The organism is Acinetobacter sp. YH16053 (assembly GCF_013417035.1).
GTDB lineage: Bacteria > Pseudomonadota > Gammaproteobacteria > Pseudomonadales > Moraxellaceae > Acinetobacter > Acinetobacter towneri.
This window is the reverse complement of the sequence record NZ_VPEP01000004.1, coordinates 1-115,343: the sequence shown is the minus strand read 5'-3', so window position 1 is coordinate 115,343 and position 115,343 is coordinate 1. Positions and strand designations below refer to the sequence as shown.

Here is a 115,343-nt window from a genome sequence, read left to right as displayed (position 1 = left end):
GCAACATCATCAATAATCACTTCTCTTAAAAATTTTTGTTCTTGATCATCAGTGTTGACAGTTGCCACATCATATTGGTAACTACGGCTTGCCATGACGGTACGGGGTTCAGTCACAGGGTTGCCTTGCGCATCTTCAATGCGGAACGTCACACTTAAACGTAATAAAGTTTCGACCAATTTGCCATTCAGTCTTAGGCGTTGTGGAGTGTATTCCAATACACGCAACACGTAGGCATTAGGGTCATTACTGAGTTGGACGCCTGCTGTACCCATGTGAATAGAGAGTTTTTCTTCTAATTCTTCGGCATTGCTAGGGAGTGCCAGACTCATTTTTGAATAAGCCACAGGTGCAATGCTTGGATTGGTGCCTTTAAGATGAAAACCGCAGCCGACTAAGCCAGCACTGAGTCCACAAGTTAAAACAATGACTGCTAGACGTTGGCTAAAGTGCATGTGCTGTCCTCTGTAATATTCTTGAAAGTTTAAAAGCGGAAGTTGAGAATATCTTGATTGTAGGTGCAAAGCTCGTTGACTGACAACGGGCTTTGTTTGGAAATTGTTTTAATTCCTTTTTTGTAGGAGGGTTTAGGGGGATTGTTTTATAAAATCCCTCCAAACCTCCCTTTAAAAAAGGGAGGTTTAAAAGCACTTAAACCACCAAATTCACTAGCTTATTCGGTACCACAATTTCTTTCTTGGTTGGCCCAGTCAAGAATGGTTGTACTTCTGGTAACGCTTTGGCAAGTGCAAGAATGTCTTCTTTAGATGCATCTACCGCTACATCAAGCTTGCCGCGTAATTTACCATTTACCTGCACCACAATAGTTTGAGTATTGCGGGTTAATGCAGACTCATCGACCACAGGGAATAGGGTAGAGGTTAATTCAATTCCGAACTCTACCAATAAGGTTTGGCTCAAGTGTGGTGCAAATGGCGCAAGCAAGGTCAATAAAGTCACAATTGCTTCACGTTCAACCGCAAGGTCTTGTTCGTTCTGCGCTTCAAACTTGTTGCAAGCATTCAAGAGTTCCATCAATGCTGCAATTGCAGTGTTGAACGCATGACGACGCTCAATATCATCGCCCACTTTTTGAATGGTTTCATGGGTTTTGCGACGTAAGTCTTGTGCTGCTGTAGCAAGTTTGCTGCTGTCTATTGCAGTTGCATTGCTGCCTTTTTCAAGGAAACCTGCCGCCAAACGCCAAACACGTTTTAAGAAGCGGTTCGCACCTTCAACACCTGCATCTGACCATTCTAAAGACTGATCAGGTGGTGCAGCGAACATCATAAATACACGTGCAGTATCTGCGCCGTATTGGTCAATAATGGCTTGCGGGTCGATACCGTTATTTTTCGATTTCGACATTTTTTCCTGACCGCCAACAATCACAGCTTGACCATCGCCCATGTATTTTGCAGAAAGAACACGACCTTTTTCGTCTTTTTCAAGCTCGATATCGGCAGGGTTAAACCAAGTTTTCTTGCCGCTTTCTGCTTCGCGGTAGAAGGTGTCAGCCAAGACCATGCCTTGAGTCAGTAAGTTGGTAAATGGCTCATTGCCTTGTACCACGCCTTCATCACGCATAAGTTTGTGGAAGAAACGCGCGTACAATAAGTGCAAGATGGCGTGTTCTACACCACCAATATATTGATTAACTGGCAACCAAGTTTGCGCAGCTTCAGGCTTGACCATGCCACCTGTAAAGTCTGGAGATGCGTAACGTGCGTAATACCAAGATGACTCTACAAAAGTATCTAAGGTATCGGTTTCACGACGTGCTTCGCCACCACAGCATGGGCAAGTGGTTTGATAGAATTCAGGCATTTTATTTAACGGGTTGCCTGAGCCATCTGGCACAACATCGGTAGGTAAAATGACAGGAAGCTGATCTTCTGGAACTGGAACTTGTCCACATTTTTCACAGTTGATCATTGGAATTGGGCAACCCCAGTAACGTTGGCGTGAAACACCCCAGTCACGTAAACGGAATTGTACTTTTACGTTGGCTAAACCTTGTGGCTCTAATTTCGCTAAAAGTGCATCAAAAGCCGCTTGGAAATCTAAACCATCAAATTCGCCTGAGTTGACCAGTTTACCTTCTTTAGAACCGTACCACTCTTGCCATTGGGTTGTGTCAAAGTCCGCATCGTCTGCACCTTTGGCATCAATCACCTGAATAATTGGCAATTGGAATTTATTGGCAAACTCAAAATCACGCTCATCGTGTGAAGGTACAGCCATCACTGCGCCAGAACCGTAAGACATCAACACATAGTTGGCAATCCACACAGGTAATTCTTTACCTGTTACTGGATGCTTCACAAATAAGCCAGTCGCCATGCCTTTTTTCTCGGCAGTGGCAAGGTCAGCTTCTGCCACAGAACCCATGCGGCATTCTTCAATAAAGGCTTTTAATTGTGCATTGTTTTCTGCTGCTTTTAACGCCATAGGATGTTCTGCAGCAACAGCCACATAAGTTGCACCCATTAACGTGTCAGCACGCGTTGTAAATACAGTCAGACCATCTGCATAAATTTCAGGATTTGCCGATGGGAATGTGATTTCCATCCCTTGCGAACGCCCAATCCAGTTGCGCTGCATGGTCAAGACTTGCTGTGGCCAACCATCTTTTAAAGTTTCTAAATCGTCTAATAATTCTTGGGCATAATCGGTAATGCGGAAGTAGTACATTGGAATATCACGTTTTTCTACCAATGCACCTGAACGCCAACCACGACCATTTTCGACCTGTTCATTGGCCAAAACTGTTTGATCGACAGGATCCCAGTTGACTGTCGAGAGTTTGCGATAAATTAACCCTTTTTTATACAGTTGCACGAATAACCATTGTTCCCAGTGGTAATACTCTGGGGTGCAAGTGGCAAATTCACGATCCCAATCTATTGCCAAACCTAGTTTTTTCAATTGGTCGCGCATGTAGGCGATATTTTCAAAAGTCCATTTAGCTGGGGCAACCTGATGCGCAATCGCTGCGTTTTCAGCAGGTAAACCAAAAGCATCCCAACCCATAGGTTGTAAGACTGTTTCACCTTTTAAACGGTGAAAACGGCTAATTACATCACCAATGGTGTAGTTACGCACGTGACCCATGTGCAGTTTGCCGCTTGGGTAAGGGAACATCGAGAGGATATAACGATGTGGACCTTCGACTGTGTCGGCAACTTTAAAGGCTTTGCGAGATTCCCAGTCGCTTTGGACTTGGGGTTCAATCGCACTGGCTTGATATTCAGGGTCAATGTGAGTAGTCATAAGGTTAAATCAGGAATAAACGGTTAAAAAAAGTGTGTCACACAGCATAGCGCAAAATGCAGCTAAATTGAATTTTGCGCGTTGGATTGTGCAGGAAAATTTAAGCGAGTCGTACTTTATGGCTTAAAACTTAAAAAACTTGTGGGTTGGCACGTTCTTGTTGTGCCTGATTTAAAGCTGCATTGGCTTCACGTTGTTGCTGATCCATAGCTGGATTTCCTGCAGGATGATTTGTGGTAGGTGTCGCATGTTGGTTTGTTGTATTTGCAGCAGTAGGTGCAGGGTTGTCAGCAGGATTTGCAGGAGTGGCAACGGTTGGTGCTGAATTTCTCCAGCCATAGGTGTCGACTTTGCCTTTTTTCTTGGCAGTTTTTGGTGGTGGTGTCGTGGTGTAATGGGTTGATCCATTTGCATCGACCCACTTGTAATATTGTTTTGCAGAAACTGAGCTAGTGGCAAAAATTAGAATCAAGCTTGCAGAAAGACAACTCAAGCGGATCATTGGCGTTTTCATGTTTGGAAGTCCTGAGCAAAAAAGAGTAATGGCAGAAAACCAATTACAAAAATCATGTTGGCTAAATTTTAGCAATAATTCCCCGTGAAGCTAGGATTTATTGACAATTTTTCGATGATTTTTATCTGCAATAGTGCCTATTCAAAATTGGAGCATTGGCTTGCCAATTTGCGAGTTAAAATAAGCTGAAATGCGTTGCTGAATCATAACCAAGCGATTTATATATTTTTTAATTCATTCTTTATTTTTATGTATGTGATATGAAAAAATTATAAAAAATTCAGCAAATATCTGAAGTTATTTGTTTTATATGGAAATATTGGGCTTTGGATTAAATTGTGATGGATGACACAAAGCGTAAAAAATGCCCAGTTTATAAATAAAGCAGAAAAAGCCGATTTTTAAACTTGACTTTAGTCGGGTAAACTACAAAAATGCACACTTTAGTTTTATGTGCCTTAGATCGATCACCCTTCGAATAAGTGTCATGTCATGCAATGGGCAACTTCTCTAGCCGAGAAGCTGAACAAAGCTTATAAAATGTGTTTACCCCAACACATTTTAGATCTCATATTGCTTATACGGTAATCAGATCAGAAATTTTTCCTATTGCCATGAAAACTATGAAATATGTGTGCTATAACAGTGCAGGAATTAATGAACAAAACACTGCAGGTGTCTCCCATTTTGCAGTGACAAGACTAGGGTGAATCACGTTGGAACTTTTATCTGGTGGTGAAATGCTCGTTCGCGCATTGGCGGACGAAGGCGTTGAGCATGTTTTTGGATACCCAGGCGGCGCAGTACTTCATATTTACGATGCGTTCTTTCAACAAGACAAAATTAATCATTACCTTGTGCGCCATGAGCAAGCTGCTGGTCATATGGCAGATGCCTACTCGCGCGTAACAGGTAAAACTGGTGTGGTGCTGGTGACTTCAGGTCCTGGTGCAACCAACACGGTAACTCCAATTGCAACGGCTTATATGGACTCAATCCCAATGGTGATTTTGTCTGGTCAGGTTGCAACACACTTAATTGGTGAAGATGCCTTCCAAGAAACCGATATGGTGGGTATTTCACGTCCGATTGTAAAACACAGTTTCCAAGTGCGTCATGCAAGTGAAATTCCTTCAGTGATTAAGAAGGCATTCTATATTGCATCTTCAGGTCGTCCTGGTCCTGTGGTGGTTGATATTCCTAAGGATGCAACCAACCCAGCAGAAAAATTTGCTTACGAATACCCAGAAAAAGTGAAGATGCGTTCGTATCAGCCACCGCATCGTGGTCACTCAGGTCAAATTCGTAAAGCAATTGATGAATTGTTGAATGCAAAACGCCCTGTTATTTATTCAGGCGGTGGCGTGGTTCAAGGCAATGCATCTGAGCAATTGACTGAACTTGCACACATTTTAGGTTTCCCTGTAACCAATACATTGATGGGCTTGGGTGCGTTCCCGGGCAATGATCCACAATTTATTGGTATGTTGGGTATGCATGGTACGTATGAAGCCAATATGACCATGCACAATGCCGATGTGATTTTGTGTATTGGTGCGCGTTTTGATGACCGTGTAACCAATAACCCTGCAAAATTCTGTCCAAATGCCAAAGTCATTCATATTGACATTGACCCGGCGACCATTTCAAAAACCATCATGGCGCACATTCCAATTGTAGGTGCAGTTGAACCTGTACTTCAGGAAATGTTGGTTCAATTGAAGCAATTAAATGTGTCTAAGCCAAACCCTGAAGCGATTGCTGCATGGTGGAATCAGATCAATGAATGGCGTAAAGTTCATGGTTTGAAATATGACAAACCAACCGATGGCACGATGAAGCCGCAACAAGTAGTTGAAGCTTTAGACAAAGTGACCAATGGTGATGCGATCATTACTTCTGACGTAGGTCAGCACCAAATGTTTGGCGCGAACTACTATAAGTACAAGCGTCCACGTCAATGGTTGAACTCTGGTGGTCTAGGTACTATGGGTGTAGGTTTACCGTATGCTATGGCGGCTAAACTGGCTTATCCAGATCAACAGGTTGTATGTATCACGGGTGAAGCATCGATTCAGATGTGTATCCAAGAGCTTTCTACCTGTAAGCAATATGGTTTAAACGTTAAGATCTTATGCTTGAATAACCAAGCTTTAGGTATGGTTAAACAATGGCAAGATATGAATTATGAAGGTCGTCACTCAAGTTCTTATGTTGACTCATTGCCTGACTTCCCTAAATTGATGGAAGCTTATGGTCACGTTGGTATTCAAATTAACCATGCCGATGAGCTTGAGTCTAAGCTTGCAGAAGCGATGGCGATTAATGACAAATGCGTATTCATTAACGTAATGGTTGACCGTACAGAGCACGTTTATCCGATGCAAATTGCGGGTCAATCCATGAAAGATATGTGGTTAGGTAAAGGGGAGCGCACAGAATGAGACACATTATTTCCGTTCTCGTTGAAAACGAATCAGGTGCGCTTTCTCGTTTAGTGGGTTTATTCTCTCAACGTGGTTATAACATTGAGACTTTAAACGTTGCGCCAACCGAAGACCCAACACTTTCACGTTTAACGCTTACAACTTATGGTGATGATCATAAAATTGAGCAAATCACCAAACAACTGAATAAATTGGTTGAAGTGGTTAAAGTGGTCGACCTGTCAGAAGGTCCGCATATTGAACGCGAATTGATGCTGATTAAAGTCAAAGCATCGGGTGCTGCACGTGCTGAAATCAAACGTACTGCAGATATCTTCCGTGGACAAATTGTGGATGTCACACCAACGACTTATACGGTGCAGCTTGCGGGTACAACTGAAAAACTAGATGGTTTTATTGACGCGATTGCTGAAAACACCATTTTAGAAGTTGTGCGTTCAGGTGTGTCAGGTATCGCACGCGGCGAAAAAGTTTTAACCATTTAACTAAATTTTATAGTTAATTTTACTCATCGAATTCATTCCATCTCAAAGGATGGAGAGCTTACTCAAGTACTGAATAGACAAGTACTTGAGTAAGATAGGAATCCAAAGCATTTTAGCGGAGACAGCAATGCAAATTTTTTACGATAAAGACTGCGACTTATCTATCATTCAATCTAAGAAAGTAGCGATCATTGGTTACGGTTCACAAGGTCACGCACACGCGCTTAACCTTAAAGATTCTGGCGTAGACGTAACTGTAGGTTTACGTGCTGGTTCTGCTTCTTGGAAAAAAGCTGAAAATTCGGGTCTTAAAGTTTCTGAAGTTCCTGCTGCTGTTGCTCAAGCTGACTTAGTTATGATTTTGACTCCAGATGAGTTCCAATCACAACTTTATCGTGACGTGATTGAGCCAAACATCAAGCAAGGCGCAACTTTAGCATTTGCTCACGGCTTCTCTGTACTTTATAACCAAGTTGTTCCACGTGCAGACTTAGATGTAATTATGGTTGCACCTAAAGCACCTGGTCACACTGTACGTTCTGAATTCCAACGTGGTTCAGGTGTTCCTGATCTTATCGCGATTCATCAAGATGCTTCTGGTAATGCACGTAACGTTGCACTTTCTTACGCTTCAGGTGTAGGTGGTGGTCGTACAGGTATCATCGAAACTTCTTTCCGTGAAGAAACTGAAACTGACTTATTTGGTGAGCAAGCAGTTCTTTGTGGTGGTGCTGTTGAATTGGTTAAAATGGGCTTCGAAACTCTTGTTGAAGCGGGTTATGCACCAGAAATGGCTTACTTCGAATGCTTACACGAGCTTAAATTGATCGTTGACTTGATGTTCGAAGGCGGTATCGCTGACATGAACTATTCAGTATCTAATAATGCTGAATATGGCGAGTATGTAACTGGTACTGAAGTGATTAACGAACAATCACGTGAAGCAATGCGCAATGCACTTAAACGTATTCAATCTGGTGAATATGCGAAAATGTTCATCCAAGAAGGTGCGTTGAACTACCCATCAATGACAGCTCGTCGTCGCCAAAATGCGGCGCATGGTATCGAGGTTACGGGTAACAAATTACGTGCAATGATGCCTTGGATCCAAGCGAACAAGATCGTAGACAAAGAGAAAAACTAATTTCTCGAATCAGTCGATTTGAATTTGAAAGCCCACTCAATTTGAGTGGGTTTTTTATATTCATAGTTACGTGCCTTAAAACGACTAAAGCAGTGCTTTAGAATTCGCTCAGACCTGGGATTCAAGAGAACAAGATTGTAGACAAAGATAAAAACTAAGTTTTAGTTTAATCTTTAAAAAAACCTTATATTAAATAAGGTTTTTTGCGTATGAAGTAAATATTGCTACGTGCCTTGCGCTTCATTTAAAGCAATGCTTTGAATTCCTTGCGCTTCGCTGAGAACAATGTTTTCGCTCCTTGTGCTTCATTCACAGTAGGGTTTTGGGTCCTTGTGCATTATTCTAATCATCCATCCCAAATACGTCGCGCGTATAAACCTTGTTATGCACATCATGCAGCAGTGAACATTTACGGTTACAGACAATTAAATCGGCACGTTGTTTAAACTCGGCTAAATCGTGAATGACTTTGGAATTTAAAAACTTTTTTTGATCTAATTCAGGCTCATAAATAATCACTTTTATGCCATATGCTTTGAGATATTGCATCACGCCTTGTATAGCAGAGGCACGGAAATTATCTGAACCACTTTTCATGGTCAGGCGATAAATTCCAACCACTTTGGGCTGTTGTTTACGAATGGATTCGGCAATAAATTCTTGGCGGGTTTGATTGGCATCTACCACCGCTTTAATTAAGTTGCTCGGAACTTGAGCATAGTTTGCCAGTAGTTGTTTGGTGTCTTTGGGTAAGCAATATCCACCATAACCGAAGGATGGATTATTGTAAAATTGACCAATACGTGAGTCTAAACAGACACCATCAATAATTTGCCGCGTGTCTAGGTGGTAGATTTGGGCATAGGTGTCCAATTCATTGAAATAAGCCACGCGCATTGCTAAGAAAGTATTGGCAAATAATTTAATTGCTTCGGCTTCGGTAGCGTCGGTAAACAGCACCGGACAGTCTTTTTTGATTGCACCTTCTAGCAGCATATTCGCAAAAAGTTTGGCACGTTCTGATTTTTCACCCACAATAATCCTCGAAGGATAAAGGTTGTCATGTAGCGCTTTACCTTCGCGCAAAAATTCAGGTGAAAAAATAATATTTTCGGTGTGATATTTTTGTTTGATGTGTTGTGTAAAACCTACAGGTACAGTGGATTTAATCACCATGGTTGCTAAGGGGTTAATAGACAATACATCTTGAATGACTGCTTCAACGCTTTGTGTATTGAAGTAATTGGTTTCTGGGTCATAATCGGTAGGGGTGGCAATAATTACAAAATCGGCATGTTGATAGGCATCGACTTTGCAATGAGTGGCTTGAAAATTTAATTCTGATTTTGTTAAAAACTCAGAAATTTCTTGGTCGCGAATGGGCGAGATGCGTTGATTGAGTAATTTAATTTTTTTTGCTTGAAGATCATAAGCCACGACCTGATGATGTTGGGCAAAAATCATGGCATTCGATAAACCGACGTAACCTGTACCTGCAATTGCGATTTTCATATTCAATCAAATTTCTTATTATTTATACGTGTTTAATGTGATGAAAATTTATTCAAGCTCGATGACGGTTTGGTGAAGGTTATATGTCGAGTCATTGGGGATATATCGCTTTGCTTACTTTAACTGCTTTGATCGAGTAAAATAATGCGATTCTTGCTTTAGATCTGGTGGGTGAATATGCATATTGTATATGTGAGTGATGGCAAGGCTGGTCATCGCTCTCAGGCATTAGGTCTTTTTAAGGCAATGCAAAAGCAAACACATATTGAGCTCACTTTTGAAGAAATTTCGATTGATCAGTTAGCACTGTTGAGTTTGTTGACTGCATATAAAAAACAAAAACTTGCAGCAGTATCGCAGCCACCAGATTATATTGTTGGGGTAGGCAGTCATACACAATTCCGTGTTTTTTTGATGGGCAAGGTTTTTCCGCAAGCGAAAACCGTGATTTTAATGAAGCCAAATTTTCCATTGTCTTGGTTTGATCATGTGATTATTCCTGAACATGATGGTGTTGCTAAACAGGGCAATGTGATTGTTACAAAAGGTGCGCTGAATCCAATTGAAAATGAGCAGCGACACATGCCAAACCGTATTTTGATCGCATTAGGTGGTTCATCTAAACGGCATGTTTGGAATGCAGATAAGGTGTTGTCTGCGATTGGGCAGATCGTGCAGCAGAATTTGCAGTGTGACATTATTTTGACGAGTTCTAGGCGTACACCTGCTGATTTTTTAGCGACATTGGCTCAGCAAAGTTTTGCTTCACGACTACAAATTTTTCCAGTTGAAGAAACGCCGCAGGGTTGGATTTTTGAAGAGATGCAAAAAGCGGAAGCGGTATGGGTGACTGAAGATAGCGTATCTATGATATACGAGGCACTCACTGCAGGTTGTAAAGTAGGGCTTATTCAGATAGATCGAGTGAAAGAGGATCGGATTACGCGTTCGGTACAGCATTTGCTTGATCAAAAACTTGTATCGAATGCTAGACAAATTGCTGAATTATATTCTACGACTGCTTTTAAAGAAGCAGAGCGTGTGGCGAATAGGATGCTAGTTAAATGAGGTGTAGTTGTTTAAATTGTTATGATGGACTAGCTTATATCCTATTATTCTTTTTTAACAACGATTAAAATATACCAATCTATAAATGGGACATTTATTTGTTTCTTGAGTGATTTATGAAAATATTACATATTGCGAATTTTGGGTTCAACAAACAAGGTGCTCATTTTTATTGTACAGACCGTAAGATTTCTGCGGGTTTGATTGAAAATGGTCATTTTGTATATGACTTTAGTTTTCGTGATATGGCTAGAATGGGAACTATTTTTAAAACAAAAAAATTAGGGGCAAATTGGGCAAATAAAGAAGTTCTTAAAATAGTTTCTAATTTAGAACCAGATCTAGTTTTGATTGGACATAGCGATTTAATGAGTCCAACGGTGTTAAAAGAGATCAAGCAACAATTCCCAAAGACAAAAATTGCATTTTGGTATGTTGATCCTTTGTATTTGGAGCAAAAACTTGGTTTTGTTCGTGAATTTTCTCCATATTTAGATGCTATTTTTTGTACGACTGGTGGAGAATATCTTCAAAAATTGAAACAGCCAAATTTAAAAGTAGCTTATTTTCCTAACGTCGGGCATTCAAATGTTGAAATACTAAAACAATTTGAATCTACAAATATTGATAAAGAATTTATATTCTGTGGTGTTGTTTATAAAGAACCAGAACGTGAAAAATTTTTGAAAGACTTGGCAAATACTCTCCAAGCACATTCATTGAAATACCAATATTATGGTTGTTTTGAGCAAGCTGGCGTGTATGGAAAAGGTTATTATAAAGTGCTTTCAGAAGCGCGTATGGGGTTAAATTATTCACGTAAAAACGATGTAACTTTATACAGTTCAGATCGTATTGTACAGTTAACGGGTAATGGTCTATTAACTTTTAGCCCTCGTATCCCTGATTTTGAAAAACTGTATAGTGAACAAGAAATTGTCTATTTTAACGACCAAAATGATTTAGCTGAAAAAATTAAGTACTATGCAGATCATCCTGATGAGGCAAGAAAAATTGCAGAATTGGGTTGGAGCAAAACGCGTCATAGTTTTAATGCTAAACGTATTACTCAATTTATGCTTGAAGTTACTTTTGATCAGCCTTTATCTGAAGCATATGAGTGGGCACATGAGGTGTATATCTAATGTGGTTTGTTTATGTGGTACTTGGTTTAATTGCTTTTGCTGCAATACTTTACTTATTGGGTAATTATACCTTTTGGTTACCATTACGCAGTGCAAAATTGCCACGTATTGTGATGTTGCATCAAGTAACCCCCCATGCAGAAGCTTCAGGTATGAATATGCCACCGGCTAAATTTGAACAGTTGTTGCAGTATTTGGTAAAAAAACGGGCTATTTTTTGTTTCGTTTCCGAACTTGACCAGTATGAGGGGCAGAGTAATGTTTTTGCCTTATCATTTGATGATGGCTTTCAGGATAACTACCAGTATGCATTTCCTTTACTCAAAAAATATAATGCGAAGGCAACAATTTATTTAGCAACACAAATTGAAGGTATTGAGAAGTTAAATACAGCACAAATTCAAGAAATGTCAGCTTCTGGCTTAATTGAGTTTGGTGCACATACTCAGCATCATGTAAATTTGCTGAAATTGTCTGATGAGGAAGCATTTGCAGAAATGCAGGCATCAAAAAAAGATGTGGAAGTTTTAGTAGGGAAATGTCCAAGCTTTGCTTATCCATTTGGGCGTTTTAATGACAAACATCAACAAATGGCAAAAAAAATTGGTTTTAAAAATGCTGTATCTACACGTAAAAAAGTAGAACCTTATACAGAAACTAATCAATTTAATATTCCACGTGTCAGTACACATGGTGCAATGAATGCTTTGCAAATGCGTATTGCTTTAGCCAAAGGACGTTATAAATTATGATTCCTTGTAGTGTTTATATCGTAACCTTAAATAGTGCTGAATGGCTTGAGAGTACACTGGAAAGTGTAAAAGACTTTTCAGAGGTCATTATTTTAGACTCAGGCAGTACAGATGATACTTATGCTATTGCAGAATCATTTCCCAATACGCGAATTTCTCATCAAGATTGGCAGGGGTATGCGGGTCAAAAAAGCTTAGCTTTAGCGCAATGTAAAAATGATTGGGTTTTAAATTTAGATGGTGATGAAGTTTTATCTTCTGAATTAAAAGCTGAAATTGAGCAAACGATACAAAGTAATCAACTCGATGCTTTAATTATACCAATTAACGATGTGTTTTTAGGTGTTCCTAATAGTAAACATACAAAAAAGCATGCCAAGGTACGTTTTTTTCGTAAGTCTAAAGGGCGATATGACTTAGAAAATAAAGTGCATGAAAATGTGATTGTAGATGGTCAGAGTGTTCGTGCAGAAGGTGATATTTACCATTATGGTGAATCAAGTATTTTTGTTAAAGTTGAAAAGAATAATCAATATTCTGAATTAAAAGCACAAGAAAAATACCAAAAAGGTAAAGTGCCGAGTTTATTAAAGTTGGTTTTAGTTATGCCTCTTACTTTTATAAAGTCTTATTTTATTAGACGTAGCTGCTTAAATGGGTGGAGAGGCTTTGTAAACAGCATGGTAAATGCTTTTTATGCATTTTTAAAGGAAGCTAAATTATTTGAGCAACATCAAAAAATGAAAAATAAACAGGATAATCTATGAAGATTGTTCAAGTTCTGGCAACAAGTGGTGGTGTTGGTGGTTTAGAACAACACACTTTTAACTTGGTTAATGAATTATCTCAGCAACATGAAGTACATATTATTGCACACCCTTGCTATGCGGATAAATTTAATGCGCATGTATGTTTTCATGCTGTAGATTTTTCTCGTAGTCGTTGGAATATATTTTTACTTTGTCAGCTAAAATCTATTATTAATAAAATTCAGCCAGATATTGTACATGCACAAGCAGGAAAAGCTGCTGAATTGATCTCTAAAATAAGAACATGGCTAAAACCTGTTAAATTTGTAACAACAGTCCATGGTACGAAAAAGAACAAATCAATTTATACTTTTGCAGATGCCGTTATTGCAGTAAGTCAGGCTTTAACGCAGGGAATTCCTAGTGAAAAAGCGTATGTGGTTTACAATGGTGTATATACACAACCAAATTTATCTGACGAACAAAAACAACAACTAAATTCGGAAATCTATACTCAATATTCTTTATTAAATTCTTCTAAAAAAATAGTAATGTGTATTGGGCGTTTAGAACCTGTAAAAAATATAAGTTTATTGCTTCATGCAATGTCTAATATAGATGCACATCTTTTTATTATTGGTGATGGGTCATTGCGCTCAGATTTAGAACAACAAACAGCAGCACAAAAAATGCAAGACCGTGTTGCTTTTTTAGGTTTTAGAACAGATGCTCGTGATTTAATCCAAATCGCTGATGTTGTTGTATTGTCCTCGGATCGTGAAGGATTTCCATTAGTGATGGTTGAAGCTTTGCAAGCAAATAAACCGATGGCATCTACACGTGTAAATGGTGTTATTGAATGGTTGCCAGAGCCATATCTTGCAAATATTGGACAGGTGAAAGAGTTGCAACAAGCAATAGAAAATGCCTTAACTGTACAAGCACAAACAGATTTTTTACCTTTGTTCATGAGAGCAAAGCAAGAGTTAACTGTTACAGCCATGGCACAGCAAACGCTCAATATTTATGAGCATTTACTAAAATAGTAGTTTGGGGCTTATTTACTTTTTAACTGATAAGCGTATTGCATCTAAAACTACAAAATTATGTTCAACATTTATTGTATGGCAACCATCATCATTATTGTTCCATGTGGGTAAAACAACTTCTAAAAGTTGCTCTTTATATGAGGTTGGGTTAAGTTCAAGAATTTCTTTGAATTCAATATTTCCACCATAACGCTTTAATGAGTCTTGACTAGGTCTTATAAGTTTTTCTTTATAAATAAAAGGCTTACCAGCCATTCTGAATTGTTGGTGACCTTTGCAGACTGGATTTTGTGGGTGTTCTTGCCAGTTAGGATTTAAAATATCTTCAGTAAAGAAAATATCTAAACGGTCACCAAATTTTTTACAGTTTCTACGTGTGGACGTTAATAAATACCACATCCCTTCATGATAAAGAGGAGTGGTATCTACAGCATCAATATTTTCAAATAAGTTTGAATGTTTTTCCCATTTGAGAGGGAAATCAGTACATTTCCATAGTTCAATAGTTTTATTAGCACTGGTTTCAGGAATCATGTACCAGTTATTTTCTACCTTAAATACACAAGGATAAGATAGGTGATAGTCCAATTTTAAAATAGTTTGTGGCTTTGAGTAGCTTCCATCTTTAAAAACCTCTAAGACTGATAAAAAGCCCACGGGATGAACATCATCTACTTCTTCAAAAAATATAAAGTGTTGATTATTCTCTTGTACATAAAAACAGTCAGCAAAGGTGAATTTGTGTGGTGAATGAATTTCAAAAAGATCTTTAAGCTGTTTTTGATTGTTAAAGGATTCATCTAACCAACCAAAACGCATATACCAATGTGAATTAAATTTTTTGGCTTGTTGGTTTTGTTGAAATTTATACCATTTCTTTAAAATTTTGCGCATCATAAAAATTGGATATATAAGACTATCTATCTAATTCTACATTAGATATTATATTCATTCAGTAAAATATTGATGCTTAGCATAAGCTTATGCATCAGTAGCATCGTATTTTTTAGTCCGTATAACTTTAATTTCATCTTTATATTTCTTGGTTCAGATTTTACAATTGAAATTTAAGGGATTTCTGAAAGTACAATTGTTATAGGAAAATTTAGGAAGACAGATGAAGATTCTTCATACTCTGCATTGGGTTCAATTTGCTGGCACAGAAAAAGTATGTGTTGATTTGTGCAATGAGATGGTGAAAGAACATCAAGTTTATCTTTTGAGTCAGGAGGAAATTCGTCCTTATTTGAATGATAAAGTACAGCTAGTTGAATTTGATTTTGAGAAGAATCGTTATAACCCACTATTTTTATATCAAACAGCTAAATTATTAGAAAAAATATCTCCAGATATTATTCATTGCCATAACACAAAAGAAATTGAGATTATGAAATATGCGCAAATTTTTTTGACAAAAAAAATTCCAATTATTGCTACAAAACATACATTACAATATAAAAAAAAATACAATCTTGCGGATTTATGTGTCGCTATTTTAGAGGATACCAAACAACTTTTGAAGCAAGAGTCGATCATTATCAAAAATGGTATGACATACCAACCACCTACTAAAATTTCTCGTCCTGACAAGTTTTATATTGTACTAGTGGGTCGTTTAGATAAAATGAAAGGTTTTGATATTGCAGTTGAATCTCTTGCATTACTTAATTTTGAGTTCGAATGTCATATTTTTGGTCAAGGTGAAGAACAAGAAAATTTGCAACAGCAGATAAATAGGCTTAAATTGCAAGACAAAGTTTTATTAAAAGGCTTTAGTAATCATATTAATGATGTGTTGTATAGTTGTGACTTACAAATTATTCCATCCCGTTTTGAACCTTATGGGCTTGTCGCTATTGATGCTATTTATTATGCTCCACTAGTGATTTCCTCTCACACAGGGATTAGCGAACAAATTTTGCCAGAGGTATTAAAATTTGAGAATAATCCACAATTCTTATCAGATAAAATAACTGAAGTTTATAATAATTATGATAATTTTATTTATATATTTGATCAAATAAAAGCGACTAAGGACTGTTTTAGTATTGAAAAAATGGCCTCTAGTTATTTAGATGCATACCAAAAACTAATTAATAGCTATTACCCTAATTGAAAAGGTAACCTAATAATGGAGTCATTGATTTAAGTAGTAGACCTCTTGCGAAAGTATAGTTTTATGTAATTTTTGAATTGGCTAAAACCTCATAAAATATAGCTTTTGGCTGCTTAAAATTTGACTAACACAAGAAGTCTAGTATTCGGGTTATATAAATTTTAATACGAAAATCTAAAGTAACAGCTTTAAACTCTGTTAAATTAGACTAGAATCTAATTTTGATCTATTAAAGTCTATATTTATTATTGTTTATCCGAATTCCCCGCCAACACCATATAAATCAGCCCAACAAAAATCACAAACGCACCACCAATAGAACTTAAGCTAAAGTACAAAATGCGGTCATTGGTGTCTAAGGCAAACAGGTTATTGGCCAGAATATAACGCATGAATAACCATTGAGCGACAGCAAATACAATTAGCATAATGCCACGATTACGAACTGCAGGACGCATAGCCATAGTAACGCTCAACTTAAAATTCAAAACGAAGCGCTATTATGCCACTAGCTTGACCATATCTCAATTCATAAAAAAACCCTGCAAATTTACAGGGTTCTTCTCACATTCTCAAAACTTATTCTTGAGATTCTGCTTTTGGTTTTTCACGTAAACGGATACCCAAATCACGCAATTGAGTGGCTTCAACTGGTGCAGGTGCTTGAGTCAATGGACATTCAGCTGTCTTAGTTTTCGGGAAGGCAATCACATCACGAATAGAAGATGCACCTGTCATCAACATCACCAAACGGTCTAAACCAAATGCCAAACCACCGTGCGGAGGCGCACCGTATTTCAATGCATTCAGTAAGAAGCTGAATTTCTCTTCGGCTTCTTCTTCTTCAATACCTAAAGCTTCAAAAATCGCTTTTTGCATTTCTAAAGTATAAATACGCAGTGAGCCGCCACCAATTTCAGTACCGTTCAACACCATGTCATACGCAACAGATAAAGCTTCACCTGGGTTGCTCTTCACATCTTCAACGCTTGATTTAGGTAAAGTGAATGGGTGATGCACAGAGGTCCATTTACCATCATCAGTTTCTTCAAACATTGGGAAATCAACCACCCAAAGCGGTGCCCATTCGCAAGTTGCAAGGTTCAAATCGTGACCGATTTTGACACGAAGTGCGCCCATCGCATCGTTTACCACTTTGGCTTTGTCTGCACCAAAGAATACGATGTCGCCATTTTCTGCGCCTACACGTTTTAATAGATCAAGCACGATTGGCTCAATAAATTTCACGATAGGAGATTGTAAACCTTCGATGCCTTTTTCAAGCTCATTGACTTTAATATACGCCAAACCTTTCGCACCATAGATGCCAACAAATTTAGTGTATTCATCAATTGCACTACGTGGCAATGAACCCGCACCAGGAACACGAAGCGCAACAATACGACCTTTCGGATCTTTCGCTGGGCCAGCAAACACTTTGAACTCAACGTCTTGCATTAAGTCTGCAACGTCTACCAGTTTCAGTGGAATACGTAAGTCTGGTTTGTCAGACGCATAATCACGCATTGCTTCTGAATACGGCATACGTTGGAATTTGTCGAATTTCAAGCTTAGAAGTTCATCGAACATCTTCACGGTCATGCCTTCCATCAAATCCATAATGTCATCGTCACTCATGAACGATGTTTCAATGTCGATTTGAGTAAATTCAGGCTGACGGTCTGCGCGTAAATCTTCATCACGGAAACATTTAGCGATTTGGTAATAACGGTCAATACCGCCCACCATCAACAATTGTTTAAATAATTGTGGAGATTGTGGTAGAGCGTAGAAGCTACCGTTAGATACACGGCTTGGTACTAAATAGTCACGCGCACCTTCAGGGGTGGCACGTGTCAAAATTGGTGTTTCAACATCTAAGAAACCATGATCATCTAAATAGTTACGAATCAGGTTGGTGACTTTTGAACGGAAACGTAAGCGATCTAACATTTCTGGACGACGGATGTCCAAGAAACGGTATTTCAAACGAATTTCTTCTGAAATGTTGGTATTTTCATCGTTCAATGGGAACGGAGGCGTTTCAGATGCTGCAAGAACTTCAATTTCCTTGCCTAAAACTTCAATTTGTCCACTGACCATATTGGCATTTTCTGTGCCTGCATAGCGACGACGTACACGACCTGTGATTTTTAATACAAATTCTGAACGTGCTTTGTCTGCAGTTGCAAATGCTTCTGGAGTGTCTGGGTCAATTACGACTTGCACAAGACCATCACGGTCACGCATGTCTAGGAAAATTACACCACCGTGGTCACGACGACGGTGTACCCAACCACACAGGGTCACGGTTTGATCAATTTGAGCTTCGGTTAAAGAACCGCAATAATGAGTTCGCATCATAGCGTTAAAAATCCAACTATATGGGTTAAGGAAGCGAATACGTAAACAGCGCACCGCCTTTAGCAAAGGTAGGATTATGCCTCTTTGGGCATGTGGCTACAAGAACCTGCCTCAAAAACAGTGGGTTTTTAGCGGGAATCTGCTTGAAACTGAAGAATGTAGGCAGATGAAAGAGAAAGTAGAGCGATAGAGCGTTTATTCCATCCGTCCTTGAAAATCTAAAATCAGAAATAGCAGACAGCCCAAACTCAACATGAGTAAGGCACCTTGACTAAACTCATTGATGGCACGTCCTGTAAAGTAATACAGTTCTTCCTGCCAAAGTGCATCGGGAATATGCCGTGCATAATCCCAAAGCGAGAAACAGCCCAGAGCTACAGACAGTGTAATAAGACCAACTGCATAGCCCAGAACTTTGATGCTTGCAGGTTTGATTTGCCGATGCTTCTTATAATAATGCAGGCTCATCCAAAATAAAAAAGGCAGGGCTAAAATAGAACTACCAATTTGCAAAATTCGATGCATCGGGTAAGTCTGAGCGCCCCATTGCACCGACTGTGCTAAAAAATCCTGAAAGGCAAAGCTGCGAAAGTCGTGATGGGTTAAACCATCCCAAATTAAATGCGTGGCATTCCCCAGTAATAAGCTGAAGATAGTCACTAAAATAAAGCCCAATACTGATGTTGCATGATTCAAATTTAGCGGGTGGTGTATTCCCACAAAACGATATAACGCAGGGCGATATACCAGATACCAAAGTGCACAGAACATAAGGCCCAAGAATAAGTTTGGATAAAACAAGGCTGACCATAAATGTGGCGTTGGGTCTTGGCGTAGGGTAAACAGGCGATGTAAATCTGGCAGCATACAGCCAATTGCAAGTGCAGCAATGGGTAGCCGTTGTCCTGAGAGTTTAGCTAGCGGAGGCGCAAGTACAGCATGAGATAAGGTAAAGGGCATACCAATAAAAAGAAGAATAAACGTCAGCAGAATTGAAGGCGTAGCTTAACTGAAAGAAAATACGGAATGAGAATGTTTTTTATTGCAATGCTATTGAAATGTTATATTATAACAACAATTGTTTTTTGCTACTTTGAGCATGGGTCATGGCGTTCCATAAGAATTTAATAACAGTTTCAATTTTTGCAGTACTTAATCCAGCAGCATTTGCAAATACGGATGTTACCAATACACAACTGGAAACGATTCAGCTACAAGCACATCCTTTGGTACAAACTGCGGCAGATTTCGCTGTAGCAGATCATGTGATTGATCAGAAAACGTTGGCAGAGCGCAGCACCACTATAGGTGATGCAATGGCAGATGAGCTAGGGGTCTATTCTAACCAATATGGTTCAGGCTCTAGCCGACCTGTCATTCGTGGGCAAGATGGCCCACGTGTTAAAGTGCTGCAACATGCTTCAGAAACGGCAGATGTTTCTACACTTTCACCTGACCATGCGGTAACGGTAGATCCAATTTTGGCCAAGCAAGTTGAAATTATTCGTGGGCCATCAACCTTACTTTATGGTGCGGGTACCGTAGGTGGTTTGGTCAATGTCACTGACCAAAAAATTCCAACGCAAATGCCAAATAATGGTTTAGAAGGACAAGTCGGTCTGCGTTATAACACAGGTAGTGATGAAAAACTGGCCAGCGCAGGTGTGACCGCAGCAATTGGTGACCAGTTTGCGCTGCGTGTAGAAGGTTCTAAGCGTAAGGCTAATGATTACATTACCCCAAACTATTGGGTAGAACATCATAATGATGAAGCAGGGCATGACGACCATGATCACGGACATAATGATCCAGGTCATGATCATGATGATGAAGGCACACATTTAGATAAAGCACGTCGTGTAGAGAATACCTTTGCTGAAGGGCAAACGGTGAATATTGGTGGCTCATGGATTCATGATCGTGGTTTTGTGGGCGTTTCATATAGTAATCGTCAGGATAAATATGGGTTGCCAGGGCATAGCCATGAATATCATGGTTGTGTATTGCACGATGATCACTTTCATGGTTGCCCAACACCTAATTCAAATACTGTTGAAGAACATGCACATGGTGGCCCATGGGTGGATTTAGAATCACACAGTTATGATTTGCGTACCGAACTTGATCAGCCCTTTGCAGGCTTTGATAAACTTCGTGCGCATGCCAGTTTTACAGATTATGAGCATGATGAATTAGAAGAAAATAAAGTCATCAGTAACTTTAAAAGCAAAGGATATGATGCACGTTTAGAATTGGTGCACAAACCCCTTGCAGGTTGGGAAGGTGTGTTTGGTACACAGTTTAGCCAGCATGAAATTGATTTGACTGGTCAGAAGGAAAAACATGGTGATCATTATCATGAAGCAGTACCTATGCCAGATACGAAAACACAAAAATACAGCTTATTTGGTTTAGAGCATAAACAATTTGGTGATGTACATGTGGAACTTGGTGCGCGTGTCGATCATCAAAAAGTGAAAGCAGATTCGGACAAAAAAGATTATTCAGGTACTGGTGTATCTGCTTCTGCTGCAGCCAATTGGCAGTTTGCACCCAACTATAAATTGTCACTCACAGGCTCACATCAGCAACGTTTACCTGTAGCGCAAGAGCTCTATGCTGATGGCTTACATTTTGCAACCAATACTTACGAGGTGGGGAATCCTGATCTAGATAAAGAGACATCTAATAATTTAGAGTTAGGTTTGCACTATGAAGCCGACAAACTCGATTATTCGCTGCATGTTTACCATAATTGGTTCGATGATTATATTTATGGCGCAACAGTAGCGCAGAAAGGTAATTTGCGTGGTGTGGAATATACTCAAGACAAAGCCAAATTCTACGGTACAGAAGCCAAGTTAGGCTATCAGCTGAGTCCAGATTATAAACTCAGTGTGTTTGGTGATTATGTTCGTGGCGAAATAGATAACCAAAATGCACCACGTGTACCTGCAGGCCGTTTGGGAACTAAAGTAGATGCTAACTTTGCCGATGGTTGGTCGGGTATGGCGGAATACTATCGTGTATTTAAGCAAGACAAAATTGCAGCGTATGAACAAGAAACAGAAGGCTATAACATGGTCAATGTTGGCGTAGCTTATGCAGGAAACTATGCCAATAAACAAGATTACCGTGTGTATTTTAAAGCCAACAACTTGTTAGATGATGAAGTCTACTCACATGCATCTTTCTTGTCGCATATTCCACAAGTGGGTCGTAACTTTACTGTGGGCGTTGAATTTGGTTTCTAAAATTCAATTTGGGCTTTATAGGATGTCTGTGTGAAAACACAGAAATCCTCTTGAAAATCCAAACAATAAAACCTAGTCTGAGCGCATCGGACTAGGTTTTTTGTTATGCGTATTTTTCAGCGAATTCACCAAAAATTGAATTGGTCGCCTCGGGCTTATTTGGGACTGGTTTTAGGTTTACTGGCTTTGGGTTATTTGTCCTCGGCTATTTACCACAGTCTTAAACCGTTACCAGATGGTCTGAATTACACCGGAAAATTACGCCATGCACCTGTCAAATTTATTGCCGATCAGACCTATATTGATGCGCAAGGTGTTCAGCAGCAACAGCACCAAATTTTTAAGGAGATTTTAGGCTTAATTGATGCTGCGCAAACCACCATTGTGGTGGATATGTTTTTGTTTAATGCAGAGGTGGGGACGTCTAAACAACAGCATCAGCCACTGACACAGCAATTGACCGAAGCTTTAATTCATAAACGTCAGATGCAGCCAAATATTGAAATTAAGGTCATTACAGACCCAATTAACTCAGTATATGGCGGTATTGCACCTGAGCATTATCGTCAATTACGTCAAGCAGGCATTGATGTTATTGAAACCGATTTAACGCCTTTACGGGCATCGAATCCATTGTGGTCAGGCTTTTGGTATCTCTGCTGTCAGGGTATTCCAAATAATGCAGAAAAAGGTTGGCTACCAAGTCTTTTCGGGCAAGATAAAATTACCCTGCGCAGTTATTTCAGCCTGTTTAATTTTAAAGCCAACCATCGTAAAACCATTGTGGTCGATACCACCGAAGGTTGGAAAGCGTTGGTGACCTCATTGAATCCGCATGATGGTAGTTCGCGTCATTCCAATATTGCCTTAGTGGTCACTGGCAATACGGCGGTGGATATTTTGCAGACAGAACAAGCTGTGGCACGTATGTCGCAAGGCAATGTGTCTGGGGTGATTGTGGGTGAGTTTGAGGCAGATTCGTCTTATCCTCAAGTGCAAGTCATCACTGAACAAGCCATTTTAGAGGGCAGTTTGACACTGATTCGGCAGACCAAAGCGCAAGAACATCTGGATTTGGCGATGTTCTATTTATCGGAGCGACAAATCATCAAGGCACTGATTGCTGCACAGCAACGTGGCGTACAAGTGCGAGTATTACTGGACCCGAATAAAGATGCTTTTGGACGTGAAAAAAATGGCATTCCAAACCGACAGGTGGCGGCAGAATTACATGCTGCAGGGGTGAAGGTACGTTGGTGTAATACCCAAGGTGAGCAATGCCACAATAAAATGCTGATGAAATCTAATGCCAAACAGGCAGAATTGACTTTAGGCTCTGCAAATTTCACCGCACGTAATTTAAAAAACTATAATTTAGAAAGCAACTTGCGTGTGGTCGGACAGGTGCAAGACCCTGTATTTCAGGATGCTCAACACTATTTTAATACCGCATGGTCAAACCTTGAGGGTAAAAATATGAGTGTGGATTATGCGGTTTATGCCGATGAATCGAAGTGGAAATATGCGTTGTATCGCTTTATGGAGTGGAGCGGTTTATCGACATTTTAGTTTCCCTCATCCCGACCTTCTCCCTGAGGGAGAAGGGGGTGTCAGAACCTAATATTACTTCTCGGGATTTGGCGGCACCATTTCATCCAAATCTTTATCACTCATTTGATCTAACTCGGCAATATCGGTTTTGATTTTCCATTGTGCTTCATCATCCACAGGATTCGGTAAACGCGCTTCTAACCAATCACAAACCACATCTGGGCTAAATTCTGGATGGTTGCATTGAATTACCCACGATAAAAAATCTTTGGCTTCACCATTCATATACGGTGGCGGTGAAACAGGTAAGAATTGAGTCGGCAAGCGCTCATCTCTGGAAATATAATTCAGCACATGTCCCAATTCCTGCACAGTTTGCCATGCTAACGGATGTTCTACATCAATTTGAAATTTGAACCACCATGCATGCTGACCGTCTGAACCATAAGCGTCTACACGGGCTTGCTGTACACTCGGAACTTTGCAGAAAAACTGATGAAGGCGGTCAAAATTTAATTCAGGCACGAGGTTTCATCCAATTTCAAAAAAAATGTATCTTAGCATAGGGGCTATAGATATTTCATAAATGGCGAGCCGTGTCGGTGAAATCTGCGGAGACGAAAGTTTAAAATTGCTGATTTTTTATTCATTGTTTATCCTTAATTTGAGCTTAGAATAAAAATATGAAAATAGGAGTGCTAGATATGAAAGTGGCGATTTTAACTGCATTGAGTGGCATGCTATTTTTAGGTGTGTCGATGCAGAGTTTGGCCGAAACCAATCGTTGGGCAGGATATACAGGCGTCAATACACAGCGTGATCAGCATCGTCCTTATTCGCCACAACATCGTCCTGCTTATCCGCAGCATCGACCTTATCATTCACAGCAACCCTATTCCTATCCACCACATTATCCATACCATCAACGACCTGTGCCGCAGTGGGGGCAGCCAACCATTCGTAGTGGCATCAATATTCAATACAATGCGCCAAGTACTGTGCAATATAACCACCAAAGTTACAGTTGGGTAAATGGTGAGCCAAGTAGCGCACATATTGAAAGTTCGACCTATCGTGTGGTGACCGACTGGCAGCACTTGGGTTTACCCGCTCCGCCACGAGGTATGTACTGGATTTTTGAACATGGGCGTTATGTGTTGGTGGCAAATCGTTGAGAAAAAAGTGAAATCATAGAGATCAATGCTTCTAGATATTGAATATCTAGAAGCATTTTTTTGACCTATTTTAGATTTTTACGCCAATTCATCATCTTCTGGGCGAGGGGTTTTGCCTTGTGCTAAAGGCTTTTCACTGTGTTTGTCTCGAATAACGGAAGGGTAATGCCAAGATGCAAAACGCACCACTAAAATTGCAGCGGCTAAAATTAAAATTGAACCAGTAATAATCACTAAGTCGAGATCAGCTTTATGGTCGTGTTGAATATCTGAAATTAGCAAACGGGTTAGTGCGGTAATGGCAATATAAATTAAAAAACTCACAGGCATGTGATTGGTTTTAAAATAAATACCCACCATTGCACCTAGTTCTAAATAGATAAAAAGCAATAAGATGTCATCAATAGTGGCATATTGTTTGATGGTGAAAATATCAATTACCGTATGTCCAGCAGACCAAATGACCATACAGCCAATGATAAAGAGCGCAAGATAATGAAAACTTTCTACAGCCCAATTGCCATATTTGTCTAATAGGCTTTCAACTGCTTGAATATTTTTATCTATTTTTGAACGACGTACTGCCATTTTCACCTCCTGTTTGAGTATGGATATTCAGACTTCAACAAAGGTGATGCAAATTTCATGCACAAATTAGAATAGGGATATAAAATTTAGTACAAAAAAACGCCTGATGATTCAGGCGTTTTTGCGATAATGTATTAATTAAGACTGGTTGGTGAAGTAATCTTCACTGAAGTTCATTACCACTTCTGCACCCGCTTTCACTTTGGTAATGCGTAAAGCTAGTTCTGGCAAAATACGTTGTACAAAGTACAGTGCTAATGACAATTTGTTTTGATAGAACTCACCCTCTTTTTGTTTGGCTGCATTGGCAATGCGCGCAAACATATATGAGAAGCTGAGCAAACCTACCGCATGTAAATAATCAACCGCTGCTGCGTTCGGGAAATCTACATTTTCTTTGGCTGCATTTAAAACGTATTGAGTCACGGATTCAACTTCAGTCGCTGCATCTAAAGTTGCATCTTTAATGAAGTTGAGGTCTGCATCTAAACCATTGGTAAAGTCACGGATTTCTGCAATGTATTCTGCAATAAATTCGCCATTACATTTAATGGTTTTACGACCAATCAAGTCTTGCGATTGTACGCCGTTGGTGCCTTCATAAATTTGGGCGATACGTAAATCACGAACACATTGCTCCATACCCCATTCACGGATATAACCATGACCACCGAAGCACATTTGCGCATCAAGTGTCGCATTGAAAGCAGTATCGGTTAAGTAGGCTTTGGCAATTGGGGTTAACAGTGCAACACGGTCATTGGCTTTTTTCACAGCTTCTGCATCGGTAGAGAATTTAGTGATATCCAATTGTTGACCCACATATACCGCAAATGCACGTGAAGCTTCGTTATTGGCACGTGCATTGAGCAGCATACGACGCACATCGCCATGCACCAAAATGCTATCCGCTGCTTTGTTTGGTGATTTTACGCCCGATGCACTACGGCCTTGAATACGGTCAGTCGCATATTGTGCAGCATTTTGATAAGCAAATTCAGAAGCACCAAGACCTTGGATACCCATTGATAAACGTTCATAGTTCATCATCACGAACATGGCTGCAAGACCTTCATTTTCTTTACCGACCAAGAAACCCTTCGCACCGTCAAAGTTCATCACACAAGTCGCAGAGGCTTTAATGCCCATTTTGTGTTCGATTGAGCCTGGGGCTACAGGGTTGCGTTCACCCAATGAACCATCTTCATTCACCAAGAATTTTGGCACGATGAATAAAGAAATACCGCGTGAACCTGCAGGAGCATCAGGTGTTTTCGCTAAAACTAAGTGAATGATGTTTTCTGCGAGGTCGTGATCACCACCTGTAATGAAGATCTTAGTACCTGTAATGTTATAAGTACCATCTTCGTTGCGTTCAGCTTTAGTTTTAATAATCCCTAAATCTGTACCTGCATGCGGTTCAGTTAAGCACATGGTACCTGACCATTCGCCAGAGTAGATTTTAGGTAAATAGGTTTCTTTCTGTTCTTGTGATGCATAACTGCTTAACGCCATGCCTGCACCGACAGACAGTAGTGGATACAATAAGAATGATGGGTTGGTGGCAAAGAGCATTTCATCTGACAATACTGTCAGCATTTTTGGCATGCCTTGACCGCCCCATTCTTCATCTGCGCCTAAACCAATCCAGCCGCCTTCGGCATATTGTTTAAATGCTTCTTTAAAACCAGCAGGGGTAGTCACTTCACCATTGTTATAGATCGCGCCTTCTTCATCACCGCTACGGTTAATCGGCAGCGTCACATTTTGGGCAAATTTTGCCATTTCTTCCAAAATTGCTTCAGCCGTTGCAGCATCAAGGTGAGCGAGGTTTTCATTGTTTTGCCAGAATTGTTCTGCATTGAATACATCATTTAAGATGAATTTCATATCGGCAAGTGGGGCATTATAAATTGGCATGTGAGTTCACCTGTTTATTGTTTGAATCTTGATTCGTTGAGTTCAGTGTAATCTACAATTGTGAATGTTGTAGACCACTAAAGCGAAAGAATGCTTTATTTATAAAGAAAAAGGACTGTCAATGCTATGACCGTCCTTTCTCAATTTCTGTACTCAAGAGTACAACATTTTGAATATCCCGCTAAATATGTTCAATATTTAGCGAGTTTCAATTTTCGCTTAGAAAGCAAAGTGTTCAGCATCTAATGCAAATAGTGGCTCTACACCTGTTGCAATCACGTCTACGTGTGAGCGAACACGTGGCAAGATTTTCTTGAAGTAGAAACGTGCAGTCGTCACTTTAGCATTATAGAAGTCTACATCGGTTGTGCCTGCTGCAAGTGCTTCTTGAGCGACCAATGCCATACGTGCCCATAGGTAAGCTAGTGTTACATAACCAGAGAAGTACATGTAGTCTACTGCTGCAGCACCTACTTCCTCAGGGTTTTGCATTGCACGCATACCAATTTGCATGGTCAAATCGCCCCATTCTTTATTGAGCGCTGCGAGCGGTTCAACAAATTCTTGCATTGCTGCGTTGTCTTTGTTGGCTTCTGCAAATTTATGGATGATTTTGGTGAAGTCTTTCAACATTGCACCTTGTGTACCCAAAACTTTACGACCTAACAAATCGATTGCTTGAATTTCAGTTGTACCTTCGTACAAGCATGAAATACGTGTATCACGCACAATTTGTTCCATGCCATGCTCAGAAATGAAGCCATGACCGCCGAAGACTTGCACACCATGTTTTGCAGATTCAGAACCTGTTTCAGTTAAGAATGCTTTTGCAATAGGCGTCAATAAAGACAAGATGTTGTCAGAGTATTTACGCTCTTCTTCGGTTGCACCTTGCTCCACGATATCTGCGTGTAGAGACAACAGATACACTAGTGCGCGACCACCTTCAGCAAACGCTTTTTGAGTCAATAGCATATTGCGTACAGCAGGATGCACAATAATTGGATCTGCTTCTTTTTCAGGAGCTTTCGGACCAGAAAGTGAGCGCATTGCTAAACGGTCTTTGGCATAAGTCAACGCACCTTGGAAAGAACCTTCAGATGCTGCAAGACCTTGTACCGCTGTACCGATACGTGCAGTGTTCATGAACGTGAACATGCAGTTAAGACCACGGTTTTCAGGGCCAATCAAGAAACCTTTCGCATTATCAAAGTTGATGACGCAAGTTGCATTGCCATGAATACCCATTTTGTGTTCGATTGAACCACAACGTACACCATTACGCTCCCCTAAAGAACCATCTGCATTCAGGTTGAACTTAGGAACGATGAACAGAGAAATACCTTTAGTTCCTTTAGGTGCACCAGGTAAACGTGCCAATACGATGTGCACGATATTCTCTGCCATGTCATGTTCACCAGCAGAGATAAAGATTTTCTCGCCCGAGATTGCATAGCTTCCGTCGGCCTGAGGTTCAGCTTTAGTACGGATAATACCCAAGTCAGAACCTGCATGAGATTCGGTTAAACACATGGTACCTGTCCACTCACCTGAAACAAGCTTTGGCAGATAGGTTGCTTTTTGTTCATCTGAACCGTGGTGTTCTAAAGTACGTACAGCACCATGAGAAAGACCTGGGTACATGCCCCATGCCCAGTTTGCTGTACCTACCATTTCTGAAATCACGTTTCCTAGAGAAACAGGTAGACCTTGACCGCCGTATTGTTCTTCAGCAGAAAGAGACGGGAAGCCAAGTTCGATATATTTTTGATACGCTTCTTTAAAGCCCGTTGGTGTAGTCACCACGCCATCATTCCAAGTACAACCTTCACGGTCACCCACTTGGTTTAACGGAGATAATTCGTTTTCACAGAAATCTGCTGCAGCTTCCAAATATTGGTCAACCAATTCACGGCTTACGTTTTCTTGGAATGCAGGTAATTTTGCATAGTGATCTTCGGCATTTAATAATTCATGCAAAACAAATTGCATATCACGTAAAGGCGCTTTGTATTGTGGCATATCGGTTTCCTCAATACTGGTTTGACCAGCGTTATATTTTAAATGGATTTCAGCGCATGCCTTATTAGACATGCCGTGTTGCAATGGTTGTAATCGTGCAACATCTTCTAATTCGGTACAAGCATCTGCATAGCATTTCTTGGTGACTGTAAAGTCAAAGATTTTTACCTTGAAATGGCTAAGTTGTTTGAGTGTAAATAGTTTTGCTGAATTTGAAATCATACAAATAGTCAAAACCGTAAAGAGATATGTCCAATAAAAAGGGCGCAATTTGCGCCTTTTTTATCTATTTATGCTTTTTAGAGTGGCTTAAGCAGCCTTATCCGGTGCTGAAACAGGTGCGTTAGGTTGGAAGTGAACGATACATTTGCCATCTATTGTTTGTGTGCCGACTTTTAGCTGCACGGCTTGGCCATCCGTTTGACCTTGGCAGGCTTTGGTCGCAGCTTGTTCACGCGCTTGACGTTCAGCTAAACGTTGATCGTATTGCTGAGTTAACTCAGCACGTTTCGCATCGGTTAGTGGTTCGCCACGATGCATATGCATGCCACGGAATTCACCACGATCGGCTTTATCGCCACGCATTGGGCGATGTTCACCACGTTTCATTTTATCGCGGTTCGGTTTAAATGAAATCGCACATGTGCCTTCTAGTGTTTGCTCACCTGCTTTAATTTGGACTGCTGAACCCACCGCTTTGCCATCGCAGGCTTTTTTTATGTCTTGCATGACTTGTTTACGTTCAGTACGCATTTTTTCAAATTGTTTGCGTTGTTCAGGCGTCATGTGACGGTCTTTCTGATAATGACCATGCATATATTGCGACTGCTTCATATCTTTTGGTGCTTGGGTGGATTGACAGGCAGTCAACGCACCTACAGATAAAACGCTTGCAGTGGCTAAAGCAATTTTTGTCATCTTATTCATTCTAAATTCCCCCATACAAGAGCATGTGATTTTGGATGATTAAAGATTAAATAATAAAGATGTAGAAACAATGGAGAGTTTTTTCTAGCACTGTTGGTTACAATGCTCAAAATCGACAAAAAAAGCTGAGATTGCGCTTTTGAAAATTCGCCGTATACCCATCGCATTACGCCTGTTCTTAACAGTGCTGCTGACGACCTTGCTGATTACCACGGTCAGCTTGGGGGTATTGCATGTCAATATGCAGCGAAACTTCAGCAAATATGTGGCCGATGTCGAAATGCAAAAGCTGGACTTGCTCACTCAAAACTTGGCAGAAGTCTATGCGGTATATCACGATTGGGGCAATGCCATTCAGGCGCAAATTCTCCAAATTGAAGGTGAAGCTGCGCCCGATGATTATGACCGTTTATCGCGGTGGTGGTTGCGTCGTCAGTATGACATTGCTTTGCAGCAGCGTTATTTTCAGGAACACACCCTCGCCAATGTCAACTCAAGTGTAGTCGAGCCTGAGCCAGGCAAACGACAAGCCAATGCGGAAGAACTTCGCTGGTTAGAGCTGAATTTACCTTCACAATTTCAGCCATTTGAAGGTTTAGTATTTCCTTTGAGTGCCAATCAGAATGCTTTCCGTCCTGATCGTAAAAATGAAGGACACCAAAACGCGACAGAATCATCTGGAAAAAAACAATTTATTTCGATGCCTGACCGTTTAGGCTTGAGTTCACGCTTATCTTTATATGATGCTCAGCGGCAATTTGTAGTGGGAGAGCCTGCTGAAACTCAAATTTCCTTTCGTCCAATTATGGTCGGTGAAAAAATCGTGGGTTATCTGGGCTTAAAACCAGTGTTAGATCAGGAAGATGCTTTAAGTATTAATTTTTTTAGTAAACAAACTCGTTATTTATTATTGGCTTATGCTTTAAGTATTTTGGCGAGCTTGATTGCTGCCTTATTGTTGGCGACCTACTTTAAAAAGCCAATTCAGCGCTTATTAAATGGCACACGTGAATTAACCAAAGGCCATTATCAGCATCAGGTCAAGGTCAATCGTAATGATGAGTTGGGTGATTTATCTACCGAATTGAATCATTTGGCGGTGATTTTAGATCAACATGAAACTTCACGTCGTCAGTGGGTGGCAGATACTTCGCATGAATTAAAAACGCCATTGGCGGTGTTGCAGGCGCAAATTGAAGCCATGCAAGATGGTATCCGCAAAGCCACACCAGAGCATTTGGCTGCGATGATGCATCAGGTCAATAATCTGAAAAAACTCACACAGGATTTATCGGACTTGGCGCAAGCCGAAGCCATGCAGCTGAAATGCTATTTTTCGATTATTGATCCATGGCAAGTGATTGAGCAGGAAATCGAAAGCTTTAAGCCGAAATTTGAACAAGCGCAGTTGGACGTGATCGTGTCGGGTGAAGGCACGCAATTACAATTGGATATAGACCGTTTTAAGCAAATTATGCTCAACTTATTGAGTAACAGTATTCGCTATACCGAAGCGGGTGGGCAGGTACATATTCACACCAGTCAAAGCGCAACAGAATGGACAGTATATGTAGATGACAGTCCGTTTGGTTTAAGTGATGAACAATTGGCACGTTTGGGTGAGCGTTTCTATCGCGCCGATGATTCACGTACACGTGCCACAGGCGGGACAGGTTTAGGTCTGGCTTTATCGGTCAAAATTGCTAAAGCATTGGGCGGAGAGTTAAGTTTTGCACATTCACCATTGGGTGGTTTACGTTGCAAATTAAGCTTTCCCAAAACAATCAAATCTTGAAAGACTTTAAGGAATCGTGCATGAAACATATCTTGCTGGTTGAAGATGAAATTGAACTTGCCCAATTGGTGCGAGATTATTTAGAAGCTGCTGGTTTTGAAGTCAGTATGTTTCATGATGGACAAGAAGCCTATGACAGCTTTTTGCAGCGTAAACCGAGCTTGATGATTTTAGATTTAATGGTACCGCGTATGGATGGTTTGACCATTTGCCGCAAAGTGCGTGAACAGTCCGATGTGCCTATTATTATGGTCACGGCACGTACTGAAGAAATTGATCGGGTGCTAGGCTTGAACATGGGCGCAGATGACTATGTGTGTAAGCCTTTTAGCCCGAAAGAATTGGTCGCGCGCGTGCAAGCGGTGTTGCGCCGTTTGGAACGTAAGGCTGAGTCCGAAGATCAGTCTTTGTTCCGTATGGATAAAGCGCAGCAGCGTATTTGGTATCAGCAAAAAACCTTGAATTTGACCCCTACCGAATTCCGTTTATTGGAATTGTTTTTAGAGCATGTCGGGCAGGTGTATTCACGCGCGCAGTTGCTAGACCATATTAACCCAGACAGTTTTGAAGTGGCAGATCGGGTGATCGATAGCCACATTAAAAACTTGCGCCGTAAAATTTCTGATGCTGCCGAAACAGGTAATCGACATGAGTGGATTCAGGCGGTGTATGGTGTGGGTTATCGTTTTGAATATCCTGATGAGTAAAAAAAATTAATCTAGTCCATCTTTAATACAGAGAGATGGGCTAGATAAAATATTTGTCATTTCACATCACAGCTAAATTTTGTAGTTTGTACAATCAATTGTTCAGCAGGACAATGGTTTTTATTGCATAAACATTTTGCAAGATACTAATTTTTAAAGGTTTGTTGATGTTTTAATAAAATCATAGTGTTAGGCATTTGTGCAACAAGGCTATTAAGATGAGCAACTCACCATCACTTCTGGCACATCACTTGGTAAAGGTGCTAAATCTTCAGGTTTTTCCAATGCTGTTTGCTGAATATAGGGTTGGCTGAGCAAGTTAAATAAACGCTCAACTTCTGAAAAATCATCACGCTCTGCTTGCTCAATCGCCTTTTGTGCCATGTGATTGCGCAAAATATACTGAGGGTTGACTTGCTGCATAGCAATATCTAAGGCATCGGTATCCTGATGTTCACGAATTTGTAAATACTGCGCCAAAAAGCTTTCCCACTGACGACGATCCAAACAATCATCCAGTATTTCAGTATATTGTTTATTTTGTAGGCGGATAAAGCTCTGGGTGTAATCCAGCTGTTCACTTTGCAAAATGCGTAAGAAATTGGTTGCGCAATCAAAACTGTCTTTATGGAAGCTTGGCAGTCCCATTTTTTCACATAAACCGAGTTTATAATGCTCCAAAAAAGTGGGTTCAAAATGTTCTAAGCATGCTGCCAGTGCTTGTTTCCAGTGTTCTTTCTGATCTGGGTTTTGCTCAAGTGGAATTAAATTATTTAACCAGACCCATAAATTCCAGTGTGCTACGCTGGGTTGTTGTTGGTAGGTATAACGTCCTTGATAGTCCGAATGATTGTTGATCCAATTGGGACGAAAACGCTCCATAAAGCCATACGGGCCGAAATCGAGTGTTGAACCTGTGAGATTTAAATTATCGGTGTTCATCACCCCATGCGCAAAACCGACCAATTGCCATTTGGCAATCATGACAGCGGTACGTTGAATAACTTGCGTAGCAAAGGCGAGTACAGGCTGTTCGGCTGCCAAGCATTCTGGATAGTGCCATTCGATACACTTTTGCACAAATTCAGGCAGTAATTCAGGTTGATACTGATTGATCCATTCAAAATGTCCCAAACGAATATGACAGTCTGATGTGCGTAATAGCATTGCACCAAGTTCTAATTTTTCACGTTGTACGCCTTGAGTAGATGAGGTAAATCCAACGGCATTGCTTGATGGCACACCCAGTGCATTTAAAGCATGACCTGCCAAATATTCACGAATCACTGAACGTAATACTGCACGTCCATCTCCCATACGTGAATAAGGCGTTTCCCCCGCACCTTTTAAATGCAGGTCGATTGTACGTTGATGTGTGTCCAAAACTTGCGCAATGAGTAAACCGCGTCCATCTCCCAATTGACCTGCCCACTGACCAAATTGATGTCCTGCATAGACCATTGCCAAAGCAGGAAATTCTTTAAACGTCTTTTGACCACTGCAAATTTCCACCCATTGCTGTTGTTCTTCGGCTGTCCATTGCAGTTCTTTTGCCAAGGCTGCATTAAAGTGTCCTGCTTTTGTACCTTTTAAAGGTAAAGGCTGCTGCATGTGATAAAGACGGGCGGGCAGGGTCGGATAACGTGGATTAAATTGCATGATGATGAAGCGCTTGGCACAAAGTGAGTTTCACTATAGCAAACTTAGACTTTAAAAACTGTAGTCTAAAAATGCAGAAAGCCCTGAACAGGTCAGGGCTTTCGCAGTGCATCAGAACAGAGGTTTATTCAGATACAGGATTCTTTTTCAGGTTGCGCATCAGCAAGTTCAAGGTTTCACGATGGTGTGAAAGACGCTGTTCAACCAATTGGAATTCAACTTTTAATTTGTCATCCATTTGGTGGATTTTTTCAGCTACAGACGCTTTTTTCGCCTGAATTTCTTGCTCTTTTAACTTTGCCCAATCGTTCAAAGTTTGAGTAAAGGCATCATATTCTTGCGAAATACGGCTTTTAACTTGGCCAATGTCATCATTTACATTGTGTCCATAGACCGCCAAGTCTTGTTCTGCATATTTAAAACGCATCGCCAATTCTGCTTTTTTAATATTAAAGCTTGGAATACGGCGTAAGTTTTTCGCTAAGCCCAACTTCGAGCATGACCAAATTAACCATTTGGTTGGATCATATTGCCACCATTTTACGCCATTACGATAATCATACTGAAAAATGTGGTGATAGTTATGATAACCCTCGCCCCAAGTGGCAATTGCTAACCAGAAATTATCACGCGCGGTATTTTCGTCAGTATAAGGACGCGAACCCCACATGTGGCACAGCGAGTTAATAAAGAAGGTAACATGGTGGCTTAAAATCAGACGCATTAAACCGCCCAATAACAACACGCCCCACATATCGCCCACAGCCCAACCTATTGGCACCAAAATGCCAACGTGAACTGCAATTACGAGCGGAATATAGTATTTGTGTTGGAACATCACCAGTTTGTCATTTAACAAGTCTGGTGCATTTTTAAAGTTTGGCTCTGCGGCAGGATAGTCACGTAACATCCAGCCCATGTGCGCATACCAAAAGCCGTTATTAATTGAATATGGGTCTTTTTCGACGTCATCGACATGGCGGTGATGGGTACGGTGACCTGAACCCCAGAACAAAATACTGTTCTGAACGGCAAAAGTCCCCATAATCATCAAAAGAATTTTTAAGGGAAGGGTAGCTTCATAAGCACGGTGTGCCCATAAACGGTGATAACCTGCTGTAATACCCAAGCTACTTACGCCAAGTAATACAAACATGCTGATCCAAGCGGCTAAGCTAAAATCATGGTGATAGGCATACCAAGGAATCGCGATCACTGCAACAATAGGTAAGAAAACCAGTGCAAAGATGGCAATCCAGTTGATTGGGGCTTTGGGTAAGGGAGCATTCATCTCCAACAGCACTCCTAGAACCTTGGGAGGTATAAATGGACGCTTAATCCGTTATAACGCTATGACCGATCTATAGATTGAAATCATAGTATTAAATTTTTTAGGGATTAATTTTTTCGCATATTAGCATGAGTGTATTCACGATCACAGCATTATTGTACAGTTGTATTGTACTGGGTGGTAACAGAATATAATGGTATCTGCGAGATTTTACGGAAATATGATATACGGTAGCCAAACAAGCACGATAAATCATTTATTTATTCATCAATATGCTTAAGGTTACCGCTTACAAGTGTTGCATCATCAGTTTAGGATAATCGGTAATTAAACCCTGAATCCCTAAATCTTTAAGCTGTTTGGCGCGTTCAATCTGGTTGACTGTCCAAACGCTGATATTCAGTTGGGCCTGTTGTGTGGCTTTAATGAGCGCACCGGTTGCGAGTTCGTTCATCCAACCAATTTGGCAACAACCTAATTCTAAAGCCTGATCAATGGCTTGATATTGCAGATCATCTTCAACCAATAAACCGCGTTTAAAGCGTGATTTTTGTTGTTGCAAAGCCCAGTGAATTTTCGGATCAAAACTGGTGATGATGGCGTTGTGTTCAAAACCCTTCAAATGTTGCTCTAAACTTTGGGTAATTTTTTCGGCAGCGGCATGCGAGTTGACCGCTTTGACTTCTACTTCAATATGATCAAAATTTTGAATAATGGTCATGGTTTGATTGAGTAGGGGCGTGGTTTCGACTTTATTCCAGTCTGACCACATCACCGCATGATTGTAATGGTTTAAATCTTCCAGACTACATTCATACAGTGCTTTGTCTTGTCCTGTGGTGCGAATGAATTGATCATCATGCATAACCACTAAGGCATTGTCTTTGAGTTGACGCACATCAAACTCAACCGCTCGAATGCCAATATTTTGAATATATTCAAAACCACCGAGTGTGTTTTCAGGCGCTTCGCCACGCGCACCTCGATGACCAATTATGCGCATAATGTGCCCATGAATTGAAAGTTTGCTTTCATTTTGCAAGTACGACGTGACAAAGAGATGACATCTCTTATTTTGGTCGGATGATGTAAAATTTCAAGCAGCATCCGACGTGATTTTTTAGATGCAAAATCAGGGCTTTATTTTAGTTTCCGATTTTAGCTTGTAATGTTAGTTACCAATACTGTCATTGATGTTCTTTTGCCATAATACTTCGCTGCCTCCTTCGGCACGTTGCAAGCTGCGAGATGCCACAAATAGCCAGTCAGACAGTCGGTTCAGTAGTTGCAAAGACGGTGCCTGAATATTTTGATCACGGTTGTGTACGGTCATTAAACTGCGTTCTGCACGACGGCATACGGCACGAGCTTGATGTGCATAACTACATGCCAATGTACCTGCAGGCAAAATAAACTCTTTGAGCATTGGCAGGCTTTCATTCATGCGGTCAATGTCTTGTTCTAAGTATTCGATCGCAAGCGGTTGTACGAGGTGGTAATTGGGGATACAGACTTCACCGCCTAAATCGAATAGCCAGTGCTGAATCAGGCTGAGCGATTTGTCCCAAGTGTTTTTGTCTTGAATGTTGCTATGTGTAATTTGTGAGCGCAATACGCCAATGCAGGCATTGAGTTCATCTACATCGCCCAGTGCATGAATGCGTAAGTCGTCTTTGGCGACACGTGAGCCATCGCCCAGTCCTGTTGTGCCTGAGTCGCCTGTGCGGGTGTAGATTTTGCTTAAACGGTGGCCCATGGTCGTTCCTTGTCTGAAAATGAAAGTTGCGTTTGTGTGGTCGTAAGAAATAAAAGCTGGCGCAATAAAAAAGGATAATGTCGGTCATTACATTATCCATAAACTGCGCTGTTTTATATATTTTTTTGAAGCTGAGAATTAATAACGGAAAGTGACTCCAGCAGAGGCAAAACGACCGCCATTAATGTACCAATCTTCTGGTGAGTTGTCCCAAGAGCTTGCAGCTTTATAGACTTCTCGATATTGCACATCGCCAATGTTCTGAATATTAGTAAAGATTTTAACCGTTGGGTTAATATTCCAATAAGCATTGAAATCGACGGTTGCATAACCTGAAACTTTTACACTATTTGCGCTATTGCTAGCATTGGCATGTGAACGAGCTATTACCGAAGTACTAAGTCCATAGACAGCATTTTCTAGTCCTGCAGTGAAGGTAAGCGTCTGTTTTGGGCGATAGGCAATTTCTAAACCTGTTGCTTTATTTTCACTTTCAACATAAGCATATTCTGTCGCGAGGAATAAATCGTCTTGTTTCCATTTAAGACCTGCCTCACCGCCTGTAAAATTGGCTTCCCCAACATTTTGATTCATGCTGTCGCTATAGACGATTAAGTTATCCACATTGGTGCGATAAACAGAAAAACTAGTTGCTAGATTATCCGTAATAGCATAATCAAAACCGAGTTCATAAGAGATGCTTTCTTCAGGTTCTAAATTCTCATTACCGCCCCATTGAGAATAGAGTTCATTCAGGGTTGGAGCACGGAATGCACTGCCAATATTGGCATAAACGCTTGCATTAGGCAGGAAATGATAGCGAATAGCACCTTGACCTACTGTGTGGCTTCCAAAAAGCTCATGGTCTTCTACACGCAGACCAACTTGGGTGTCAAACAGTTCATTTTTAAATTGGTGTTGTAGATAATAACCTGTGCTATTAACGCTTTGATCTTGGTTTTTGATCGAACTTGTTTTGTAGTTGGCGTCATTATAAGTTGCACCAACTAAAATGTTTTGATTTGGTGTGAATTTCCATTTTAGGTTTAAATCACTTTGGTTGTTTTCAGTGTTGTACTGTGTGAAATATGATGGAACATCTTGCTTGTCTTGAACGTTTGCAAAATGAGCGCCTAAAATTAAATTTTGCAGAATATTGTAATCAACTTTTGCATTAATGACACGATTTACAAAATTACGAGGAGCTGTGTTGGTAATGTAATCATTACTGAAAATACTGGTTCCTTTATTTTCACTAATCGAAGCAGAGGCATCAATCTGATTTTCCTGGAAATAGCCTATTTTAGCATTGTAGCCTTTTTGATCGTAGCTGGCATTGTCGCTTTTATCTTGGCTTTCAAAAATGCGAGTTCCATCACTTTCTAAGCGTTGTCCACCTACTTGAGCGTAGAATCCTTGATCTGTGACTAAATCTGCTTTTAGAATGGTTTTATAAGTATTGTTTTCACCATAGATGCCAGTTAATTCTGCACCAGACTTCACAGGTTTTTTTGAAATAAGTTGAACTACACCACCAATTGCATCACTACCATATTGAACGGAAGCTGGGCCTTTCAAAATTTCAATTTGTTGAACATCCGAAGTATCTAAATATGCAGGATAAAGTGGACCAAGCTCATTTTGGCTATTTAAGCGAGCACCATCTTTTAATACTAGGGTATGTACGGCTTTAGTTCCACGTAGTCCAATTTCTGAAATTTGCCCCATCCCCCCGCTTTGTTTCACATAAACAGAAGGGTCTTGTTGGATTAAGTCAGATAAATTGAGAGCAGGATTCTTTTTTATCGCATTTTGATCAATCACAGAAATCCGCGCAGGCACATTGCCAATTTTTTCTTCAGAACGTGTCGCGGTAACGACTAAAGTGTCTAAAGATGCATTTACAACATTAGAACTGTCTTGTGCAGATACAGACGTAGAGAAACCCATTGCAAGCGCAATTGCGCCCACTAAAGCAGTAGGCTGAAAAAGAGTAGACATGACTTTGCTCCGTACATTCACCCCACGTGAATGATTGAGTTAAGGGCACAACAAGCAGGTCTCCGGACTTCAATGTGCCAAGCATCTTCTAATTTATGATTGCTTCGCTGTATATCCACCTTCCCATATTGTTCATACAGTGGTGTAAATCATAAGATTTAAATTGATATACGTTTCATGGTTACCGTTGCGGGGGCAGTGTTGGACTTTCACCAACTTCCCTAAAGCAAAATGCTATGACTCGTTGCATTTGCGCGAAGTATAAAGTCTGTTCGGCATTTAAACAACGGAAATGCAGAATAATCCGCCTGAACTTCACTCAACCCCTTAAAATTGCATTACAATGATTCGCCCCAATATCTGATTTTGTTAGTGTGAACAGACAATTTAAAAGTCACGCACAGCAAGATCAGCAAAATGAAAATTGAAAATCAGGATTAGAGTCCAAAACGATGCGTACCCGTGCCAAAATTTGCGGAATCACGCGAATTCAAGATATAAACAGTGTGGTGCATGCGGGTGCAGATGCGATTGGCTTGGTGTTTTATCCACCGAGTCCTCGTAATGTCAGCATTGCAGAAGCAGAAAACCTTGTGCAACACATACCCGCTTATGTGCAAGTGGTTGGCTTGTTTGTAAATGCCAGTGCAGACGACATAGCCGCAGTACTAAAACAAGTGCCTTTAGATATTCTGCAATTTCATGGTGATGAAACACCATTGCAATGTCAGCAAATAGCACAGCAAGTCGGACGCAGATGGTACAAAGCCATACAGGTCAAACCAGATTTAAATGTGTTGCATGCAATAAAAAGCTATCAACAAGTAGGTGCAAGCGCAGTATTATTAGACGCGTGGCATCCTGAATTGAAAGGTGGTACAGGACACAGTTTTGACTGGTCAAAATTCCCCAAACTCGATATTCCTTTAATTTTGGCGGGTGGTTTAAACCCTGAAAATATTGAAGATGCAATTCAGACGACTCAAGCCTATGCTGTTGATGTCAGTGGCGGAGTTGAGTCTGCAAAAGGTATTAAAGACCAACAACTCATAGAAAACTTCATGCAAGGAGTCCAACGTGGATCAGCAAAGTACAAATCACAATAACTCAGTGATTGACTATACCCAATTCCCAGATGCAAAAGGGCATTTTGGGATCCATGGCGGACGTTTTGTGTCAGAAACGCTGATGGCGGCTTTACAAGATTTAGAAAAATTGTATTTCCGCATGAAAGATGATCCGCAGTTTTTGGCAGAATTCGACCGCGATCTCGCCTACTATGTAGGTCGTCCTAGTCCTTTGTATTATGCTGAGCGATGGTCAAAAGAGTTGGGTGGTGCGCAAATTTACTTAAAACGTGAAGATTTGAACCATACTGGCTCACATAAAGTGAATAACACCATTGGTCAGGCATTATTGGCAAAACTGTCTGGTAAAAAACGCATTATTGCCGAAACAGGTGCAGGTCAGCACGGTGTAGCAACCGCGACCATTGCCGCTCGTTTAGGCTTAGAATGTGTGGTGTTCATGGGTGCAGAAGACGTGAAACGTCAGGCCATGAACGTGTACCGCATGCGTTTGCTTGGTGCGACTGTTGTACCTGTAGAAAGTGGCTCTAAAACATTAAAAGATGCCATGAACGAAGCCATGCGTGATTGGGTTACCAATGTTGATTCTACATATTATGTGATTGGTACGGTTGCTGGCCCACACCCATATCCACAATTGGTACGTGATTTCCAGTCAATTATTGGTCGTGAAGCGCGTCGTCAGATTCAAGAGCAGGCAGGTCGTTTACCTGACGCACTTGTGGCTTGTGTTGGTGGTGGTTCTAATGCGATGGGCTTGTTCTATCCATTCTTGAATGATGCCGAAGTGAAAATGTACGGTGTTGAGGCTGCGGGCTTGGGCATTGAAACAGGCAAACACTCTGCGCCATTGAATGCAGGACACGTAGGCGTATTGCACGGTAACCGTACTTATTTAATGTCGGATGCGCAAGGTCAGATTATTGAAACCCATTCTATTTCTGCAGGTCTAGATTACCCAGGTGTAGGGCCAGAGCATAGCTTCCTGAAAGATATGCACCGTGTCGATTACGTGCCAATCAATGACCAAGAAGCCTTGCAAGGTTTCCGTGATTTAACCCGTATCGAAGGGATTATTCCTGCTTTAGAAAGCTCGCATGCTATGGCTTATGTGAGCAAGCTTGCACCAACGATGGATAAAGACCAAATCATTATTGCGACTGTTTCAGGTCGTGGCGATAAAGACTTAATGACTGTTGCCCGCATTGATGGCGTGGAAATGGTGGATATGTAAATCGTAAACTGCTTGAAATAAAGTATGCTACATTTCAATTCAATCGTGCTGAAGCAATTCGGCACGATTTTTTATTTGGAGGATTGAAAAATTCTCGCTACTTTAAACAATCATGCTTAAAAATCATCAACTATAAAAGCCATCAAGCTTAGGATATTTGCGCAGGAGTCGGATATGCCCAGTTTATTTATCGTGATGTTAGGTGGGCGTCATGCGCGAGCCAATACTGAAGTGCATGATGTGGTACTTGCAGTAGGCGACTCTTTAGAAGAGACCTATCCGCAACTCAAGCAGGCTTGGTTTGCAGAACAGAAAGGTTTGCATATTGATGCATGGGCGCAAATTAACGGTGTTGAGTTTGAAGGCAAATCCTACTATTTAAAATTTACCGATGCGCAGCCGAATCAGGCAGAAAACCGACTGTATTTAATTAATTTAGGTGGATATGACCCACGTGAATTTGGTGAGTTGCATCGTTATGTACTGGTGGTGGCGCAAAACCCAATGGTGGCAAAACAGCGTGGTAAAGCCTATTTTGCCCAGCACTGGCAAAAACAACACACCGATCGGGTATTAGAAGTGGATGATTGTATTGCCATAGATCAGGTGCATGGTCGCTATGTGCAGTTGGTTGAAGGGTCATTCCCAGGCAATCGCTGGGAAAATACCTATCTGACTTTGAATGCTGATGCTTAAATGCCTTCAGAATATTGAGGCCAGAATAGATTAATTTATATTTTGTATATTTAGTAAACACTCAAACCTTAAAATAGTAAAACAATCTATGTTTTTATAGTTTTTTGAACAAAATCATAAGTTGCGGGTTTTTTGTACATGCATTTGTAGGCATAATACGACCAAAGATGAATTGTTTTTAGACAATAGGGAATGTCTTCAATGGATTTAATTCAGGCGAATGGACAACCGCATTATGGACGTTTTAGTGAACTTCCCAAAAAAATTGATTATCAGGCTTACCAATATAAAACACCGTATGGTGAGGTACTATCAGGTTGGCGTAAACGCTTAAAATATAAAAAGTTTAAATTTTGTAGCATTCAACACGAACACTATACCATTGGGCTGGCGATTGCCGATATTGCTTGGGCAGGGCACGGTTTTGTCTATATTTATAATCACATGACGGGCGAAGTGCAGGAATGGAATGCGATTAATTTTTTATCACGTAATACTGTTTTAGATGAACAACCATTATTTAATCAAAGTTTTTTTGAAAAATCACCATTTCAAATTGAAATTCAACATGCCAATGGTGTGCGATATATCCGCGTGACCAAATATGGTGAAATTAAACTCAGTGCTCGTATTTTTTGTGCAGGTACAGACCCATTAAGCATGTGCAGCCCGACAGGCATTAATGGTTGGACTTATACCCAAAAATTGACCACGTTGGGTTGTGAAGGGTATTTTGTCAATAAAACAGGACAAACCATTCAATTCCATGAGCGGACTTTTGCCTCACTAGATGATACCTGTGGTTTTTTACGTCCTGAAACAGCATGGTTTTGGTTGTCGTGTAACTTCTGGGATACCGAAAACCGTCGTGTGGGCTTAAATCTGGCTTCTGGTGTGAATGAAAGTTTTGGCAACGAAAACTGTTTGTGGATTAATGGCGTGCTGTATCCCTTAACAGATGTGTTGTTCCAACCTGAGGATGATGGCTCGTGGAGCATTCGCTCACTGGATCATCGTTTGAATTTAACTGTCAGCACAGGTTGGCGCCGTTATGAAAACCTGAATTTGCGTCTAGTCGGCAGTCAGTTCAGCCAATGGCAAGCTAAAATTAGTGGTACTATTCAACAAGACGATACCGAAATTATTTTGTTAAACGAATACGGCTTGCTTGAACAGCATTATGCCAAGTGGTAGGGCAAGTTTTTAACCAAGATTGTACGTCACCACTTGCAGATCATCATGTGACGTCATCTATCACTCACTTGAATCGCCATTGAGTTTTTACATAAACGGCAAAAAAAGGCGCATTATGCAATTTCACTATGCGTTCAGAATTGGCATGATACTGCGAAATATATCAAGGTGAGTTTCACATGGCACAAGGTCTTTTGGCGGGTAAGCGTTTTTTAATTGCTGGTATTGCAAGTAAATTATCTATCGCATTTGGTATTGCAGAAGCATTGCATCGTGAAGGTGCAGAATTAGCATTTACTTATCCGAATGAAAAACTCAAAAAACGTGTTGATGACTTCGCTGCACAATTTGGCTCAAGCATTGTATTGCCTTGCGATGTAGGCGTAGATGCAGAAATTGAGCAAGCTTTTGCTGACTTGGCAAAGCACTGGGATGGTTTGGATGGTTTGGTTCACTCGATTGGTTTTGCGCCTGCGCATACTTTAGATGGTGACTTTACCGATGTTACAGATCGTGATGGTTTTAAAGTTGCGCATGACATTAGTGCTTATAGCTTTATTGCGATGGCACGTGCTGCAAAACCATTATTACAAGCACGCCAAGGTTGCTTATTGACTTTGACTTATCAAGGTTCTGAGCGTGTGATGCCAAACTACAACGTCATGGGTATGGCGAAAGCATCTTTAGAAGCAGGTGTACGCTACTTGGCTTCAAGCTTGGGTGCTGACGGTATTCGCGTGAATGCAATTTCTGCAGGTCCGATTCGTACGCTTGCCGCATCGGGCATTAAATCATTCCGTAAAATGTTAGACCTGAATGAAAAAGTTGCACCTTTAAAACGTAACGTGACCATTGAAGATGTTGGTAATGCGGCATTATTCCTTTGCTCACCATGGGCGAATGGTATTACTGGTGAAATTCTGTATGTCGATGCAGGTTTTAACACGGTTGGTATGAGCGCAGAATTAATGCTAGATGCTGAATAAGCATTGCATCAAGCAGATAAAACCGAAGTTTAGGCTTCGGTTTTTTTATCGCTGCATTTTAAGTAAGAGGTATTTTGCAGATTGCTGTAATTTTATTTTCTTCTTTGACGCATCTGCTGCTATAAATAGATGGGTTGACAATATTTCAAAATAAAACTGGGTTTTAGGTCTTAAAAATGAATGCGGAACAATTGCAAAAAACGTTACATGCCAGTCAATATGCAGAACAAGTCTTGGCAAATCACGAAAGCCTGTTACAGCAGGATTATGCAATTGACCAATTTCTAAAACCGCTGAGCGCAGACTATATTCATCAATTGGTGATTTCGACTTTACAAGACATTCAAGATGAAACCTTGTGGATGAAAACCCTGCGAATTTTACGCGCGCGTTTAATGTTCCGCTGGATTTGGCAAGATGCCAACCAACTCACCGATGTGGTGACGTTGACGCAGGAACTTTCAGACTTTGCTGATATTTGTGTGCAAGTAGCCAAAGATTTTGCTCGGATTCCGTTGGTCGCCAAGCATGGCGAACCGATGGGGTATAACGGTAAAGTCCAAGACCTGATTGTGGTCGCCATGGGTAAACATGGCGCGCAGGAACTGAATTTATCCAGCGACATCGACCTGATTTTTGCCTTTGATGAACAAGGCGAAACCAATGGACGCAAGTGTATTGAAGTGCAGCAATTCTGCATTTTATGGGGACAAAAACTGATCTATCTATTAGATCATATCACCGCCGATGGTTTTGTTTTCCGCGTCGATATGCGTTTACGCCCGTGGGGCGATGGTTCTGCTTTGGCGATTAGCCATGTCGCACTGGAAAAATATTTAAGCCAGCATGGACGCGAATGGGAACGCTATGCTTGGATTAAGGCACGTATTATCACAGGTGGGCAAGAAGGTTATGAACTGCTGGAAATGACCCGACCTTTCGTATTCCGCAAATATGTCGATTACACCGCCTTTGAAGCCATGCGCGAAATGAAAGCCATGATTGAGCGCGAAGTGCAGCGTCGTAATATTGAAGACAATATTAAATTGGGCGCGGGCGGTATTCGTGAAGTTGAATTTATTGTGCAGGTTTTTCAGCTGATTTACGGTGGTTCAAAACTAGAATTACAAGACCGCCAGTGTTTGGTGAGTTTGCGCCATTTGGGCGAAGCTGAATTGCTAGAGCCACAAGCCGTACTGGATTTGGAAGATGCCTATTTATTCCTGCGTCGAGTAGAACATGCCATTCAAGCCTTGAATGATCAGCAAAGCCAAGCTTTACCGACTGAACCTGAGTTACGCGCACGCATTAGCGATACTTTGGGCTTTGCCGATTGGGACAGCTTTATGCAGACCCTAAATGAAAAGCGTGTCAAAGTCATTTATCAGTTTGAGCATTTAATTAAAGAAAATGAACCCGATTTTTTGCTGGAAAATTACAGTCAGCTAGAAAAACAGCTCGATGCGGTACTAGACGATCAAGCGAAAAATTTAGTGCATGAGTTCTGGTATGGACATGCCATTAAAAAACTCACCGCCAAAGCTTTACAGCGTTTAAAAACCTTTTGGCCACACTTGATTGAAGCAGTGTTGCAGTCAGAAAATCCACAAATGGCATTGATGCGTTTAATGCCACTGGTCGAATCTGTTCTGCGTCGTACCGTGTATTTGGTCATGCTGATTGAAAGCAAGGGGGCACTGCAACGCTTGGTAAAAATGGCCACAGTCAGCCCGTGGATTTGTGAAGAATTGACGCAATATCCTGTGTTGTTGGATGAATTTTTATCTATGGATTTTGAATTGCCAAAACGCAGCGATTTGGAAGATTCTTTGCGCCAACAATTGCTGCGCATTGAACTGGATGAAGTTGAAGACCTCATGCGGGTGCTACGTTTATTCAAAAAATCCAACGTATTAACAGTTGCGGCCAGCGATGTACTGGCAGAAAGCCACTTGATGAAAGTGTCCGATGCGCTGACGGATATTGCCGAAGTAACAGTAAATGCAGCTTTACAATTGGCGTATCAAATTACGGCCAAAAAGCATGGTTATCCACTCGACAGTGAAGGGCAGCGCTGTGGTTTAGAACATAATGCCTTTGCGATTATTGGCTATGGTAAGGTCGGTGGGATCGAGTTGGGCTATGGTTCAGATTTGGATTTGGTCTTTGTGCATGCCATGGATGAGCAGGCCGATACCGATGGGATGAAACCTATCAGTGGTTTTGAATTTGCCATGCGGGTTGCGCAAAAGTTTGTTTCGCTTATGACCACACAAACCCTAGATGGCCGTGTCTATGAGGTCGATACCCGTTTACGTCCTTCGGGAGATGCGGGTTTATTGGTGACCAGTTTGCGGGCCTTTGAGCACTATCAACTGAAAAGTGCATGGCTGTGGGAGCATCAGGCTTTGGTTCGTGCACGCAGTATTGCAGGCGAGCAATGTTTACGTGACAAGTTTGAAGTGTTGCGTTGTAAGATTTTAACCCAGCCGCGTGACGAAGCGTATGTGCGCAGTGAAGTGCTGAAAATGCGTCAAAAAATGAAAGATCATTTGGGTTCATCCAAAGAGCAAAAAAAAGATGGAATTTTTCATTTAAAACAGGATGCAGGTGGTATCGTTGATATCGAATTTATGGCACAGTATGCGGTATTAGCCTGGAGTGGGTCGAATCCTGATCTCGCCCATTATTCCGACAACGTAAGAATCCTTGAAGATGCCGCAAAAACAGGTTGCTTATCCAGCGACGATGCGACAGCATTGATTCAAGCTTATCTCCGTGAACGAGCCGAAAGCCACCGCTTAGCCCTTGCAAATCAATCCATGCAAGTCAATGCTGCGGACTGGTACGATACCCGTGAGGTCGTTTGCAAGTTATGGCAAAGATTAATTGATCCGATTGCAACGTCTGCATTGGATTAAAATGACTATGTATAAACATTTGGAGTGTGTGCCATGAATTTGGCTGATCGTGATGGTTTTATTTGGCAAGATGGACAATTGGTTGACTGGCGTGATGCAAAAATTCACGTCTTAACGCATACCTTACACTACAGTATGGGTGTGTTTGAGGGTGTCCGCGCTTATGAAACGCCAAACGGAACTGCGATTTTCCGTCTTCAGGACCATACTAAGCGTTTGTTAAACTCTGCCAAAATTTATCAAATGAAAGTACCATTTGATCAAGCAGCTTTAGAGCAAGCGCAAATTGATGTGGTACGTGAAAACAAACTTTCATCGTGCTACTTACGTCCATTAATCTGGATTGGTTCTGAAAAATTAGGTATCGCTGCAACCAATAACACCATTCATGCTGCTGTTGCCGCTTGGGGTTGGGGGGCATATTTAGGTGAAGAAGCGATGGCCAATGGTATTCGTGTTAAAACTTCATCATTCACGCATCACCATCCAAACGTGACTATGTGTAAAGCCAAAGCATCTGGTAACTACACCTTATCTATTCTTGCTCACCAAGAAGTCGCACAGGCGGGTTATGACGAAGCAATGCTGATGGACCCACAAGGTTATGTATGTCAAGGTTCTGGTGAAAACGTATTCTTAATTAAAGATGGCGTTTTACATACTCCTGACATTGCTGGTGGTGCTTTAGATGGTATTACACGTCAAACCGTGATTACGATTGCCAAAGACTTGGGCTATAAAGTGGTTGAACGCCGTATTACGCGTGATGAGTTCTATATTGCCGATGAAGCTTTCTTTACAGGTACAGCAGCAGAAGTTACCCCTATTCGTGAATACGATGACCGTGTGATTGGCTGTGGTTCACGTGGCCCAATTACCACTGAAATTCAAAAAACTTTCTTTGATGCTGTTCAAGGGAAGAATGACAAATATGCACACTGGTTGACTTACGTTAAATAAGTCACGCGTGTGTACCTGAGTCTATATTACTGACTCAGGTGTGATGACCCCATTTAGGCAGTGGCTTGAATGGGGTTTTATTTTGTCTGCTATTGCGTTATTGAACGGCTAAACTTCTTGCGAGGTTTATTTCTCACGTTACAGACATAGATGAATGATCAACTGTTTCTTCGTTGAGTTGGTGATGTAAAAATTTGATCTTTTGAATGAATTCAGTCGTTTAAAGCATGGGTTTTTATAGAGAAGGGCAATCCCTGTAATTGGTGAGATTTGATGTTAAAAATCGTTTAATCTGTCAAATGTGATAGGGGATAGTGAATCAAATACGTGAAAAGTGGATTAAAAAAAGAGATAAAATTTTATTTTTGACCATTCTTTCAAAAATAAACCCATTTAAAATGTAACAAAAGTTAAAATAAAAATGTTGTTAAAGTTAAATAAAAACAATGTGTTGGTTTAAATGTAAATAAATATATTTTTTTTAGTATCCCTAAAATTTGGATCACAAATTTTGGGGAGTGAACTGCTCCCTAGTTTTTTGCGATGTCATTTAAAACAATACTTTAATCTCCTAATTTGCTGAAATTCAAAGTTTATTCAATATTGCGTGAAATAGCGCGTATAGATGGTTTTTTGTGAGAAATACCTAAAATGAAGAAGCTTGCTAAGGATTGCGTTTCAATAATTCTAACGATATCTCAAGCGAGTGAATGATTAAAAAATGGTTTTTTTATAAGAGTTATGGAGAAGTGTAATGGCTAAATTAATGAAAGTTGCATTGTCTGCAATTATGTTTGGTGCGTGTTCAACTGTTATTTATGCACAGGATGCTGGTACAGAAGCAGCACTTGTTGGTGGTTCAGCTAATAACTGGGGTAACTGTACGAGTATAGGCTGTCAAAAAGATATCCCAATCAAATTAAAAGTTAATAAAAAATGTGAAGTTTTGGGCGGTTCACTGATTGAATTGAGTGAAAAAGGTGGTTCAAAAACTTCAGATTATACCATTCGAAGTAATACGCATTATGTGTTGAATATTCAAACAGCAAATGCGGGTACATCTGCGAGCACTTATGTAAAACATGAGAAAGACAGTAATGTCCGTGTTCCGACGACCATTTCAACGACTAAAGCTGGTGGTGGAATTATCGCATGGGGTGATACTCAACATAATGGCTTAGCCGATGATAAATACACTGTTTCAGTGAGTAACCAAGCAGTTGGTGCATTCCAACGTGCAGGTACTTATAACGATACCTATAGTATTAAAGTGTATTACTAATTCTAAATACAGCCTAATCTGATCTGAAGATCGGGTTAGGTTTTTTATTCAATACTGGGGGAATAACATGAAAAAAATAATGGCAGCATATATCACTTCAATGTTTTTTCTACCTGTAAGCTATGCAGGCGTTTCTGTTGAACCTGTGCAAATGTATATTACGGGTCAAGCAAAACAAAAAACCACAACAGTGACTTTAGAATCTAAAGATGCAGTACAAAAAAGAATTTTTGAAGTAAAAGCATTTAAGTGGACTCAAAATGCCAATGGTGAGAATGTACTCGAACCCGATGATAGTTTAATGCTTAACCCTAAAAACTTTATTTTGCAGCCAAATGCGAAACAAACCATACGTGTTGGTTTTAATCGTCCTTTAGAATCTGTTTTAACGGGGAGTCAGGAAGGGACATGGCGCATTATGATTGATGAAATTCCTCAAGCAGTTGAAGAATCTTCTGTTAATTTTTTGATGAGTTTTAATTTGCCGCTGTTTGTTGGGAAACAAGAAAACATCAACTTAAAATTTAATATTGAAAATAACAAGTTAATTGCAAGAAATCAGGCCAATTCACATATACAAGTGAATAATTTGGCATTGGTTGATGCCAATAAAAAAGTCGTTTTTAAAGCAGAGAGTATGAATTATTTATTGGCAAAAATGAATTATAGCTATGCGTTAAAAGACACCAAAATTACCGACCCAAAAAAGTATAGCGTTCAGTTTTTTACCGATAAAAATGACGATATGGTGGAGTTAAAACTCTCTGATTAGGGAGTGTTCGCCGATTGGAGGTGTAGGGGGGATGTGCGATGAAAGCAAAAATTCGATTTTGTATTGTGATTCAGGTTTTTTTTAGTCTCGGCGTGCATGCAAATGAATCCTCTACAGAAGAAAGCTTGGTCAATTTATGGATCAATGAACTCGATCATCATACTGATATCATGTTATTGACCGATCAACATCAGTATTACATTGCCTGCGAAGTACTCACTGAACGTCAAATTCAAATCCAAAAATTAAAAAAGCATCTTAGTCGCATAGATTTTTGTTTGGTTAGTGACGGTGAAATACAGAGTGTACTGGATGCATCTTCACAGTCGATTAAGTTAAATATTCCCACAGCATATTTTGATTCAGATTTAAATGTATTTAATCAAAATATGCTGCCTGAAAAAGCCAGTTTGGGTGGCTTTATGAATTATGACTTGGTTTATTCAGATAGTAATTCAAATCAATCTTATAGTGGCTTGGCAGAGTTGGGTATATTTAAAGATTATTGGATTTTTAAAAATTCGGTGCTCTATCAAAACACGCCTATAGATGAAAATTTTGTGCGTTTGAATAGTAGTTTTGATTTGGAGTTCCCAGAAAGTATGACCCGCTTAACTTTGGGTGATACGACCACCACTTATAACCCATTAATTAATTCATTGCGTTTTGCGGGCTTAAACTGGGGAACTAATTACACAGAACGCCCCAATTTTGTGTATTGGAATATCCCAACGTTGCAGGGCAGTGCGCGAATTCCATCTACGGTTGAATTATTTATTAATGGGGTCAGTATTTATAGTCAAAAAGTCAGTCCTGGTGATTATAGCCTACAAACAGGGGCGCAAATTCAGCAGGCGGGTAATGCACAAATTGTGGTTGAGGATATTTTAGGTAACCGCAGTGTGCAAAGTTTTCCAATTTTGGTGACGAACCGTTTACTGCGCGAAGGTTTAGATGAATACAATATTGCTTTAGGTAAGTTGCGCTATAACTACAATATAGAAAGCAATGATTATGGTGATTTTTTTGCAAATGGTTTTTATCGTAGAGGTTTGTCAAATGCAACAACTTTAGGAGCCAATATTGCATATAGCCAAGATATTCAAAATTTCGGATTAATGTGGACACAAGCGGTTCGTAATATTTTGGTTTTTGATATTGTGGTTTTAGCCGCTCATGATGATCGAAATAAAATAAATTATTCAGTAGGTTTATCTGCCAGTAAGGACTTTGGTCAGTTTTCAATGGGGCTGAGTTCTAAATATACCGAACAAGACTTTAAGTTTTTGGGTGATGATTTACAGATCAGCACGTCATATCCTAAATTTGAAAACTTGGTGTATTTTGGCATGACCAATGTGCCTTATTTACATAATGTGAATATCAACTATGCAGAACAAAAATATTATCCGCATTCTGAATTTAATCAGTCCAATCAACGTGTGTTGAATATCGGTTTTAATCGTAATATTGGCCGTCGTGTTTCGCTTGGTTTAAGTTATTTTAATACTTTTGGTGATCGTAAAGATTCTGGTGGAATATTATCTCTCAGTTATAGTTTTGATGATAAATCTGTTTATTTTAGTCAGTCGGAAGATCAGGTGAGTAATTTACAACTTGTGAAAAATGATTCGAGTCAGGTGGGTTTTGATTATGCTGTCGGGGTAAATCATCGTAATAATGAAACGCTTTATAACGTAAATAGTAAGTTAAAAACCAATATTGGCGATTTAGATATTTATCATGTACAGAGTAAAGAAAATCGTGACTCACAAATTGGTTATCGTGGTGCTATCGTTTGGTTAGGAAATCAATTTAGCTTTACTAAAATTGTTGATCATGCATTTGGTTTGGTTAAAGTTGGAGATTATCAGGATATTGATATTTTGCGTTCTTTAACTTATGCCGATAAAACCAACAAAAAAGGCTATGCCTTTGTGCATGATATTATTCCTTATGTGAAATATGACATTTCTTTTGATCATAATCAGCTACCGATTGAAGATAAAATTCTGTATTCAAACAAGCAAATCACTGCATTAAATCAACGTGGATATCGCATTGAGTTTCCTGTTTTGCATGCCAAGCAAATCAAGTTACGTCCTGTGGATGCTCATCATCAACCTTTTGTTGCAGGTTCGGAATTACATATTAATCATGATGGTGGTGAGGTTTATCCCATCACTTCGGATGGCACAGTGACTTTATATGGTTTTGTCCCTGGCAATTACGCTGTGCAAATTAAAACCAGAGAGGCACGTACTTGTTCAGCTGTATTACAAGTCAGCGCAGAGGAATCTGCGGACAGTACTACACCGACCACATTGCAGTGTCGTTAGTTGGCTTCTGCTTGGAAAGCAAATCAAGCAAAGCAAATCTAGGAGTGGAATCATGAAAACCAGTGTGTTGTTATTGGTCTGTGGTATGAGTGCTGTAGGTATGGTGCATGCAAAGCAATGTCAAATTGAACGCCTGACCTCAAGCCAGCTTAATTTGAACGCATCATATTTGAGTCAGGCAGCCACATCATTTTCTGTGGCTTGTGAAAGTCGCTATGCGATTAAGTTTAATACGCGAAACTTAGTCAATAGTACAGGCAGCAGTTATGTGGTGAATGAGAAAAATCATAAGCTCAAAACGCAGATGAATATTAATGGTGCAACGTCATTACGTTGGAATGTACCTATTGCCCAACCTGCAAGTCCCCAAGAAAAGTTTGTGGTATTGGTGCAACTCGCGGAACGACCATCGGCAATGACACCAGCAGGTGTTTATCGGGATAGCTTGTATGTTAATCTGATGTTTTAATGCGCACAGTTCTTAGTGAGATATAAAAGGGTGTACTTTATATACCCTAAACTTGAAGCTATTAGACACAAGTATGAAATTAATTTCATCAATCTATCATAAAAGTGAAAACTCTAAAGACTAAACTAGGCTTACAAAAACAATAGAGGAATTCGCGGATGTCAGCGTCTTCTCGTACAATGTTATTTAAGTCACCTAGTTTGCCTGAGTTATTTAAATTTTATTTCAAACAAGATCAAAAACAAAAAAGCAGCCAGCCTACCTCTGAACTCTCAGACCTTGTCCGCCCACGTTTAAAAATTGCCCTTGTAACAGAAACTTGGCCACCTGAAATTAATGGTGTGGCACGTTCACTGTTACAGCTTTGCAAAGGATTGCAGGAACTTGGACACAAAATTTTATTGATTCGCCCTGAACAAAAACAAGCCTGCACTCAATTCCAACCGTATCAAGAATGTCTGGTAAAAGCACAAGCCATTCCTAAATATCATAATTTACAATTTGGCTGGCCGCAGTGGTCTAAACTTTCGCAGGCTTTAGATGAGTTTCAACCCGATGTGGTGCATATCGTGACTGAAGGTCCTTTGGGGCTTGCCAGTTTACATATTGCAAAATCAAAAAATATTCCAGTATCGAGTGGTTTTCACTCTGCTTTTCAGGATTTTAGCCGTTTTTTCGATTTGGCATTTTTACTCAAACCCATTCAGCACTATCTAAAATGGTTTCATAACAATACATCGCTGACTTGTGTGCCAAGTAGCCACACCGAAAAATCATTGCGTCAGTTTGGCGTGCAAGGGCCTTTAGTGGTGGTTGGGCGTGGTGTCGATGTTGAATATTTTTCCCCGTATTTTCGTTCGACCCAACTGCGAGCAAGTTGGGGTGCCAGTGAAAACACGCGGGTGATGTTGTATGTCGGGCGTTTATCACCTGAAAAAGAAGTCAATCTTATTATTGATGCCTATCAGCGTATGCCAAAAAATACCGAACAGCCTGTGAAATTGGTGATTGTTGGAGATGGCCCAGACCGTGAGCGTTTAGAAGCCTTGAACACTCAGGGAGATATTGTTTTTACAGGTAGTTTAAGTGGGATAGCACTTGCACAAGCCTATGCCAGTGCCGATGTATTTGCTTTCGCCAGTCAGGTCGAAACCTTTGGTAATGTCGTGTTAGAAGCCATGGCCAGTGGCTTACCTGTCATTGCGTATGATTATGCTTGTGCACGTTTACATCTAAAACCGAATGAAACAGGTTGGTTGAGTCCACTCGGTCAGCCAGAAGATTTGGTCGGTCATATCCACCGACTTCCAGATCTTACAACCCTTAGACAGATGGGCGAACACGCCCGCAAAGCGACTTTAAATATTGGCTGGCAGTATCCAGTCCAACAATTTGAGCAGGCGTTATATCTGGTGGCGAAGGAGCTACACATGCCATCTTAGCTATACGCCAAAGAGGAGAGAACTGATGAAGTTTAAAAATGCAAAAATAAGAATGCTGGATCTCGACTTAAAAGGCTGTTTGTATCTTAACCATTTTTCCCACTCTCAGCGGGTGGCACAATTTTTTAAAGTTATTAGCCGTTTGGGCGATGGTGTGTTCTGGTATGTCATGCTCGCAAGTGCATGGATGATGCAGGGCATTGGTTATAGTTTACAAATTATTTATCTGTTGTTAGGCGGATCTGTCGGCACAGGTATTTATAAATATTTAAAACAAAAAACCGTCCGTCCACGTCCGTATCAGGTACACCAAGTGATCCGTTTGGGTGAACGTCCCTTAGATCATTTTAGCTTCCCATCAGGTCACACTTTGCATGCAGTCATGACCACAACGGTTTTGGGTTATATCCAGCCAGTATTGTTGATGTTGATGTTGCCCTTTACGATTTTGGTGGCCGTTTCCCGTATGATTTTAGGCTTGCACTATCCGAGTGATGTGGCAGTCGGGGCGATGATTGGCGGTTCAGTGGCGAGTGCGATTATTTTGGCTGCACCTTATGTAAATATTGTTTTATAAGCTTGGATAAAACCAAATCGAAAATTCAGTGCAGTAATGGCAGGCAGCCCATGCGAAATTTGTTAAAGTAGTCGCTGTCTTGACTAGAATAGGGAATACACATGGGTTTACGTTGGACGGACAGCATCGACATTGCCATTGAGTTATATGAGGCGCATCCCGATGTCGATCCGCAATGGATTCGTTTTACCGATTTGCACGCTTGGGTCTGTGCTTTGCCAGAGTTTGAAGATGATCCCGAAAAATCGACTGAAGGCATCTTAGAAGCCATTCAAATGGCGTGGATTGACGAAGCACGTTAATCTAGCGGTGTGAAGCAAGATTGATTTGCCGATCAAGGTCCTGCACAATGCGCTTCATATCGAAAAAAGCAATTTTTTTACACATCAAAAGCAGAAAATAGCCCATTATTCGGTATAATGCGGCAAAATTTTCGCGTCAACATTGACTTAAGGAGCCAATCATGGCTATTGAACGTACTTTATCTATCGTAAAACCAGATGCTGTTGCTAAAAACCACATCGGTGACATCTTTGCTCGTTTCGAAAAAGCTGGTCTTAAAATCGTTGCGACTAAAATGAAACACCTTTCTCAAGCTGAAGCTGAAGGCTTCTACGCTGAGCACAAAGAACGTGGTTTCTTTGGTGACCTAGTTGCGTTCATGACTTCTGGTCCAGTCGTTGTTTCAGTTCTTGAAGGTGAAAACGCAGTTCTTGCTCACCGTGAAATTTTAGGTGCAACAAACCCTAAAGAAGCTGCACCTGGTACAATCCGTGCAGATTTCGCTGTAAGCATCGATGAAAACGCTGCTCACGGTTCAGACTCAGTTGCATCTGCAGAGCGTGAAGTAAACTACTTCTTTGCTCAAACTGAAGTTTGCCCACGTACTCGTTAATACGCAGTATTCAAACCAGATAAGTGTTATTATGCTTATCTGGTTTTTTATTCTCCGATTTTTATTTTCTGAATAAACCTTTGCTCACCTCTTGAGCTTCTCCTTTCATCTTTAGACATGGTTTAGGTATACACACATGAGTACAGAAGTCCTCGCTGCATCTGCAACAGATGTTCAGCAAGCATCTGCGTCCGCTCCTGCACAGTCTGCGACTGCAGAGAAAGTGAATCTCCTTGGCCTGTCACGTCCACAAATGGAAAAATTCTTTGAAGATTTAGGCGAGAAGAAATTCCGTGCAGGGCAGGTGATGAAATGGATTCACCAGTTTTTTGTTACAGATTTTGCTGAAATGACCAATATTTCAGGCAAGTTACGTGAAAAACTGGAAAAGATTTGTGAAATTAAAGCGCCTGAAGTGGTGCATAAAAATTATTCTAAAGACGGTACTCGTAAGTGGGTATTCCGTGTCGGTGATGGTGAAGGCTCATTGGTCGAAACCGTTCTGATTCCTGCCGAAGACAAAACTGGCTCACGTAAAACCCTGTGTATTTCATCGCAAGTAGGTTGTGCACTGGACTGTTCATTTTGTTCTACGGGTAAACAAGGTTTTCAGCGTGACCTAACCCAAGCCGAAATTATTGGTCAGTTGTGGATGGCAAACTATTCCTATATGGAAGATGTGCCTGTGATTGAACGTGAGCGTTCTGTGACCAACGTGGTGATGATGGGTATGGGCGAACCGTTGTTGAATTACGATGCCGTCTTGAACGCCATGCGCATTATGCTAGATGACTTTGCTTATGGCATGTCTAAGCGTCGTGTGACTTTATCGACTTCGGGTGTTGTACCTAAAATTGACCAATTGGCACAAGATATTGATGTGGCTTTGGCAATTTCTTTGCACGCCACCAATAACGAACTGCGTGATGAACTTGTTCCAATCAATAAAAAATATCCATTGGAACAATTAATCGCAGCTTGTCAGCGTTATATTGGCAAAGATGGCAACGAAAGTGCGCGTAAACACGTGACCATTGAATATGTCATGTTAGATGGTGTAAATGACCATCCTGAACATGCGCAGCAAATGATTAAGCTACTCAAGAACCTGCCAAGCAAGATTAATTTGATTCCATTTAACCCATTTCCGCACGCGCCGTATGGACGTTCAAGCCGAAATCGAATTATTTCTTTCCAAAAAACTTTGTCTGATGCAGGTTTTGTGTGTACGATTCGTCAGACACGTGGTGATGATATTGATGCTGCGTGTGGGCAATTGGTCGGACAAGTGGCAGACCGCACCCGCCGTGCCGAACAGTGGAAAAAGAAAGTTGCAGCGCAAAATGAAATCATACGCTCGCAAGGATAATGACTTGTATAGATAACTAACTTGCATCGAACGAAGACGCAAAGGGGATGTCCATTGAATAAGCCTGTATTTAAAATCGCACAAATTACAACTGTTTGTATTTCGGCAATTTTTGCTGCAGCTTGTCAAACCACAGCGCCAACGCTCGGACAAAAAGACCCAGAAAAAGCAGTACAAGTACGCACTCAACTTGCCGCAGAATATTTAAAAAATGGCGACTTAGATTCTGCTAAGCGTGCGTTGGATCAAGCTTTGGAAAGCGATTCACGCGATTCATCTGCCAATATGATGATGGGAGTGTTGTTGCAGCAAGAAGGTAGCAAGCTGAATCTAGAAAAAGCCGATGCGTATTTTAAGCGTGCCATTGCTGCTGACCCTCAAAATGCACAAGCGCGTAACAACTATGGTACGTATTTATATCAAGTAGAACGTTATAATGAGGCGATTGAACAGCTCAGTATTGCTGGTGCAACACTGGGTTATGATCAGCGTTTTAGAGCATTAGAAAACGTAGGGCGTATTTATTTAAAGTTGGGTGATGTCGCGAATGCCGAAAAATCATTCAAACAAGCCTTGCAAGCCAACCGCGATTCTTATGTTTCAATGTTAGAGTTGTCTGAAATTTTATATTTAAGACAACAATTTGCACCCGCTCGACAATTGTATGAACAGTTTGTACGTGCGGTCGGGCAAAAAAATCAGGGTGCGCGTGCCTTATGGATTGGGATTCGTTTAGCACGTGCCAATGGCGATCAATTGGGAACTCAGGTTTTAGTGAACCAGCTGCGTGCATTATTTCCCAATAGCCAAGAATACCAACGTTATTTGCAATTACAGTACAGTACTGAGGCCGTATGGAAGTAAATCCTAATTCACCGCAACCATCACAGGGGAGCAATCAGGTACCCCATGCATTAGGAAATGTTCAACGTCCAGGTGAGTACCTTCGTCAAATTCGTGTGAATCAAAAACGCGATCTGGCTGATGTTTCAAAAGATTTGAAAATTCCATTGAAAACACTGACTGCACTTGAGCAGGATGAATATACTGCCTTGCCAGAAGCAACCTTTATTAAAGGTTATTATCGTACCTATGCCAAATATTTGCAGGTCGATGCTTCTGCGATTATTCAGCGTTTTGATGAAATTTATGCCAACGATACAGGTCTGTTGCCCAACCATGCCTTGAACAATTCACCCATCAAAATTATGGGGAAGCTGCCTGGTTCCAACCGTGATCGTAATAAGAAGTGGCTGACCCGTATCGCCATTGCGATTGCTGTCTTGTTGCTCCTGTGGGCTTTGGTGGCATTGATTCAGAACTGGATGTCTTCTAGTCAAGACACTGCTGAACCTGAAATTGCAGTGCTGCAATCTGATGTGCAAATCATTTCAGACAATGCAACAGTTGGCACAACCTCACTTGCTTCAGGTGATCAATTGAATTTGCAATTTGTACGTCCAACTTCAGTGCATATTGTTGACTCTGCAGGCAATGTATTGGCAACGGGACGTCAGGCATCAACTTTAAATTTACAAGGTGAAGCCCCATTCCAAATTCGTTTAGATGATGCCACTGCTGTGTCATTAAGTTTGAACAATGAGTCGATTTCATTATCGCCATATACTGTAAACGGAAAAGCCGAATTCCGTTTGTCTCGATAATGCAGCAAGGTAGAGCGATATCATGATTGTGAATCCAATTCAACGCCGTCCGACCCGTAAAATTCGTGTGGGTTCTGTTTATGTCGGTGGTGATGCACCCATTAGTATTCAGAGTATGACCAATACAGAAACCTGTGATGTAGCGGCGACTGTGGCGCAAATCCAGCGTTGTGTAGATGCGGGTGTAGACATCATGCGTGTTTCTGTGCCAACAATGGAAGCCGCAGCTGCATTTGGTGAAATTCGTAAGCAAGTGTCTGTACCCTTAGTTGCAGACATTCACTTTGACTATAAAATTGCTTTGGCCGTTGCAGATGCTGGCGCAGACTGCTTGCGTATTAACCCAGGGAATATTGGCTCAGAAGCTAAAATTCGTGAAGTGGTGGCTGCCGCAAAACATCACGATATTTCCATGCGTATTGGTGTAAATGCAGGATCGCTAGAAAAAGATATTCAGAAAAAATATGGTGAGCCAACAGGCGCAGCATTGCTAGAATCTGCCATGCGTCATATTGATATTTTAGATCGCTTAGATTTTCAGGAATTTAAAATTTCAGTTAAAGCATCGAATGTGTTTTTAACCATGGATGCTTACCGCCTGTTGTCACAACAAATTGATAATCCATTACATTTGGGTGTAACCGAAGCAGGGATTTACCGTACAGGTACGGTTAAGTCAGCAATTGCTTTGGGTGGTCTGCTCATGGAAGGCATTGGTGATACCATGCGTATTTCGCTTGCGGCAGAACCTGAAGATGAAGTCAAAATTGGTTTTGATATTCTTAAATCTTTAAGCTTACGCTCAAACGGCATTAACTTCATTGCTTGCCCAAGCTGTTCACGTCAGGAATTTAACGTAATTTCTGTCATGCAGGCCTTGGAAGAGCGTTTGGAAGATATCCGCACGCCTATGGATGTATCGGTTATTGGATGTAAAGTGAATGGCCCAGGTGAAGCCAAAGAGGCGGATATTGGTGTCGTGGGTGCAAGTCCACGTTCGTTGGTATATCGAAATGGTGAAAAAAGCCATTTAATTGATACCAACCAACTTGTTGATGAAATCGAAAGCATGGTTCGTCAACGTGTGACAGAGCTTGAAGAAGCTAAATCTAAAGAGATTATTCGTACAAATTTTTCTGAGTAAGACATGAGTTCAATTGTTGCAATTAAAGGTTTTAATGACATTCTTCCAACGCAAACACCAGCGTGGAGACGTCTAGAGCAACATTTAGCATCTTTAATGGATGCTTATGGTTATCAACAAATTCGTTTGCCAATGGTCGAGCAAACCAATTTGTTTAAGCGTTCAATTGGTGATGCGACCGATATTGTTGAAAAAGAAATGTACACCTTTTTGGACAAAGGCAATCCGCCAGAGTCTTTGACTTTGCGTCCTGAAGGTACTGCGGGCTGTGTACGTGCCATGTTAGAGCACAATTTACTACGTGGCGCGACCCCGCGTGTGTGGTATATCGGCCCGATGTTCCGCTATGAAAAGCCGCAAAAAGGCCGTTACCGCCAATTTCATCAGTTTGGTGTAGAAACCTTTGGGGTTGCAACGCCAGACATGGATGCCGAACTGATTTTAATGACCGCGCGGTTATGGAAGCGCATGGGCGTTGCCGATAAAGTTCGCTTAGAGTTGAATACTTTGGGTGAGTCGGATGAGCGTGCTGCGTATCGTGCTGCTTTGGTTGAGTTTTTAGAAGATCACAAGGCCGATTTAGATGAAGATTCTCAGCGTCGTTTAAGTACTAATCCACTGCGTATTTTGGACTCTAAAGATGCTAAAACACAAAGCATCTTAGAAAATGCACCGAAATTACATGATTTTATGGGTGAAGACACCCTAAATCACTTTGCCCAGTTACAGCAATATTTAACAGATGCAGGCATTGATTTTGTAATTAATCAAAAATTGGTACGTGGTCTAGATTATTACAACAAAACAGTATTTGAATGGACAACTACGCATTTAGGTTCACAAGGCACAGTCTGTGCAGGTGGACGTTATGATGGTCTGGTTGGGCAATTGAAAGGCAAAGCAGATCAGTCTGTACCTGCCGTGGGATTTGCCATGGGTATTGAGCGTTTGTTGTTGCTACTTGAGCAAGTCGAAGACAATACACCAGTACGTGATTGTGAAGTGTTCTTGTTGGCAGACCCAAATACGCAAGGCAAGGCTATGGTTTTGGCTGAGCAAATTCGTGACCAGTTGGAACAGGCAGGCAGCCAAATTCGCCTGAAAGTCGGTTCACAAGGTTCAATGAAAAGCCAAATGAAAAAAGCCGATCAATCAGGTGCAATCTACGCATTGATTTATGGTGAGCGCGAAGCGGAAGCACAGCAATTGGCAGTCAAAACTTTGGCAACTGCCGAGCAAACTGCAGTCGCTGTTGCTGAAATTGTGCCTTTCATCATTGAAAAATTTTCTTCACAATAAGCCAAATAACATAAGGAAAAGGGTAATCCAATGAGCGCATTGAGTGATGACGAACAACTTGATAGTTTAAAATCGTTTGCGAAAAAATATGGCTCGGCCATTATTAGCGGGATTTTAATTGCGTTGATTGCCTTTTTCGGATGGCAATATTGGCAGAAAAAAAACTTGGCTGAGCATCAAATGAATACAGCCAAAGTGCAACAACTGATGGATGATGCTCGTAACGCAGAAGCGAATCCTGATGCTTTTAGTCAATTGTCTGCAACTGCCGATAAAATTGTGAAAGAAGCGCCAGACTCTGCGCAGGCCATTCAAACTCAGTTTTTAATGGCAAAACTGGCTTATGATCAGCAAGACTTTGCTGCGGCGGAAAAAGCTTTAAAGAAAGTTGAAAATTCTAAAGTGAAAGATCAGGGCTTGGTGCAACTGGTCAAGTTACGTTTGGCGTATGCACAGCTGGCTCAAAAGAAATATGACGAAGCCATTCAAAGTTTGGCAGGCGTGACCGATCCGGCATTTAAAGCCACAGCTGACGAAGCACGTGGTGATGTCTATGTTGCCAAAAATGACCGTGAAAATGCCAAAAAAGCGTATCAAAGTGCATGGGATACTTTGGTAGAGCGTAAACAAGAGCGTCAAATTTTACAAATAAAACTCGAAAGTGTAGGCGTTTTGGTGGATGATCCTGAAATTGAACGCCCAGTATTAGAAACACAAGTGGATGAGAGCCAATGAATAGAAAGTATAAAATACCGTTTGCACTGACAGTTTTAACCCTCGCTTTGGTGGGATGTTCTACAAATAAAATTAAAGTTGCAGAAGTTAAGCCGAATCCACTCCCAAAACTTGAACAAGCACAGAGTTTAGTGCCTGTATTTTCGCAAAACGTATCTTCTACAATGGCAGCAGATCCACTGCGTTTACAGCTCGATGCTGCAAATGGTGTAATTTTTACGGTTGATCCTAAAGGTGAGATGGCTGCCTATCAAGGCAAACAACGTCTTTGGCAAAAGCAAGTTTCTAAGCAAGGTCTTAGTGCTGGCGTAAAAGCTGCAGAAGGAATAGTGGTTGCAGGCAACAGCAAAGGACAATTGTTCGCCCTAGATCAGCAAACAGGCGAACAAAAGTGGGTGGCACAATTAACAGGTGCAATTCTTGCACCTTCATTGATTCAGTCTGGTCGTGTGGTCACTGTCAGCAATGATGGCACGGTGTATGCGCACAACGTAGAAACGGGTCAATTGGTATGGACCTATAACTTGCCAAACGTACAGTTTAGCTTACGTGGTATGGCTGCACCTGTTGCTTTAGACCCGCGTACAGTCTTAATTGCTTCGGCAAATGCCTATGTTTATGCCTTAGATATTGTGACAGGCGTACCACGCATGCAACGTCGTGTCGCAATCAGTGAAGGTCGTTCAGACATTCAACGCTTAAATGATATTGATGGTGACCCTGTAGTTGCCGGCCAATTCTTGGTGACCACAAGCTATCAAGGTCAGGTCACTGTATTGGACTTGGCATCGCAACAGGTGATCTGGAGCGAAGACATGAGCAGCACCAAACGCCCAGAAGTAGCGGGTAATGGTGTGTTTGTCAGTAGTGATGACGGTAAAATTGCTGCCTATGAAATCACGTCTGGGCAACAACTTTGGGAAAATGACAGTTTGTTGAATCGTCGTTTGTCTAATCCAGTCTTGCTAGGTCAGTATTTGGTGGTAGGCGATTTAGACGGTGTGTTGCATTTGCTTGACCCAAGTTCAGGTCAGTTGGTTGGTCGCTCAAAAACCAGCGGTGAAGTACGCACATTGCGTGTCATTGACAATCAGCTTTACGTAGCAACGCAAAAGGGTGCTTTCAGCGTTTGGCAGAACCGTTAATTTTATTCTGACTTTTATGCTAAAATAGTCGTCCGTATTTTTACGCGGGGTAATTGAATGTTCAATACCCCGTGTTTTTATTTAGATATTTGATCTACTTTCTCCACAGTTTCTGATGTTCAGGCCATTTAAGTTGGCTGATCTTGTATAAAGGTTAATCTATGAAACCCGTAATTGCGCTCATTGGTCGTCCGAACGTCGGAAAATCAACGCTGTTTAACCAGATTACCAAGAGCCGTGATGCGCTTGTTGCCGACTTTGCTGGTCTGACACGTGACCGAAAATATGGTGATGCTACTTACCAAAACAAGTCCTTTATTGTTGTGGACACAGGTGGTATTGGCGAAACCGAAGGCGGTATTGACTCTTATATGGCAGAGCAGTCAAAAACTGCAATCCACGAAGCGGACATCATTATTTTTGTGGTGGATGCACGTGCAGGCTTGTTGGCATCGGATGAGCAAATTGCGCGTGAATTGCGTACTTTAGGCAAAAAAGTATTCTTAGTGGCCAACAAGGTCGATGGCGTACATGCCGAAGCAGCCTTGGTGGAATTCTTCAAGCTAGGTATGGGCGAACCATTACAAGTGGCTGCTAGTCACGGACGTGGCGTACAGCAAATGCTGGAAGATGTTCTGGCTGATATTCCTGAAGACGAAAACCCAGATGCACATGACCAAGACACAGGTTTGCGTTTAGCCATTATTGGACGTCCAAACGTGGGGAAATCTACGTTGGTCAACCGTTTATTGGGTGAAGAGCGTGTGGTTGCATTTGACCAACCTGGAACAACACGTGACTCGGTTTATATTCCATTTGAGCGTAATGGGCGTAAATACACCTTAATTGATACTGCAGGTGTGCGTCGTAAAGGTAAGGTCGATGAAATGATTGAGAAATTCTCAATTGTGAAAACCTTACAAGCCATGAAAGATGCTCACGTTGTGGTAGTGGTGGTTGATGCACGTGATGGTATTGTAGAGCAAGACTTACACTTGATTGGTTATGCACTCGAAGCAGGGCGTGCCATGGTGGTTGCGATTAACAAATGGGACAATATGTCTGAGTATGATCGCAAGCAATGTAAGCTAGATGTAGAACGTCGTTTTGACTTTATTCCATGGGCAAAAATTCACCTGATTTCTGCATTACATGGTACAGGTGTGGGCGATCTATACCCATCTATACACCGTGCTTATGAATCATCACATTTGAAAGTTTCACCTGCTAAACTGACACAAATTTTGAATGATGCGACTGATGCGCACCATCCACCAAAAGTACAGGGGCGTGCCATCAAAATGCGCTATGCGCATATGGGCGGACAAAACCCACCTACAATTGTCATTCACGGCAACAAGGTAGATAAAACCCCTGCGGATTACCGTCGCTATTTAGAAAATGTGTTCCGTAAAGTGTATAAACTTGAAGGTACACCGGTAAAAATTGAATTTAAAACTTCTGAAAACCCATTTGAAGGACGTAAGTCACAGGTGGATGAGCGTACTGCAGCACGTCGCCGCCGCTATGTACAGAAGTTCAAGAAAGCTGAGAAAAAGTTTAAGCGTGGTTAAGCTGTCATTTTTCAAGATGCAAAAAAAGCCCGAATTTTAAATTCGGGCTTTTTATTGTGTGCGGCATCTTGGGGTAGCATTACCTTATGCGCGCTTTGCCAACAATCGATTCGACCAACGATTTAACCATTGCGGGCTAATGCCAGACAATTGCATTAAGGTTTTGGCTTTTAAACCTACCGCACGGTGGGTGTTGGTCAGAATAGAGTCTTTGGCCGTTGCTTGTTGATAAACCACTTGCGCTACATCTTCTGCTGAGAGATGTACCCCCATATTCTGAATGGTGCCAGCATCCATATCTTTAACCATGGCTGTTTGCACAAAAAGTGGCATTACATCTAACACACGAATACCAAATTTATCCCATTCTATATCTAGTCCTTCAGTGATGCCTCGCACAGCAAATTTAGAAGCAGAGTATGAGATTAAATCTGCTTGTCCATAAATTGCAGAGGCGGAAGACAGATTAATCACCCGAGCAAAACTGGCCTGTTTCAAATAAGGCAAAGCTGCGTGACAGCCATTCAATACACCATTGACATTGACTGCCATAGTACGGTGATGAGCTTCTATAGGCGTATCTTCAAAAGCACCTGAATATAAAATTCCAGCATTGTTGACTAAAATATTGAGTTCACCCGCCCATTGGCAAAAATCTGACAAAGCAGCTTGCCAGCTGGCATAGTCTGCTACATCCAATAAGCCTGCATGCGCACGTTCACCCAGTTGATTGGCCAGTTGTTGGGCTTGGGTGAGATGAATGTCATAAATACCGACACGGTAACCTTGTTGATAAAACAATTGTGCGATTGCGGCACCAATGCCTTGTGCAGCGCCACTAATCAAGATACTGTGCATTTGAACTTGCTCCCTGATGTTATTTTTGTTGTGCATATCGTCTTTGCTGTCTGAGCATAACAAAAAAATGGTGCATTCGTGCAATAAATTGAAATAAGGAACAACCCATGCAGCAATTGCTTTCAATCATGCAGCAGTTACGTCAACAATGCCCGTGGGATCAAAAACAAACCCCAGAAAGTTTGACTAAATACGCGATTGAAGAAGCTTATGAAGTTGAAGCGGCAGTGCGTTCAGGCAAGGTGGATGATGTACGTGATGAGCTAGGTGATTTGTTGTTGCAAGTGGTGTTTCAGGCACAAATGTATAGCGAGCAAGGTGCATTTAATTTTCAGGATGTGGTGCAAGCCATTTGCGATAAATTGATCCGTCGGCATCCGCATGTGTTTCAGGCTGAGCAGTTTGAGAAGCTCAGTGCAGAAGATGTTGCTGCCTTGTGGAAAACCATTAAACAACAAGAAAAACAAGGCAAGGCAAAATCACGTTTAGACGAAATCAAACATGCCCCTGCATTACAGCAGGCGCAGCAAATTCAGCAGCATGCAGCCCAGTTAAGCTTTGATTTTCCAACTGTAGAAGAGGCTTATGCAAAACTTGAAGAAGAGTTACAGGAATTACAGCAGGTGATTCAGCGGCAACAATCCGACGAAATACGGGATGAATTTGGTGATTGTTTGTTTTCTTTAATCAATGTTGGGCGTAAACTTGGCGTGTCCAGTGAGATGGCATTATTGGGCACAATTCATAAATTTAGAACACGCTTTGCTTACATTGAAGATCAGGCCGAATTACAACAAAAAACAATAGAAGATATGACTTTAGAAGAAATGGATCAACTTTGGGAGCAGGCAAAACAACAATTAAAATGACAGGTTTTGTGGCAACATGAATATATCGCAGCAATTAAAAGTTTCTTTTCGCTTTTTTTCTTTCGGATGGCAGCACTGGCTTGCATTGCTGTTATGCAGTATCAGTGTATGGACTACAGCACAAAATGTGCAATCTAAGCCTGCGCAGGTGGGTGGGCACAGCTATGATCAAAACTATTTAAAATGGAAAGCGCAGCAAGCCGCGCAAGATCAGCGTTTAAGTGCGGCTCAAACCACATCATCAAGCGCAGAACATTATTTAGCACGTCCTACTCAGCAAAGTGCGCATACAAATCAAGTGCGTTTAAATAGCGCTTCACTAGAACAATTGCAGCAATTGTCTGGGGTGGGCATGAAAAAAGCACAAGCGATTGTGGAATATCGAAAACAAAATGGAAAATTCCAAAGTATTGAAGAACTTCAGCAAGTCAAAGGGATTGGGTCTGCCTTATTTGCCAAGAATAAACATAAGTTGGCATTGTAGCTGCAAGCAGAATTTTAGCACTGCACATTGCAAAATTAGCATGTGAATCAAATTGCCCTTTGATTGTGTTAGAGATATGATTAGCGACATCTTATCTGTTTTACGTTCAGACGTAGGAGACAGCGTCTTTTGCAAACTTTGCGCGCGTCAAAATGTGGTTTATCTACCGCTCAATTACCTTCTTCCATTTTAGATGTTCTAGATGCTTTAACCAAAGCAGGCTATGAAGCTTATATCGTCGGTGGTGGAGTTCGTGACTTAATGTTAGGGCTAAATCCGAAGGATTTTGATGCCGTAACCAATGCCACACCCTCACAAGTGAAAGAAGTTTTCGGACGACGTTGCCGAATTATTGGACGACGTTTTGAGCTGGCGCATGTCTATGCAGGGCGTGAACTAATTGAAGTGGCCACTTTCCGTGCGCCACCGAAAAAAGCTGTGACTTCTGCGGCGGGGATGATTCTGCGCGATAATAACTGGGGCACAATCGAGCAAGATTTTGCCCGTCGTGACTTTTCAATCAATGCGTTGTATTACCAGCCACGCAAAGGCATCGTGTTAGATTTTTGCAATGCCGTAGATGATATAAAGCACAGAAACTTGCGTTTATTGGGCGAACCAACTTTACGTTTTGAAGAAGACCCAGTGCGTATGCTGCGTACTTTGCGTTTTGCTGCCAAATTAAATTTCAATATTGATCCAAAAATTCTTAAAATTTTTACGCCTGAAATGACGCAGTTATTGCGTGATGTATCGCCACACCGTTTATATGATGAGTCGCAAAAACTCTTTACGATGGGGCATTTAAATAAAGTCCTGCCGATGTTGATTGAGTTTGGTATTTGGCGTCAGTTATTTGCCGACATCAAGCCAGACATCAACTCATTTATTGAACGTGCAGCAAAAAATACCGATCAACGGATTGCGATTGGTAAAACCATCAACCCTGCATTTTTCTATGCGGTGCTGTTGTGGCAACCATTTTTAGAGCGTTGTGACTTTTATCTGTCTAAAGGTGTAGTGGCCGCCGAAGCGCGAGCACAAGCTGGTTTAGATGTACTAAAACGTCAGGCGACACGTACCATTATTCCTCGTTTTGCTGAAACTTTTATTCGTGAAGTTTGGGAAATGCAAACCCGTTTATTGCAACCGAAACCACAGCAAATTGAAGCATTGTCTGGGCATGCGCGTTTCCGTGCAGGTTTTGACTTTTTATTACTGCGTGAAAAAGCAGGCGATAGCTCGACTTTAGGAATGGGTCAGTGGTGGGATGCCTACCAGCTTATGAGCACCGATGAAAAAGAACGTGCGATTGCCCAATATAACCGATTACGTGCCAAGAGCCGCCGTAAAACAGCGCAAGAACCTGTTGATGTGGCACCAGCAACACATGCTGCCGATATGCAGATTGAACCCTTGGTGAATGAGCCTGAGCCTCGTAGTCGACGTGCGCGTAAAGCCAAACAGTATGAAGAAAATCGGGCGCAATTGACTGCTACAGCAAACGGTTCAGGTATTGGTGCAGATCATCCGATTTTAAAACGTAAACGTGTGCAACGTGATTTAAGCCAAGTGATTTTTGGGCCAACACAATGAGCAACATCACCTATATTGGTTTAGGCAGTAATTTGGGCGATTCGCGTCAAATTTTGACTGAAGCGGTGCAAAAACTGGCAACTTTGGGGCAAGTGCAGACTTCTAAACTGTATCAAAGCCCACCAATGGGGCCACAAGATCAGCCTAATTATTTGAATGCTGTGGTACGTTTAGATACCGAACTTGAAGCCTTGGCATTGTTAGATGAATTACAGCGTTTTGAACAAGAGTCGGGTCGGGTGCGTTTACGTCATTGGGGTGAGCGTACGCTAGATTTAGACTTGTTGATTTATGCTGATGCCAACATTCAAAATGAACGTCTGACTGTACCGCATGTGGGGGTGTTAGAACGTGATTTTGTCGTCATCCCGTTGTTAGATTTGGATGCTAACTTAAGTGTTAAGGGACAATTATTAAAACACTCGCCATTGCTTGAACATCCGAGCTTAACTGTTGTAGATGCTAGCAATTGGGCAGGGCTATAAAGTTTTAAATTAAGCATGCGTGATGCTTTTTCCATAGAGGAATATTTTCATGATTAGTTTAAGTGACCTAAGAAAATTTAAAGCGGAAGGTCGAAAATTCTCCTGCCTGACTTGCTATGATGCAAGCATGGCGAAAGCAATGGAAATTGCTGAAATTGATACGATTTTAATTGGCGATTCTTTGGGGATGTCCATTCAGGGGCGTGACTCAACCTTGCCTGTCAGCGTGGCGGATATGGCTTATCATACTGCGGCGGTGCGTCGTGGTAATCAACATGCTTTTATTTTGACTGACTTGCCATTTATGAGTTATGCCACCTTAAATGATGCATTGCAAAGCTCGAAAGAGGTGATGCAAGCGGGTGCACAAATGGTCAAAATGGAAGGTGGTGCATGGCTCAGCGAAACCGTTGCAACACTGACCCGTAATGGTATTCCTGTCTGTGTACATTTAGGTTTAACGCCACAATCGGTGCATGTATTTGGCGGTTATAAATTACAGGCACGTACCCGCGAAGCTGCAGATAAACTGATTGCTGACTGTAAAGCTGTGGTAGAAGCAGGCGCGGCGATTCTGTTACTAGAATGTGTGCCAGCACAGCTAGGTCAAGAAATTTCTGCCTTGTTCCCTGAAATTCCAGTGATTGGGATTGGTGCAGGTGCAGACACTGACGGTCAGGTACTAGTGGTGCAAGACATGCTGGGGCTGACTTTTGGTCGTGTCGCAAAATTTGTACGTAACTTTATGAAAGAACAAGCGGGTGAAACTGCCATTTTGGATGCATTTAAAGCCTATCATGCTGCAGTTCAAGATGGTTCTTTCCCTGCACGTGAACAAACTTTCCAAGTCGAGTTGTAATATGAAAACTGAAACCACAATTCAAGGCTTAGCGGCTTCATTACAGCCTGCACGCGCTGCGCGTAAAACCATTGGTTTTGTTCCGACTATGGGCAATTTGCACGAAGGGCATTTGACCTTGGTGCGCGAAGCGAAAAAAATATGTGATGTGGTGGTGGTCAGTATTTTTGTCAATCCAATTCAATTTGGGCCTAATGAAGATTTTGATAGTTATCCACGAACTTTAGACCAAGACAGTCAATTGTTGGCAGAGGTTGGTTGCGACATTATTTTTGCACCTTCAGTTGAGCAAATGTATGGCAGCAAACCACGTTTGACCAATATTTCTGTTAGCGATATTACTGCAGATTTGTGTGGCTTACAGCGCCCGGGTCATTTTGATGGGGTCGCAGTCGTAGTAACCAAATTGTTTAATATGGTCCAGCCAAACTATGCTTTCTTTGGTGAAAAAGACTATCAACAACTGGCAGTCATTCGTCAGTTTGTACGTGACTTGAATATTCCGCTAGAAGTGATTGGTGTGCCAATTGTACGTGCAGCAGATGGTTTGGCACTTAGTTCACGCAATGGGTATTTGAGCGCTGAACAGCGTCAAATTGCACCGACAATCTATCAAAGTTTAAAGGCTGCTGCACAAGCATTACAGCAAGGTGAAACTTTGTCACAAGTGTTAGCGAATATTAAAGCAACATTGACAGCAGCAGGCTTTGTTGTGGACTATGTAGAGGCGCGTACAACAGAATTGCAGAAAATTGAAGCATTTAGTGAAGATCTGGTGTTGTTCGTTGCAGCAAAATTGGGCAATACACGTTTAATTGATAATTTGCAGGTCAAACATTCTGCATAGCTGGCAATAGAAGGGTTGCATGCCATGAAACGTATTTTGATCGTGACAGGTCAATCGGGTTCAGGAAAATCTTCGGCATTACAAGTGTTGGAAGATTTGGGTTATTACTGTATTGATAATTTACCTTTGGCATTGCTTCCCGAAATTGTGGATAAACTGGATCAGGAAAATAACTTGGAACAGTTGGCATTGGGGGTAGATGTACGCAGCACCCGTGCCGACTTGCAAGAGTTTGATTTGGTATTTGAGCAACTGCAAAAGCATGGTTCAGTCGATATTATTTATCTGACCACGCAAGATCAGGAATTGATTGCCCGTTTTAGCGCATCACGCCGTCCGCATCCACTCTCTAGCCGTTTTAAAAGCTTGAATGAATGTATTCAAGAAGAAAAAAACTTGTTGATGCCGATTCAGTTCCGCTCTACGGTTCATATTGATACCACTGACAAAAGCGTGCATGATTTAAAACATGTGTTGTTGTCTAAGCTTGGGCAAACTGACAAATTGATTGTAATTTTACAATCCTTTGGCTATAAGCACGGAATCCCCTTAGATGCCGATTATGTGTTTGATGTGCGTCATTTGCCCAATCCCCATTGGGATTTGGAGCTAAGAAAACATTCAGGCTTAGATGCACCTGTGCAGAAATTTTTGCAACAAAGTCCGCAAACCCATGAAATGTTTCAGGACATCCATCAGTTTTTAGAAAAATGGTTGCCAGCCTTTGCCGAAGGACATCGACACTACATCACCATTTCAATTGGCTGTACGGGTGGGCAACACCGTTCCGTTTATATCGTAGATAGACTAAAAAAAGCACTTGAGGCAAAATGGTCTATTCAAGTCTTACACCGAGAAATGAAGCACTGGTCATGATTGACACAACTGTTGACGTAATTAATAAACTAGGTTTACATGCACGGGCATCTGGGAAACTGATTGAAGTGACCACCAAATTCCGTTCGTCAATCCAAATTGGTAAAGGCGACAAATTGGTTGATGCCAAAAATATTATGTCCTTGCTCATGTTAGGTGCAGGCAAGGGAACTACTTTACGCTTGGTGATTGATGGTGCAGATGAAGAAAAAGCTTTATCTGATATTCAAGCACTGTTTGCAGCAAAATTTTACGAGGCAGATTAATCGTGGCACGTCGACCGCAACGTTTTACCGAAGATGACTTTGAATCTTTAGAAGGGCGTGCAAGTAAAACCGAACAGAAAAAAGCCGTACAACGTATGGCTGCACTGGGCGAACAATTGGCGCAGTTAAGCGCCAAACAAATTCAGAAACTTCCAGTAGAAGAGCGTTTAATTGATGCTTTACTGGAATTGCAAAGCATTACTTCACATGAAGCACGTCGTCGTCAGTGTCAGCGTATTGGTAAATTGTTGCGTAATGAAGATGAAAGCGTAATTTTGTCTTATTTGACACCGCAACAAGGTGCGAAAAAAACCGCACAGTTACAGCGTTGGGTGGAACGAATTATTAAAGACGGCGACCCTGTGATTAATGATTTTAGTAAAACCTATAAAGCGGCTGAACGTCATACACTGCGTCAGCATGTGTTGCGTATCCACCGTGATATGAAACAGGAAGTGTCTGCGGAAGAACTTGAAGCATCTAAGCTCAAGTTGTTTAACTATGTGCAGCAAGTGGCTTTATTGTCAGAAAGCTAGATTAGCGTACCTTATCTAAGAAGATAGATAGCGTGAGCTGATGATTGCACAAAAAAACGACTCATGACGAGTCGTTTTTATTTGGTCTTAATATAGAGATTTTCAAATTTTAGCCAAACTCACCGACTGAACGCTCTTTGGCCCACTCACGCAATACAAACTTTTGTAATTTGCCTGTAGAGGTTTTTGGAATTTCAGTAATCACCACATCTTTTGGTACTTTAAAGCGTGCTAAGTGCTGGCTGCAATAGGCAATGATTTCTTCAGGGCTGGCCTGTTTACCGTCTTTGAGTTCGATAAAGGCACATGGTACTTCCTGCCAACGAGGGTCAGGTTTTGCTACCACTGCAGCAGTTAGCACAGCAGGGTGTTGATACAGGACTTCTTCAACTTCCAGCGACGAAATATTTTCGCCCCCTGAAATGATCACGTCTTTAGAGCGGTCAGTAATTTTGGCATAGCCGTCGGGTTGGCATACGGCTAAATCACCCGTATGGAACCAACCACCTGCAAATGCTTCTGCGGTAGCTTCTGGGTTTTTCAAATAGCCTTTCATCACGATATTGCCACGGAACATAATTTCGCCCATGGTCTTACCATCTTTGGGTACAGGTTGCATTGTTTCAGGGTCAAGAACTTTCATGCCATCCTGCAATGGATATGGCACACCCTGACGAGAATGTAACTGTGCTTGTTCCTGAATAGACAAGTCGCTCCAACCTGCTTGAGAAGCACAGAGTGCAGATGGGCCATAAGTTTCAGTCAGGCCATAAACGTGAGTAACATTAATGCCAATATTGCGCATACCTTCAATAATTGCGGCTGGTGGTGCAGCACCTGCTACCATGACTTCTACACGGTGGTCAAACTGGGTCTTTTTCTCATCTGGGGTGTTAATTAACATCGATAAGACAATTGGTGCACCGCAGAAATAATCGACTTTGTGTTCTGCAATCAGTTTGAAAATCAGTTCAGGGTCGACTTTACGCAAGCAGATATTGGTACCACCATTGGCGGCCATGGTCCACGCAAAACACCAGCCGTTACAGTGGAATAAAGGTAGCGTCCATAAGTATTTGGCACGCGGTGTCATACCACAGGCAATAATATTACTTGCTGCATTAATATATGCACCACGATGATGGTAAACCACGCCTTTCGGGTTGCCTGTGGTGCCTGATGTGTAATTTAGACTAATCGCATCCCATTCATCTTGCGGTAAATGCCATTCAAAATTCGGATCACCCGCTGCGAGCCATGTTTCGTATTCAATTTGTCCGATGCTAAGGGCATTCGTAGCATGTTCGTATTCTGCGTCGCTGACATCAATGACATAAATTTCATGCGTTACCATTGCCAAGGCTTCCTGCGCCAAGGCTGCAAATTCAGGGTCAACCAAAAGTACTTTGGATTCAGCATGATCTAGCATAAATGCCAGTGTTTTGGCATCTAAGCGGGTATTTAAAGTATTTAACACTGCCCCCGCCATAGGTACGGCAAAATGTGCTTCCAACATAGCAGGAACATTCGGGAGCAGCACCGAAACAGTATCGTTTTTGCTAATGCCTAATTGTTGAAGTTGATGGGCAAATTGGCAGCAGCGCAAATAGGTTTCACGCCATGTGATTTGGCGTGAACCATGAATAATCGCATTTTGATGTGGGTAAATATAAGCCGCCCGTTCCAAGTAACGTAAAGGGGACAAGGCTACAAAATTGGCGGGTGTACGCGGTAATTCATCGTATGCGCTGACCATTGTTATTCTCCATATATGTCGTTATTTTATCCAATTTAAAAAGATAGGGATTTTATGGCAGCTTTGCAGTTATGCTTTAGTCGAAATCCTGTTGTTTTTATTTTTGTTCGCTTGTAAGTCGGTTTAAATAATGAGTGAAGTAAAATTTAACTTTTTGTTTTTCTTTAAGAATAATCAGTGTTTACGGTGTGATCTGATTTTTATACAGTGAAGGGCTGAGTCCTGTCCATCGTTTAAAGGCACGTCTAAATTCGCGTAATTCACTAAAGCCAAGTTGTTGGCTAATTTCAGTCATGCTCAAAGGCTGTTGTAGCAGTTGTTTGGCTTTATTTTCCAAAACGTGTTGGCGCAGGTTTTGGAAGTTGCAGCCTTCGGCAAGTAATTGTCTGCGTAAATGTCTTTCGCTCATTTGAAAATGTTGTGCCGCTTGGTGCATATCAAAGTGCTGAGGTAAATGCTGTTCGATTAGATAACTCAACACGTGTGCATATTGCTGTTGATTAATCGCCTGCATATCCTGATACGCTTGTTGGCAGACACGCAGGGCGGTGCTGTAATTGGCGGCACTAGAGGTTTTAATTTGGCGTCCTAAAATCTCTGGTCGGAACACCAAAGCATTCATGTATGATGAAAAGTGCAGAGGACATTGATAATGCACCTGATAAGCCTCTAAATAGTCGGGTTGGGCAAAACTAAAATGCACTTCGACCAAATCTTGATGATTGCCAAGCATGACGTCTAAGCAGCTAACAATACTGGAGAGGACTTCATCGCAAAAAAAGCGCAGTAAGTTCCCCGTGGGATAACGCTCTTTCATCACCAGTGTAGGAGAGGTCGAGGAAAAATCGTACTCCAAATCCATCACACTGCCTGAAATGGGATGGTACTGCAGTCCTGTCTGTAAGGCTTCTACAACATTTTGACTGGACACCATGGCAAAACCGAGCATGCCCATGGAAATCAGCCCCTTGTCACGTCCAATTTCTAAGCCTAAATGTGCACATTGAGTGTCTTGCAGGGCGCGTGTCACCACTTTGCAAATATCTTGAAATGAAACAAAACCATTGCCTTGGACGATTTGATCAAGATCTTGAGAAATTCCCTGAAACCATGGTTGATAGGGGATCTGTTGTTCTTTGGCGTAATGAATCAGACCTGACAATAAGGCAGGCGGCACGTGCTGCAGCAAGTAGTTTGAAGTTGCTGACATAAGTCCGATTATCCCCCCATGCCATTGTCGCTTTGACCCTTATTTGCCGTGATGCAATTTTGTTTAATGGCATTGATCAGCGTCATGACTGATTGTATAGATGAAAAGGAATACGATTGCAATGTATTTGGTGGGTTGGAATAAACAGGAAATTCATATTCAGCCAAAAGGGCTTGCCATGTTTGGTTATGGCAACTGGAAACATCGTGCCTATGAACAACGAACAGCTTTATTTGCCCGCAGTATTTGTATTCAAACCTTAGACAATGACTTATTAATTTTTTGCTGTCTGGATATGGGGTGTGTGACCTATGCCATGCGTCATTTGGCGATACAGCGTTTACAGCGTAAACTGGGGGAGCGTTTTCAGCCGCAGCGTTTGGTATTGATGGCAACGCATACTCATTCTGCACCTGGCGGTTGTGCACATGAAGCGTTGTACAATATGCCCACACCTGGTTTTGTGCCTGAACATTTAAATGCAGTGGTCGATGCGATTGTGGGCAGTGTGCTCAAAGCTTTGGCGACCCAGAAAAAACCGATATTTATATGAGCAATGGTCGTTTTGCAGAAGAAACGCCAGTGGCATGGAATCGCTCTTTAACAGCGTATAACCGTAATCCTGATGTATCTCGTAGAACGCTGGAACAGGCACATTTGGCCTTAGATCGTGATATGCAATTGCTTGGTTTTTATCGCGAAGGTAATTTACAGGCAGTTTTTTCTTTATTTGGGGTGCATGCTACCTGTTTAAGCAGTCGTTTAAGCGCTCATGATGGTGATAACAAAGGTTATGCCGCACTTTGTACCGAGCGTGCACTGCAACAACGTGGGGTCAAAAATCCTGTGGCAATTTTTGCCCAAGCCGCAGCGGGTGATGTTTCTCCACATTATCATGGCCCTGAGCAGTCACAGGTACGTGCTGCAATGCGCGATGAAAAAGAATACGAATATACACAGCAAAATGGTCGCTATCAAAGTGAATTGGCACTGAAAGCTTTGGCACATAGAGGTACGCCGTTAATGGGAGCTTTAGATGCTGTGTGCCATTATGTCGATTTAAGCAATATTGAAATTCCAGTTGAATTTGCGATGGGGCAAACAGATGCAAAAACCAGTGCAGCCTGTCATGGTGCAGCATTTTTTGCAGGAACACCTGTAGATGGTGCAGGTGTGGCACAACCGATTTTTAAAGGTATGCAATGGTTAGCGCAGCGAGTGAAAAAGAAAAAGTTGAGTAATCCTCAAGCCGCAGATTATAGCTATTATCAACAGCTATATGCCTCACAAGGCCCCAAAGATATTGTGCTGGAATGTGGTTCTAAAACCATTTTTGGCAAGCCACTGAATCATTATCCTAAATTTTTAGACAAACTGATTGCAGAAATGAACAAGCAGGCCAGTGTAGGTGCAATTGATCATAGCTTGTTGGTACCGAATGTAGTGCCATTACAATTAATTAAAATTGGCGACTTAACCTTGCTGTGCTGTCCTGGGGAAATTACTACTGTTGCAGCTAAGCGGCTCAAAGTAACCGTACAACAAGAATTGGAATCGACTCAAAAAGTTTGGTTGGCTTCATATTGCAATGATTATATGGGCTATGTGACCACCTTCGAGGAATATCAACAACAAGCCTATGAAGGTGGTCACACTTTATATGGACAGTGGACTTTGGCAGCGTTGCAAACTAAATTTCAATATTTCGCAGAGCAATTGAATTTGCCTATTCCACAACGCGATACAGCATCGTTATTACCGCCCGCTGTACCTTTGGATGAATTAGAAAAAAGAACATATCGTGACAGTTTGAAAGCTAATGCGCTAAATGAATTGTGGTTTTTTATACATTGTTCCATGTGAAACATATTCTAAATCATGTACTAGTCAGGAGGTTAATCTAAATCAATATGGATAGAGAGGTCATTTATCTCATCCATGTGTCTCTATTTTTTTAATGCGGTACTTTAAAAAGTAACGCAAAACAAACTGCAATAAAAATAAATGCCACGCAGAAAAAGGAAGGATTATGAAACAGCGTTGGAGTAACTGGTCTGGAAAGCAAACAGCCTATCCAGACTTTTTACAGCCGAAAAATGTAGATGAACTGAAAAAAATTGTGCGGAAGCACGACAAAATTAGAATGGTCGGAGCAGGGCATTCCTTTAGCCCCTTAGCCACAACCGATGATGTGATGGTGAATTTAGATCATATTCAGGGGGTGCATCAATTTAATGCACAAAAGCAGCAATGCACCTTACATGCAGGGACTCGGCTGTACAAACTGGGTGAATGTCTAGCTCCGATTCATCAGGCGCTGCAAAATCAGGGCGATATTGATCATCAGAGTTTGGCAGGTGTGGTTGCAACAGGAACACATGGCACAGGTGTGGATTTACCTTGTCTATCGGCTTTGGTGACTGATTTTGAACTGCTCACAGCAGAGGGTGAGGTGTTGCAATGTTCACCTGAACACAATGCTGAAATTTTTCAGGCAGGTCGGGTCGCGCTGGGCAGTTTTGGGGTGATGACCAAAATCACTTTACAAAACCGTTCGCGCTATAAACTCAAAGAGCAGCTACGTTTATGTGCCTTGAGTGATATTTATCAATATATAGACCGTTGGAAGCATCAACATCGCCATATTGAGTTTTGGGCATTTTTACACAGTGATCAGGTGATTTTAAAAACCTTAGATGAGAGCCGAGGATTGACGGATCCTCGTCCGCAACATTGGTTATCAGAAGACCGTTTATTAAATTTTTGTTCGGAAATAACCCGTGTTTTTCCACAGTTAAATCCGTATTTACAATCTTTGTTGGGCGTGTTTATCAAACCGAGTACTCATGTCGATTGGTCGAGTCAAATTTTCCCAACGCCACGCAATACCAAATTTAACGAAATGGAATACCAATTGCCTGCCGAGCAAGGTTTGGCGTGTTTAGAAGAATTATTGGCGGTTTTGAAACAACAGCGTGTCGCCATGTTTTTCCCAATCGAGTTTCGCTATGTCAAAGGCGATGATATTTGGCTGAGTCCTTTTTATGGACGGGATTCGGTGTCTATTTCAATCCACCAATTTTATAAACAAGATTGCCAACATATTTTTAAATGGGTCGAACCGATTTTACAAAAATATCAGGGACGTCCACATTGGGGCAAATTGCACAGTATGCAAGCGGATCAATTACGTGAGTTATATCCAAAATGGGATGATTTTATGCAACTTCGTGAGCAGCTTGATCCACAGCAAAAATGGATTAATCCATATTTAAGACAAATTTTCACGATTCCAAGTTTGAGTGCGGCGTGATGTTCAATAAACAACTCAAGCAATCGCAAAATAAGAGCATTCAATTAGGGAGCGTGACATGCAAAGTGATTATTTTCAGCAACTCACCCACAGTTTGCAGCAACAGGGTACAGGAACACCGCAACTGATTGTGGATATGGCACGTTTTCAGCATAACTTGGATTATGTTGCAGCCCATTTGCCTGCACGGTTGCAACCACGACTGGTGGTGAAATCGCTAGCGTGTTTGGAGATATTGCAACACGCAAGCCAAAGTCTGAATACGCAGCGTTTTATGTTGTTTCATCTGCCACATTTGTATGAAGTGATGCAGCACTTTCCACAAGCAGATGTACTGTTTGGCAAGCCAATGCCAATACGTGCGGTAGATGCTTTTTATCAGCAGGTGATGGCGTCTGCTGAGAATATCCAATTGCATTTACAATGGTTGGTTGATCAACCTGCACGTTTACAACAGTATTTACATTTGGCACAACAACGCCAGCTTTGTTTGAATATTAATCTTGAAATTGATATCGGTTTGCATCGTGGTGGGGCGCAAGATCATGCTGGATTTATGCAAATGCTGGAATTGATTCAGCAGCATCCACAACATTTAAAACTGTCAGGTTTGATGGGGTACGATGCGCATGTGGTGAAATTACCAAATGTATTTCATGCACAAGCCAAAGCCTATCAACACTCACAGCAGCAATATAGAAATTATAAACAACTGATTCAGCATCATTTTCCAAAGTTGTGGCAGGATGACTTGTGTTTTAACGGTGGTGGTAGCCTGACATTTATGCAGCATTGTCAGCACAGTGAATGTAATGATCTGGCTTTTGGTTCGATGTTGCTTAAACCCAGTGATTTTGATTTAAAAATCTTGTCAGATTTGCAATCGGCTTTGTGGATTGCAACACCTGTTTTAAAGGTATTGGCTGCGGTACAAGTGCCAGGCTTAGATCGTTTGCAGTCCTATTTGCCACAATCCAATCAAGCCGTTTTTGTTTATGGTGGCTATTGGATGGCAGATTATGTTTATCCTGAGAGCAGTCATCCACATGCTTTATACGGACGCAGTAGCAATCAAGAGTTGATTCAAGTACCCAAACAGCATCGCATCCAAATAGATGATTATGTATTTTTACGCCCGCAACAGAGTGAGGCGGTGTTGCCACAGTTTGAAGCGGTGTATGCCTATCAACATGGACAATTCACGCCGTGGGCAACCTTTAGGGAATAAAAACAGCTGAAATGCCGATTCTTTGGCTTTTTTAGTACACAAAGGTTTAAACCTGTACGCAAGCCGTGTAAAATTTAAGGCGCTTTTTATTTATACACCGTTTTTATCTTTTGAGGGTCTCCCTTAATCATAATCTCGCGGTGATATGCTCCATGGTACGGGGCATCACTCCTTAAGGATTTTTATCTATGCCTATTATCACTTTGCCAAATGGCGATCAAAAACAGTTTGATCAAGCCGTATCTGTGATGGAAGTTGCTCAAAGCATCGGTCCGGGTCTTGCCAAAAATACAGTTGCTGGACGTGTGAATGATCGTTTGGTCGATGCCTGCGATTTAATTACCGAAGACGCAACCCTACAAATTATTACGCCTAAAGATGAAGAAGGCGTAGAGATTATCCGTCACTCATGTGCGCACTTGGTGGGGCATGCGGTAAAACAGCTTTTTCCTGAAGCGAAAATGGTGATTGGCCCTGTCATTGAAGAAGGTTTCTACTATGACATTTGGATGCCACGTCCGTTTACTTTAGATGACATGGCAGCGATTGAAGAGCGCATGAAAAAGCTCATCGACCAAGATTATGATGTTGTAAAAAAAATGACCCCGCGTGATGAAGTGATTGCAGAATTTACAGCGCGTGGCGAAGAATATAAATTACGTTTGATTGCAGACATGCCAAACGAAACCCAAATGGGCTTGTACTATCATCAAGACTATTTGGATATGTGTCGTGGTCCACACGTTCCAAACACTAAATTCTTAAAGTCGTTCAAACTCACCAAAATTTCAGGCGCTTATTGGCGCGGTGATGCGAAAAACGAACAGTTACAACGTATTTATGGTACGGCTTGGGCGGACAAAAAACAGCTCGCGGCGTATATCAAACGTATTGAAGAAGCAGAAAAGCGTGACCACCGTAAAATTGGTAAAGCTTTGGACTTGTTCCATATGCAAGAAGAAGCACCAGGCATGGTGTTCTGGCATCCAAATGGCTGGACGATTTACCAAGTACTTGAGCAGTACATGCGTAAAGTACAACAAGACAACGGTTACCTAGAAATTCGTACCCCGCAAGTGGTCGATTTCACGCTATGGGAAAAATCAGGACATGCTGCCAACTACGCAGACAATATGTTTACCACCCATTCTGAAAACCGTAACTATGCAGTAAAACCAATGAACTGCCCATGTCACGTACAAGTCTTTAACCAAGGGCTAAAGTCGTATCGTGATTTGCCAATTCGTCTGGCAGAATTTGGTTCATGTCACCGTAACGAGCCATCGGGTTCATTGCACGGCATTATGCGTGTACGTGGCTTTACTCAGGACGATGCACACATTTTTTGTACCAAAGAACAAATCGGGCCAGAAGTTGCAGACTTCATTCAACTGACTTTAGATGTCTATAAAGACTTCGGTTTTGAAGATGTACAAATGAAGCTATCTACACGTCCTGAAAAACGTGTGGGTGATGATGCACTTTGGGATATGGCAGAAAAATCTTTGGCTGATGCCTTGGATGCTGCAGGTCTGGAATGGGAGTTACAACCGGGTGAAGGTGCGTTCTACGGCCCGAAAATTGAATTCTCACTGAAAGACTGCTTAGGTCGTGTGTGGCAATGTGGTACAATTCAGTGTGACTTTAACTTGCCTGAGCGTTTAGAGGCATCTTATGTCACTGAAGACAATGATCGTGATCAGCCTGTAATGTTGCACCGCGCAATTCTTGGCAGCTTTGAACGATTTATTGGTATACTTATTGAGCACTATGCAGGCTTTATGCCACCATGGTTAGCGCCAGTGCAAGCTTGTGTCATGAATATTACCGATTCACAAGCTGCTGCAAGTGAACAGGTCGTCGCAAAACTTAAAGAAAACGGTATTCGTGCTATTTCTGACTTGAGAAATGAGAAAATCGGCTTTAAGATTCGTGAGCGTACATTAGAGCGTATTCCATACTTACTGGTACTTGGGGACCGTGAAGTGGAAGAAGGAACGGTAAACGTCCGTACTCGCTCAGGAACAAATTTGGGTACTATGTCAATTGATGCTTTCATTGACCTAGTGAAAACAGCCGTCGCAGAACGCGGCCGGTATATTGTGGAGTAACAGCGATTAAACAGCCTGACCGTAATCAACAGGGCGGAAAATCTAACCGTCCTGCTTTGAATGATGAAATTCGTGCAAAAGAAGTCCGTCTTGTAGACGAAAATGGTGAGCAAAAAGGTATTGTAAGCTTGGCTGATGCATTACGCGCAGCAGAAAGCGTTGACCTTGACTTGGTGGAAATTGTGGCAAATGCCGAACCACCAGTGTGCAAAATCATGGACTTTAACAAGCATTTGTTTGATCTAAAGCAAAAGCAGAAAGAAGCGAAGAAAAAACAGCATCAAGTACAGGTGAAAGAAATCAAGCTCCGCCCTGCGACTGATGTTGGTGATTACAACGTAAAATTACGTGCAATTATCAAATTCCTTGAAGAAGGGAATAAGGTAAAAATCACTTTACGCTTCCGTGGTCGCGAAATGGCTCACCAACAGTTAGGTTTGGCTCAATTGCAAAAAGTTGAAGCAGATGTAATTGAATATGGTGTAGTTGAACAAGCACCAAAAATGGAAGGTCGTCAAATGGGTATGTTGCTTGGTCCTAAAAAGAAAAAGTAATCCCATCTTGAACAAAAGAAGCACTGCACCTTGGCGGTGCTTTTTTTTGCGTGATGAAAGTGAGCATCTATGTTTCATGTTTATGAGATATGCCATTCGATAAAAAAACTCTACGCAGCGACACGCAACAAACGCTTAAAAACATGCTATAACTAAAACCGCAGTAGAAGAATGCTGGTCAAAAAGCAAAAAAAGTAATGAAGGATAAAACATGATTGATCTTTATTATTGGGGCACCCCCAACGGTCATAAAATTAGTATTGCACTTGAAGAAATGGGTTTGGAATATCAAATTTTCCCCATCAATATTTCAGAAGATGATCAATTTCAGCCAGATTTTTTAAAAATTTCGCCCAATAATAAAATTCCTGCAATTGTCGATCAGAACGGTCCGCGTGGTGAGCCAATCTCTGTGTTTGAGTCGGGTGCAATTTTGCAATATCTAGGGCGCAAAACTGGCATGTTTTATCCTACCGATGAACAGGAGCGTGTTGAAGTAGAGCAGTGGCTCATGTGGCAAATGGGTGGTTTTGGTCCAATGTTAGGACAGAATCATCATTTTAGCCGTTATGCACCAGAGAAAATTCCTTATGCGATTGAACGCTATATCAATGAATCCAAGCGTTTGTATGGCGTGTTAAATAAGCAGTTGATGGGGCAAAAGTACGTGGCGGGCGAATATTCAATTGCTGATATGGCTATTTTGCCGTGGGCGTTACGTCATGACTGGCAAAATATTTCGCTGGAAGATTATCCGTATGTACAAGACTATATTACACGGCTGACTGCGCGCCCTGCAGTGCAGAAAGCACTCGCGATTCAAGTTTAAATCTACTTTTATGCTAAGATGCCAGCCACCTGATACCTCACTTTTTCAGGTGGCTTTTTTATTGGATGAGCTATGCAAGAATTTTTTTTAAACTTTACCAAGATTGTTGAGCAAAATGCCAAAGTGTATTGGAGCATTATTTTGGGCATTGTGTCTTGCTTGATCTTATTTGTGATCGAAGCATTTCATGTGCAGAATATGATTGCGGCTTTAAATAGCACAGATCAACAGGTTTTACGTGCTGCGATTGAGCCTGTTACTCAGCGTTATACATGGGCACGTGCGGCACTTATTTTGCTTAGTATTTTTTGGGCGAACTGGGAATATCGTAAAACCAAGCAGGCTTTAGGGCTTTAAATCGTCTATGCTTTGGACGCTGTTTGGTTTATTTTTATCTGCATTTGGTGCGGCAACTTTATTGCCTTTACAGTCCGAAGCTGTGTTGTTGGGGCTGTTATATGAAGGCAGCTATGCACCCATTTGGCTGATTAGCATTGCCAGTCTAGGCAATATTTTAGGTTCTTGTGTGAACTGGTATTTGGGACTCAAGATCGAACATTATAAAGGTAAAAAGTGGTTTCCTGTTTCGGCTACACAATTAGAAAAAGCACAGCACACCTACGCCAAATATGGGTTTTGGTCTTTACTGCTCAGTTGGGTGCCGATTATTGGTGATCCAATTACGCTGATTGCAGGTTTAATGAAAGAACATTTTGCCCGTTTTGTGTTGATGGTGAGTCTAGCCAAAATCGGGCGTTATCTGTTTATTTATTTTGTTTATACATGGGTTTAAGCAAGCAACCCCTATTATCTATAGACACTTATGACTGTTCTTGAGCATCACACGTGTTTAAATCAAAATAAATTTCATCTTTTAATTTTGACTTTTTATACAGCCAAAATTGACGCGGTACATCTACTTGAGCAGCTTTCACTGCAGCTAAAACTTGTTGATCAAGTGCGTATTGTCCCGAACCTTGTGTCAATTTCACACGTTTCACTTCGCCATGCTTATTTACTTTGAATTGAAACTTTAACTTACGTGAGTGATTTTTTAAATCTTCCGCACTTAAGTTTAATTGTGGTTGACTACGATACTTAAATCGAACTTTTTGCTGTTGTTGCTGTGCTAACCATTGTTTAGATTGAAAATCAAACTGGCAATCTTCGTGCTGGTTATCCTGAAATCTTAAATTAAAGCTTTGAAAACCAATGGTCGGTACGGCAATATCTTCTACATAGGTCGGTTGAATTTCAGCAGTGCGAACCGCTTGTAATAAGGCATCATCTAATTTTTTCAGCCCTGTACTTTCTTGAATAGTGGCTTGACTGATTTTGCCGGTTTCATCTGCATAAATACGCACAATTGCAGCTCGGTTTTGTTGATTTAAATCTTCATTTTTATATTTGGGTTGTGGAAACTTGCGCCATGCTAAGCGTGTGGTGAGATGAGCAGGCAAGGCAGCACTTTTTTGTACTTCGAGTGTGGCTTTTGGTGTCGATTTCTGCTGCGGTGGTTTTGCAAAAAGATGCGTCGCACTGAGTCCAAGCAATAGAGTTATATATAAAGATGTTTTCATCATATTACGGTCTTTTTTATCTCACACAAGACGAGGCGAAGTATTGATGGAATTGTGGATAATCGCAAGGGTAATCCGCAACTTATTGCAAGTTTTAGGGTGTTGATCTGCACAATTTTTGACAGAGCTTTAGCTTTATTTTGAATTGTAGTGGGTGTTCACAATTCCAGTATTTTTCCTGAGTTGAATTACGGCAAATGAGTGAGGTAATGATCATTTTTTATTTAGCCAATATGCTTTTGTTTTAAGCAAAGATGCTTTAGAATACTCGCTCCCTTACCTGCAGGTCGTTTTTGCAATGGTGCAGACGTGCCGAACAGGTGTTTAAAGAGGTTGTTATGGCTAAGTTAAAAACTCGCCGTGGTGCAGCTAAACGTTTCAAAGCGACTGCTAACGGTTTCAAGCGTAAACAAGCGTTCAAACGCCACATTTTGACCAAAAAATCTGCTAAACGTATCCGTCAATTGCGCGGCTGTGTAATGGTTCACGTGAGTGACGTTGCTGCTGTTCGTGCTATGTGCCCATACATCTAAGGAGATTATAAATGGCTCGTGTAAAACGTGGTGTACAGGCTCATCGCCGTCATAAAAAAATTCTTGCTCGTGCTAAAGGTTACTATGGTGCTCGTTCACGCGTATATCGCGTAGCGTTCCAAGCGGTAATCAAAGCAGGTCAATACGCTTACCGTGACCGTCGTCAAAAGAAACGTCAATTCCGTGCTTTATGGATTGCGCGTATCAATGCGGGCGCTCGTCAAAATGGTTTATCGTACAGCCGTATGATCGCTGGCTTGAAAAAAGCACAAGTGATTATCGACCGTCGCGTACTTGCTGACATCGCTATGCATGACGCAGTTGCATTTGCTGCTTTAGCTACAAAAGCTAAAGATGCATTAGCTGCATAAGTCTTTATGACTTAAAAGAAAGACCGCATTTGCGGTCTTTTTTTATGCCTGAAATTTGGGGTCTCTGCCAAGTTTCATAACTCAATCTGAGAAAGTTTTAGCCACAGCCTGAGCAAAAACAAGCACTGCTTTGTTTGCAGCGGAAGGCGCAGCGAAGGACAAGCATATTTTTTGCTGCTATTGCGTTATGTGCCGGTCATTTAGAATGACTAAATTTCCTGTCCCATGCCTTATATCAGCTAAAAAATATGCGTTGTCGCAAACATAGACGAATTGTCAACAGCCCCTAAGCTTATAAACCAAAATAATAGGCAGCTGCACAAATAACCACAGTCATTAAAATCAGTTTAATCACGGCAGATGTACCCACTTTATGCGTAGCTGCAGGTGTTGGTATTTGTGGTGAAGCGATGTTTTGTACTTGGCTAGGCGTTGATTCAAAAGGATCAGGTGTTTGCACTGGCGTGAGCTGTGCGGTCTGATAATGGTTCGCAACCTTGGTGATAAATTTGGCGTGTAAATCTTCAAGTTTCTGAGAAAAATGACGTAAATTGAGTTGTTCGCTTGGTTCAAGTTCTGTGCCATCGGCATGATAAGGATGCTGGATTTTATTCTGAATGTGTTGATCCAGTGCATCTAAACGATACAGCATCTGATGTGCATAGGCAGCAGGGTAGTCTGCGGGAATTAACGCCAAAGTTGGGTACATGCTTTCAGTTGCGTTTTGAGTAAGATCTACACCGAAATAAGGTTTAGCGCTTTGCTCTGGTTCAACAAACTCTGTAGCACAAGGATTTAAAAATAACTCGGAGCGAATAAAGCGATCAATTTCATCCCAGTTTGGAGAGGCAAAATCTGTATCGAGCTGTCTGGCAAGTTTGTGATTTAATTGATAACGCCACATGACTTCTTGACGTAGCTCGCTCTGTTGGGAAACAGGCGCCATATAATCTTGTTCTGCGGTATACCATTCTGCAAGCTCTTTTCCGAAAATCCAAGCAGATTTGTGCTGTGCCTCGTGACTCACAATAAAGTGTGCAAAAGACAATAACTCTACATTTGGATTGGGGTTTTTTTCATCATTTAAAATACTTGCCTGATGTAGGCTTAAACGTCGCACACCTTGTTGTTTAAGATGCTCTAACCAGATTTGAAAGTGTTGTGCCAGTAAATGTTGTGACAATAAATCACGAAACTGAATTTGATGCTGGTTAAACACTTGATGCTTGAGCCAATGATTAAAACTTAAATCTTGAGCCAAATATTCATTGCCATAAGTCACAAGGGCAAGTTGCTGTTTCCAAATCTGATCGAGCGCCATAATGTTGAGATCTCGTGGTGATTGGCTTTATCTTATACTTTTTGTATTTCAAGATGCTAATCTAATTTTCATTACATCGAAGCTTCATCAAAGCGACTAAAAACTGTTAGAATACGGGGTTTTTAAATTATTTCTAAATTGTTGCTTTTGAGAGTTACTATGTCACTGGAAGCCCTGACCAATGAAGCGCTCGCTGCAATTGCAGCAGCAGAGGACCTTGCTACACTCGACCAGGTGCGAGTGCAATTTACGGGGAAAAAAAGCCAGCTTGCGGAACAATCCAAAGCACTGGGTAAAATGGACCCTGAACAGCGTAAAGAATTTGGTGCACAAATTCATGCTGTGCGTGAAGCAATCAATGCGGCATTAACTGCGCGTCAAACTGAATTACAACAAGCGGCTTTGGCACAAAAAGTGGCGAATGAAACCGTTGATATTACTTTGCCAGGTCGTGGTCAAAGCATCGGCAGTATTCACCCAGTTACGCAGGTACAGGAACGTATTTGCCAATTCTTTACCAAAGCAGGTTTTACCGTGGCAACGGGCCCAGAAGTTGAAGATGACTATCACAACTTTGAAGCGTTGAATATTCCAGGACATCACCCTGCGCGTGCCATGCACGATACTTTCTATTTTGATGTGAATCATTTATTGCGTACCCACACGTCGGGCGTACAAATTCGCACCATGGAAAATCAACAGCCGCCTATTCGTATTGTTTGTCCAGGTCGTGTGTATCGCTGCGACTCAGACCAAACACACTCACCAATGTTCCATCAAATTGAAGGCTTATACGTCGCAGAAAATACCAGTTTTGCAGAACTCAAAGGTTTGTTGATTAACTTATTAAATGAATTCTTTGAAAAAGACTTAAAAGTACGTTTCCGCCCATCTTATTTCCCATTCACAGAGCCAAGTGCTGAAGTGGATATTATGGATGAACGTGGTCGCTGGTTGGAAGTTTTGGGCTGCGGCATGGTGCATCCAAACGTGTTACGCGCTTCAGGCATCGACCCAGAAAAATATAAAGGTTTTGCCTTCGGTTTAGGGGTAGAGCGTTTTGCGATGTTGCGTTATGGCATCAATGACTTGCGTATGTTCTACCAAAATGATGTGCGTTTCTTGCGCCAGTTTGCTTAAAAACAAATTTATACCTCTCCCTGACCTCTCCTAAAAGGAGAGGGGTGTCCATATATGACACAGGATGCTTCTTCTTTGAAAAGAGGGAGTAGAGGGGATTCAAAATTTAGATTTATAGGTTTTATATCAATGAAAATTAGCGAAAATTGGCTACGCACGTGGGTTAACCCAGCCATTGACAGCGATACTTTATCGAATCAACTCACGATGCTGGGTCTAGAAGTTGATGACATGTCACCAGCAGCAAAGCCATTTACAGGCGTTGTGGTGGGTGAAGTCTTAACGGTTGAACAGCATCCAGATGCAGATCGTTTACGTGTGACTACGGTAAATATTGGTTCAGGTGAGCCGTTGCAGATTGTGTGTGGTGCGCCAAACGTGCGTGTAGGTATGAAAGCACCTGTGGCAACCATTGGTGCGGTATTGCCAGGCGACTTTAAAATCAAAAAAGGCAAACTGCGTGGTGTGGAATCACAAGGGATGCTCTGCGGCGCATCAGAAATTGACCTTGAAGATAAACTTGATGGTTTATTGGAACTGCCTGCAGATGCACCTGTAGGTGTGAATGTACGTGAATATCTTGATCTAGATGACCATGTCATTGATATCAGTATTACTCCAAACCGTGGTGATTGTTTCAGTATTCGTGGTATTGCCCGTGAAATTGGGGTGATTAACCAATTGCCAGTGAATACACCTGACATTCAGGCAGTAGCGGCAACTATTCAGGATGAAAAAACTGTACAAAGTTTGACGGAAGGCTGCCCACGTTATTTAGGTCGTGTGATTAAAAATGTAAATACCAAAGCCGCTACACCTGAGTGGATGGAGCGCGCGTTGGCACGTTCAGGTATCCGTCAGCACAGTATTTTGGTTGATATTACCAACTATGTCTTGATTGAATTGGGTCAGCCAATGCACGCTTTTGATGGTGCTAAAATTCAAGGTGGCATTCAAGTTCGTCAAGCGACTGCAGCAGAAAAATTGGTGCTGTTAAACGAGCAAGAAGTTGAGCTGCAAGATGATGTGATGGTGATTGCCGATGACGCAAAAGTATTGGCGATGGCGGGCATCATGGGTGGTTTATCTTCTGCGGTAAGTGATGAAACCACAGAAATTTTCCTTGAATCCGCTTTCTTTGCACCATTGCATATCGCAGGTCGTGCACGTCGTTATGGTTTGCATACCGATGCCTCACAGCGTTATGAACGTGGTGTCGATTTTGAATTGCCATTATTGGCGATGAACCGTGCATCACAACTGATTGCAGAATTTGCTGGCGGCGAATTTGGTCCAATTACAGTGGCAGAACAAGCAGCACAATTGCCAACACGTGAAGCAATTGCGTTAAATCAAGCGCAAGTCGATCAGCTCTTGGGTTATCACGTTGATGCTACATTTATTGCCGATGCTTTAACTCGTTTAGGCTGCGAAGTTACTGTTCAAGCTGAAGGTCAGTGGAGCGTTGTACCACCATCACATCGTTTTGATATGGCAATTTACCAAGACTTAATTGAAGAAGTTGCTCGTATTCACGGTTATGACAACATTCAAATCAGTTTGCCTGTGATTGATGTGCAATTAGCAAAATACCAAGATCAGTTTGAAGTTGCGCAATTACGTCAAACCGCAGTGACTTTAGGTTATCAAGAAGCAATTAGTTTTAGCTTTGCCGATGCAAAATTGGAAAAACAATTAAACCCTGCAGTGAATCCGTTGGCATTGGCGAATCCAATTTCAAGCGATTTGGCAGTAATGCGCTCAACGTTGTTATCCAGCTTAATTCCATGCGTTCAGTACAACGTGAATCGTCAACAAAACCGTGTGCGTTTCTTTGAGTTGGGTTTACGTTTTGATTATCAACATGCAGCAAGCATTCATGACTTGAAGCAAATTCCAACTTTGGCATTGATTGCGGTGGGTGCTAAACATGCAGAATCTTGGCATGCTAAAGCTCAGCCTATGGATTTCTTCGATTTTAAAGGCGATATTGAAGAAATTTTAGCTGCAGGTCGTGTGCAGGTAGAGTATGTTCGTTCAGAGCGTACTTGGTTGCATCCTGGACAATCTGCTGAAATTTTGGTAGATGGTCAGTCTATTGGTTACTTTGGTCGTTTACATCCATCTTTAGAAGATGAGCTGGATTTAGGCACGGCTTGGGTAGCAGAACTCGATCAAACAGCAGTTTTGCAAACTTATGTATCTAATTTTACAGAATTATCACGTTTTCCATCGGTTAGACGTGATATTGCGCTTTTAATTAGTGATAAGATAAATGTAAGCGAAATTCAGCAACTTATTGAAAAAACGGGTGGAGCGCTGTTAGACTCAACTTGGTTATTCGATGTGTATACTGGACAAGGTGTTGAACAAGGCAAGCGTTCTTTGGCTTTTGCTCTGTTATGGCAACATCCAACACGTACACTTGAAGATGCTGAAATTAAATCTGGTATGGATAACATTCTGCAAGTGTTGGAAAACACTTACCAAGCGACATTGAGGGCTTCATGACAGCATTAACAAAAGCAGAAATGGCTGATCATTTAAGTGAGCTCACGAGTTTAAACCGCCGTGAAGCGAAACAAATGGTCGAGTTATTTTTTGATGAGATCAGCCAAGCACTGATCTCTGGCGAGCAAGTTAAACTTTCAGGGTTTGGGAACTTCGAGTTACGTGATAAACGTCAACGACCTGGTCGCAACCCGAAAACAGGCGAAGAAATTCCAATTTCAGCCCGCCGTGTAGTCACATTCCGCGCAGGGCAGAAATTCCGCCAGCGTGTGGGAAATGAGCAGATCGATTGATCTGCTTTTTTTTATGCTTTTTATAAGAGATTTTAGAAAGACGCTGTGATTTAGCAAGACATAGTGATTGATCTTGCAATTGAGAGACTTGAATCAAACTATGGATATGAATGAAAACACTGTAGAGCTGAACAAGACGCTACCTAAGAATTGAGCGTGGAGATGAGAAACCAAAAGGTTATATCGAAATAAATGCCGAATGGGGTTAAGTGTTTTGGTTAAATGCTTTTATATGCTGAATCATCTACTTGAAAAAGATGGATTGAGCGATTTGGAGATATTGTGCTGAGTAAAATAAATTTTAGACAAAATATTCAGAAATAAAAAAGAGAGCCATCGGCTCTCTTTTTGTACTGCATAATCGTATCGATTATTGAGCAGCAGCTTCAGAAGCAGCAGCAGCAGCGTCTACAGCAGCATCAGCAGCGTCAGTTGCAGCATCAGCAGCAGTGTCAGCAGCATCAGTAGCAGCGTCTACAGCAGCTTCAGCGCCAGAAGCAACTTCTACAGCAGCAGCGTCAGCAGCAGCTTCAGCTTCAGATGCAGCTACAACAGCTTCAGATGCAGCAGCGTTAGCGTCAGCAGCAGCTTCTTCAGTTTTTTTAGCACAACCAACGAAAGCTAAAGTAGTAGCAACTGCAGCAGCAATAGCGATTTTTTTGAATAACATGGCATCACTCTCTAAAATATGAGATTAAAAAAAACCGACGTTAGTCTGTTGTATGCTTTTATTATTCCTAAATTTTGTTAGGCACTAACAACGCAGGCGCAGTCTAACTGGTCTGCGAATATGCTATCACTGCGCTTTTTGAATTGCTACTAGGTTGATTGAAAAAAAGGCAAAAAAACGCGAAAAATACGTGCTTTTTTAACAGAAAATAACAATTAATTTAGCATTTTAGATTGGAGAGTTGCACGGTAACTGGCTAAAAACTAAAAGGTTTTTACTAAATATTTTTTTATAATCATTTACTTAAAAATAAGTTTACATATACCGCGTGCAATTGTGTCTTTATGTAAATTTTGTCAACCAAATAAAAAAGCCATCGTTTTAAGATGACTTTTTTAGGTGTTCTAATATTTATAGCCGTTTAATTGGCTGCTTTACGTTTCATTTGATCAAAGAAGTCGTCATTAGTTTTGGTTTCTTTCATGCGATCAAGCAAGAATTCCATTGCTGCCAATTCATCTTGAGTGTGTAACAATTTACGCAAAATCCAAACTTTACGCAAATTATCTTCACTCATTAAGCGCTCTTCACGACGTGTACCTGATTTTTTGATGTTCATGGCAGGGAAAACACGTTTTTCTGCAATACGACGGTCTAAGGTAATCTCTTGGTTGCCTGTACCTTTAAACTCTTCGTAAATCACTTCATCCATTTTACTGCCAGTTTCAATCAGTGCAGTTGAAATAATGGTTAGAGAACCACCTTCTTCAATATTACGTGCAGCACCAAAGAAGCGTTTTGGACGTTCTAAAGCGTGCGCATCAACACCACCTGTTAAAACCTTGCCTGAAGAAGGTACGACAGTGTTGTAGGCGCGTGCCAAACGGGTAATCGAATCCAGTAAAATCACCACGTCTTTTTTATGTTCAACTAAACGCTTGGCTTTTTCAATGACCATTTCTGCAACTTGAACGTGACGAGCAGGTGACTCATCAAATGTTGATGCAATCACTTCACCGCGCACGGTGCGTTCCATTTCAGTCACTTCTTCAGGGCGTTCATCAATGAGAAGTACAATCAAGAACACTTCTGGGTTGTTACGAACAATCGACTGAGCGATGTTTTGTAGCAACATGGTTTTACCCGCTTTAGGCGGAGCCACAATAATTGAACGCTGACCTTTACCAATTGGCGCAACCAAATCTACCACACGTGCAGTTAAGTCTTCAGTTGTTCCATTACCTAACTCCATCACCAACTGTTCTGTTGGGAAAAGCGGGGTTAAGTTTTCAAATAAGATTTTATTACGTGAATTTTCAGGGGTGTCATAGTTAATTTGATTGACTTTGAGCAAAGCAAAATAACGTTCGCCTTCTTTTGGTGGACGAATCGTACCTGTAATGGTGTCACCCGTGCGCAGGTTAAAGCGACGAATTTGCGAAGGGCTGACATAAATATCATCTGGGCCAGCAAGGTATGAACCTGCAGCTGAGCGTAAGAAACCAAAACCATCAGAGAGAATTTCTAGAACGCCATCACCAAAAATCTCTTCACCATTCATGGCATGGCGCTTTAAGATGGCAAAAATAATGTCTTGCTTGCGGTTACGCGCCATTCCTTCAAGGCCCATAAACTCGGCAATCTTGATGAGTTCGCCAATCGGTTTTTTCTTGAGTTCGGTTAAATTCATAGAGGTTCTGATAGAATTAAAATTCTGGGGTACAGGTTAGAGAGGGAGCAACATTTAGCCGCATTCATACAATAAAATGAAAGCAATTGTATTTGCACAATAACGATTCAGAGCACTGATTCATTGTTTGATTGAAAAATGTGAAAAACAATTTCTGTTGCCGAGCGGCATTTTTGTGTTGTGTCTTTTCAGAAAGAGGATGAAAGATCCTGCGTTTCCTGAGCATGCAATATAAGAGAGAAACGTCTACTTGTCAATTTGTAGGCAAAAAAAATACGCCAATGCGTGGCGTATTTTTTTCATCATCTCTATAAATAGACGATGGATCCATCGACTTAGATATTTTCGTCAATAAATGCAGTCAATTTAGATTTAGGTGCTGCACCGACTTGCTGTGCAACCACTTCACCATTTTTGAACATCAATAATGCTGGAATATTGCGGATGTTGTAGTTCACTGCAGTTTGTTCGCAAGAAGTTACATCAACTTTTACAATTTTAACTTTGCCTTGGTATTCGTCTGCAAGTACTTCAAGTACAGGTGCAATTGCTTTACATGGCGCACACCAGCCAGCCCAGAAGTCAACCAATACAGGAGTATCCGATTGAAGAACATCTGCTTCGAAGTTTGCATCAGTGGTGTTTACGATGTTGCCAGACATGGATTACGCTCCAAATAATTTTTAAGATAGCTTTAGTTAGTATTACATAGCCATCTTGAACAAAGTAGGGGAATCTGTGGATTTTCCATTCAAAATACAAGTTTGTCCAATTGATCGTGACGATAACGCTAAACGAAAATGCGAATTCTGTAACACAATTGTCATATATGCGGAAAATTTAAATAGTCGTCAAATTGTGCTGATAAATGGCTTTTAAATTAGGTGTATGTGAATTACTCTAGGCACAATTCTGTCTAGGTTTGTTTGAAGAATGTCTGATTTTTTAATTGATGAAGAGTTACTCGCAGCCATCGATATGGGGTCGAATAGTTTTCACTTGGCGATTGCTCGAGTGGATCATGGTGAAGTAAAAAAAGTGGCATCAATGTCAGAAAAAGTACAGTTGGCCGCAGGTTTAGATGAAAATAAGAATTTGACCGAAGCTGCTCAACAACGTGGTTTGGCATGTTTGGCGCGTTTTGTGGGACGTTTAACTGCGGTGCAGTCAAACCGTTTGCGTATTGTGGCAACCAACGCATTGCGTCAGGCCAAAAATGGACATGAGTTTATTCAAAAAGCCGCAGAAATTTTGCCTAAACCTATTGAAATTATTGCAGGGCGTGAAGAAGCCCGTTTAATTTATTTAGGCGTATCGCACACGATGGCAAATAGTGGTCGTCGTTTGGTAATTGACATTGGCGGTGGTTCGACAGAGTTGATTATTGGCGAAGAATTTGAGCCAATTCATACCGAATCTTTACAAATGGGCTGTGTGGCCTATACCAAAGCCTATTTTGCCGATGGTGAAATTAGCAAGAGCAGTTTTGAAAAAGCAGTGGTTGCAGCGCGTAAAGAACTGTATTCGATTGCCAATACTTATAAAGAAGCAGGTTGGGATACCGTTGCAGGTTCGAGCGGTACCATTAAAGCTTGTCGTCAAATTACGGTAAATATGGGCTGGAGCAATGAGCAGGAAAATCTGACTCGTGAAGGTTTAGAAAAACTCAAAGACCGTTTGCTCAAGTTTAAACACGTATCAGAAATGGAATTTGATGGTCTAAAAGAAGACCGTCGAGCAGTTTTGCCAGCAGGTTTGGCAATTTTATATGCGGTATTTGATGTATTAGATATCGATAAACTGGTGTATTCCGATGGGGCTTTGCGTGAAGGCGTAATGTATGACTTGTTGGGACGTTTCCAGCATGAAGACATTCGTGATCGCAGTGTACAGGCCTTGATGGGGCGTTATAACTCAGACCCGAAACAGGCTGGACGTGTGGTGAAAACTGCGCAACATTTATTTGACAGCGTGGCAGAATCATTAAAATTAAATAACGAAGATAGTGACTTATTGCGTCGTGCTGCGTACTTACATGAAATTGGTTTAGCCATCAGTCACAGCAGTTATCATCGTCACGGTGCATATTTATTGCAACATTCGGACATTCCCGGTTTCTCACAAATTGACCAAAACTATCTCTCGCATTTGGTCGGCAACCATCGTCGAAAGTTGCGCCAAGACGCGAAAACAGAAGCACTGAAAGCGGGTGGCAATAAAATTGTTTACTTAAGTTTGTTGCTTCGCCTTGCAGTTTTGGTCAACGCAAGTCGTAGCGATGCGATGCTTCCTGCCATTGAATTAAGCATCCGCAATGCGCAACAATGGCAGCTCAGCGTGTCGGGTGATGCCAAACAATGGCCATTGCTTGTCGCTGAATTGCACGATGAACAAGTGCAATTCAAGAATTGGGACATTGAATTGAATATTCAGTCGGAACAATTTGTCGATTAAGATTTGGTTAATTTAGGGATAACAGTCGACTTATGAAAAAAGCTGCTCAATCTAAAGCATGGAAAACCGTGCAAATTGCACGTCATCCTGAACGTCCGCAATTTCTAGACTATGTGGGTGAAATTTTCACTGAATTTGATGCCTTACATGGCGATCGTTTATTTGGTGATGATGGTGCAATGATCGGTGGATTGGCACGCTTTGATGGTCAGCCTGTCATGGTGATAGGTCAACATCGTGGTCGCAGTACCCGCGAAAAATTACAACACAACTTCGGGATGTGTAATCCAGAAGGCTACCGTAAGGCACAGCGTCTTATGGATATGGCAGAGCGTTTTAATCTGCCAGTTTTCACTTTTGTTGATACGATGGGTGCATACCCAGGTGTAGGTGCAGAGGAACGTGGTCAGGCAGAAGCGATTGCGACCAGCTTAGCGCAATTGTCGAACTTAAAAGTACCTGTAATTGCTACAGTATTGGGCGAAGGTGGTTCAGGCGGTGCGTTGGGTATTGGCGTGGCTGACCGTGTGGTAATGTTGTCACACAGTATTTACTCTGTTATTTCACCAGAAGGTTGTGCGTCTATTCTGTGGAAAACTGCAGAAAAAGCCGAACAAGCCAGTGAAGCATTGGCATTGACTGCAGAAAAACTGCAAAAGATTGGTATTGTAGAATACGTGGTTGATGAAGGTGAGGGTGCGCATTTAAACCCTGAACAAGTCATGCACAGTCTGAAAAATGTGTTAAAAGAAGCTTTGGATGAATTGCAAGCGATGGATGCAACACAACGATGCGAAGAACGTTACCAGCGTTTAATGAAGTTTGGCAGCGACAATTTAGGTCTAGCGTCTTAAGCCAATTACAGGCTTTTTCTGCACAGACAAAATTTTTAATCGGATGTAGTGGCGGCATGGATTCCATGCTGCTACTGCATCTTTTGTCGTTTTTGTGCCCTGAAAAAGTACGCGCGATTTATATTGATCACCAATTGCAAAGTCCAAGCGCAGCGTGGGGCACATTGGTGCAAGCCACCTGCCAAAATTTAAATGTGCCGTGTGTGCTGCAAAAAGTCAGTGTGTCTGAGGGTAATTTAGAAAATCAGGCACGTCAGGCGCGTTATCAGGCCTATATGCAGCACTTAGATAGCAACGAAGTTCTAGTATTGGCGCATCATCAGCAAGATCAGGCAGAAACCGTATTGCTGCGTTTGTTTTCAGGCGCAGGTGTGCAAGGACTTGCTGCCATGCAAGCTGTCGATGTGCGTGATGACATCAGTATTTGGCGTCCGTTATTGGATATTTCGCGTGAGCAGATTTGCCAATGGAGTGCTGAATTAAAGCTCGATTATGTGCAAGACCCAAGCAATCAGGATGTGCATTATGACCGAGCTTGGGCAAGAGAAATATTGTGGCCTGTCGTGCAACAGCGTTTTCCTAAAATGCAGCAAGCTGTGACGCGTACTGCAAACTTGATGCAAGATACTGAAAACATTTTGGCAGAAGTTTTGGCGCAGGATTTAGCTGCATGTGGCACAAACTCGCAGTTGAATTTAATTCAGTTACAACAATTGTCTTTGTCACGGCAACGTCAGCTATTATCGGCATGGATGAAAGGACAGGCACAATATCGCCCAAGTTTTGATATGGTCGAACGCTTGCAACGTGAGGTGATTCAAGCCAAAGCCGATGCACAAGCGGCATTACATTGTCAGGATTATTATTATCTGCGTTATCAGCAACAATTATTTCGTTTGCCGAAAGCGGAGTATTTAGCTGCAGAACATTTTGAGGCAGAAGAACAAGTGTTATGTTTGCAGGCAGATCAGACTTTTCAAGTGTGGTCTGGCTGTTATCAACTGCAACAAGCCAAAGTCGGTTTATCTGCAACTTTGCTGAATCGTCCGTTAACTTTACGGCCACGTTTGGGTGGTGAAAAAATTCATTTGTATGGTCGGGTGGGCACATGGCCACTGAAAAAAGCCATTCAGGAAGCACAAATTTTTCCGTGGACGCGTCATACAATTCAAATATTAAGCCTAGATAATGTTATGCTAGGCGTTTTTAGCCCCAAAGGCTTTTGGCTTGCACAGTCGGACTATTGTGTCGCAGATGGATGGCAACCGAATTTAGTCTCTTAACGACAAAGAACTCAACGAAGAGCGTGAATCATGAGTGCAGTATTGAATTGTAATATTAGTTTCATTGGCGGTGGCAACATGGCGCAAGCCTTGATTGGTGGTTTGATTGCCAGAGGTTTGCCGCCAACCCGTATTACAGTTTCAGACCCTGTAGAACAAGTGCGTGAATTATTAAAAGAAAAAGATGTGCATGTCACTGAGGATAATTTGGCCGCGATTGCAGATGCAGATATTGTGGTATTTGCAGTCAAACCACAGGTTTTGGCACAAGTATTGCGTCCATTGCACGGTCAGTTTGAAGATAAGCTGGTGATTTCGATTGTTGCGGGCGCAGAAATTGCCACGATTTCTGAGTTATTACGTACAGAACGTGTAGTGCGGGTAATGCCAAATACGCCTGCTTTGGTGCAAACAGGTGCACATGGTTTGTATGCAACCGAACAGGTCAATAGCACTGACCGTGAATTGGCAAGTCAGGTTTTGGCAGCGACAGGTTTAACTATTTGGGTAAACTCTGAGGCGCAAATTGATGCTGTGACTGCAGTATCTGGTTCAGGGCCAGCATATTTCTTCTATTTGATGGAAAGTATGATTCGTGCAGGCAAGAACTTAGGTTTAGATGAAAAAGTGGCGACAGCACTGACGTTACAAACTGCTTTGGGTGCAGCACAAATGGCAATTACCAGTTCGAATACACCTGCAGAATTACGCAAAAATGTAACTTCACCAAATGGCACGACCCAAGCGGCAATTGAAGTGTTTGATCATGCGCAAATTTCACAAAATATTCAGGCGGCATTGGCTGCTGCTAAAACGCGTAGTCAAGAATTAGCGCAAGAGTTGAGTGATAGTATTTAATTATTGAAAAACAATGAATTTAAATTTTAGGAAAGTTTAAGTATGGGTGCAAATTCTGCGCTAATTTTTGGCATTATCATTAACGTAGCGATTTTGCTCGTATTCTTCCGTTTCTTAATGCAATTGGCAGCGGTGAGTCCTTATAACCCTGTGGTGCTTTCAACCATTAAAGCCACCAAAATTGTAGATGTATTTGGACGTATTTTTCCAACGGTTGGCAAAGGTCGAGTTAACTCTGCAGCCTTGGCTTTGTTGGTGGTGTTGTATCTACTCAAAATTTTTGGTGTTATGTATCTCAATGGTGCGATGCCGAATAGTCCAATTCACTTACTGATTCTGACTTTTGTGACCATGATTCAGGATTTAATCCGTTTCTGTCGTTATTTGATTTTTGCCACCATTATTTTGAGTTGGGTGGTGATGTTTACTCAATCTCGTGGCCCGTATATTGAGGTGATTCAAGAGTTGGCAGAGCCGTTATTAGCACCATTTCGTCGTTTATTGCCGAACATGGGCATGATTGATTTGTCGCCAATTATTGCATTTTTGGCTTTATATATCGCTGAAATTATTATGAATCAGGTAGCGATTGTATTGCTGACTGGCTTATAAGTCGCATTATCCTAAAACATTAAAAAGGACTCGATTTGAGTCCTTTTTTTGTAGTTTAAGTTTGGGCTGACGACCTTAATGAGTCTTCAGAAATACAAATAACCTGCATCCTGACCTCCTTCTAGGCGAAGGAAGGTGCTGAAAAAAGAGAGCGCAACGACTTTAGTGCGCTTCATCCCAGTTATTGCCTTTTCCGACTTCCACCACCAATGGTACAGAAATTTCCACCACAGATTGCATGACTTCTGCCAACTTCGGCGCGAGTTCATCTGCCGCATCTGCATCGACTTCAAATACCAATTCATCGTGTACTTGCAGCAACATTTTGGCTTGCGCTTGCGGTAACATTTTGTCGACTTCAATCATCGCCATTTTAATAATATCAGCTGCAGAGCCTTGTAATGGCGCGTTAATTGCCGCACGTTCTGCCGCTTTACGTACCATCATATTACGTGCAGCAATATCTGGCGTATAGAGGCGACGACCTAAAATAGTTTCTACAAAACCTTGTTCTAGCGCGACTTGGCGGGTACGTTGCATATATTCATAAATGCCCGGATAACGCTGGAAGTATTGCTTGATGTAGTTTTGTGATTCTTCACGGGTAAACCCAAGCTGACGAATTAAGCCAAATTCCGACATGCCGTAGAGCAGACCGAAGTTTACAGCTTTGGCCTGACGACGCTGATCTGAGGTTACGTCTTCTAAGGCAATACCCAAGACTTCTGCCGCAGTACGGCGGTGCACGTCTTGTCCATGGTTAAAGGCATCGAGTAGGGCATCATCTTGTGAAAAATGTGCCATTAAACGCAATTCGATTTGCGAGTAGTCGGCTGCCAACAACACGCGACCTTCAGGTGCGACAAAGGCTTTACGAATTTGACGACCAATTTCGGTACGAATTGGAATGTTTTGTAAGTTTGGATCAGTAGAAGATAAACGCCCTGTTGCAGTCAAAGCTTGGTGATAACTGGTATGCACTCGATGCGTATCGTTGTTGGCTTGTTTCAGTAAGCCATCGGTATAGGTGCTTTTGAGTTTAGATAAACCACGGTAGTCTAAAATTAAACTACTGATCGGATGCTCAATTTTTTCCAAAACACTTTCACTGGTACTGTATTGACCTGTTGCGGTTTTCTTGCCGCCTTTGAGTCCGAGTTTATCAAACAGGATTTCGCCCACTTGTTTCGGTGAGCTGACATTAAAGTTTTCACCTGCCAATTCTACAATTTGGTTTTCCAAATCTTGCATGGTTTGGGAAAAATCGACACCCAATTGATCTAAAAATTTCAGATCAAGCTGAATGCCATTTTCTTCCATACTGGTCAGCACACGCGCCACAGGCATTTCGATGTTGTGCAAAATATTGACCAATTCAGGATGCTTTTGTAGCTTCGCAGACAGCACTTCATATAAACGATACGTAACATGCGCATCTTCTGCAGCGTAGTGCGCAGCCGTTTCAATTTCAATTTGATTGAAAGTTTTTTGCTTGACGCCTTTGCCTGCAATTTGCTCATAAGATGTGGTCAGGTGGCTTAAATATAAGCGTGCCACATCATCCATGCCGTGACGGGTTGCGACAGAGTTAAGCACATAAGATGCCAACATGGTATCGAAATACCAACCTTGTAAATGAATACCGTGATTTTCAAGCACATGCGCATCATATTTTAAATGATGCCCAATTTTATCCACCGCATTATTTTCTAAAATAGGTTTGATTTGTGCCAAAACCTGATCACGGTTGAGCTGCTGTGGTGCGCCCTCATAATCATGCGCCAAAGGTACGTAATAGGCATCTTTGGCATCGAACGCGATAGAAAAACCAACAATTTCTGCAACGCGATAATCCAGACTGGTGGTTTCTGTATCAAAGGCAAAACGCTGTGCAGTTTGCAAGCGTTGCAGCAAAGCATCCCAATGCGCCTGATCTAAAATGGTGTGGTATGTTGCTGCACCGAGTTGATCATCAACACTGCTTTGCGTGGCTTGATCTTCAGTTTCAATTTCATTGGCTGTCGGTGCGGCGACTGTTTTTGCAGCTTGTTTATAATTGCTGTTATTTGGATTATTTGGATGATCGAGCGATTGTAATTGATTACGGAATTCTAGCTCGGTATATAAATTGCGTAAGGCTTCAACATTAGGGTCTTGTAGTTTTAGATCGGCATAACCAAAGTTCAGATCAAGGTCACAAACAATGCTGGCGAGTTGATGATCTAGCGCGATGCCATCGGCATTGTCTTTAATATTTTGTCCGACTTTGCCTTTAATATGATCGACATTTTCTAAAATCGCACCAATCGAGCCATATTCGGTCAGTAGTTTTGCAGCAGTTTTGGCGCCAATGCCGGGCACGCCCATAATACCATCGGAAGCATCACCCATGAGGGTCAGATAATCAATAATTTGATGCGGCCATACGCCAAACTTGTCAAATACAGCCTGAATATCCATTGGCTTTTCTTTGAAGCTGTCTTCAAGGGTAACTTTTTCAGTCACCAACTGCGCCATGTCTTTATCGCCCGTAGAAATCAGTACTTGCTGTCCTTCGGCTTCGGCACGTTTGGCTAAAGTTCCAATAATATCATCGGCTTCTGCGCCTGGTAGCATGTAAAGTGGAATACCCAAAGCACGAATTAAAGCATGTAAGTATGGAATTTGCTGAGAAAGTTCCTCAGGCATACTTGGGCGGTCACCTTTATAAATTGGCGATAGTTCGTGACGGAAAGTCGGCTCAGGCGTATCAAAAATTACCGCCATGTGAGTAGGCTGAGTACGACGCATCAACTTTTGAATCGCAGAGATCGCGCCACGAATAGCATTGGTATGTAAACCAGTTGACGTGGTTAATGGTGGTAGTGCGTGAAAGGCACGAAATAGAAAATATGAGCCATCGACCAAGACAAATGGTGGCATGGATTGATTCCTTCTGCAAATAAGCAGTTTATTGTACGTGATTTTTGCAGTTGTCGCAGAAACTGATTTTTAAGGCAAGTGTTGCAGACGCACAGTTACCGAATTGCTGATGAATCCTGATTCAGAATCGTGCTGTCTGTTGTATGATCGGAGCCATGACAATATCAATAAAATGAAGAGCAATGCAGACAGGGCAGAATGAAATTCGAATCATTTGGTTCATGCTATTAATCATAATTTCAATTGGCGCATGGTGGCTCGGTGTGCCGATGCTGAGTTATATCTGTGCAGTTGCTACGGTGGTCAGCGTGATGTTTTTTGTGGGACGAGTGCAGAACTCACTGGAACAGGTTGTGGATGCACAGTCACAAGTACAACGCCAAAGCTCTAAAACTCCTTTATATATCGCCGCTTTTATTGCTTTTTTAGGAATATTGCTGGATTGGTATTTACTGACATCTATTGCTTTAAGTGCATGGATTTTTATGTTGTTGCGATGGTTGCAGCGTTTGGAGCAAGGACTGTATCAATTACAGCAATTACAAAGTGCCGCTAAGCTTCAGGCGCATGCTCAAAAGAGCTATCCTCAAAAGACCAATGCTCAAGAGAAAAAGGTTCAAACGCAATTCGCAGAGCATATTTTAGCCAATACATCTGAAGTTGATGCAAGTCTTTCATCAGTTAAGGCAAATGTGGATGAGGGTGTTATATCAACCGCTTCTCAACCTGAAACCATCGCTATTCAATCTGATTCCACATTATCGAGCGAGCCGAATTCTGTTCGGGAACAAGCAGCTCAAGTTTCTTATCCATATCAAGACCAAGAGTATCTACATCAAGAATATTCAGCTCCAGATTTAGCCAAATCCTCAAGGTCTGTTGCACCTTTTGCAACTCAGTCGCGCTCATCAAGTAACAGTTTATTGCAACAAGCTCAATCATGGCTGATACATGGTAATCCTGTATTAAAAGCAGCAATTGTAGTGTTACTCATAGGCGTGGTGTTACTGCTACGTTTTGCTACTGAACATTGGCAATTTAGTTTGGCAGTGAAACTTTTGTTCTTTGCTGGCGTGAGTGCAGCAGTGACAGTATTCGGTTATCTGTTACGCAACAAAAATCGCAGCTTTGCTTTGGGTGTGCAAGGTTTGGGGTTGGCTGGGCTGTGTCTGACCTTATTTTTTGCCTATTACAATTTGGTCATTCCAAATTTAGCTATCGCCAGTCTGTGTTTTATAGTGGTGATGTTGCTCACGCTCTGGCTGAGTTTAAAACAACAATCAGTCGAACTTGCCCTCATGGCAATGCTGATTGCGTATTTCGCACCGTTTACTTTACCTGTTCGTAATGCAACAGCCATTGAATTTATTGCCTATTATTTGCTGATTAATATTTCGGTTGCCATTTTAAGTAGTTTACGTCCGTGGAAATATTTAAATCAAATTGCGTTTTTAATGACGGTTGTGGTGGGTGGCAGCTATGCCTTTTATCATGGTTATATCTTTGAACGGCAGGTGCTAACGCTTTTAGTTTTGGCGCATGCGGCTATTTTTATTTGGTTGGGTTTTCGCTTTAGTCAGCTTTTGGCACAGGAAGATGTCGCCACGTTTCAGCTGAAACCTATTTTAGACCTTGCCTTGATTTTTGGCGCACCCATTGTCGGTTATGCCTGTTTATATCTGATGTATTTTGAAGAAACAGCAGAGCAGGCAGCCTTTAGTTTGTTATTTGCGGTGGTTTTTGCAGGTTTGTATTGGCTGACCAAACAGCATCGGCAGACACAATTTATTGCACAAAGTTATTTCAGTTTGATGCTGATTTTTAGTGTATTGATTCCACCTATTTTACTGCCTGAACAATGGAGTGTCATTGGTTGGGCATTACAAGGCGTGGCTGTGTTTATTTTTGCCTTTATTCAATATTCTAAAATTAGCCGTTATTTGGCACTAGGTTTGTTTGCCGTAGCGGGCTTATCTGGGCTGTATTATTTAGTAGAGTTGCCTTATTTCGAGCGCAGTATTTATTGGGTACTGAGCCTAAGTTATGCCACGGTTGTGGTGTTTTCCAACAGCCGTGCAGCTTTCAGACAACAACTGAGCACAGCAACCACGAGCGTACTGTGTTTAATGATGTTGTCTGCAACCAGTTTATGGCTATGGTTAGGTTTAGATTACTTTGATGGAGAACTTGCAACCGTACAGACGCTTTTGGCGGTGGTGGTCATTTATTTACTTATCAACGAAGTACTACTTTCTCGTCAAGCGACATGGTCATGGCTATTGCCCAAATGGTTAGGTCTAACGCCAGTTTCGCTCACTGCAGCAGGTTTATTATTCAGCCGTAGCTATGATGGAGCGGTGCATTGGGTTTCGGGTACTGAACGTCTGCTATTTGCCTTGTTTGCAGGCGTGCTCAGTGTGTTGTGGTTGCGTCCTTTATGGACTGTCCGCAGCGACAAAGAATGGCTGAGTTTAGGACTGTTACCCATTTTGGCGATGGCGAGTTTAACGCTGTTACCACAGCATCCGTATAGCAGCGTGGTGATTTTACCATTGCTCTTTGCGGCGTGGTGTTGGTGGCAACAACCGGATTCAGATTGGCGCAAATTTTGGTATGCGCGTAGCAATTTAATCTTCATGTTGATGTGGATGCTATGTTCACAACTGTTGACTGAACACGCATTTTACGGCTATGTACTGCCTATTTTGAATCCATTTGATTTGGTTAGTATAGCCATGTTGGTGGCTATTTTGTGGATGTTGAATCTGCAACGCAAAACCCATTTAGACCAAGGCTTGGCAGCGGTAATTATGGTCTTGAGTTTACTGTGGCTAAGTAGTTATGTGCTATTTCGTGCCTTACATCTGTATTTGGGAACGCCAATCAACCAAATTGCTGTTTGGCAAGATGCCACTGTGCAGCTCAGTTTGACCTTGCTTTGGGTGAGTTTGGCTTGTATCGCCATGTGGATTGCCAGTCTGAAACAATTACGTGCCTTGTGGATTTTAGGCAGCAGTATTTTGGTGATTGTGACCTTAAAATTGGTGCTTTTAGATTTATCTAATATTGGGACTTTAATGCGCGTGCTGTCATTCTTTGCTGCAGGTTTAGGTATGCTACTGATTGCATATATCGCCCCAATTCCTGAGCCAGATCTCGCAAAAAACAACACTTCGCCGTCTTCCAAAGCTTGAGCAGATCCTCAAGTTTAGTTAGAGGCAAAGTGTCGAAGACTGAAACGATTACTTTAAGTCAGGTTCTCGTTTCAGTGCTTGGGCATTGGCATATTGATCAAGTTCTTCATTATTTAAAGGGCGCGATAAAGGATGATCAACAAAACCCATTTTGGGTACAGGAATTTCGATTTGGTTGTCTAGGAAACCATTACGGATACGTTCCTGCATTTCATCACGTACCTTTAAAAAGTTTTCTTGCTGACACCACACCGCAAACAACAATTCAATTGAAGATTCACGGAAAGCTGTAACTGTCACCGCGGGTTTAGGGTCAGACAGCACGAGCGGATATTGATTGGCGACACTGAGCAACACTTCACGCACTTTAATAATATCTTCGTGAAAATTAATCGCGAGGGTAATGGGCACACGTCGGATTGGAAACTTGGACAAGTTATGCACGGGTGCACGAATCAATTGTTCATTGGGTAAACGCACATAAATATTGTCTTGGGTCAGCAATTTAACTGAAAGTAAGTCAATTGAGATCACTTCACCTTCAATGGTGTGTCCGCGAATCAGGGTGATTTGAATGGTATCGCCCACTTCAAAAGAACCTTCGCCAATCAGGAACATACCACTAATTAAATTGGATGCCGAGGTTTGTGAGGCAAAACCCAAAGCCACGGTTAAAATACCCGCTGCACCTAAAAACACGCTGAGTTTAAAGCCTGCTTCTTTCAGGCTCGCCATCACAAACAGCAGGAAAATAAAGTAAAAAATCCCGCGTCGCCAAACTAAGCGTTGATGCGCATTAAAACGTGCGCCAATAGTGCGTACAAAAGTATTGGAAACAAAACGTGCAATTAAGAAACCAATCAAAGACAATACAATTGCGACCAAAATTTCGGTCAGACGATCTGTATTGATACTGGTAAAAATTCCTTTGAGGCTGTTGGTGATTTCTTTGGAAATATTGGAATCTGCCATAACATCCTCTTAGAAAAATGAATCAAACATATTAAATAAAGCACCTGCCGTTTCACGCGGTGGTTGCAAATAGGTCACTTCACCTGCATGTGGCGGGGTGCGATTTTCAATCCGAATTCGTGGCGGGCGGTCTAAACCTTCATGCATCACTTTAATTTGTGAAGTCCATAAACGACCTGTACTTTCGCTGAAAAATAAAGGCAGCGCAGGCACAGGCACATTCATTCGGTCAAAACGCAATTGTTGATTGCTGGTGTTGTGAAATTCAATCGGCGTGACGGCACGAAATGCACGTGGTTTTAATTGATGTAATTCGGTACGGCCATCGACTGCTGTGGCATAGCAAATTTCACCTGTACGATGATTGGGGCCAAACCAAGTATCTTTCGGGCGAATAATCGGCAAATCAAAAATGGGTTCACGTTGACCATCGACAAAGGCAGACATCCACAACGGTGTGCTGATATACAATGTACCGCGTTGCCCCGCAGGAATATAAATTGGATCGACAGGTTTAATCACCACTGAACGGTCTGCCAAACGAGGCATGAGCTGTAATTTACTTTGTGTAGATTTGAACATATAGCGTTCAATTTTCACAGGTTGTGGAAAGGCAAATTCAGGATCATCAATGTTATGCCATTGCTGTTCATAATCGTATTGAACCTGCGGGCGATAATATTCCAAACGCCATTCTTGCATACCACGGGTCAAACGTACTAAGAGTGAGCCAAATTGCCACGTTTTAGGACGATTGAGCTCAAACTCATAGTCACCCCACCATTTTAATTTAGCCGAATCAGTTTCTGAAATCTCATGATTTTGTGACAATGGCCTATCCCTTTCTTGATAAATCAGCGAAAACAGACTTCACGCTGTCATACGCTTAGAGTACACTCAAATTAAATTTTTTCATCATTATTATAATCGCTGATGCAAGTACTGAAACAATTACAAATACCGTATAGCTTTGCCAAACGCCATGGGGTGTTAATTCGTTATGAGGGCGATCATGCCTTTATTGTACGTCGTGAAAATACGCCGATGCTTGCCATTCAGGAGGCGCGTCGTTTTTTGGGGCATCCTGCACAGCATCAACTTTGTAGCGATCAGGAATTTCACCAATTATTAAGCAGCAGTTTTGCAGGTGATACAGGCGAGTCGCAGCAAGTCGCTGCGGGATTGGAAGATCACCCTGACTTGCTTAGTTTGGCAGATTCAGTTCCTGAAGCAGAAGACCTGATGGATCAGGAAGATGATGCACCGATTGTACGTTTAATCAATGCTTTACTGTCTGAAGCGATTCGGGTTGGCGCATCGGATATTCATATCGAATCTTTTGAGAAAAAACTGTCAGTCCGTTTGCGGGTCGATGGTCAGTTGCGTGAAATCGTGCAACCGCGCCGTGAATTGGCGCCGCTGTTGGTGTCACGTATTAAAGTCATGGCCAAGCTCGATATTGCTGAAAAACGTATTCCTCAAGACGGTCGTATTTCGCTCAGACTAGCAGGTCGTGAGGTGGACGTACGTGTTTCAACACTGCCATCTTCACATGGCGAGCGAGTGGTGATGCGTTTGCTGGACAAGCAGGCAGGTCGTTTAAACATGACTCATCTGGGGCTTATGCAAAATGATTATGAACGTCTAAAACAATTGGTGCATCGCCCACACGGGATTATTTTGGTCACAGGGCCTACGGGTTCGGGTAAAACCACGACTTTGTATGCTGCATTGTCAGACTTGAATGATGGCTCTAAAAATATTTTGACCGCAGAAGACCCAATTGAATATCAACTTGAAGGGATTGGGCAAACACAGGTCAACACCAAAGTGGATATGACCTTCGCACGTGCTTTAAAGGCGATGCTGCGTCAAGACCCAGACGTGGTGATGGTGGGGGAGATTCGTGACTTAGAAACTGCCGAAATTGCGGTGCAGGCGTCTTTAACAGGTCACTTGGTATTATCTACACTGCATACCAATACTGCCATTGGTGCAGTCACCCGTTTAAAAGATATGGGCATCGAGCCGTTCTTGCTGTCAAGTTCCTTAATTGGGGTTATTGCACAGCGTTTGGTGCGTACCTTATGTCCACGTTGTGCAACATGGCATGAAGCGGATGCTTTTGAAACAGAAATTTTCCGCCATTTAGATGTCGGCACTGAACTGAAGTTACCGCAACCCAAAGGTTGTGAGCACTGTTCACATACCGGATTTATCGGGCGTACTGCCATTTATGAAATTGTCCCGGTCGATGATCAAATGCGCCGTCTAGTGCATGGCAATGCTGCGGAATATGAAATTGAAACCTATGCGCGTAAACAGTCGGGTTCTATTCGGGATGATGGTTTGCGCAAAGTGTTGGCCGGTAAAACCACATTGGAAGAAGTGCTTCGAGTCACCAATGAAGCGGCGGAGTAGAGAGTTTTTCTGTAATTTTTAAATATAAGATGTACTTATAAAGTGCATCTTATATTTTGGTAGGTATGAAATTAGCTTATTTTTCTAAAATCTCTTTTATTTCCATTTCTAATCTTTCATAGAATTGTTCTAAAGTCATATTCTTAAAAAATCTATTTCTATTTACATATGGCAAAGCTTCCTGCATCAATTGATTATATAAAGGATCATTAACATACTTTGCTAACACTAAACGTGAGATAGCACCTAGACCTGTGATATATTCTTTTTCATCTCCATGATTCAACCACTGATTTAAAGTTTCCAGATCTTTATGTTTTTCTTCATCATAAATTAAAAAATCATAAACTTGTTGTAACACGTGCTGCAATTGTTGTGGATCATTAAAATGAATTGCTTCCCCCTCTATTCCATGAATATTGGGTAAATACTGCAAGGTATGATCATCTATAAAATGTTGGCGTAGTATACGGATTGCTTTTTCTGATGAAATTTGAATATAACTTCCCAAAGCAATTTGGCTATATGCTAAAACATTTTTTTTACTTGAACATAGTATTAATATACCTTCATATATTTGATCATTAAAATCTCGATGATATATAGTTTCGTTAAATTGATTTTTTTTTCTCTGCTTTATAAAATTTAAAGATTCTTTATTTAAATCTAACCACTGATCTGCAAAAATACTGAGCTTCTCTTGTGTTTGTGGTATAGCTTTAAATTGTAATAACTGTTCTCTTGATACTGCTTCGACAGAGCTTAACATCTGTTCAATACTTTTCTGATCGGGGAAAATAACATCCCGACTAAAAAACACATAATGTTTTGCATCAAAAGCAACGAGATTATACTTACGTAGTGTATCAACCAATATTTTATAAAGGTATTTACTTTTTTCCTGTATATATTCGATGACAAAAACATTTGTAGAAAAATTAAAAAAGCCTTTTACATTACTAAAGAACTGGATAATTTCTTCATCAAAGTTTTCTGCAAGTTCAGGATTAGTCACAATACTTTCAACTTCAATGAGCCAATTTTTCAGATTTTCTGTAAAACCTAAATCTTGAGGATTGGTTGCAAAATATTCTGCCTGTTCTAATGTAGAAATTGTTGTTTGAAAATGATGCTGTTCAGCATCCCATACATAAAATAACGCAGACATTTCTTATAAACTCGGTTTTAATTATTCGTCTTATCTTATTTATGTTTGAAATATAATGCTATATTTTTTATAAAATTTATTTTGATAATTTAGGAAGCTACCCTAAAACATTTTGTTTTAGGGTAGGAGTTCATCAGGTAATCGCATTTAACGTTACATTGATATTGCCACGTGTTGCATTGGAATAAGGGCAGACAATATGTGCAGCATCGACCAATTTCTGTGCCTCGCTTGCATCCATACCCTCAAGATGAATATTAAGCGTCACTTCAATACCAAATCCTGTTGGAATAGGGCCGATACCAACATCACCTTCAACATAGGCAGCAGGGGCAATCGAAATTTTATCTCGGTTAGACACAAATTTCATTGCACCTAAAAAACAGGCTGAATAACCAGCGGCGAAGAGTTGTTCAGGATTCGTACCATTACCTGTACCCCCCATAATTTTCGGCACCGCCAATTGAACATCTAAATGACCATCGGACGTCGTTGCACGACCATCACGACCACCAGTGGCTTTTGCATGGGCTGTATAAACTGCTTTTTCTAAAGTCATTTTTCTAATCCCTCAGATGATGGTTCAAAATCATATCGTGGGGGATTTTGTTTAAATAATATTCAGTTTTTTTGTAATTTTATACAGAGTGAAAATCAATATTGAACCAAAACACGGTGCTGCATCAGTGGCATTGATGCACGAATCTGTTGCTGTTCGTCTAAGTCAAAAGGAACCGTGAGTAGTTGAGCGCCTTCTTCTGCGGTGATTGCTAAAATTTGACCGCGGCTGTTGCTTGCTCCAGCATGCCCCCAAGTTTGACGCTTTTCACCATGCCAACCTTGTTGTGCGGCACCCAGTACAGCACATTGGCTATCCATGGCACGAGCTTGCAGTAACAACTGCCAGTGCATTTCACCCGTGGTATAAGTAAAAGCTGCAGGCGCCGTTAAAATGTTTGCACCTTGGCTACGAAGTTTCAAAGCCAGTTCAGGAAAGCGCAAGTCGTAGCACACCATCAGGCCAATATTGCCAAAAGGTGTTGTTGCAACTACGGTTTCAGTACCAGGTTCAAAGAATTTTGATTCTTGATAGCCACCGACAGCGTCACCAACTTGCACATCAAATAAATGAATTTTGTCATAACGTGCTTCGGTACGTTCAGGGCTGATACACAGGCTGACAGTACGGACACGGCCATCTTGAATGATTGAACCATCTGGACGATAAGGGCATGGGAGTGTGCCCGCAACAATCCAAAGTTGATAACGATGTGCGAGTTGTTCTAGTCGCTGCTGAATACTTTCAAATTGCGCCGCGGTTTCACGTTGTTTACCTGCGGCAAAGCAAACAAAGTTTTCTGGAAAAACGATCAGTTCTGCACCATCGGCTTTACTTTGTTGAATCAATGTTTCAATGATTTTGAAGTTTTCCTCAATATCATTTTGTGAGTTCATTTGAGCAACAGAAAGTAAAGTCATCAAAGCATTCCTGAGTGAAGATCAAGCGTTCTGCTGATTTTGCTCAGCACATTGATCGAGATTATCTTGTTCTTTTTGTAGCTGTTTCACCAAAGGTTCGAACATATTTTGGTTGTTTTCATTCAGCTTCATGAGGGTTTTATGGGCATCTAATACCGTAGTGAGCATATTGCTATGCGTGACGTGTTCTTCTACCAGCTCACGCGTGCAGACAGTTGGGTCACCACAGTAATTTAAAATCACAAACACCTGTCCTAAGCCCATGCTATTGGCGAGCGTAGTAATGTCTGGATTAGTAGAGAGCATAACTGCTTGAATGTTATGGATTTGTTTCAGTTTTAAGCCTAGCTTAGCCAATACACCTAAAACTGTACTGTCAATAAATGTAGTTTGGGTTAAATCTACAATTGCACCCACAACATTAGATTGCTGTTCAATTTTACTGAGTAGTTTGTCTAGACTAATACAAGATTGGGCACGCACTTCGCCAAAAAGCTTAAAGATATGCGTTCCATTCAAACTTGCATATTCAACATGACCTGTTGACATATAAATGCCATTTGCAGAGAAGGATTAGATAATTATCCCATAGCGACTATATAGACTCAAGTGGCTTACAGTCGTATATCTTGGGTTGAGAAGTTAACTGGCTGATTTATTGGTTATTTTGTTCGACACAAACTCAAGATCGCAATATCATCTGCTACATGATCGGGGGCTTGGAATGATTGATTTTGCAAGTGAAAGACCAATTGTTCAAACTGTTCATTCAAACCACCACTATAAGGTTCTAACGCACCATCGGAGCAGATAATAAACCGCGCCTGTTTATTTAATACGCACTCAAATTCCTCAACTTCTAAATCTTCAGTCAGTCCCAAAGGAAAACTACTGGTATTTAAAATTTTAGGTGCTTGATTGGGTTCGATAATAATGGCAGGTGGATAATGCCCCGCACTCGACCAACGCAGTTCGTGGGTTTCAATATTTAAAATCCCACTAATCATGGTGATATGCTTTTCAATATTTTCTTGAACCAGCATGCCATTCAGCTTCTTAATCAGTTCGCGTGGTGTTTTGGAGCGACCATGAAATGCAGCCATCCAAGACGTTAGTAAACTACTAGTTACACCATGCCCAGAGACATCGGCTAAATAGAACATGATTTCTTTATCACTGATTTTCCAGTAATCAAACCAATCGCCCGACAAATAAGCCGAAGGCTTAAATAACGTATCTACACGGTAGTTGCACAGTTCGATAGGATTGGGCAGTAATTTTTTTTGTAGTTCAGCAGCAGAAGGTAAGTCACGGCTGTCTTGATTGCGTTTATATTGTGCGTCAATTTTGCGTAAGGCTTGCGGTGGATTTTCAGGTAAACGGCTCCACAACCAACCTGCTAAAGCACCTTGTTCCCATGCTTGTACCAATGCCGTGCCTTCATCTTCAAAGGCCAATACAATCGTAGGTAAATCCCATTGATGGGTTAAATAATCTTGCACATCGGCAATTGCAATAATGGTTGGGTCATACAAGCTGATGTCATCTATGTGAATCATTTGCACACTAGGAAGTGTGTCGAGCACCTGTTCTAGATATGGAATATCACGTGTGGGTTGAATGAAATACATAGAGTTTTGTGTTGACCCTGAACCTAAACAAAGCGTTACTATAACAATGCCTGAATACTCAAGGAAAGTAAAAACTCACCTTGAGTAAAATGTTTTACAAATTATTCTTTGCTTTCTTCAGGCGGGTTTATTTCTTCTTGATCATCAAAAAGTTCTTCGCTTTCATCATCTACAAAAGAAATACTATCTGCATCGAGTCCTTTCTTTTTCGCAATTTCAAAGTTTTTACGTTGCAAGTAAATATCCCGAATCGCGGCATATTTATCACCCTGTAATACTTGTTCTACATCTAGGAGTTGCGAGCGCGTATCTAGGCCGCGCATAACTTGCTCCGACCAATATAAACGGTCATTGCCATCTAAAATGTATTTTTGTGGACGTGCCTGACCATCTACAAGTGTGCCGAAACCATCACGGAAAGTACTTGGGCCGTAAATTGGTAGCATGACATAAGGCCCTGAAGGGACACCGTAGTAGCCCAAGGTTGTACCAAAATTTTCTTCTTCCGTGTCTAAACCTAAACGACGTGCAGGGTCAGCCATGCCTAAAGTAGTAATCGTATTTAAACTAAAACGACCTAAAGTTTTTGCGGCACGTAAAGGGCGGCCTTGAATCAATTGGTTAACCGCATTCCAAGGTTCGCCCAAGTTTTTTCGGAATTGACGATATGACCCGCGCACTTCACCAGGGACTTTCTTTGTATATTGAACCGCAAGTGGACGCGCGATATTACGATCTAACATATCGTTGAATGCATAAATCTGACGGTTCAAAGGTTGCAGTGGGTCTTTGACTTCATCGGGTTGTGCAGCATTTGCATTCACTTTTAAATCTTTGGCTTTTACATTTTTTAATTCTTTAAGCGCATTCAAACGACTACTTTTAGTTTCAGAAGATGAATCTGCCGCAATAACTTCAGTAGTTTCTTCTTGAGCAACTTCTTCAGTAGAAGGCATTGTCGCATGTGTTGAGGTGATGAATCCTAAAGAAACAAGGCACACCCAAAGATATTTTTGTTGATACATAAAGAATCCTAGCGCTTAAATCTGAGTAAGCAAAAGCTGTTATATCGCCGATGGGTGTATAGTAACAGTTAATTGAAACGATGTATTAAAGCAAATTTGCTCAAAATGTGTGTAGAAAAGGTAAGAATGAACAAAAAATAAACACCCAGTATATTTCTTTTGCAAAAAGTGTTGCAAGGCGAAATATTTCACCTATAATGCACATCCATCGGCGGTGATGTTGATAAAAACTTGTTTAAAAACAATAGCTTGGTTGATTGGTTTAAGATTAATTGAGTTTGTTTTGAGTAGATGGGTTTGAAAATAAAATCAACATTACATGTTGACTTTCTTAAAATAGAGAGTAGTATAGCCGACCTAGCTTGATGCTGACGAAGCATCGAGAAGATCATTAAGAGATTATGAAGAACAACTTGTGTGGATTTTTACTGATTGATTGATCGAAAATATTTCATTGATTGATTGGTTTAAATTACTCGAAGTTTATTTGAGCGAAATTTAAGTCAGGAAATTGATGAGCCAGATTTGGAAGTTTAGATTAAAACTTCAAAATGATTTTAACTGAAGAGTTTGATCATGGCTCAGATTGAACGCTGGCGGCAGGCTTAACACATGCAAGTCGAGCGGGCGAGGTT

The 115,343-nt window shown here is 41.4% G+C and carries 100 protein-coding genes, 1 rRNA gene, 1 pseudogene and 1 riboswitch (1 of these 103 running past the window's edge); of the genes and pseudogenes, 67 read left to right on the top strand and 35 right to left on the bottom strand.

The features are described 5' to 3' along the window. The 3 genes from lptE to FTV43_RS05395 all read right to left on the bottom strand — a co-directional run. A protein-coding gene (lptE, locus tag FTV43_RS05405; protein ID WP_179995044.1) for an LPS assembly lipoprotein LptE crosses the window boundary here: on the bottom strand, nucleotides 1-455 show its 5' portion. The gene continues 76 nt to the left of window position 1, outside the view; 455 of the gene's 531 nt are visible here — the first part of the coding sequence; it begins with the start codon at nucleotides 453-455; its stop codon lies off the left edge, out of view. A gap of 196 nt (nucleotides 456-651) precedes the next feature. Continuing rightward, nucleotides 652-3,273 carry a leucine--tRNA ligase gene (gene leuS / locus FTV43_RS05400; protein WP_179995043.1) on the bottom strand — a complete coding sequence of 874 codons (2,622 nt, stop codon included), beginning with the start codon at nucleotides 3,271-3,273 and terminating at the stop codon, nucleotides 652-654. A gap of 130 nt (nucleotides 3,274-3,403) precedes the next feature. Next, the gene (locus tag FTV43_RS05395) at nucleotides 3,404-3,787 is read right to left on the bottom strand and encodes a DUF4124 domain-containing protein (protein WP_179988687.1); all 384 of its coding nucleotides are present in this window, start codon (nucleotides 3,785-3,787) and stop codon (nucleotides 3,404-3,406) included. Between the two features lie 716 nt (nucleotides 3,788-4,503). On the opposite strand from FTV43_RS05395, the gene FTV43_RS05390 reads away from it, so the two are divergent. From FTV43_RS05390 to ilvC, 3 genes are all read left to right on the top strand, one after another. Further along, nucleotides 4,504-6,231, top strand: a complete 1,728-nt coding sequence (locus FTV43_RS05390) for an acetolactate synthase 3 large subunit (RefSeq protein ID WP_096902629.1) — start codon at nucleotides 4,504-4,506, stop codon at nucleotides 6,229-6,231. Further along, complete coding sequence (gene ilvN, locus FTV43_RS05385; protein ID WP_004974986.1) at nucleotides 6,228-6,719, top strand: acetolactate synthase small subunit; 492 nt, start codon at nucleotides 6,228-6,230, stop codon at nucleotides 6,717-6,719. Before FTV43_RS05390 ends, ilvN begins: the two co-directional genes overlap by 4 nt. 127 nt (nucleotides 6,720-6,846) lie before the next feature. Further along, entirely contained in the window at nucleotides 6,847-7,863 is a 1,017-nt protein-coding gene (ilvC, locus tag FTV43_RS05380; RefSeq protein ID WP_004974988.1) for a ketol-acid reductoisomerase, read from the top strand. A 342-nt stretch (nucleotides 7,864-8,205) separates the two neighbouring features. On the opposite strand, the gene FTV43_RS05375 is transcribed toward ilvC, so the two are convergent. Next, entirely contained in the window at nucleotides 8,206-9,375 is a 1,170-nt protein-coding gene (locus tag FTV43_RS05375) for a nucleotide sugar dehydrogenase (RefSeq protein ID WP_179995042.1), read from the bottom strand. A gap of 177 nt (nucleotides 9,376-9,552) precedes the next feature. On the opposite strand from FTV43_RS05375, the gene FTV43_RS05370 reads away from it, so the two are divergent. The 5 genes from FTV43_RS05370 to FTV43_RS05350 all read left to right on the top strand — a co-directional run bounded on the left by FTV43_RS05370 (nucleotide 9,553) and on the right by FTV43_RS05350 (nucleotide 14,135). Further along, a complete protein-coding gene (locus FTV43_RS05370) occupies nucleotides 9,553-10,443 on the top strand; it encodes a mitochondrial fission ELM1 family protein (RefSeq protein WP_179995041.1) in 891 nt (296 codons plus the stop codon). Between the two features lie 116 nt (nucleotides 10,444-10,559). Continuing rightward, on the top strand, nucleotides 10,560-11,588 hold the full coding sequence (locus FTV43_RS05365; RefSeq protein ID WP_179995040.1) for a glycosyltransferase: 1,029 nt from the start codon (nucleotides 10,560-10,562) through the stop codon (nucleotides 11,586-11,588). Then, nucleotides 11,588-12,340: a polysaccharide deacetylase family protein gene (locus tag FTV43_RS05360; RefSeq protein ID WP_179995039.1), complete on the top strand. Its 753-nt coding sequence runs from the start codon at nucleotides 11,588-11,590 to the stop codon at nucleotides 12,338-12,340. Before FTV43_RS05365 ends, FTV43_RS05360 begins: the two co-directional genes overlap by 1 nt. Further along, nucleotides 12,337-13,107, top strand: a complete 771-nt coding sequence (locus FTV43_RS05355; protein WP_179995038.1) for a glycosyltransferase family 2 protein — start codon at nucleotides 12,337-12,339, stop codon at nucleotides 13,105-13,107. The genes FTV43_RS05360 and FTV43_RS05355 overlap by 4 nt, the downstream gene beginning before the upstream one ends. After that, nucleotides 13,104-14,135, top strand: a complete 1,032-nt coding sequence (locus tag FTV43_RS05350) for a glycosyltransferase (RefSeq protein WP_179995037.1) — start codon at nucleotides 13,104-13,106, stop codon at nucleotides 14,133-14,135. Before FTV43_RS05355 ends, FTV43_RS05350 begins: the two co-directional genes overlap by 4 nt. Before the next feature lie 15 nt (nucleotides 14,136-14,150). Here FTV43_RS05350 and FTV43_RS05345 read toward each other — a convergent pair whose 3' ends face one another. Beyond that, nucleotides 14,151-15,035 (bottom strand): hypothetical protein, encoded by an 885-nt coding sequence (locus FTV43_RS05345; protein ID WP_179995036.1) that lies wholly within the window; start codon nucleotides 15,033-15,035, stop codon nucleotides 14,151-14,153. A gap of 220 nt (nucleotides 15,036-15,255) precedes the next feature. Between FTV43_RS05345 and FTV43_RS05340 the strand changes: the two genes are divergently transcribed. Then, complete coding sequence (locus FTV43_RS05340; RefSeq protein WP_179995035.1) at nucleotides 15,256-16,254, top strand: glycosyltransferase; 999 nt, start codon at nucleotides 15,256-15,258, stop codon at nucleotides 16,252-16,254. 245 nt (nucleotides 16,255-16,499) lie between these two features. Here FTV43_RS05340 and FTV43_RS05335 read toward each other — a convergent pair whose 3' ends face one another. The 3 genes from FTV43_RS05335 to FTV43_RS05325 form a co-directional block, all read right to left on the bottom strand. Next, entirely contained in the window at nucleotides 16,500-16,718 is a 219-nt protein-coding gene (locus FTV43_RS05335; protein WP_179995034.1) for a hypothetical protein, read from the bottom strand. Between the two features lie 115 nt (nucleotides 16,719-16,833). Next, nucleotides 16,834-18,618 carry an aspartate--tRNA ligase gene (gene aspS / locus FTV43_RS05330; protein WP_179995033.1) on the bottom strand — a complete coding sequence of 595 codons (1,785 nt, stop codon included), beginning with the start codon at nucleotides 18,616-18,618 and terminating at the stop codon, nucleotides 16,834-16,836. Between the two features lie 195 nt (nucleotides 18,619-18,813). Further along, entirely contained in the window at nucleotides 18,814-19,578 is a 765-nt protein-coding gene (locus tag FTV43_RS05325; RefSeq protein WP_179995032.1) for a DUF4184 family protein, read from the bottom strand. Nucleotides 19,579-19,724: 146 nt separating this feature from the next. Between FTV43_RS05325 and znuD the strand changes: the two genes are divergently transcribed. After that, nucleotides 19,725-21,872: a zinc piracy TonB-dependent receptor ZnuD gene (gene znuD, locus FTV43_RS05320; protein ID WP_179995031.1), complete on the top strand. Its 2,148-nt coding sequence runs from the start codon at nucleotides 19,725-19,727 to the stop codon at nucleotides 21,870-21,872. A gap of 105 nt (nucleotides 21,873-21,977) precedes the next feature. Further along, on the top strand, nucleotides 21,978-23,441 hold the full coding sequence (locus tag FTV43_RS05315; protein WP_179995030.1) for a phospholipase D family protein: 1,464 nt from the start codon (nucleotides 21,978-21,980) through the stop codon (nucleotides 23,439-23,441). 54 nt (nucleotides 23,442-23,495) lie between these two features. On the opposite strand, the gene FTV43_RS05310 is transcribed toward FTV43_RS05315, so the two are convergent. After that, nucleotides 23,496-23,948 (bottom strand): hypothetical protein, encoded by a 453-nt coding sequence (locus FTV43_RS05310; RefSeq protein ID WP_154320358.1) that lies wholly within the window; start codon nucleotides 23,946-23,948, stop codon nucleotides 23,496-23,498. A 179-nt stretch (nucleotides 23,949-24,127) separates the two neighbouring features. On the opposite strand from FTV43_RS05310, the gene FTV43_RS05305 reads away from it, so the two are divergent. Continuing rightward, a complete protein-coding gene (locus FTV43_RS05305) occupies nucleotides 24,128-24,598 on the top strand; it encodes an RcnB family protein (RefSeq protein ID WP_004975035.1) in 471 nt (156 codons plus the stop codon). A gap of 78 nt (nucleotides 24,599-24,676) precedes the next feature. Here FTV43_RS05305 and FTV43_RS05300 read toward each other — a convergent pair whose 3' ends face one another. From FTV43_RS05300 to FTV43_RS05285, 4 genes are all read right to left on the bottom strand, one after another. Beyond that, a complete protein-coding gene (locus tag FTV43_RS05300) occupies nucleotides 24,677-25,186 on the bottom strand; it encodes a phosphate-starvation-inducible protein PsiE (RefSeq protein WP_179995029.1) in 510 nt (169 codons plus the stop codon). 138 nt (nucleotides 25,187-25,324) lie between these two features. After that, a complete protein-coding gene (locus tag FTV43_RS05295; protein ID WP_179995028.1) occupies nucleotides 25,325-27,106 on the bottom strand; it encodes an acyl-CoA dehydrogenase C-terminal domain-containing protein in 1,782 nt (593 codons plus the stop codon). A 219-nt stretch (nucleotides 27,107-27,325) separates the two neighbouring features. After that, a complete protein-coding gene (locus tag FTV43_RS05290) occupies nucleotides 27,326-29,128 on the bottom strand; it encodes an acyl-CoA dehydrogenase C-terminal domain-containing protein (RefSeq protein ID WP_179995100.1) in 1,803 nt (600 codons plus the stop codon). Between the two features lie 309 nt (nucleotides 29,129-29,437). Beyond that, nucleotides 29,438-30,055, bottom strand: a complete 618-nt coding sequence (locus tag FTV43_RS05285; RefSeq protein ID WP_179995027.1) for a hypothetical protein — start codon at nucleotides 30,053-30,055, stop codon at nucleotides 29,438-29,440. Between the two features lie 139 nt (nucleotides 30,056-30,194). Between FTV43_RS05285 and baeS the strand changes: the two genes are divergently transcribed. Together baeS and FTV43_RS05275 are read left to right on the top strand one after the other, a co-directional pair. Beyond that, a complete protein-coding gene (baeS, locus tag FTV43_RS05280; RefSeq protein ID WP_179995026.1) occupies nucleotides 30,195-31,850 on the top strand; it encodes a sensor histidine kinase efflux regulator BaeS in 1,656 nt (551 codons plus the stop codon). A 20-nt stretch (nucleotides 31,851-31,870) separates the two neighbouring features. Then, nucleotides 31,871-32,557: a response regulator gene (locus tag FTV43_RS05275; RefSeq protein ID WP_178318734.1), complete on the top strand. Its 687-nt coding sequence runs from the start codon at nucleotides 31,871-31,873 to the stop codon at nucleotides 32,555-32,557. Between the two features lie 213 nt (nucleotides 32,558-32,770). On the opposite strand, the gene FTV43_RS05270 is transcribed toward FTV43_RS05275, so the two are convergent. The 5 genes from FTV43_RS05270 to FTV43_RS05250 form a co-directional block, all read right to left on the bottom strand. Then, complete coding sequence (locus FTV43_RS05270; RefSeq protein ID WP_178318735.1) at nucleotides 32,771-34,216, bottom strand: YdiU family protein; 1,446 nt, start codon at nucleotides 34,214-34,216, stop codon at nucleotides 32,771-32,773. A gap of 124 nt (nucleotides 34,217-34,340) precedes the next feature. Then, on the bottom strand, nucleotides 34,341-35,507 hold the full coding sequence (locus tag FTV43_RS05265) for an acyl-CoA desaturase (protein WP_179995025.1): 1,167 nt from the start codon (nucleotides 35,505-35,507) through the stop codon (nucleotides 34,341-34,343). A gap of 289 nt (nucleotides 35,508-35,796) precedes the next feature. Next, nucleotides 35,797-36,510, bottom strand: coding sequence for a glycerophosphodiester phosphodiesterase (locus FTV43_RS05260; protein WP_179995024.1), 714 nt, complete (start codon nucleotides 36,508-36,510; stop codon nucleotides 35,797-35,799). A 168-nt stretch (nucleotides 36,511-36,678) separates the two neighbouring features. Continuing rightward, nucleotides 36,679-37,263, bottom strand: a complete 585-nt coding sequence (locus FTV43_RS05255; protein ID WP_168542354.1) for a cob(I)yrinic acid a,c-diamide adenosyltransferase — start codon at nucleotides 37,261-37,263, stop codon at nucleotides 36,679-36,681. A 138-nt stretch (nucleotides 37,264-37,401) separates the two neighbouring features. After that, complete coding sequence (locus tag FTV43_RS05250) at nucleotides 37,402-39,264, bottom strand: TonB-dependent siderophore receptor (protein ID WP_179995023.1); 1,863 nt, start codon at nucleotides 39,262-39,264, stop codon at nucleotides 37,402-37,404. A 35-nt stretch (nucleotides 39,265-39,299) separates the two neighbouring features. Further along, nucleotides 39,300-39,524, bottom strand: a riboswitch (cobalamin riboswitch). A gap of 192 nt (nucleotides 39,525-39,716) precedes the next feature. Here FTV43_RS05250 and FTV43_RS05245 point away from each other — a divergent pair. From FTV43_RS05245 to der, 23 genes are all read left to right on the top strand, one after another. Next, nucleotides 39,717-40,370 carry a phosphoribosylanthranilate isomerase gene (locus FTV43_RS05245; protein WP_179995022.1) on the top strand — a complete coding sequence of 218 codons (654 nt, stop codon included), beginning with the start codon at nucleotides 39,717-39,719 and terminating at the stop codon, nucleotides 40,368-40,370. Beyond that, the gene (gene trpB / locus FTV43_RS05240; RefSeq protein WP_004975067.1) at nucleotides 40,342-41,586 is read left to right on the top strand and encodes a tryptophan synthase subunit beta; all 1,245 of its coding nucleotides are present in this window, start codon (nucleotides 40,342-40,344) and stop codon (nucleotides 41,584-41,586) included. The genes FTV43_RS05245 and trpB overlap by 29 nt, the downstream gene beginning before the upstream one ends. Nucleotides 41,587-41,760: 174 nt before the next feature. Next, nucleotides 41,761-42,282, top strand: coding sequence for a DUF1543 domain-containing protein (locus FTV43_RS05235; protein WP_179995021.1), 522 nt, complete (start codon nucleotides 41,761-41,763; stop codon nucleotides 42,280-42,282). A 201-nt stretch (nucleotides 42,283-42,483) separates the two neighbouring features. Further along, nucleotides 42,484-43,476 (top strand): DUF2804 domain-containing protein, encoded by a 993-nt coding sequence (locus FTV43_RS05230; protein WP_179995020.1) that lies wholly within the window; start codon nucleotides 42,484-42,486, stop codon nucleotides 43,474-43,476. A gap of 179 nt (nucleotides 43,477-43,655) precedes the next feature. Next, nucleotides 43,656-44,462, top strand: a complete 807-nt coding sequence (locus tag FTV43_RS05225; protein WP_004975071.1) for an enoyl-ACP reductase — start codon at nucleotides 43,656-43,658, stop codon at nucleotides 44,460-44,462. Between the two features lie 176 nt (nucleotides 44,463-44,638). Further along, nucleotides 44,639-47,383, top strand: a complete 2,745-nt coding sequence (gene glnE, locus FTV43_RS05220) for a bifunctional [glutamate--ammonia ligase]-adenylyl-L-tyrosine phosphorylase/[glutamate--ammonia-ligase] adenylyltransferase (RefSeq protein WP_179995019.1) — start codon at nucleotides 44,639-44,641, stop codon at nucleotides 47,381-47,383. Between the two features lie 33 nt (nucleotides 47,384-47,416). Then, on the top strand, nucleotides 47,417-48,343 hold the full coding sequence (locus FTV43_RS05215) for a branched-chain amino acid transaminase (RefSeq protein ID WP_179995018.1): 927 nt from the start codon (nucleotides 47,417-47,419) through the stop codon (nucleotides 48,341-48,343). 754 nt (nucleotides 48,344-49,097) lie between these two features. Further along, entirely contained in the window at nucleotides 49,098-49,625 is a 528-nt protein-coding gene (locus FTV43_RS05210; protein WP_179995017.1) for a hypothetical protein, read from the top strand. Nucleotides 49,626-49,692: 67 nt separating this feature from the next. Continuing rightward, nucleotides 49,693-50,397, top strand: coding sequence for a molecular chaperone (locus FTV43_RS05205; RefSeq protein WP_179995016.1), 705 nt, complete (start codon nucleotides 49,693-49,695; stop codon nucleotides 50,395-50,397). Between the two features lie 38 nt (nucleotides 50,398-50,435). Beyond that, complete coding sequence (locus FTV43_RS05200) at nucleotides 50,436-52,736, top strand: fimbria/pilus outer membrane usher protein (protein ID WP_179995015.1); 2,301 nt, start codon at nucleotides 50,436-50,438, stop codon at nucleotides 52,734-52,736. A gap of 52 nt (nucleotides 52,737-52,788) precedes the next feature. Next, on the top strand, nucleotides 52,789-53,205 hold the full coding sequence (locus tag FTV43_RS05195; protein WP_179995014.1) for a hypothetical protein: 417 nt from the start codon (nucleotides 52,789-52,791) through the stop codon (nucleotides 53,203-53,205). A gap of 158 nt (nucleotides 53,206-53,363) precedes the next feature. Then, nucleotides 53,364-54,647, top strand: coding sequence for a glycosyltransferase family 1 protein (locus tag FTV43_RS05190; RefSeq protein WP_179995013.1), 1,284 nt, complete (start codon nucleotides 53,364-53,366; stop codon nucleotides 54,645-54,647). 25 nt (nucleotides 54,648-54,672) lie between these two features. Further along, nucleotides 54,673-55,224 (top strand): phosphatase PAP2 family protein, encoded by a 552-nt coding sequence (locus tag FTV43_RS05185; protein ID WP_004975087.1) that lies wholly within the window; start codon nucleotides 54,673-54,675, stop codon nucleotides 55,222-55,224. A 101-nt stretch (nucleotides 55,225-55,325) separates the two neighbouring features. Beyond that, complete coding sequence (gene iscX, locus FTV43_RS05180; protein ID WP_019836293.1) at nucleotides 55,326-55,526, top strand: Fe-S cluster assembly protein IscX; 201 nt, start codon at nucleotides 55,326-55,328, stop codon at nucleotides 55,524-55,526. Between the two features lie 161 nt (nucleotides 55,527-55,687). Further along, the gene (gene ndk / locus FTV43_RS05175) at nucleotides 55,688-56,119 is read left to right on the top strand and encodes a nucleoside-diphosphate kinase (protein ID WP_004975092.1); all 432 of its coding nucleotides are present in this window, start codon (nucleotides 55,688-55,690) and stop codon (nucleotides 56,117-56,119) included. A gap of 136 nt (nucleotides 56,120-56,255) precedes the next feature. Further along, entirely contained in the window at nucleotides 56,256-57,488 is a 1,233-nt protein-coding gene (gene rlmN / locus FTV43_RS05170; RefSeq protein ID WP_179995012.1) for a 23S rRNA (adenine(2503)-C(2))-methyltransferase RlmN, read from the top strand. Between the two features lie 54 nt (nucleotides 57,489-57,542). Next, nucleotides 57,543-58,352 carry a type IV pilus biogenesis/stability protein PilW gene (gene pilW / locus FTV43_RS05165; protein WP_179995011.1) on the top strand — a complete coding sequence of 270 codons (810 nt, stop codon included), beginning with the start codon at nucleotides 57,543-57,545 and terminating at the stop codon, nucleotides 58,350-58,352. Then, the gene (locus tag FTV43_RS05160) at nucleotides 58,343-59,152 is read left to right on the top strand and encodes a DUF4115 domain-containing protein (RefSeq protein WP_179995010.1); all 810 of its coding nucleotides are present in this window, start codon (nucleotides 58,343-58,345) and stop codon (nucleotides 59,150-59,152) included. The genes pilW and FTV43_RS05160 overlap by 10 nt, the downstream gene beginning before the upstream one ends. Before the next feature lie 22 nt (nucleotides 59,153-59,174). Next, complete coding sequence (gene ispG, locus FTV43_RS05155) at nucleotides 59,175-60,296, top strand: flavodoxin-dependent (E)-4-hydroxy-3-methylbut-2-enyl-diphosphate synthase (protein ID WP_179995009.1); 1,122 nt, start codon at nucleotides 59,175-59,177, stop codon at nucleotides 60,294-60,296. 3 nt (nucleotides 60,297-60,299) lie between these two features. Continuing rightward, nucleotides 60,300-61,595 carry a histidine--tRNA ligase gene (gene hisS, locus FTV43_RS05150; RefSeq protein ID WP_179995008.1) on the top strand — a complete coding sequence of 432 codons (1,296 nt, stop codon included), beginning with the start codon at nucleotides 60,300-60,302 and terminating at the stop codon, nucleotides 61,593-61,595. A 30-nt stretch (nucleotides 61,596-61,625) separates the two neighbouring features. Beyond that, nucleotides 61,626-62,330 (top strand): tetratricopeptide repeat protein, encoded by a 705-nt coding sequence (locus FTV43_RS05145; protein ID WP_179995007.1) that lies wholly within the window; start codon nucleotides 61,626-61,628, stop codon nucleotides 62,328-62,330. Beyond that, a complete protein-coding gene (gene bamB, locus FTV43_RS05140; RefSeq protein ID WP_179995006.1) occupies nucleotides 62,327-63,475 on the top strand; it encodes an outer membrane protein assembly factor BamB in 1,149 nt (382 codons plus the stop codon). The genes FTV43_RS05145 and bamB overlap by 4 nt, the downstream gene beginning before the upstream one ends. Before the next feature lie 161 nt (nucleotides 63,476-63,636). After that, nucleotides 63,637-65,049 (top strand): ribosome biogenesis GTPase Der, encoded by a 1,413-nt coding sequence (gene der, locus FTV43_RS05135; protein ID WP_168418436.1) that lies wholly within the window; start codon nucleotides 63,637-63,639, stop codon nucleotides 65,047-65,049. An 84-nt stretch (nucleotides 65,050-65,133) separates the two neighbouring features. Here the strand turns inward: der and FTV43_RS05130 are convergent, their stop codons facing one another. Then, nucleotides 65,134-65,907 (bottom strand): SDR family oxidoreductase, encoded by a 774-nt coding sequence (locus FTV43_RS05130; RefSeq protein WP_179995005.1) that lies wholly within the window; start codon nucleotides 65,905-65,907, stop codon nucleotides 65,134-65,136. A 107-nt stretch (nucleotides 65,908-66,014) separates the two neighbouring features. Between FTV43_RS05130 and mazG the strand changes: the two genes are divergently transcribed. The 9 genes from mazG to yjgA all read left to right on the top strand — a co-directional run bounded on the left by mazG (nucleotide 66,015) and on the right by yjgA (nucleotide 72,725). Beyond that, entirely contained in the window at nucleotides 66,015-66,776 is a 762-nt protein-coding gene (mazG, locus tag FTV43_RS05125) for a nucleoside triphosphate pyrophosphohydrolase (protein ID WP_179995004.1), read from the top strand. Between the two features lie 16 nt (nucleotides 66,777-66,792). Further along, nucleotides 66,793-67,260: a ComEA family DNA-binding protein gene (locus FTV43_RS05120; protein ID WP_179995003.1), complete on the top strand. Its 468-nt coding sequence runs from the start codon at nucleotides 66,793-66,795 to the stop codon at nucleotides 67,258-67,260. 129 nt (nucleotides 67,261-67,389) lie between these two features. After that, nucleotides 67,390-68,856, top strand: coding sequence for a polynucleotide adenylyltransferase PcnB (pcnB, locus tag FTV43_RS05115; RefSeq protein WP_179995002.1), 1,467 nt, complete (start codon nucleotides 67,390-67,392; stop codon nucleotides 68,854-68,856). Beyond that, nucleotides 68,853-69,341, top strand: a complete 489-nt coding sequence (folK, locus tag FTV43_RS05110) for a 2-amino-4-hydroxy-6-hydroxymethyldihydropteridine diphosphokinase (protein WP_004975118.1) — start codon at nucleotides 68,853-68,855, stop codon at nucleotides 69,339-69,341. The genes pcnB and folK overlap by 4 nt, the downstream gene beginning before the upstream one ends. 49 nt (nucleotides 69,342-69,390) lie before the next feature. After that, nucleotides 69,391-70,200, top strand: a complete 810-nt coding sequence (gene panB / locus FTV43_RS05105) for a 3-methyl-2-oxobutanoate hydroxymethyltransferase (protein ID WP_004975120.1) — start codon at nucleotides 69,391-69,393, stop codon at nucleotides 70,198-70,200. Nucleotide 70,201: 1 nt separating this feature from the next. Then, a complete protein-coding gene (gene panC / locus FTV43_RS05100; protein WP_179995001.1) occupies nucleotides 70,202-71,047 on the top strand; it encodes a pantoate--beta-alanine ligase in 846 nt (281 codons plus the stop codon). Between the two features lie 24 nt (nucleotides 71,048-71,071). Further along, a complete protein-coding gene (gene rapZ / locus FTV43_RS05095) occupies nucleotides 71,072-71,923 on the top strand; it encodes an RNase adapter RapZ (RefSeq protein WP_104852463.1) in 852 nt (283 codons plus the stop codon). After that, the gene (locus FTV43_RS05090; RefSeq protein WP_026438354.1) at nucleotides 71,920-72,189 is read left to right on the top strand and encodes an HPr family phosphocarrier protein; all 270 of its coding nucleotides are present in this window, start codon (nucleotides 71,920-71,922) and stop codon (nucleotides 72,187-72,189) included. Before rapZ ends, FTV43_RS05090 begins: the two co-directional genes overlap by 4 nt. Nucleotides 72,190-72,191: 2 nt before the next feature. Next, a complete protein-coding gene (yjgA, locus tag FTV43_RS05085) occupies nucleotides 72,192-72,725 on the top strand; it encodes a ribosome biogenesis factor YjgA (protein ID WP_004975130.1) in 534 nt (177 codons plus the stop codon). Between the two features lie 109 nt (nucleotides 72,726-72,834). On the opposite strand, the gene FTV43_RS05080 is transcribed toward yjgA, so the two are convergent. Next, the gene (locus tag FTV43_RS05080; protein WP_168418446.1) at nucleotides 72,835-74,481 is read right to left on the bottom strand and encodes an acyl-CoA synthetase; all 1,647 of its coding nucleotides are present in this window, start codon (nucleotides 74,479-74,481) and stop codon (nucleotides 72,835-72,837) included. A gap of 181 nt (nucleotides 74,482-74,662) precedes the next feature. Continuing rightward, nucleotides 74,663-75,691, bottom strand: a complete 1,029-nt coding sequence (locus FTV43_RS05075; protein WP_179995000.1) for an AraC family transcriptional regulator — start codon at nucleotides 75,689-75,691, stop codon at nucleotides 74,663-74,665. A 121-nt stretch (nucleotides 75,692-75,812) separates the two neighbouring features. Between FTV43_RS05075 and FTV43_RS05070 the strand changes: the two are divergent. The 8 genes and pseudogenes from FTV43_RS05070 to FTV43_RS05035 all read left to right on the top strand — a co-directional run bounded on the left by FTV43_RS05070 (nucleotide 75,813) and on the right by FTV43_RS05035 (nucleotide 84,519). After that, nucleotides 75,813-77,554: pseudogene (locus tag FTV43_RS05070) on the top strand (neutral/alkaline non-lysosomal ceramidase N-terminal domain-containing protein). Nucleotides 77,555-77,720: 166 nt separating this feature from the next. Next, nucleotides 77,721-79,004, top strand: a complete 1,284-nt coding sequence (locus tag FTV43_RS05065) for a D-arabinono-1,4-lactone oxidase (RefSeq protein WP_131260750.1) — start codon at nucleotides 77,721-77,723, stop codon at nucleotides 79,002-79,004. Between the two features lie 58 nt (nucleotides 79,005-79,062). Beyond that, nucleotides 79,063-80,232 (top strand): alanine racemase, encoded by a 1,170-nt coding sequence (locus FTV43_RS05060; RefSeq protein WP_178318757.1) that lies wholly within the window; start codon nucleotides 79,063-79,065, stop codon nucleotides 80,230-80,232. Nucleotides 80,233-80,420: 188 nt separating this feature from the next. Then, nucleotides 80,421-82,343, top strand: a complete 1,923-nt coding sequence (gene thrS, locus FTV43_RS05055; RefSeq protein WP_179994999.1) for a threonine--tRNA ligase — start codon at nucleotides 80,421-80,423, stop codon at nucleotides 82,341-82,343. 5 nt (nucleotides 82,344-82,348) lie between these two features. After that, nucleotides 82,349-82,897, top strand: a complete 549-nt coding sequence (gene infC, locus FTV43_RS05050; RefSeq protein ID WP_096902435.1) for a translation initiation factor IF-3 — start codon at nucleotides 82,349-82,351, stop codon at nucleotides 82,895-82,897. A gap of 211 nt (nucleotides 82,898-83,108) precedes the next feature. Beyond that, nucleotides 83,109-83,726, top strand: coding sequence for a glutathione S-transferase N-terminal domain-containing protein (locus tag FTV43_RS05045; RefSeq protein WP_004975146.1), 618 nt, complete (start codon nucleotides 83,109-83,111; stop codon nucleotides 83,724-83,726). A gap of 72 nt (nucleotides 83,727-83,798) precedes the next feature. Further along, nucleotides 83,799-84,083 (top strand): hypothetical protein, encoded by a 285-nt coding sequence (locus FTV43_RS05040; protein WP_136144406.1) that lies wholly within the window; start codon nucleotides 83,799-83,801, stop codon nucleotides 84,081-84,083. A 7-nt stretch (nucleotides 84,084-84,090) separates the two neighbouring features. Further along, the gene (locus FTV43_RS05035; protein WP_179994998.1) at nucleotides 84,091-84,519 is read left to right on the top strand and encodes a YqaA family protein; all 429 of its coding nucleotides are present in this window, start codon (nucleotides 84,091-84,093) and stop codon (nucleotides 84,517-84,519) included. 28 nt (nucleotides 84,520-84,547) lie between these two features. On the opposite strand, the gene FTV43_RS05030 is transcribed toward FTV43_RS05035, so the two are convergent. After that, nucleotides 84,548-85,309 (bottom strand): energy transducer TonB, encoded by a 762-nt coding sequence (locus FTV43_RS05030; protein ID WP_179994997.1) that lies wholly within the window; start codon nucleotides 85,307-85,309, stop codon nucleotides 84,548-84,550. A 335-nt stretch (nucleotides 85,310-85,644) separates the two neighbouring features. Between FTV43_RS05030 and rpmI the strand changes: the two genes are divergently transcribed. Both rpmI and rplT read left to right on the top strand, forming a co-directional pair. Beyond that, nucleotides 85,645-85,839 carry a 50S ribosomal protein L35 gene (gene rpmI, locus FTV43_RS05025; protein ID WP_004975152.1) on the top strand — a complete coding sequence of 65 codons (195 nt, stop codon included), beginning with the start codon at nucleotides 85,645-85,647 and terminating at the stop codon, nucleotides 85,837-85,839. A gap of 11 nt (nucleotides 85,840-85,850) precedes the next feature. Beyond that, entirely contained in the window at nucleotides 85,851-86,210 is a 360-nt protein-coding gene (rplT, locus tag FTV43_RS05020; RefSeq protein ID WP_004975153.1) for a 50S ribosomal protein L20, read from the top strand. A 292-nt stretch (nucleotides 86,211-86,502) separates the two neighbouring features. Here the strand turns inward: rplT and FTV43_RS05015 are convergent, their stop codons facing one another. After that, complete coding sequence (locus tag FTV43_RS05015; RefSeq protein ID WP_179994996.1) at nucleotides 86,503-87,531, bottom strand: hypothetical protein; 1,029 nt, start codon at nucleotides 87,529-87,531, stop codon at nucleotides 86,503-86,505. A 159-nt stretch (nucleotides 87,532-87,690) separates the two neighbouring features. On the opposite strand from FTV43_RS05015, the gene pheS reads away from it, so the two are divergent. From pheS to FTV43_RS05000, 3 genes are all read left to right on the top strand, one after another. Next, nucleotides 87,691-88,671 (top strand): phenylalanine--tRNA ligase subunit alpha, encoded by a 981-nt coding sequence (pheS, locus tag FTV43_RS05010; protein ID WP_179994995.1) that lies wholly within the window; start codon nucleotides 87,691-87,693, stop codon nucleotides 88,669-88,671. 129 nt (nucleotides 88,672-88,800) lie between these two features. Further along, the gene (pheT, locus tag FTV43_RS05005; protein WP_104852457.1) at nucleotides 88,801-91,182 is read left to right on the top strand and encodes a phenylalanine--tRNA ligase subunit beta; all 2,382 of its coding nucleotides are present in this window, start codon (nucleotides 88,801-88,803) and stop codon (nucleotides 91,180-91,182) included. Beyond that, on the top strand, nucleotides 91,179-91,475 hold the full coding sequence (locus FTV43_RS05000) for an integration host factor subunit alpha (protein ID WP_004649746.1): 297 nt from the start codon (nucleotides 91,179-91,181) through the stop codon (nucleotides 91,473-91,475). The genes pheT and FTV43_RS05000 overlap by 4 nt, the downstream gene beginning before the upstream one ends. 370 nt (nucleotides 91,476-91,845) lie before the next feature. On the opposite strand, the gene FTV43_RS04995 is transcribed toward FTV43_RS05000, so the two are convergent. The 3 genes from FTV43_RS04995 to trxA all read right to left on the bottom strand — a co-directional run bounded on the left by FTV43_RS04995 (nucleotide 91,846) and on the right by trxA (nucleotide 94,497). Beyond that, entirely contained in the window at nucleotides 91,846-92,145 is a 300-nt protein-coding gene (locus tag FTV43_RS04995; RefSeq protein ID WP_179994994.1) for a hypothetical protein, read from the bottom strand. Nucleotides 92,146-92,566: 421 nt separating this feature from the next. Next, nucleotides 92,567-93,835 carry a transcription termination factor Rho gene (gene rho / locus FTV43_RS04990; protein ID WP_004975162.1) on the bottom strand — a complete coding sequence of 423 codons (1,269 nt, stop codon included), beginning with the start codon at nucleotides 93,833-93,835 and terminating at the stop codon, nucleotides 92,567-92,569. 335 nt (nucleotides 93,836-94,170) lie between these two features. Beyond that, on the bottom strand, nucleotides 94,171-94,497 hold the full coding sequence (trxA, locus tag FTV43_RS04985; RefSeq protein WP_004975164.1) for a thioredoxin: 327 nt from the start codon (nucleotides 94,495-94,497) through the stop codon (nucleotides 94,171-94,173). A gap of 271 nt (nucleotides 94,498-94,768) precedes the next feature. Between trxA and ppx the strand changes: the two genes are divergently transcribed. Genes ppx through FTV43_RS04960 form a run of 5 tightly spaced genes read left to right on the top strand, consistent with a single transcriptional unit; the run spans nucleotide 94,769 to nucleotide 99,896 of the window. Beyond that, nucleotides 94,769-96,289, top strand: a complete 1,521-nt coding sequence (gene ppx, locus FTV43_RS04980) for an exopolyphosphatase (RefSeq protein ID WP_004975167.1) — start codon at nucleotides 94,769-94,771, stop codon at nucleotides 96,287-96,289. Between the two features lie 32 nt (nucleotides 96,290-96,321). Continuing rightward, nucleotides 96,322-97,143 carry an acetyl-CoA carboxylase carboxyltransferase subunit alpha gene (locus FTV43_RS04975; RefSeq protein ID WP_004975170.1) on the top strand — a complete coding sequence of 274 codons (822 nt, stop codon included), beginning with the start codon at nucleotides 96,322-96,324 and terminating at the stop codon, nucleotides 97,141-97,143. Further along, entirely contained in the window at nucleotides 97,080-98,426 is a 1,347-nt protein-coding gene (gene tilS, locus FTV43_RS04970) for a tRNA lysidine(34) synthetase TilS (RefSeq protein ID WP_179994993.1), read from the top strand. The genes FTV43_RS04975 and tilS overlap by 64 nt, the downstream gene beginning before the upstream one ends. 30 nt (nucleotides 98,427-98,456) lie before the next feature. Further along, nucleotides 98,457-99,284: a pyrroline-5-carboxylate reductase gene (gene proC / locus FTV43_RS04965; protein ID WP_096902428.1), complete on the top strand. Its 828-nt coding sequence runs from the start codon at nucleotides 98,457-98,459 to the stop codon at nucleotides 99,282-99,284. Between the two features lie 42 nt (nucleotides 99,285-99,326). Next, on the top strand, nucleotides 99,327-99,896 hold the full coding sequence (locus FTV43_RS04960) for a YggT family protein (protein ID WP_004975174.1): 570 nt from the start codon (nucleotides 99,327-99,329) through the stop codon (nucleotides 99,894-99,896). A 162-nt stretch (nucleotides 99,897-100,058) separates the two neighbouring features. Here the strand turns inward: FTV43_RS04960 and polA are convergent, their stop codons facing one another. Beyond that, the gene (gene polA / locus FTV43_RS04955; protein WP_004975176.1) at nucleotides 100,059-102,818 is read right to left on the bottom strand and encodes a DNA polymerase I; all 2,760 of its coding nucleotides are present in this window, start codon (nucleotides 102,816-102,818) and stop codon (nucleotides 100,059-100,061) included. A 182-nt stretch (nucleotides 102,819-103,000) separates the two neighbouring features. Between polA and FTV43_RS04950 the strand changes: the two genes are divergently transcribed. After that, a complete protein-coding gene (locus FTV43_RS04950; protein WP_179994992.1) occupies nucleotides 103,001-106,012 on the top strand; it encodes a DUF2339 domain-containing protein in 3,012 nt (1,003 codons plus the stop codon). Nucleotides 106,013-106,060: 48 nt separating this feature from the next. Here the strand turns inward: FTV43_RS04950 and FTV43_RS04945 are convergent, their stop codons facing one another. Together FTV43_RS04945 and FTV43_RS04940 are read right to left on the bottom strand one after the other, a co-directional pair. After that, complete coding sequence (locus FTV43_RS04945) at nucleotides 106,061-106,984, bottom strand: mechanosensitive ion channel family protein (protein ID WP_096902425.1); 924 nt, start codon at nucleotides 106,982-106,984, stop codon at nucleotides 106,061-106,063. A 9-nt stretch (nucleotides 106,985-106,993) separates the two neighbouring features. Beyond that, the gene (locus tag FTV43_RS04940) at nucleotides 106,994-107,815 is read right to left on the bottom strand and encodes a hypothetical protein (protein ID WP_004975182.1); all 822 of its coding nucleotides are present in this window, start codon (nucleotides 107,813-107,815) and stop codon (nucleotides 106,994-106,996) included. Between the two features lie 102 nt (nucleotides 107,816-107,917). Between FTV43_RS04940 and gspE the strand changes: the two genes are divergently transcribed. Further along, nucleotides 107,918-109,405 (top strand): type II secretion system ATPase GspE, encoded by a 1,488-nt coding sequence (gspE, locus tag FTV43_RS04935; protein WP_104852449.1) that lies wholly within the window; start codon nucleotides 107,918-107,920, stop codon nucleotides 109,403-109,405. A gap of 76 nt (nucleotides 109,406-109,481) precedes the next feature. Here gspE and FTV43_RS04930 read toward each other — a convergent pair whose 3' ends face one another. The 6 genes from FTV43_RS04930 to FTV43_RS04905 form a co-directional block, all read right to left on the bottom strand. Next, entirely contained in the window at nucleotides 109,482-110,573 is a 1,092-nt protein-coding gene (locus tag FTV43_RS04930) for a hypothetical protein (protein WP_104852448.1), read from the bottom strand. A 133-nt stretch (nucleotides 110,574-110,706) separates the two neighbouring features. Then, nucleotides 110,707-111,132 (bottom strand): organic hydroperoxide resistance protein, encoded by a 426-nt coding sequence (locus FTV43_RS04925; protein ID WP_104852447.1) that lies wholly within the window; start codon nucleotides 111,130-111,132, stop codon nucleotides 110,707-110,709. Nucleotides 111,133-111,227: 95 nt separating this feature from the next. Further along, nucleotides 111,228-112,052: a carbon-nitrogen hydrolase family protein gene (locus FTV43_RS04920; RefSeq protein ID WP_179994991.1), complete on the bottom strand. Its 825-nt coding sequence runs from the start codon at nucleotides 112,050-112,052 to the stop codon at nucleotides 111,228-111,230. A gap of 21 nt (nucleotides 112,053-112,073) precedes the next feature. Next, nucleotides 112,074-112,601: an anti-anti-sigma factor GigB gene (gene gigB / locus FTV43_RS04915; RefSeq protein WP_004975187.1), complete on the bottom strand. Its 528-nt coding sequence runs from the start codon at nucleotides 112,599-112,601 to the stop codon at nucleotides 112,074-112,076. A 113-nt stretch (nucleotides 112,602-112,714) separates the two neighbouring features. Continuing rightward, nucleotides 112,715-113,683, bottom strand: coding sequence for an RsbU family protein phosphatase GigA (gigA, locus tag FTV43_RS04910; RefSeq protein ID WP_154320391.1), 969 nt, complete (start codon nucleotides 113,681-113,683; stop codon nucleotides 112,715-112,717). A gap of 101 nt (nucleotides 113,684-113,784) precedes the next feature. Continuing rightward, nucleotides 113,785-114,708: a VacJ family lipoprotein gene (locus tag FTV43_RS04905; protein WP_179994990.1), complete on the bottom strand. Its 924-nt coding sequence runs from the start codon at nucleotides 114,706-114,708 to the stop codon at nucleotides 113,785-113,787. A gap of 558 nt (nucleotides 114,709-115,266) precedes the next feature. On the opposite strand from FTV43_RS04905, the gene FTV43_RS15895 reads away from it, so the two are divergent. Then, nucleotides 115,267-115,343 (top strand): 16S ribosomal RNA (locus FTV43_RS15895); the annotation flags it as partial.

Bases quoted from the DNA above. Each gene is read 5' to 3' on its own strand.
- FTV43_RS05395 (WP_179988687.1), bottom strand. From the start codon at position 3,787: ATGAAAACGCCAATGATCCGCTTGAGTTGTCTTTCTGCAAGCTTGATT.
- gigA (WP_154320391.1), bottom strand. From the start codon at position 113,683: ATGTATTTCATTCAACCCACACGTGATATTCCATATCTAGAACAGGTG.
- FTV43_RS04960 (WP_004975174.1), top strand. From the start codon at position 99,327: ATGGGTGCAAATTCTGCGCTAATTTTTGGCATTATCATTAACGTAGCG.
- FTV43_RS05120 (WP_179995003.1), top strand. From the start codon at position 66,793: ATGAATATATCGCAGCAATTAAAAGTTTCTTTTCGCTTTTTTTCTTTC.
- FTV43_RS04950 (WP_179994992.1), top strand. From the start codon at position 103,001: ATGCAGACAGGGCAGAATGAAATTCGAATCATTTGGTTCATGCTATTA.
- FTV43_RS05360 (WP_179995039.1), top strand. From the start codon at position 11,588: ATGTGGTTTGTTTATGTGGTACTTGGTTTAATTGCTTTTGCTGCAATA.
- FTV43_RS04995 (WP_179994994.1), bottom strand. From the start codon at position 92,145: ATGTTATTCAAAAAAATCGCTATTGCTGCTGCAGTTGCTACTACTTTA.
- rapZ (WP_104852463.1), top strand. From the start codon at position 71,072: ATGAAACGTATTTTGATCGTGACAGGTCAATCGGGTTCAGGAAAATCT.
- FTV43_RS05000 (WP_004649746.1), top strand. From the start codon at position 91,179: ATGACAGCATTAACAAAAGCAGAAATGGCTGATCATTTAAGTGAGCTC.
- ispG (WP_179995009.1), top strand. From the start codon at position 59,175: ATGATTGTGAATCCAATTCAACGCCGTCCGACCCGTAAAATTCGTGTG.
- FTV43_RS04945 (WP_096902425.1), bottom strand. From the start codon at position 106,984: ATGGCAGATTCCAATATTTCCAAAGAAATCACCAACAGCCTCAAAGGA.
- proC (WP_096902428.1), top strand. From the start codon at position 98,457: ATGAGTGCAGTATTGAATTGTAATATTAGTTTCATTGGCGGTGGCAAC.
- rplT (WP_004975153.1), top strand. From the start codon at position 85,851: ATGGCTCGTGTAAAACGTGGTGTACAGGCTCATCGCCGTCATAAAAAA.
- ilvC (WP_004974988.1), top strand. From the start codon at position 6,847: ATGCAAATTTTTTACGATAAAGACTGCGACTTATCTATCATTCAATCT.
- FTV43_RS05290 (WP_179995100.1), bottom strand. From the start codon at position 29,128: ATGCCACAATACAAAGCGCCTTTACGTGATATGCAATTTGTTTTGCAT.
- FTV43_RS05130 (WP_179995005.1), bottom strand. From the start codon at position 65,907: ATGCACAGTATCTTGATTAGTGGCGCTGCACAAGGCATTGGTGCCGCA.
- FTV43_RS05030 (WP_179994997.1), bottom strand. From the start codon at position 85,309: ATGATGAAAACATCTTTATATATAACTCTATTGCTTGGACTCAGTGCG.
- FTV43_RS05265 (WP_179995025.1), bottom strand. From the start codon at position 35,507: ATGAATGCTCCCTTACCCAAAGCCCCAATCAACTGGATTGCCATCTTT.
- FTV43_RS04905 (WP_179994990.1), bottom strand. From the start codon at position 114,708: ATGTATCAACAAAAATATCTTTGGGTGTGCCTTGTTTCTTTAGGATTC.
- FTV43_RS05035 (WP_179994998.1), top strand. From the start codon at position 84,091: ATGCTTTGGACGCTGTTTGGTTTATTTTTATCTGCATTTGGTGCGGCA.
- FTV43_RS05185 (WP_004975087.1), top strand. From the start codon at position 54,673: ATGAAGTTTAAAAATGCAAAAATAAGAATGCTGGATCTCGACTTAAAA.
- FTV43_RS05015 (WP_179994996.1), bottom strand. From the start codon at position 87,531: ATGGCGCTCGATCAGATTTGGAAACAGCAACTTGCCCTTGTGACTTAT.
- FTV43_RS05235 (WP_179995021.1), top strand. From the start codon at position 41,761: ATGCCCAGTTTATTTATCGTGATGTTAGGTGGGCGTCATGCGCGAGCC.
- FTV43_RS05065 (WP_131260750.1), top strand. From the start codon at position 77,721: ATGAAACAGCGTTGGAGTAACTGGTCTGGAAAGCAAACAGCCTATCCA.
- FTV43_RS04920 (WP_179994991.1), bottom strand. From the start codon at position 112,052: ATGACTTTACTTTCTGTTGCTCAAATGAACTCACAAAATGATATTGAG.
- FTV43_RS05075 (WP_179995000.1), bottom strand. From the start codon at position 75,691: ATGTCAGCAACTTCAAACTACTTGCTGCAGCACGTGCCGCCTGCCTTA.
- gigB (WP_004975187.1), bottom strand. From the start codon at position 112,601: ATGTCAACAGGTCATGTTGAATATGCAAGTTTGAATGGAACGCATATC.
- FTV43_RS05245 (WP_179995022.1), top strand. From the start codon at position 39,717: ATGCGTACCCGTGCCAAAATTTGCGGAATCACGCGAATTCAAGATATA.
- aspS (WP_179995033.1), bottom strand. From the start codon at position 18,618: ATGATGCGAACTCATTATTGCGGTTCTTTAACCGAAGCTCAAATTGAT.
- FTV43_RS05045 (WP_004975146.1), top strand. From the start codon at position 83,109: ATGATTGATCTTTATTATTGGGGCACCCCCAACGGTCATAAAATTAGT.
- FTV43_RS05090 (WP_026438354.1), top strand. From the start codon at position 71,920: ATGATTGACACAACTGTTGACGTAATTAATAAACTAGGTTTACATGCA.
- FTV43_RS05375 (WP_179995042.1), bottom strand. From the start codon at position 9,375: ATGAAAATCGCAATTGCAGGTACAGGTTACGTCGGTTTATCGAATGCC.
- glnE (WP_179995019.1), top strand. From the start codon at position 44,639: ATGAATGCGGAACAATTGCAAAAAACGTTACATGCCAGTCAATATGCA.
- FTV43_RS05200 (WP_179995015.1), top strand. From the start codon at position 50,436: ATGAAAGCAAAAATTCGATTTTGTATTGTGATTCAGGTTTTTTTTAGT.
- FTV43_RS05230 (WP_179995020.1), top strand. From the start codon at position 42,484: ATGGATTTAATTCAGGCGAATGGACAACCGCATTATGGACGTTTTAGT.
- ilvN (WP_004974986.1), top strand. From the start codon at position 6,228: ATGAGACACATTATTTCCGTTCTCGTTGAAAACGAATCAGGTGCGCTT.
- FTV43_RS05340 (WP_179995035.1), top strand. From the start codon at position 15,256: ATGAAGATTCTTCATACTCTGCATTGGGTTCAATTTGCTGGCACAGAA.
- der (WP_168418436.1), top strand. From the start codon at position 63,637: ATGAAACCCGTAATTGCGCTCATTGGTCGTCCGAACGTCGGAAAATCA.
- FTV43_RS05160 (WP_179995010.1), top strand. From the start codon at position 58,343: ATGGAAGTAAATCCTAATTCACCGCAACCATCACAGGGGAGCAATCAG.
- rlmN (WP_179995012.1), top strand. From the start codon at position 56,256: ATGAGTACAGAAGTCCTCGCTGCATCTGCAACAGATGTTCAGCAAGCA.
- FTV43_RS05315 (WP_179995030.1), top strand. From the start codon at position 21,978: ATGCGTATTTTTCAGCGAATTCACCAAAAATTGAATTGGTCGCCTCGG.
- FTV43_RS05145 (WP_179995007.1), top strand. From the start codon at position 61,626: ATGAGCGCATTGAGTGATGACGAACAACTTGATAGTTTAAAATCGTTT.
- FTV43_RS05210 (WP_179995017.1), top strand. From the start codon at position 49,098: ATGGCTAAATTAATGAAAGTTGCATTGTCTGCAATTATGTTTGGTGCG.
- FTV43_RS05250 (WP_179995023.1), bottom strand. From the start codon at position 39,264: ATGTCTACTCTTTTTCAGCCTACTGCTTTAGTGGGCGCAATTGCGCTT.
- FTV43_RS04925 (WP_104852447.1), bottom strand. From the start codon at position 111,132: ATGACTTTAGAAAAAGCAGTTTATACAGCCCATGCAAAAGCCACTGGT.
- FTV43_RS05355 (WP_179995038.1), top strand. From the start codon at position 12,337: ATGATTCCTTGTAGTGTTTATATCGTAACCTTAAATAGTGCTGAATGG.
- hisS (WP_179995008.1), top strand. From the start codon at position 60,300: ATGAGTTCAATTGTTGCAATTAAAGGTTTTAATGACATTCTTCCAACG.
- FTV43_RS05205 (WP_179995016.1), top strand. From the start codon at position 49,693: ATGAAAAAAATAATGGCAGCATATATCACTTCAATGTTTTTTCTACCT.
- FTV43_RS05350 (WP_179995037.1), top strand. From the start codon at position 13,104: ATGAAGATTGTTCAAGTTCTGGCAACAAGTGGTGGTGTTGGTGGTTTA.
- thrS (WP_179994999.1), top strand. From the start codon at position 80,421: ATGCCTATTATCACTTTGCCAAATGGCGATCAAAAACAGTTTGATCAA.
- FTV43_RS05305 (WP_004975035.1), top strand. From the start codon at position 24,128: ATGAAAGTGGCGATTTTAACTGCATTGAGTGGCATGCTATTTTTAGGT.
- FTV43_RS05285 (WP_179995027.1), bottom strand. From the start codon at position 30,055: ATGAATAAGATGACAAAAATTGCTTTAGCCACTGCAAGCGTTTTATCT.
- trxA (WP_004975164.1), bottom strand. From the start codon at position 94,497: ATGTCTGGCAACATCGTAAACACCACTGATGCAAACTTCGAAGCAGAT.
- FTV43_RS05295 (WP_179995028.1), bottom strand. From the start codon at position 27,106: ATGCCAATTTATAATGCCCCACTTGCCGATATGAAATTCATCTTAAAT.
- FTV43_RS05260 (WP_179995024.1), bottom strand. From the start codon at position 36,510: ATGCGCATAATTGGTCATCGAGGTGCGCGTGGCGAAGCGCCTGAAAAC.
- FTV43_RS05325 (WP_179995032.1), bottom strand. From the start codon at position 19,578: ATGCCCTTTACCTTATCTCATGCTGTACTTGCGCCTCCGCTAGCTAAA.
- mazG (WP_179995004.1), top strand. From the start codon at position 66,015: ATGCAGCAATTGCTTTCAATCATGCAGCAGTTACGTCAACAATGCCCG.
- FTV43_RS05080 (WP_168418446.1), bottom strand. From the start codon at position 74,481: ATGGTCAGCGCATACGATGAATTACCGCGTACACCCGCCAATTTTGTA.
- iscX (WP_019836293.1), top strand. From the start codon at position 55,326: ATGGGTTTACGTTGGACGGACAGCATCGACATTGCCATTGAGTTATAT.
- FTV43_RS05335 (WP_179995034.1), bottom strand. From the start codon at position 16,718: ATGGCTATGCGTCCTGCAGTTCGTAATCGTGGCATTATGCTAATTGTA.
- FTV43_RS05300 (WP_179995029.1), bottom strand. From the start codon at position 25,186: ATGGCAGTACGTCGTTCAAAAATAGATAAAAATATTCAAGCAGTTGAA.
- FTV43_RS04975 (WP_004975170.1), top strand. From the start codon at position 96,322: ATGAAAAAAGCTGCTCAATCTAAAGCATGGAAAACCGTGCAAATTGCA.
- FTV43_RS05225 (WP_004975071.1), top strand. From the start codon at position 43,656: ATGGCACAAGGTCTTTTGGCGGGTAAGCGTTTTTTAATTGCTGGTATT.
- FTV43_RS05190 (WP_179995013.1), top strand. From the start codon at position 53,364: ATGTCAGCGTCTTCTCGTACAATGTTATTTAAGTCACCTAGTTTGCCT.
- tilS (WP_179994993.1), top strand. From the start codon at position 97,080: ATGCGAAGAACGTTACCAGCGTTTAATGAAGTTTGGCAGCGACAATTT.
- FTV43_RS05040 (WP_136144406.1), top strand. From the start codon at position 83,799: ATGCAAGAATTTTTTTTAAACTTTACCAAGATTGTTGAGCAAAATGCC.
- panC (WP_179995001.1), top strand. From the start codon at position 70,202: ATGAAAACTGAAACCACAATTCAAGGCTTAGCGGCTTCATTACAGCCT.
- FTV43_RS05255 (WP_168542354.1), bottom strand. From the start codon at position 37,263: ATGGGCCACCGTTTAAGCAAAATCTACACCCGCACAGGCGACTCAGGC.
- ppx (WP_004975167.1), top strand. From the start codon at position 94,769: ATGTCTGATTTTTTAATTGATGAAGAGTTACTCGCAGCCATCGATATG.
- ndk (WP_004975092.1), top strand. From the start codon at position 55,688: ATGGCTATTGAACGTACTTTATCTATCGTAAAACCAGATGCTGTTGCT.
- FTV43_RS04930 (WP_104852448.1), bottom strand. From the start codon at position 110,573: ATGTCTGCGTTATTTTATGTATGGGATGCTGAACAGCATCATTTTCAA.
- pheT (WP_104852457.1), top strand. From the start codon at position 88,801: ATGAAAATTAGCGAAAATTGGCTACGCACGTGGGTTAACCCAGCCATT.
- FTV43_RS05365 (WP_179995040.1), top strand. From the start codon at position 10,560: ATGAAAATATTACATATTGCGAATTTTGGGTTCAACAAACAAGGTGCT.
- panB (WP_004975120.1), top strand. From the start codon at position 69,391: ATGATTAGTTTAAGTGACCTAAGAAAATTTAAAGCGGAAGGTCGAAAA.
- folK (WP_004975118.1), top strand. From the start codon at position 68,853: ATGAGCAACATCACCTATATTGGTTTAGGCAGTAATTTGGGCGATTCG.
- FTV43_RS05060 (WP_178318757.1), top strand. From the start codon at position 79,063: ATGCAAAGTGATTATTTTCAGCAACTCACCCACAGTTTGCAGCAACAG.
- polA (WP_004975176.1), bottom strand. From the start codon at position 102,818: ATGCCACCATTTGTCTTGGTCGATGGCTCATATTTTCTATTTCGTGCC.
- pheS (WP_179994995.1), top strand. From the start codon at position 87,691: ATGTCACTGGAAGCCCTGACCAATGAAGCGCTCGCTGCAATTGCAGCA.
- rho (WP_004975162.1), bottom strand. From the start codon at position 93,835: ATGAATTTAACCGAACTCAAGAAAAAACCGATTGGCGAACTCATCAAG.
- FTV43_RS05275 (WP_178318734.1), top strand. From the start codon at position 31,871: ATGAAACATATCTTGCTGGTTGAAGATGAAATTGAACTTGCCCAATTG.
- gspE (WP_104852449.1), top strand. From the start codon at position 107,918: ATGCAAGTACTGAAACAATTACAAATACCGTATAGCTTTGCCAAACGC.
- FTV43_RS05215 (WP_179995018.1), top strand. From the start codon at position 47,417: ATGAATTTGGCTGATCGTGATGGTTTTATTTGGCAAGATGGACAATTG.
- znuD (WP_179995031.1), top strand. From the start codon at position 19,725: ATGGCGTTCCATAAGAATTTAATAACAGTTTCAATTTTTGCAGTACTT.
- FTV43_RS05195 (WP_179995014.1), top strand. From the start codon at position 52,789: ATGAAAACCAGTGTGTTGTTATTGGTCTGTGGTATGAGTGCTGTAGGT.
- leuS (WP_179995043.1), bottom strand. From the start codon at position 3,273: ATGACTACTCACATTGACCCTGAATATCAAGCCAGTGCGATTGAACCC.
- FTV43_RS05370 (WP_179995041.1), top strand. From the start codon at position 9,553: ATGCATATTGTATATGTGAGTGATGGCAAGGCTGGTCATCGCTCTCAG.
- FTV43_RS05270 (WP_178318735.1), bottom strand. From the start codon at position 34,216: ATGCAATTTAATCCACGTTATCCGACCCTGCCCGCCCGTCTTTATCAC.
- bamB (WP_179995006.1), top strand. From the start codon at position 62,327: ATGAATAGAAAGTATAAAATACCGTTTGCACTGACAGTTTTAACCCTC.
- rpmI (WP_004975152.1), top strand. From the start codon at position 85,645: ATGGCTAAGTTAAAAACTCGCCGTGGTGCAGCTAAACGTTTCAAAGCG.
- FTV43_RS05345 (WP_179995036.1), bottom strand. From the start codon at position 15,035: ATGATGCGCAAAATTTTAAAGAAATGGTATAAATTTCAACAAAACCAA.